The 112415-nt window shown below is 63.1% G+C and carries 111 protein-coding genes and 1 pseudogene (2 of these 112 cut by a window edge); 57 read left to right on the forward strand and 55 right to left on the reverse strand.

Annotated elements, in window-relative coordinates; translation table 11 throughout:
- Together AC56QP_RS08015 and AC56QP_RS08020 are read left to right on the forward strand one after the other, a co-directional pair.
- Positions 1–823, forward strand: partial view of a branched-chain amino acid ABC transporter permease gene (locus AC56QP_RS08015; RefSeq protein WP_489863654.1) — the 3' portion only. 161 nt of this gene lie to the left of the window's left edge; only the last 823 of its 984 coding nucleotides appear in the window; the start codon falls outside the window, past its left edge; the stop codon is at positions 821–823.
- Positions 820–2124, forward strand: a complete 1305-nt coding sequence (locus tag AC56QP_RS08020) for an NAD(P)/FAD-dependent oxidoreductase (RefSeq protein WP_489860195.1) — start codon at positions 820–822, stop codon at positions 2122–2124. Before AC56QP_RS08015 ends, AC56QP_RS08020 begins: the two co-directional genes overlap by 4 nt.
- 21 nt (positions 2125–2145) lie before the next feature.
- Here AC56QP_RS08020 and AC56QP_RS08025 read toward each other — a convergent pair whose 3' ends face one another.
- Genes AC56QP_RS08025 through AC56QP_RS08040 form a run of 4 tightly spaced genes read right to left on the reverse strand, consistent with a single transcriptional unit; the run spans position 2146 to position 6486 of the window.
- Complete coding sequence (locus AC56QP_RS08025; protein WP_489860194.1) at positions 2146–2802, reverse strand: GntR family transcriptional regulator; 657 nt, start codon at positions 2800–2802, stop codon at positions 2146–2148.
- Between the two features lie 16 nt (positions 2803–2818).
- A complete protein-coding gene (locus AC56QP_RS08030; RefSeq protein ID WP_489860193.1) occupies positions 2819–4129 on the reverse strand; it encodes an aspartate aminotransferase family protein in 1311 nt (436 codons plus the stop codon).
- Entirely contained in the window at positions 4130–5188 is a 1059-nt protein-coding gene (locus AC56QP_RS08035; RefSeq protein ID WP_489860192.1) for a phosphotransferase, read from the reverse strand.
- Entirely contained in the window at positions 5185–6486 is a 1302-nt protein-coding gene (locus AC56QP_RS08040) for an ArgE/DapE family deacylase (RefSeq protein ID WP_489860191.1), read from the reverse strand. The genes AC56QP_RS08035 and AC56QP_RS08040 overlap by 4 nt, the downstream gene beginning before the upstream one ends.
- Before the next feature lie 177 nt (positions 6487–6663).
- Here AC56QP_RS08040 and AC56QP_RS08045 point away from each other — a divergent pair, with 177 nt between their 5' ends.
- The 8 genes from AC56QP_RS08045 to AC56QP_RS08080 all read left to right on the forward strand — a co-directional run bounded on the left by AC56QP_RS08045 (position 6664) and on the right by AC56QP_RS08080 (position 15725).
- Complete coding sequence (locus AC56QP_RS08045; RefSeq protein ID WP_489860190.1) at positions 6664–7311, forward strand: GNAT family N-acetyltransferase; 648 nt, start codon at positions 6664–6666, stop codon at positions 7309–7311.
- Positions 7308–10019, forward strand: a complete 2712-nt coding sequence (locus AC56QP_RS08050) for a winged helix-turn-helix domain-containing protein (RefSeq protein ID WP_489860189.1) — start codon at positions 7308–7310, stop codon at positions 10017–10019. The genes AC56QP_RS08045 and AC56QP_RS08050 overlap by 4 nt, the downstream gene beginning before the upstream one ends.
- A gap of 83 nt (positions 10020–10102) precedes the next feature.
- A complete protein-coding gene (locus AC56QP_RS08055; protein ID WP_489860188.1) occupies positions 10103–11224 on the forward strand; it encodes a class II histone deacetylase in 1122 nt (373 codons plus the stop codon).
- A 4-nt stretch (positions 11225–11228) separates the two neighbouring features.
- On the forward strand, positions 11229–12086 hold the full coding sequence (gene urtB, locus AC56QP_RS08060) for an urea ABC transporter permease subunit UrtB (protein ID WP_489860187.1): 858 nt from the start codon (positions 11229–11231) through the stop codon (positions 12084–12086).
- Positions 12083–13069, forward strand: a complete 987-nt coding sequence (locus AC56QP_RS08065; protein WP_489860186.1) for a branched-chain amino acid ABC transporter permease — start codon at positions 12083–12085, stop codon at positions 13067–13069. Before urtB ends, AC56QP_RS08065 begins: the two co-directional genes overlap by 4 nt.
- Entirely contained in the window at positions 13066–13770 is a 705-nt protein-coding gene (locus AC56QP_RS08070; protein WP_489860185.1) for an ATP-binding cassette domain-containing protein, read from the forward strand. Before AC56QP_RS08065 ends, AC56QP_RS08070 begins: the two co-directional genes overlap by 4 nt.
- A gap of 2 nt (positions 13771–13772) precedes the next feature.
- Positions 13773–14474 (forward strand): ABC transporter ATP-binding protein, encoded by a 702-nt coding sequence (locus AC56QP_RS08075; protein ID WP_489860184.1) that lies wholly within the window; start codon positions 13773–13775, stop codon positions 14472–14474.
- Between the two features lie 81 nt (positions 14475–14555).
- Entirely contained in the window at positions 14556–15725 is a 1170-nt protein-coding gene (locus tag AC56QP_RS08080; RefSeq protein ID WP_489860183.1) for a substrate-binding protein, read from the forward strand.
- Positions 15726–15776: 51 nt separating this feature from the next.
- Here AC56QP_RS08080 and AC56QP_RS08085 read toward each other — a convergent pair whose 3' ends face one another.
- Positions 15777–17423, reverse strand: coding sequence for an acetolactate synthase large subunit (locus AC56QP_RS08085; protein WP_489860182.1), 1647 nt, complete (start codon positions 17421–17423; stop codon positions 15777–15779).
- A 356-nt stretch (positions 17424–17779) separates the two neighbouring features.
- On the opposite strand from AC56QP_RS08085, the gene AC56QP_RS08090 reads away from it, so the two are divergent.
- Together AC56QP_RS08090 and AC56QP_RS08095 are read left to right on the forward strand one after the other, a co-directional pair.
- Positions 17780–18073 (forward strand): TFIIB-type zinc ribbon-containing protein, encoded by a 294-nt coding sequence (locus AC56QP_RS08090; protein WP_489860181.1) that lies wholly within the window; start codon positions 17780–17782, stop codon positions 18071–18073.
- A gap of 76 nt (positions 18074–18149) precedes the next feature.
- Positions 18150–19142 carry a Tim44 domain-containing protein gene (locus AC56QP_RS08095; protein ID WP_489860180.1) on the forward strand — a complete coding sequence of 331 codons (993 nt, stop codon included), beginning with the start codon at positions 18150–18152 and terminating at the stop codon, positions 19140–19142.
- Positions 19143–19164: 22 nt separating this feature from the next.
- Here AC56QP_RS08095 and AC56QP_RS08100 read toward each other — a convergent pair whose 3' ends face one another.
- Positions 19165–20262 (reverse strand): lactonase family protein, encoded by a 1098-nt coding sequence (locus tag AC56QP_RS08100; RefSeq protein ID WP_489860179.1) that lies wholly within the window; start codon positions 20260–20262, stop codon positions 19165–19167.
- Positions 20263–20461: 199 nt separating this feature from the next.
- Between AC56QP_RS08100 and AC56QP_RS08105 the strand changes: the two genes are divergently transcribed.
- The 9 genes from AC56QP_RS08105 to AC56QP_RS08145 all read left to right on the forward strand — a co-directional run bounded on the left by AC56QP_RS08105 (position 20462) and on the right by AC56QP_RS08145 (position 28049).
- On the forward strand, positions 20462–21013 hold the full coding sequence (locus AC56QP_RS08105; protein WP_489860178.1) for a MaoC family dehydratase: 552 nt from the start codon (positions 20462–20464) through the stop codon (positions 21011–21013).
- 2 nt (positions 21014–21015) lie between these two features.
- Positions 21016–22176, forward strand: a complete 1161-nt coding sequence (locus tag AC56QP_RS08110) for a CaiB/BaiF CoA transferase family protein (protein ID WP_489860177.1) — start codon at positions 21016–21018, stop codon at positions 22174–22176.
- A gap of 14 nt (positions 22177–22190) precedes the next feature.
- On the forward strand, positions 22191–23336 hold the full coding sequence (locus tag AC56QP_RS08115) for an extracellular solute-binding protein (protein WP_489863653.1): 1146 nt from the start codon (positions 22191–22193) through the stop codon (positions 23334–23336).
- A 38-nt stretch (positions 23337–23374) separates the two neighbouring features.
- Complete coding sequence (locus tag AC56QP_RS08120; protein ID WP_256750019.1) at positions 23375–24562, forward strand: ABC transporter substrate-binding protein; 1188 nt, start codon at positions 23375–23377, stop codon at positions 24560–24562.
- 88 nt (positions 24563–24650) lie between these two features.
- On the forward strand, positions 24651–25388 hold the full coding sequence (locus AC56QP_RS08125) for an ATP-binding cassette domain-containing protein (RefSeq protein WP_489860176.1): 738 nt from the start codon (positions 24651–24653) through the stop codon (positions 25386–25388).
- On the forward strand, positions 25381–26130 hold the full coding sequence (locus AC56QP_RS08130; protein WP_489860175.1) for an ATP-binding cassette domain-containing protein: 750 nt from the start codon (positions 25381–25383) through the stop codon (positions 26128–26130). Before AC56QP_RS08125 ends, AC56QP_RS08130 begins: the two co-directional genes overlap by 8 nt.
- The gene (locus AC56QP_RS08135; RefSeq protein ID WP_497100617.1) at positions 26127–27077 is read left to right on the forward strand and encodes an ABC transporter permease; all 951 of its coding nucleotides are present in this window, start codon (positions 26127–26129) and stop codon (positions 27075–27077) included. Before AC56QP_RS08130 ends, AC56QP_RS08135 begins: the two co-directional genes overlap by 4 nt.
- A 1-nt stretch (position 27078) precedes the next feature.
- On the forward strand, positions 27079–27408 hold the full coding sequence (locus AC56QP_RS08140; RefSeq protein WP_489860174.1) for a hypothetical protein: 330 nt from the start codon (positions 27079–27081) through the stop codon (positions 27406–27408).
- Complete coding sequence (locus tag AC56QP_RS08145; protein WP_489860173.1) at positions 27381–28049, forward strand: ABC transporter permease; 669 nt, start codon at positions 27381–27383, stop codon at positions 28047–28049. Before AC56QP_RS08140 ends, AC56QP_RS08145 begins: the two co-directional genes overlap by 28 nt.
- A 10-nt stretch (positions 28050–28059) precedes the next feature.
- Here the strand turns inward: AC56QP_RS08145 and AC56QP_RS08150 are convergent, their stop codons facing one another.
- Together AC56QP_RS08150 and AC56QP_RS08155 are read right to left on the reverse strand one after the other, a co-directional pair.
- The gene (locus AC56QP_RS08150) at positions 28060–28899 is read right to left on the reverse strand and encodes an amidohydrolase family protein (RefSeq protein WP_489860172.1); all 840 of its coding nucleotides are present in this window, start codon (positions 28897–28899) and stop codon (positions 28060–28062) included.
- 66 nt (positions 28900–28965) lie between these two features.
- Complete coding sequence (locus AC56QP_RS08155) at positions 28966–29751, reverse strand: IclR family transcriptional regulator (RefSeq protein ID WP_489860171.1); 786 nt, start codon at positions 29749–29751, stop codon at positions 28966–28968.
- 168 nt (positions 29752–29919) lie between these two features.
- Here AC56QP_RS08155 and AC56QP_RS08160 point away from each other — a divergent pair, with 168 nt between their 5' ends.
- From AC56QP_RS08160 to AC56QP_RS08195, 8 genes are all read left to right on the forward strand, one after another.
- The gene (locus AC56QP_RS08160) at positions 29920–31239 is read left to right on the forward strand and encodes an ABC transporter substrate-binding protein (RefSeq protein WP_489860170.1); all 1320 of its coding nucleotides are present in this window, start codon (positions 29920–29922) and stop codon (positions 31237–31239) included.
- Positions 31240–31403: 164 nt separating this feature from the next.
- Entirely contained in the window at positions 31404–32300 is an 897-nt protein-coding gene (locus AC56QP_RS08165) for a carbohydrate ABC transporter permease (RefSeq protein WP_256750027.1), read from the forward strand.
- Between the two features lie 2 nt (positions 32301–32302).
- Positions 32303–33169: a carbohydrate ABC transporter permease gene (locus tag AC56QP_RS08170; RefSeq protein ID WP_489860169.1), complete on the forward strand. Its 867-nt coding sequence runs from the start codon at positions 32303–32305 to the stop codon at positions 33167–33169.
- A 4-nt stretch (positions 33170–33173) separates the two neighbouring features.
- The gene (locus AC56QP_RS08175; protein ID WP_489860168.1) at positions 33174–34271 is read left to right on the forward strand and encodes an ABC transporter ATP-binding protein; all 1098 of its coding nucleotides are present in this window, start codon (positions 33174–33176) and stop codon (positions 34269–34271) included.
- A gap of 5 nt (positions 34272–34276) precedes the next feature.
- A complete protein-coding gene (locus AC56QP_RS08180) occupies positions 34277–35389 on the forward strand; it encodes a mandelate racemase/muconate lactonizing enzyme family protein (RefSeq protein WP_489860167.1) in 1113 nt (370 codons plus the stop codon).
- Between the two features lie 10 nt (positions 35390–35399).
- Positions 35400–35729 carry an L-rhamnose mutarotase gene (locus AC56QP_RS08185; protein ID WP_489860166.1) on the forward strand — a complete coding sequence of 110 codons (330 nt, stop codon included), beginning with the start codon at positions 35400–35402 and terminating at the stop codon, positions 35727–35729.
- Positions 35722–36798 (forward strand): Gfo/Idh/MocA family protein, encoded by a 1077-nt coding sequence (locus AC56QP_RS08190; RefSeq protein ID WP_489860165.1) that lies wholly within the window; start codon positions 35722–35724, stop codon positions 36796–36798. The genes AC56QP_RS08185 and AC56QP_RS08190 overlap by 8 nt, the downstream gene beginning before the upstream one ends.
- Positions 36795–37244: a MaoC/PaaZ C-terminal domain-containing protein gene (locus AC56QP_RS08195; protein WP_489863652.1), complete on the forward strand. Its 450-nt coding sequence runs from the start codon at positions 36795–36797 to the stop codon at positions 37242–37244. The genes AC56QP_RS08190 and AC56QP_RS08195 overlap by 4 nt, the downstream gene beginning before the upstream one ends.
- A gap of 59 nt (positions 37245–37303) precedes the next feature.
- Here AC56QP_RS08195 and AC56QP_RS08200 read toward each other — a convergent pair whose 3' ends face one another.
- The 12 genes from AC56QP_RS08200 to AC56QP_RS08255 all read right to left on the reverse strand — a co-directional run bounded on the left by AC56QP_RS08200 (position 37304) and on the right by AC56QP_RS08255 (position 50187).
- The gene (locus AC56QP_RS08200; protein WP_489860164.1) at positions 37304–37960 is read right to left on the reverse strand and encodes a GntR family transcriptional regulator; all 657 of its coding nucleotides are present in this window, start codon (positions 37958–37960) and stop codon (positions 37304–37306) included.
- Between the two features lie 177 nt (positions 37961–38137).
- Complete coding sequence (fghA, locus tag AC56QP_RS08205; protein ID WP_489860163.1) at positions 38138–39001, reverse strand: S-formylglutathione hydrolase; 864 nt, start codon at positions 38999–39001, stop codon at positions 38138–38140.
- Positions 39002–39166: 165 nt separating this feature from the next.
- Positions 39167–40606, reverse strand: coding sequence for an NAD(P)-dependent oxidoreductase (locus AC56QP_RS08210; protein WP_497100616.1), 1440 nt, complete (start codon positions 40604–40606; stop codon positions 39167–39169).
- 58 nt (positions 40607–40664) lie between these two features.
- On the reverse strand, positions 40665–41930 hold the full coding sequence (locus AC56QP_RS08215; RefSeq protein WP_489860162.1) for an NAD(P)/FAD-dependent oxidoreductase: 1266 nt from the start codon (positions 41928–41930) through the stop codon (positions 40665–40667).
- A 24-nt stretch (positions 41931–41954) separates the two neighbouring features.
- Positions 41955–42737 carry an HpcH/HpaI aldolase family protein gene (locus tag AC56QP_RS08220; RefSeq protein WP_489860161.1) on the reverse strand — a complete coding sequence of 261 codons (783 nt, stop codon included), beginning with the start codon at positions 42735–42737 and terminating at the stop codon, positions 41955–41957.
- A gap of 20 nt (positions 42738–42757) precedes the next feature.
- The gene (locus AC56QP_RS08225) at positions 42758–44449 is read right to left on the reverse strand and encodes a GMC family oxidoreductase (protein WP_489860160.1); all 1692 of its coding nucleotides are present in this window, start codon (positions 44447–44449) and stop codon (positions 42758–42760) included.
- Positions 44450–44464: 15 nt separating this feature from the next.
- On the reverse strand, positions 44465–45943 hold the full coding sequence (locus tag AC56QP_RS08230) for an aldehyde dehydrogenase family protein (RefSeq protein ID WP_489860159.1): 1479 nt from the start codon (positions 45941–45943) through the stop codon (positions 44465–44467).
- A 103-nt stretch (positions 45944–46046) separates the two neighbouring features.
- Entirely contained in the window at positions 46047–46910 is an 864-nt protein-coding gene (locus tag AC56QP_RS08235) for an amino acid ABC transporter ATP-binding protein (RefSeq protein WP_489860158.1), read from the reverse strand.
- Positions 46907–47563: an amino acid ABC transporter permease gene (locus AC56QP_RS08240; RefSeq protein WP_489860157.1), complete on the reverse strand. Its 657-nt coding sequence runs from the start codon at positions 47561–47563 to the stop codon at positions 46907–46909. The genes AC56QP_RS08235 and AC56QP_RS08240 overlap by 4 nt, the downstream gene beginning before the upstream one ends.
- 75 nt (positions 47564–47638) lie before the next feature.
- Positions 47639–48481 (reverse strand): transporter substrate-binding domain-containing protein, encoded by an 843-nt coding sequence (locus AC56QP_RS08245; RefSeq protein WP_489860156.1) that lies wholly within the window; start codon positions 48479–48481, stop codon positions 47639–47641.
- A gap of 29 nt (positions 48482–48510) precedes the next feature.
- On the reverse strand, positions 48511–49503 hold the full coding sequence (locus tag AC56QP_RS08250; RefSeq protein ID WP_489860155.1) for a proline racemase family protein: 993 nt from the start codon (positions 49501–49503) through the stop codon (positions 48511–48513).
- Between the two features lie 3 nt (positions 49504–49506).
- Positions 49507–50187 (reverse strand): GntR family transcriptional regulator, encoded by a 681-nt coding sequence (locus AC56QP_RS08255; protein ID WP_489860154.1) that lies wholly within the window; start codon positions 50185–50187, stop codon positions 49507–49509.
- A 111-nt stretch (positions 50188–50298) separates the two neighbouring features.
- On the opposite strand from AC56QP_RS08255, the gene AC56QP_RS08260 reads away from it, so the two are divergent.
- On the forward strand, positions 50299–51729 hold the full coding sequence (locus AC56QP_RS08260; RefSeq protein ID WP_489860153.1) for an NAD-dependent succinate-semialdehyde dehydrogenase: 1431 nt from the start codon (positions 50299–50301) through the stop codon (positions 51727–51729).
- A 97-nt stretch (positions 51730–51826) separates the two neighbouring features.
- Here the strand turns inward: AC56QP_RS08260 and AC56QP_RS08265 are convergent, their stop codons facing one another.
- The 12 genes from AC56QP_RS08265 to AC56QP_RS08320 form a co-directional block, all read right to left on the reverse strand.
- Entirely contained in the window at positions 51827–54196 is a 2370-nt protein-coding gene (locus AC56QP_RS08265; protein WP_489860152.1) for a xanthine dehydrogenase family protein molybdopterin-binding subunit, read from the reverse strand.
- A 3-nt stretch (positions 54197–54199) separates the two neighbouring features.
- Positions 54200–54658 (reverse strand): (2Fe-2S)-binding protein, encoded by a 459-nt coding sequence (locus AC56QP_RS08270; protein ID WP_489860151.1) that lies wholly within the window; start codon positions 54656–54658, stop codon positions 54200–54202.
- Positions 54659–54685: 27 nt separating this feature from the next.
- Positions 54686–55546, reverse strand: coding sequence for an FAD binding domain-containing protein (locus AC56QP_RS08275; protein ID WP_489860150.1), 861 nt, complete (start codon positions 55544–55546; stop codon positions 54686–54688).
- 63 nt (positions 55547–55609) lie between these two features.
- On the reverse strand, positions 55610–56209 hold the full coding sequence (locus tag AC56QP_RS08280) for a biotin transporter BioY (protein ID WP_489860149.1): 600 nt from the start codon (positions 56207–56209) through the stop codon (positions 55610–55612).
- Between the two features lie 31 nt (positions 56210–56240).
- The gene (locus AC56QP_RS08285) at positions 56241–57284 is read right to left on the reverse strand and encodes an ABC transporter permease (RefSeq protein ID WP_489860148.1); all 1044 of its coding nucleotides are present in this window, start codon (positions 57282–57284) and stop codon (positions 56241–56243) included.
- A complete protein-coding gene (locus AC56QP_RS08290) occupies positions 57281–58798 on the reverse strand; it encodes a sugar ABC transporter ATP-binding protein (RefSeq protein WP_489860147.1) in 1518 nt (505 codons plus the stop codon). The genes AC56QP_RS08285 and AC56QP_RS08290 overlap by 4 nt, the downstream gene beginning before the upstream one ends.
- 61 nt (positions 58799–58859) lie before the next feature.
- Positions 58860–59927, reverse strand: a complete 1068-nt coding sequence (gene torT, locus AC56QP_RS08295) for a TMAO reductase system periplasmic protein TorT (RefSeq protein ID WP_489860146.1) — start codon at positions 59925–59927, stop codon at positions 58860–58862.
- Between the two features lie 64 nt (positions 59928–59991).
- Positions 59992–60963: a 5-oxoprolinase subunit C family protein gene (locus AC56QP_RS08300; protein WP_489860145.1), complete on the reverse strand. Its 972-nt coding sequence runs from the start codon at positions 60961–60963 to the stop codon at positions 59992–59994.
- Complete coding sequence (locus AC56QP_RS08305; RefSeq protein WP_256750053.1) at positions 60953–61828, reverse strand: 5-oxoprolinase subunit B family protein; 876 nt, start codon at positions 61826–61828, stop codon at positions 60953–60955. The genes AC56QP_RS08300 and AC56QP_RS08305 overlap by 11 nt, the downstream gene beginning before the upstream one ends.
- The gene (locus tag AC56QP_RS08310) at positions 61828–63213 is read right to left on the reverse strand and encodes an acetyl-CoA carboxylase biotin carboxylase subunit (RefSeq protein ID WP_489860144.1); all 1386 of its coding nucleotides are present in this window, start codon (positions 63211–63213) and stop codon (positions 61828–61830) included. The genes AC56QP_RS08305 and AC56QP_RS08310 overlap by 1 nt, the downstream gene beginning before the upstream one ends.
- On the reverse strand, positions 63210–63452 hold the full coding sequence (locus AC56QP_RS08315; protein ID WP_256750055.1) for an acetyl-CoA carboxylase: 243 nt from the start codon (positions 63450–63452) through the stop codon (positions 63210–63212). The genes AC56QP_RS08310 and AC56QP_RS08315 overlap by 4 nt, the downstream gene beginning before the upstream one ends.
- Positions 63449–64255 (reverse strand): 5-oxoprolinase subunit PxpA, encoded by an 807-nt coding sequence (locus AC56QP_RS08320; protein WP_091576805.1) that lies wholly within the window; start codon positions 64253–64255, stop codon positions 63449–63451. Before AC56QP_RS08320 ends, AC56QP_RS08315 begins: the two co-directional genes overlap by 4 nt.
- A 289-nt stretch (positions 64256–64544) precedes the next feature.
- Between AC56QP_RS08320 and AC56QP_RS08325 the strand changes: the two genes are divergently transcribed.
- Positions 64545–65450, forward strand: a complete 906-nt coding sequence (locus AC56QP_RS08325; protein WP_256750057.1) for a LysR family transcriptional regulator — start codon at positions 64545–64547, stop codon at positions 65448–65450.
- Between the two features lie 163 nt (positions 65451–65613).
- Here AC56QP_RS08325 and AC56QP_RS08330 read toward each other — a convergent pair whose 3' ends face one another.
- The 7 genes from AC56QP_RS08330 to AC56QP_RS08360 all read right to left on the reverse strand — a co-directional run bounded on the left by AC56QP_RS08330 (position 65614) and on the right by AC56QP_RS08360 (position 74120).
- Entirely contained in the window at positions 65614–66492 is an 879-nt protein-coding gene (locus AC56QP_RS08330) for an SMP-30/gluconolactonase/LRE family protein (RefSeq protein ID WP_489860143.1), read from the reverse strand.
- Between the two features lie 46 nt (positions 66493–66538).
- Positions 66539–67501 carry a 3,5-dioxohexanoate:acetyl-CoA acetone transferase gene (kce, locus tag AC56QP_RS08335; protein WP_489860142.1) on the reverse strand — a complete coding sequence of 321 codons (963 nt, stop codon included), beginning with the start codon at positions 67499–67501 and terminating at the stop codon, positions 66539–66541.
- On the reverse strand, positions 67498–68445 hold the full coding sequence (locus AC56QP_RS08340; protein ID WP_489860141.1) for a 3-hydroxyacyl-CoA dehydrogenase: 948 nt from the start codon (positions 68443–68445) through the stop codon (positions 67498–67500). Before AC56QP_RS08340 ends, kce begins: the two co-directional genes overlap by 4 nt.
- A gap of 11 nt (positions 68446–68456) precedes the next feature.
- Complete coding sequence (locus AC56QP_RS08345) at positions 68457–69263, reverse strand: SDR family oxidoreductase (protein ID WP_489860140.1); 807 nt, start codon at positions 69261–69263, stop codon at positions 68457–68459.
- Positions 69264–69276: 13 nt separating this feature from the next.
- On the reverse strand, positions 69277–71358 hold the full coding sequence (locus AC56QP_RS08350; protein WP_489860139.1) for an ABC transporter permease subunit: 2082 nt from the start codon (positions 71356–71358) through the stop codon (positions 69277–69279).
- Entirely contained in the window at positions 71355–72887 is a 1533-nt protein-coding gene (locus AC56QP_RS08355; RefSeq protein ID WP_489860138.1) for a sugar ABC transporter ATP-binding protein, read from the reverse strand. The genes AC56QP_RS08350 and AC56QP_RS08355 overlap by 4 nt, the downstream gene beginning before the upstream one ends.
- Positions 72888–72992: 105 nt before the next feature.
- A complete protein-coding gene (locus AC56QP_RS08360; RefSeq protein ID WP_489860137.1) occupies positions 72993–74120 on the reverse strand; it encodes a sugar ABC transporter substrate-binding protein in 1128 nt (375 codons plus the stop codon).
- Positions 74121–74341: 221 nt separating this feature from the next.
- On the opposite strand from AC56QP_RS08360, the gene AC56QP_RS08365 reads away from it, so the two are divergent.
- The gene (locus tag AC56QP_RS08365) at positions 74342–75022 is read left to right on the forward strand and encodes a GntR family transcriptional regulator (RefSeq protein WP_489860136.1); all 681 of its coding nucleotides are present in this window, start codon (positions 74342–74344) and stop codon (positions 75020–75022) included.
- 135 nt (positions 75023–75157) lie between these two features.
- On the opposite strand, the gene AC56QP_RS08370 is transcribed toward AC56QP_RS08365, so the two are convergent.
- Positions 75158–75325 carry a hypothetical protein gene (locus AC56QP_RS08370; RefSeq protein ID WP_489860135.1) on the reverse strand — a complete coding sequence of 56 codons (168 nt, stop codon included), beginning with the start codon at positions 75323–75325 and terminating at the stop codon, positions 75158–75160.
- Positions 75326–75589: 264 nt separating this feature from the next.
- Here AC56QP_RS08370 and groL point away from each other — a divergent pair.
- The 6 genes and pseudogenes from groL (at position 75590) to AC56QP_RS08400 (ending at position 80421) form a co-directional block, all read left to right on the forward strand.
- A pseudogene (gene groL / locus AC56QP_RS08375) lies at positions 75590–77211 on the forward strand (chaperonin GroEL).
- A 244-nt stretch (positions 77212–77455) separates the two neighbouring features.
- Positions 77456–78277: a universal stress protein gene (locus AC56QP_RS08380; protein ID WP_489860134.1), complete on the forward strand. Its 822-nt coding sequence runs from the start codon at positions 77456–77458 to the stop codon at positions 78275–78277.
- 83 nt (positions 78278–78360) lie between these two features.
- On the forward strand, positions 78361–78891 hold the full coding sequence (locus AC56QP_RS08385; protein ID WP_091576939.1) for a flavin reductase family protein: 531 nt from the start codon (positions 78361–78363) through the stop codon (positions 78889–78891).
- Positions 78892–78981: 90 nt separating this feature from the next.
- The gene (locus AC56QP_RS08390; RefSeq protein WP_489860133.1) at positions 78982–79806 is read left to right on the forward strand and encodes a universal stress protein; all 825 of its coding nucleotides are present in this window, start codon (positions 78982–78984) and stop codon (positions 79804–79806) included.
- Between the two features lie 103 nt (positions 79807–79909).
- Positions 79910–80128 carry a ChaB family protein gene (locus AC56QP_RS08395; RefSeq protein WP_489860132.1) on the forward strand — a complete coding sequence of 73 codons (219 nt, stop codon included), beginning with the start codon at positions 79910–79912 and terminating at the stop codon, positions 80126–80128.
- A 77-nt stretch (positions 80129–80205) separates the two neighbouring features.
- Positions 80206–80421 (forward strand): hypothetical protein, encoded by a 216-nt coding sequence (locus AC56QP_RS08400; protein ID WP_489860131.1) that lies wholly within the window; start codon positions 80206–80208, stop codon positions 80419–80421.
- Positions 80422–80556: 135 nt separating this feature from the next.
- Here AC56QP_RS08400 and AC56QP_RS08405 read toward each other — a convergent pair whose 3' ends face one another.
- The 4 genes from AC56QP_RS08405 to ftsH all read right to left on the reverse strand — a co-directional run bounded on the left by AC56QP_RS08405 (position 80557) and on the right by ftsH (position 84322).
- The gene (locus AC56QP_RS08405) at positions 80557–80961 is read right to left on the reverse strand and encodes a host attachment family protein (protein ID WP_489860130.1); all 405 of its coding nucleotides are present in this window, start codon (positions 80959–80961) and stop codon (positions 80557–80559) included.
- A gap of 192 nt (positions 80962–81153) precedes the next feature.
- Complete coding sequence (locus AC56QP_RS08410) at positions 81154–81801, reverse strand: BON domain-containing protein (protein ID WP_489860129.1); 648 nt, start codon at positions 81799–81801, stop codon at positions 81154–81156.
- Positions 81802–81930: 129 nt separating this feature from the next.
- Positions 81931–82449, reverse strand: a complete 519-nt coding sequence (locus AC56QP_RS08415) for a pyridoxamine 5'-phosphate oxidase family protein (protein WP_489860128.1) — start codon at positions 82447–82449, stop codon at positions 81931–81933.
- Positions 82450–82501: 52 nt separating this feature from the next.
- Positions 82502–84322 (reverse strand): ATP-dependent zinc metalloprotease FtsH, encoded by a 1821-nt coding sequence (gene ftsH, locus AC56QP_RS08420; protein WP_489860127.1) that lies wholly within the window; start codon positions 84320–84322, stop codon positions 82502–82504.
- 214 nt (positions 84323–84536) lie between these two features.
- On the opposite strand from ftsH, the gene AC56QP_RS08425 reads away from it, so the two are divergent.
- A complete protein-coding gene (locus AC56QP_RS08425; RefSeq protein WP_489860126.1) occupies positions 84537–85490 on the forward strand; it encodes a hypothetical protein in 954 nt (317 codons plus the stop codon).
- On the opposite strand, the gene AC56QP_RS08430 is transcribed toward AC56QP_RS08425, so the two are convergent.
- Positions 85435–86415, reverse strand: a complete 981-nt coding sequence (locus AC56QP_RS08430; protein ID WP_489860125.1) for a ribose-phosphate diphosphokinase — start codon at positions 86413–86415, stop codon at positions 85435–85437. The genes AC56QP_RS08425 and AC56QP_RS08430 overlap by 56 nt on opposite strands.
- Positions 86416–86528: 113 nt before the next feature.
- On the opposite strand from AC56QP_RS08430, the gene AC56QP_RS08435 reads away from it, so the two are divergent.
- The 3 genes from AC56QP_RS08435 to AC56QP_RS08445 all read left to right on the forward strand — a co-directional run bounded on the left by AC56QP_RS08435 (position 86529) and on the right by AC56QP_RS08445 (position 88773).
- Entirely contained in the window at positions 86529–87440 is a 912-nt protein-coding gene (locus AC56QP_RS08435) for a DNA-binding protein (RefSeq protein ID WP_489860124.1), read from the forward strand.
- On the forward strand, positions 87437–87880 hold the full coding sequence (locus tag AC56QP_RS08440; RefSeq protein ID WP_489860123.1) for a DUF3775 domain-containing protein: 444 nt from the start codon (positions 87437–87439) through the stop codon (positions 87878–87880). The genes AC56QP_RS08435 and AC56QP_RS08440 overlap by 4 nt, the downstream gene beginning before the upstream one ends.
- 353 nt (positions 87881–88233) lie before the next feature.
- On the forward strand, positions 88234–88773 hold the full coding sequence (locus tag AC56QP_RS08445; RefSeq protein WP_489860122.1) for an Hsp20/alpha crystallin family protein: 540 nt from the start codon (positions 88234–88236) through the stop codon (positions 88771–88773).
- Positions 88774–88926: 153 nt separating this feature from the next.
- Here AC56QP_RS08445 and AC56QP_RS08450 read toward each other — a convergent pair whose 3' ends face one another.
- Positions 88927–89136 carry a hypothetical protein gene (locus AC56QP_RS08450; RefSeq protein ID WP_489860121.1) on the reverse strand — a complete coding sequence of 70 codons (210 nt, stop codon included), beginning with the start codon at positions 89134–89136 and terminating at the stop codon, positions 88927–88929.
- Between the two features lie 714 nt (positions 89137–89850).
- The gene (locus AC56QP_RS08455; RefSeq protein ID WP_489860120.1) at positions 89851–90021 is read right to left on the reverse strand and encodes a hypothetical protein; all 171 of its coding nucleotides are present in this window, start codon (positions 90019–90021) and stop codon (positions 89851–89853) included.
- A 348-nt stretch (positions 90022–90369) separates the two neighbouring features.
- Here AC56QP_RS08455 and AC56QP_RS08460 point away from each other — a divergent pair, with 348 nt between their 5' ends.
- From AC56QP_RS08460 to AC56QP_RS08475, 4 genes are all read left to right on the forward strand, one after another.
- Positions 90370–90927, forward strand: coding sequence for a Spy/CpxP family protein refolding chaperone (locus AC56QP_RS08460; RefSeq protein WP_489860119.1), 558 nt, complete (start codon positions 90370–90372; stop codon positions 90925–90927).
- Positions 90928–90988: 61 nt separating this feature from the next.
- Positions 90989–91777, forward strand: coding sequence for a hypothetical protein (locus AC56QP_RS08465; RefSeq protein WP_489860118.1), 789 nt, complete (start codon positions 90989–90991; stop codon positions 91775–91777).
- 68 nt (positions 91778–91845) lie between these two features.
- On the forward strand, positions 91846–92271 hold the full coding sequence (locus AC56QP_RS08470) for a DUF2267 domain-containing protein (RefSeq protein ID WP_489860117.1): 426 nt from the start codon (positions 91846–91848) through the stop codon (positions 92269–92271).
- A 3-nt stretch (positions 92272–92274) separates the two neighbouring features.
- Positions 92275–92970: a phosphoribosyltransferase gene (locus AC56QP_RS08475; protein ID WP_489860116.1), complete on the forward strand. Its 696-nt coding sequence runs from the start codon at positions 92275–92277 to the stop codon at positions 92968–92970.
- Positions 92971–93101: 131 nt separating this feature from the next.
- On the opposite strand, the gene AC56QP_RS08480 is transcribed toward AC56QP_RS08475, so the two are convergent.
- Positions 93102–93938, reverse strand: a complete 837-nt coding sequence (locus AC56QP_RS08480; RefSeq protein ID WP_489860115.1) for a universal stress protein — start codon at positions 93936–93938, stop codon at positions 93102–93104.
- 228 nt (positions 93939–94166) lie between these two features.
- Here AC56QP_RS08480 and AC56QP_RS08485 point away from each other — a divergent pair, with 228 nt between their 5' ends.
- Together AC56QP_RS08485 and AC56QP_RS08490 are read left to right on the forward strand one after the other, a co-directional pair.
- The gene (locus tag AC56QP_RS08485; RefSeq protein WP_497100614.1) at positions 94167–94502 is read left to right on the forward strand and encodes a c-type cytochrome; all 336 of its coding nucleotides are present in this window, start codon (positions 94167–94169) and stop codon (positions 94500–94502) included.
- Between the two features lie 89 nt (positions 94503–94591).
- A complete protein-coding gene (locus tag AC56QP_RS08490) occupies positions 94592–95533 on the forward strand; it encodes a metallophosphoesterase (RefSeq protein ID WP_489860113.1) in 942 nt (313 codons plus the stop codon).
- Here the strand turns inward: AC56QP_RS08490 and AC56QP_RS08495 are convergent.
- The 6 genes from AC56QP_RS08495 to adhP form a co-directional block, all read right to left on the reverse strand.
- Positions 95527–96024, reverse strand: coding sequence for a CDP-archaeol synthase (locus tag AC56QP_RS08495; RefSeq protein WP_489860112.1), 498 nt, complete (start codon positions 96022–96024; stop codon positions 95527–95529). The genes AC56QP_RS08490 and AC56QP_RS08495 overlap by 7 nt on opposite strands.
- A 200-nt stretch (positions 96025–96224) precedes the next feature.
- A complete protein-coding gene (locus AC56QP_RS08500) occupies positions 96225–97502 on the reverse strand; it encodes an NRAMP family divalent metal transporter (protein WP_497100612.1) in 1278 nt (425 codons plus the stop codon).
- 199 nt (positions 97503–97701) lie between these two features.
- Positions 97702–98211 carry a hydrolase gene (locus AC56QP_RS08505; RefSeq protein ID WP_489860111.1) on the reverse strand — a complete coding sequence of 170 codons (510 nt, stop codon included), beginning with the start codon at positions 98209–98211 and terminating at the stop codon, positions 97702–97704.
- A 179-nt stretch (positions 98212–98390) separates the two neighbouring features.
- Positions 98391–98795, reverse strand: a complete 405-nt coding sequence (locus AC56QP_RS08510) for a host attachment family protein (RefSeq protein ID WP_489863651.1) — start codon at positions 98793–98795, stop codon at positions 98391–98393.
- A 77-nt stretch (positions 98796–98872) separates the two neighbouring features.
- Positions 98873–99556 carry a nitroreductase family protein gene (locus AC56QP_RS08515; RefSeq protein WP_489860110.1) on the reverse strand — a complete coding sequence of 228 codons (684 nt, stop codon included), beginning with the start codon at positions 99554–99556 and terminating at the stop codon, positions 98873–98875.
- 127 nt (positions 99557–99683) lie between these two features.
- Positions 99684–100748: an alcohol dehydrogenase AdhP gene (gene adhP, locus AC56QP_RS08520; RefSeq protein WP_489863650.1), complete on the reverse strand. Its 1065-nt coding sequence runs from the start codon at positions 100746–100748 to the stop codon at positions 99684–99686.
- Between the two features lie 440 nt (positions 100749–101188).
- Here adhP and AC56QP_RS08525 point away from each other — a divergent pair, with 440 nt between their 5' ends.
- Genes AC56QP_RS08525 through AC56QP_RS08535 form a run of 3 tightly spaced genes read left to right on the forward strand, consistent with a single transcriptional unit; the run spans position 101189 to position 104397 of the window.
- On the forward strand, positions 101189–102472 hold the full coding sequence (locus tag AC56QP_RS08525; RefSeq protein ID WP_489860109.1) for an efflux RND transporter periplasmic adaptor subunit: 1284 nt from the start codon (positions 101189–101191) through the stop codon (positions 102470–102472).
- A 3-nt stretch (positions 102473–102475) separates the two neighbouring features.
- Positions 102476–103186, forward strand: a complete 711-nt coding sequence (locus AC56QP_RS08530) for an ABC transporter ATP-binding protein (RefSeq protein ID WP_489860108.1) — start codon at positions 102476–102478, stop codon at positions 103184–103186.
- Positions 103186–104397: an ABC transporter permease gene (locus AC56QP_RS08535; RefSeq protein WP_489860107.1), complete on the forward strand. Its 1212-nt coding sequence runs from the start codon at positions 103186–103188 to the stop codon at positions 104395–104397. Before AC56QP_RS08530 ends, AC56QP_RS08535 begins: the two co-directional genes overlap by 1 nt.
- Positions 104398–104493: 96 nt before the next feature.
- Here the strand turns inward: AC56QP_RS08535 and tssH are convergent, their stop codons facing one another.
- A complete protein-coding gene (gene tssH / locus AC56QP_RS08540; protein WP_489860106.1) occupies positions 104494–107310 on the reverse strand; it encodes a type VI secretion system ATPase TssH in 2817 nt (938 codons plus the stop codon).
- A 339-nt stretch (positions 107311–107649) separates the two neighbouring features.
- Here tssH and tssA point away from each other — a divergent pair, with 339 nt between their 5' ends.
- The 6 genes in view from tssA to tssF are tightly spaced (at most 46 nt apart) and all read left to right on the forward strand, a layout consistent with a single transcriptional unit that may run on beyond the window.
- Positions 107650–108822 (forward strand): type VI secretion system protein TssA, encoded by a 1173-nt coding sequence (gene tssA, locus AC56QP_RS08545; RefSeq protein ID WP_489860105.1) that lies wholly within the window; start codon positions 107650–107652, stop codon positions 108820–108822.
- A 6-nt stretch (positions 108823–108828) separates the two neighbouring features.
- Positions 108829–109362, forward strand: a complete 534-nt coding sequence (gene tssB, locus AC56QP_RS08550; RefSeq protein ID WP_256750102.1) for a type VI secretion system contractile sheath small subunit — start codon at positions 108829–108831, stop codon at positions 109360–109362.
- A 3-nt stretch (positions 109363–109365) separates the two neighbouring features.
- Complete coding sequence (gene tssC / locus AC56QP_RS08555) at positions 109366–110871, forward strand: type VI secretion system contractile sheath large subunit (protein WP_489860104.1); 1506 nt, start codon at positions 109366–109368, stop codon at positions 110869–110871.
- A 46-nt stretch (positions 110872–110917) separates the two neighbouring features.
- A complete protein-coding gene (locus AC56QP_RS08560) occupies positions 110918–111379 on the forward strand; it encodes an Hcp family type VI secretion system effector (protein WP_489860103.1) in 462 nt (153 codons plus the stop codon).
- Entirely contained in the window at positions 111366–112121 is a 756-nt protein-coding gene (gene tssE / locus AC56QP_RS08565; protein ID WP_269904036.1) for a type VI secretion system baseplate subunit TssE, read from the forward strand. Before AC56QP_RS08560 ends, tssE begins: the two co-directional genes overlap by 14 nt.
- Position 112122: 1 nt before the next feature.
- A protein-coding gene (gene tssF, locus AC56QP_RS08570) for a type VI secretion system baseplate subunit TssF (RefSeq protein WP_489860102.1) crosses the window boundary here: on the forward strand, positions 112123–112415 show its beginning. 1582 nt of this gene lie beyond the right edge of the window; only the first 293 of its 1875 coding nucleotides appear in the window; its start codon is at positions 112123–112125; its stop codon lies off the right edge, out of view.

Genomic DNA, 112415 nt, shown 5'->3' on the forward strand with positions numbered 1-112415 from the left:
CACGCCGGACGACGCCGCGCGGCTCGGCGGCTTCGGCCTGCCGATCCTTGTCGGCTGGGCGGGTGCCATGGTCGTCGGCGGCATCGCCGCCGCGCTTACCGGCATGGCCACGCTGCGTCTGCGATCCGACTATCTGGCGATCACCACCTTCGGTGTCGCCGTCGTCGTGCAACTGGTCGCACTCAACGCGCAGAAATTGACCGGTGGTCCGTTCGGCATCGGCTTCATCCCGCGCCCCTTCGGCAGCCTCGCCGAAACACCGCTGCTGTTCAACCTCTCCAACCTCGCCGTCGTCTGCGTGGTCACGCTGATCGCCTATCTCGCCTTGGAGCACCTGTCGCGCAGCCCGTGGGGGCGTGTGCTGAAGGCGCTGCGCGAGGACGAACGGGCCGCGATCTCGCTGGGCAAGAGCGCGCGTTTCTACCGTGTCCAGGCCTTTGCCGTCGGCGGTGCCATCATGGCGCTGGCCGGCGCGCTGCAGGCGCATTTTACCGGCTTCATCGCCCCGGACAATTACCTGCCGATCCTGACCTTCCAGGTCTGGGTGATGCTGATCGTCGGCGGCTCGGGCAGCAATCTCGGCGCCGTCATCGGCAGCATCCTGGTGTGGGGGATATGGGCAGGCTCAGGCACGCTGACCAGCGTGCTGTTCCCACCGGAGCAGCAGGCCCGCGCCGCCTCGCTGCAGATCGTCGCCATCGGCGTCATGCTCTGCGTCATCCTGCTGATCCGGCCGAACGGCCTGTTCGGCGACAGGCCGCTGCGGCCACGCTTCGGCAAGCGGGCGAAGATCGCCGAGGCCAAGAGCAGTTCCGGGTCATGAACGCAGTAGCCCGGCCGGAGGCGCATGACGCTTCGCTCTGGCATGCCGTCAGCCGCAACCACCGCGTCCGGCCGTCACTGCAAGGCGGGCTGGATGTCGACCTCGCCATCATCGGCGGTGGTTTTTCCGGTCTTTCAACCGCGTTGCACGCCGCTGGGAAAGGACTTTCCGTCGCCGTTCTCGAAGCCGAATTCATTGCGTGGGGCGCGACCGGCAGGAATGCCGGTTTCGTCGTGCCTAATTTCGCCAAGATGGACCCGGACAGCATCCTTGCGCATCTTGGGTCCGAACGCGGCGAAAGGCTGATCGATTTCGCCGCCGGCAGCGCCGATCTGGTCTTCGGCCTGATCAAGCGGCACGGCATCGACTGCGACGCACTGCAGAGCGGATGGATCCAGCCGGCGCATTCCCCCGCAGCGTTCGAAAAGGTCAGGTCACGCGCCAACCAATGGGTGCAACGCGGCCGGCCGGTCGTAGCATTGGACCGGCAGGAGGTCGAAGCCCTGACGGGCGCCAAGGGCTATGTCGGTGGCTGGAAGGATCGTTCGGGCGGCGTGCTCAATCCGGTCGAATACGCGCGCGGGCTGGCCGATGCGGCGGAGAAGGCTGGCGCGCACATCTTCGAACAGACACGCGTCACCTCGGTCGATCGGATGGCCGATGGCTGGGTGCTGAAAACGCCGGCGGGCTCGGTGCGCGCCGGCAAGGTGCTGATCGCCACCAACGCCTATGGCGGGCCGCTCCACCCCGCGCTGCAGCGAACCTACTTCCCGCTGAAAGTCTTCCAGATCGCCACCGCGCCGCTGCCGCGCGAAATCCGCACCCGCCTGCTGCCCGGCGGGCAAGGCGTCGGCGACACCAGGCGCAATCTCTTCACCTTCCGCTTCGACGCCGAAAACCGGCTGATCAGCGGCGGCATGCATATCCTTGGCGCCGGCGCCGATACGCGCGTCCCGCAAGCGATCTGGCAGCGGCTTGCCCGGCATCTCGACCTGCCCGACCTGTCGCCGGTCGACTACAGCTGGTCGGGAATGGCGGCGGTCGAACCGGATTTCCTGCCGCATCTCCTCGACCTTGGGCCGGGCCTGATCGCCGGTCGCGCCTGCAACGGACGCGGCATCGCCATGACCACGGCGATGGGCAAGGTGCTGGCCGACTGGGCCGCTGGAACCGACGCCCGCGACCTGCCGCTGCCCTTCGGGCCGCCGGCGCCGATCCCGTTCCATGCGCTGCTGCGGCACGCGCCCAACATATTCTTAGGCTGGAGCATGCTGCGCGACCGAATGGACGAGGCTGGTTAGCGTGCCTGGCCGTGCGGACGATCAGTCGGTCGCGCGAAGATTTTCGGAGAGAATCGCGGCCGCCACGGCGATGTCCTCTTCGAGGAATGCTCGAACCGCCGAACCGCTGTGCTGCTCCAACGCGGCAACGATCCTGCGATGCGCATCGTTCGACTGCGGGATGTAGCGATCGGCCTGCATCAGCAGCTTGAGATACGGCCCGACCCGCCCCCAAAGGTCGCGGATCATGTTCAAAAGGATCGGCGCGCCGGCATGCTGGTAGATGGCGAAGTGGAAGGCCTCGTTCAGCGTGAGATAGGCTCTGGCGTCTGCCACCTCGATGGCGCGCTGCATGCCGTCGAGCGTGACCTGCAGCTCGACCAGCCCGCTTTCGGTCATCCGCGAGGCGGCCATCTCGCCCGCCAGTCCCTCGACGGCGATGCGAATGCGCGTCAGTTCCTCGAAGGCAGGCGCGGACAGCAAGGGCACGATGATCGAGCGGTTGTTCTGCATTTCAAGCAGCCGCTCGGCGACGAGCCTCTGCAGCGCCTCGCGGATCGGCGTCGTCGATATCCCGAACGTCTCGGCGAGCTTGCGGATGACCAACGTCTGGCCCGGGCTGAAGCCACCTGAAATCAACTCCTGCTTGAGCGCGCCATAGGCGCGGTCGTTCAGGGTCTGATGTTCAAGCTTCAACATGCGCGGCCCGCTCCGATCACCATTGCGACAGTGCGCGATCGAGCGTCTCGGCCAGTTGCTCGGCATTGTCCCTGGCAAACGGCAGAGGCGGCCTGATCTTGAGGACATTGCCGCGCGGACCGCAGGATGAGATCAGCACGCCATCCTCGCGCATGGCTTCGACAACCGCTGACGTCTTGGCCGCGGCCACTGAGGCGTCGCCCTCGGCCGTCAACTCGACGCCGAAATAGAGGCCATTGTGCCTGACATCGGCGACCATGCCGTGCCGGCTCTGCAGGGCGCTCAACAGGTCAGCCGTGTAGGCGCCGACCATGCGAGCATTCTCGATCAGCCCCTCGCCTTCGATCACGTCGAGAACGGCGATGCCGACGGCGGCCGCGACAGGATTGCCGCCGAAGGTGTTGAAGTAGCCAGTGTTGGAACCGAAGGAGGCAACCAGTTGCGGCCGCACGAGCACCGCTCCCATCGGATGCCCGGCGCCGATCGGCTTGCCCAGCGTGACGATATCGGGCTCGATGCCATAATTGGCGAAGCCCCACATGCCCTGGCCGAGCCGTCCGAAGCCGGACTGCACCTCGTCGGCGATGACGATGCCGCCGGCGTTTTTGACGTGATCCGCCGCCTCGCGCATCACCTGGGCGTCGGGAAAGAAGATGCCGTCGCTGGAAAAGGCCGAGTCGAGAAGCATTGCTGCCGGACGGATATTCTGCGCACGCATGCTGTCGATCGCGGCGGCGACATTTTTGGCAAAATCGCGCGCGGTTCGGCCATGGTCGCGAAACGTGTCGGGCGCGGCGACAGTGCGGTGGTGCGCGGGCACACCCTTTGCCCCGACCGCCGCCGGCGACAGCTGCGCGGTGGCGATCGTCGCACCGTGATAGGCGAAGTCGGTGATGATCACCCCGGTGCCGCCGCTGGAATACTGGGCGATGCGGATGGCGAGGTCATTGGCCTCGCTGCCGGTACAGGTGAACATGGCATGTCCGAGATGGGGCGGACAGGTGCCGAGGAGCTTTTCCGCATAGTCGAGGATGATCTCGCTCAGATAGCGGGTGTGCGTGTTGAGCGTGGCGGCCTGCCCCGACAGGGCCTCGACGACGCGCGGATGGCAGTGCCCGACCGAGGCGACATTGTTGTAGGCATCGAGGAATTTCCGGCCCTGCGCATCGTAGAGCCAGACGCCGCTGCCGCGCACCAGATGTATGGGGTTGCGGTAGAAGGCGCGATAGGTCGGGCCAAGCAGTCTGGCGCGACGCTCGAGCAGCGCGCGCTGGGATGCCGTCGCGTCGGCATTTGCAGGGTTTGGCGAGGACTGGGACACGAGCATCTACTCCGGATTGGAATGGTCGAGGAAATAATGGCGGGCATCGGTGGACGACAGACCGTCCAGCCGTTCGAGCGAGGCCCAGACTTCCGCGCCGTGGCGCAGGACATAGTCTCGTTTGGCTGGAAATCGCTCCGCCTGCCAGGTGGCGATGTTCACGATGAGTGCAAGGCGGGCGCGGATCAGATTGAAAAGAATGCCGATCTCTTCGACCTCGAGCGGCTGCACCGATTGATAGCCGGCGACGAAGCGCGCGGCCGGTGCCAGTGGATGGCCTTCCGCCGGCCAGCGATAGACGGCGCCTATGGCGAGGTCACAGATCAGCGGCGAATGGATCATATCGCCGAAATCGAGGATGCCGCTCACGACTTCCGGCCGCGAAGCGTCCATCACCACATTGTAGGAGTTCATGTCGTTGTGGACGATCTGGGCGCGCAGTTTCGGGATTACCGGTGCCGCATGCTCCTCGAAGGCGTCGATGGCACGTTCGACCATGGCGCGCCGGCCAGCGTCAGTGATATGCGCCATCATCGGCCGCGTCTTGGCGACTTTGCGGATATCCCAGAGCAGATCGCTGCCGGCGGCCGGATGGAAGAAGCCGCGCAACGCCCGACCGAGGCGGGCGAGGAAGATGCCGAGATTGCGATCCTGCGCCGCTGATGCCGGCGAGCGCGAAAGCAACTGGCCGGGCAGATAGGTGACCAGCCGGATGATACGCGGCGCCGACCCACCGACGCTGACCGCGAATTGGGCTTCGCCCTGAAGGCTTTTGCGTACCGAGGGAACCGGCAGAGTGGGGTCGACCGCCAGGATATGGTCGAGCGCCTTGTTCTGGAAATCGGTGAAGCCGGGCTCTTCCGCCGGATGGGAGATTTTCAGGACGAACTCGCTCTCGCCGTCTGTCTGGATGTGAAAATTGTGGTCGCGTTCACCAGGCAATGGGCGCGCGGTGCCGGTGAGCCCGTAGTGCTGGCGCAAGATGGCGAGTGCGTCGGCTGTCGAAACGTGCGGCGCGCCTTCGGCAAGCGTGTCGCCGAAAGCATCGGGTACGGCCGCGTTCATGATTTTGCCTCGGGAGCGATTGGTTCGAGGCCGCACCAGTCGGCAATGAACAGCGCGATGGTCTGGGTGACCTTGCGCACCGAATCCAGATCGACGGCTTCGTCATAGCCATGCGGCATGCGGCAGATCGGGCCGTAGACGATCGCCGGCGTGTCGGCATAAAGGCCGAAGAAACGCGCATCGGTCGTCGCCGAGGTGACGTGTTCCGTCAGCGGCTCGCCCCAGACCGCGACATGGCTGCGGCGCAGCACGGCTTCCATCTCGTCGGCCCCTTCCAGCACATAGCCCTCGGCCATGAAGCCGTTATAGATGATCCTGGGCGGGCGATTGGCCAGGAACGGATCGGCGCGCGCCGCATCGGCGATGCACGCCTCGAGCTCGGCCCTGGCGTCTTCCAGCTTCTGGCCGGGATAGGTGGCGACGCGCATCTCGAACACACAGCGCGCAGGCACGCTCGATGTCCACTCGCCGCCTTCGATCTTGCCGAGGTTGAAGCGGATCGGATGCGGATGATCGCAAAAATGCGGGTCATCGACCTTGCGCGCGTTCCAGACGGTTTCGAGCTGCTTCAGCGCCTGGATGATGACGAATGCCTTTTCGATGGCATTGGCGCCGGCCGAGAAAGCGCCCGACGCGTGCTGCGGATCGCCATCGACCTCGACCCTGAACCAGATCGGCCCGACCTGCGCCCGCATCAGCCTCGGCTCTAGCGGTTCCGGGATGAAGGCGGCGTCGGCGCGGTAGCCGCGCTGCAGGCAAGCGAGCGCGCCATTGCCGGTGCACTCTTCCTCGACCACCGATTGCAGGAACACGTTAGCGGCCGGCTGATAGCCGAGGCGGCGCAATGCGGTCAGGGCATAGAGACAGGCCGACAGGCCGGCCTTCATGTCGCCGGCGCCGCGGCCATGCATCCAGCCATCCTCGATCGCCGGATCGTAGGGATCACGCACCCAGCGGTCGAGCGGTCCCGTCGGCACCACGTCGACATGGCCGTTGAGGATCAGCGAGCGGCCGGTCGTGTTTCGCGGCGTGTGAGTGGCAACGACGTTGAAGGCATCGTCATAGGAAACCGCCACGGGTGAAAAACCCGGCAGGTCGCGAATTGCGTCGACATCGACACGCCACATATCGACCGCATAGCCATCCGCTTCATAGGCAGCCGCCATGAAGGATTGCGCGGCGTGTTCCTCGCCACGCTGGGAGGGAAAGCGCACGAGGTCCGCCAGGAACACGACTTGCCGCGCGAAGCCGTCATCGACCGCGCGCAAAATGGCTTCGTCGGTAATTCGCTCAGGCATGATATTCCGCTTTCCCGTGAATGGTGTATCATATCTCATATGCCATTTCCTGGAAAGCCAAAGAGACAGGTCAGACCAAAACGATGGCCCAACCAGGGAACCTCTTGGCAGGCGGGCGCAGACTTGGCATCAGCTTAACGCATGCCAGCGAAATTGCGTGGCAGAGATCGAGGACAGATGCTGGTCACCGAAGGCGCATTGCCGGATGAAATCACCGATCTGTCGTCCGGCTACCGGCGCGTGCCGGCCGGCAAGATCGTCAATGCGGTGACCTGGATGGAAGCGCGCGCCCCGGTGCCGGGTCTCGCCCAGCCGCTGGCCATGACCCGGATCACCAAGCCCGACCGCACTTCGTACCGTGCGATCTTCCTCGAGATCGGCGCTCCCTGGCTGTGGGACCGCGCTGCAGAAATGTCGGATGCCGAAGTTGCCGCGCACTTCGCCGACCCCCGCCAGCATGTCTATTACGGCCATGATGATAGCGGCGACCATGTCGGCATGGTCGAATTCTCCGTGGCGGACGACAATGAGATCGAGATCACCTATTTCGGCCTGTTCCCGTCCTTGCCCGGCAGGGGCCTTGGCAAGCGGCTGATGGCCGGCGCGCTTGATCAGGCATGGCGCCTCAGCCCTCGCCGCATCTGGCTGCACACCAGTAGCATCGATCATCACAGCGTCATCGGTTTCTACCGGGCTTGCGGGTTTGAACCCTATGCGGCCGGTTTCGAAATCACCGACGACCCCCGGATCAAGGGAACCCTGCCGCGCGATGCGGCCCCGCAAATCCCGTTGATCGAAACGGAATGGGTGCCCGGCGCCAGATGAAACCGTCTTCGCAACCCGACAGCCAGGCATCGCCCCATCATCGCCGGTGGGTAAGGCGCGAAAACATCCTGTCGAGGCTGGAGCGGCACTTCAACACGCGCATCGTGCTGTTCGCGGCGCCCGCCGGCTTCGGCAAGTCGACGACGATGGCGCAGTGGGCGGCGGAAATCGCGCGCCACGGACGGTTGACCGCATGGCTGTCCTGCGAAGCGACGGACAATGACGAAGGTGCCTTCCTGTCGCATCTGGTGGGGGCGCTGCGCCACCTCGTCCAGAACCCGGCCGAGCTCGACCTTGCCTTCCAGTCGAGCCCGATCCCGCAGCTCGACGTGGTGCTGGCAGCACTGGTCGCGGGTTTTGCGGCGCGCGACGCCGACATCACCCTGTTCTTCGACGACTTCCACGCCATCGAAGCGCCGGTGGTGAAGCGGTTTATGGAGCGGCTGACCCGGCAGGCGCCCGCCAACGTCGCCTTCGTCATCGGTTCGCGCAACCTGCCCGACCTGCAGCTCGGCAAGCTCAGGGTGCTTGGCGATGTTTTCGAAATCGGCCCGGACGATCTGCGCTTCGCCTCGTCAGAAGCCGAAGCCTTCTTCAACGACAAATTGGGCCTGCGCGTCAGCAGCGGCACGGTGGAGACCTTGTGCTCACGGACCGAAGGCTGGGCCGCTGGCCTGCAACTCGCCTCGCTGTCGCTCAGTGCCGCACATGCGCCGGAAACCGTTATCGGCAATTTCACCGGCGCCAACCGCAACGTCGCCGATTTCCTGATGGGCGAAGTCTTCCTCGGGCTGCCGCCGGCGCTGGCGAAATTCCTGCTGCACAGTTCCATCTTCGAGCGCTTCAGCGCCGAGGCCTGCCGGGCGGTGATGCGCGCTGCAGACGCCGAGGCTGATATCACCGAGATCGAGACCCGCAATCTGTTCCTGGTGCCGCTCGACGAGGAGCGGCGCTGGTTCCGCTATCATCATCTGTTCCACGACTTCCTCAGCCGCGAACTGGAACGGCGCGAACCGGAGATGATCGCACCGCTGCATCTGGCCGCCGCCGAGTGGTTCGGCGAACGCAAGATGCTGACCGAGGCGATCGGACATGCGCTCGCCGCCGGCGACCAGGCCCGCGCGGCGGTGTTCGTCGAGAACAATGCGCTCGAACTCATCGCCCAGTGCCAACTGCTTTATGTGCGCCAGTTGCTGGCACTGCTGCCGAAGAAACTGGTCGACCAGCGCATCCGGCTGCAACTCGTCGTGTTGTGGCTGGCGGTGCACTCAAGCCAGCCCGAGATTGCCCTGCAGACGCTCGCCAATGCGCGCAAGCTCGTCGAGACCGGGCCGGCCGACGGCAAGGATCCGGGCACATTGACCGGCACGACGATCGAGGCCGAGATCGTGGTCCTCGAAGCCGCTGTGCACAGCACGCTGGAGCAGTTCGAGGCCGCGCGCGATACCGCGCTGGCCGCCCTGCGCATCATCGCCCCCGATGCCTGGTTCATGGAGGGTGCGACCGCCAATGTCATCGGCTACAATCTCTACGCGCTGGGCGACCTCGAAGGCGCACGCGCGGCAGCGGACGCGGCGCGCAAGGCGCATGAGCGAAGCGGCAGCCTGCTCGGCGTCACCATCGCCAATTGCTACATGGCAGTCATCGAGCGATCGGCCGGCCGCCTGCCCGCCGCCGAGCGGCTGCTGCGCAACACCATCATCGAGGCCAGGACGCGGATCGGGGCAAACTCCTATGCCGAGGCGCTCGCCGGAACGCTGCTCGCCGAACTCGCCTACGAGACCAACGCATCCGGCGAGGCGCTGACGCTGGTCGAGAATCTCGGGCCGCTGATCGAGGGCGCCGCGGTCATCGTCTATCCCCTGGCCAGCGTACCGACCTATGCCCGTGTGCTGCAGCTGACCGGTCGCGGCGACGCGGCATTGGATATGCTGGAACGCGTCTACCAGCGTGTGCGCGGCTCCGTCTACCGTCGCCTCGCTTCGGTGCTGGTGCATGATCGCATCCGGCTGCTCATCGACCAGAACCGCGTCGCCGAGGCGCGCGCCCTGCTGAGCGAGCACCGCCGCGAAAGCGCTGAAGCCGCCCCCACTGTCGCCAACGAATTCGAGTTCTTCGCCGAAGGCCGGCTGTTGACGGCGGAGAAATCCTACGCGGCCGCCGCGGCGCTTTTCGACACGCTGCTGGAGCGAACCAAAAGCAGCGGGCGCATGCGCCGCCACATACTGGCGCTGATCCTACGCGCCAAGAATGCCGGCCCGGACCAGCGCGAGGCCGATCGCCATCTCCTTGAAGCGCTGCGCCTTGCCCAGCCTTCAGGTTTCATCCGCTCCTTCGTCGATGAGGGCAGGCCTGTTGTCGAAGGGCTGATGCGGCTGCGCGCCGCTCAGGCAAAGACCGACCCCGCCCTTTCGGCCTATGCGACGCGCATCATCGATGCCGCGCAGACGATGCCTGTCGCGACACGCAAGCCCGCCGCACCAGCCGAGAAGGAACAGCTGACCCAGCGCGAGTCCGAGCTGCTGCTCTGCCTGTCGGAAGGCCTGTCCAACAGGGATATCGCGATGGCGCTGTCGGTGAGCGAGACGACGGTGAAATGGCATTTGAAGAACATTTTCGGCAAGCTCTCGGTATCGAACCGCGTCCAGGCCGTGCGCGCCGCGCAGGCCGCCGCGAACCTCCGTCCCCCTCCGAAAGGAGGGGCATAGGCATCTGGCACACCCCCTCTTTCGGGTCGGGCCATGAGATCGTTACCCTGCTAGCCTCCTCTGGATTTCAGAGGACGCTGCTTATGGCGACAGGTTACGTTTTTCACGAACAGCTGATGTGGCATGACACCGGCTCCAGCGCCGACATGATGCCTCCCGGCCGTTTCGTGGAACCCGGCCGGCATCTGGAATCGCCCGGCTCGAAGCGCCGGTTGAACAACCTTATCCAGGTCAGCGGCCTGTCGCGCCACCTGGTGCCGATTATCCCCGAGCCGGTCTCGGTCGAAGACCTGCTGCGCGTGCACACGCAACGCCACATCGACGATATCAGGATGCTCAGCGAGCGGGGTTCCGGTTTCGCCGGACCGCAGGCGCCGATCGGCCTCAACAGTTTCGACATCGCCCTGCTGTCGGCCGGCACCACCTATGCCGCCATGCGCGCCGTGCTGACCGGCCGCGTCGACAACGCCTACGCGCTGGCGCGGCCGCCCGGGCACCATGCCGAACCCGACCAGGCGTTGGGCAACTGCCTTTTCTCCAACATCGGCGTCTCCGTGCGCCGGCTGCAGCACGAAGGCCTGCTTGGCCGCGCCGCGATAGTCGACTGGGACGTGCATCACGGCAACGGCACCGAGACGATCTTCTATTCCGACCCGTCGGTGCTGACGATTTCCGTGCACCAGGACAATCTCTACCCGACCGGCCGCGGCGCACTGGCCGACAACGGCAAGGACGCCGGCGCGGGCTACAACATCAACATCCCGCTGCCGGCCGGCAGCGGTACTGGCGCCTATGAATCGACCTTCGACCGCGTCGTCGCCCCTGCACTGCGCGCCTTCAAGCCCGATCTCGTCATCGTCGCCTCCGGCTTCGATGCGTCGGGCTTCGATCCGCTCGGCCGCATGATGCTGAACAGCGAGTGCTTCCGGCGCCTCGCCGCGCGCATGGTGGCGCTGGCCGCCGAGACGTCGCAGGGACGCCTGATGATGACCCATGAAGGCGGCTACTCCGAGGGCTATGTGCCGTTCTGCGGCCATGCCGTCATCGAGACGCTGGCCAATCATCGCACCGAGGTGGTCGACCCGCTGTCGGACCATATCGACGAATGGGCCGGGCAGGATCTGCAGCCGCATCAGGCTGATGTGATCGACGCGGCCGAAGCCTTGCTCGCCGGCCTGCGCCAACGCCTTGCCAGCGCGGCCTGACGCGATGGATTTTGTCGTCACCACGCTCCTCAACGCACTGACGCTGATCAGCATCCTGATGCTGGTCGGGCTCGGGCTGGCGATCAGCTTCGGCCTGATGAACGTGACCAATCTGGCGCATGGCGAGTTCGTCACCGTCGGCGCCTTCGCGGTCTATTTCGTCCAGAGCATGGGCGGCTCGTTCTGGCTGGGCCTCGCCGCGGCGCCCATCGCCGGCGCGGCGGTCGGCTGCATCCTGGAATTCGCCATCATCCGGCATCTCTATTCGCGGCCGGTGTCGACGGTGCTCGCCACCTGGGGCGTCAGCCTGATCCTGCAGCAAGGGCTGGAACTGACCTTCGGTCTCGGCGCCAAGCCGGTGACGCCGCCGATCGAAGGCACGTTCGATCTCTTCTTCACCGTCTATCCTGCCTATCGGCTGATCCTGATTGCTATCGCCATGGTGACCTTGCTCGGCGTCGTCCTGCTGATCAGCCGGACATCGTTCGGCCTCGATATCCGCACCGTCATCCAGAACCGCGAGATGGCCGAGGGCGTCGGCATCAACACGCGGCGCACCTACGCCATCGCCTTCACTTTCGGCGCGGCCATCGCCGGGCTTGCTGGCGGGCTGGTCGCGCCGCTTGCGATCGTGCTGCCGCAGATGGGGGTGAACTATCTCGCCAACGCCTTCTTCGTCGTCATCGTCGGCGGTGTCGGCTCGATCGGCGGCCTGGTCGCCGGCAGCGTCTTCGTCGGTGGGCTGACCAGCGTCCTCAACTACCAGATATCGCCATCGCTGGCGCAAGCGATCGTGCTGCTCGCGGCCATCGTCGCCGTGCGGCTGCGGCCCAACGGACTGTTCAACGGGGCAGCGCGATGATCGCCCGGGACCGCAACTGGCTGCTGATCTTCGCCGTCTGCGCAGCGCTCGCCATCGTCTATCCTTTTCTCGCTGACGGTTATCAGCTGACGGTGATCCGCGACGCGCTGATCTTCGGCCTGTTCGCGGCGAGCCTCGACTTCTTCTGGGGCCGCACCGGCATTCTCTGCTTCGGCCACGCCGCCTTCTTCGGCATCGGCGGCTACATCATGGCCCTGGTCACGCTCAACGACGCCATCCCCTTCGGCAGCCTGCTCGGCATCATGGGCGCGGTGAGTGGTGCTGCCTTCGTCGCCGCCATCATCGGCTACTTCCTGTTCTTCGGCGGTATCCGCGGCAGCTATTTCACCATCGTCACGCTGGCCATGGGCGTCATCTGCCAGCAGGCGGCGGTGTCCTGGAGCTCGGTCACCGGCGGCGATAGCGGCCTGATCGGCATCCCGCCGATCGAATTCGATCTTGGCGGTCTGCACATCGATCTCAGCCAGGACCTGCCCTCCTATCTCTTCGTCGCGACCATCGTCGCCGTGGTCGTGCTGGCTCTGTGGTCGATCAGCCGTGGCCGCTGGGGCACGGTGCTGACCGCGATCCAGGACAATGAGGTCCGGGCGGCCGCGCTTGGCCACAATGCACCCTTGCGGCTGCTCGTCACCTTCGTCCTCTCGGCAGCCATCGCCGGGCTCGCCGGCGCGCTTTATGTCTGCATGGCGGGTCTGGTGGCGCCCGACCTTTCCGGGCTGCTGTTGTCGACGGAGGTCATCGTCTGGGTGGCTGTCGGCGGGCGCGGCACTCTGCTTGGTCCTGTTCTCGGCGCGATTTTCATCCAGCGCGCGCAGCAGACGATCAGCAGCTTCAATCCGAGCCTGTGGCCACTCCTGCTCGGCTGCGTCTTCGTCGTCATCGTCTTTGTCTTGCCAGATGGCATCCTGTCGATCTACGCGCGGCTGAAGGCCCTGTTCAGTGGCCGGAGGCGCGCGTCATGAGTGACGTCCTTCTGCAGGCCGAGAATGTCGGCATCCGCTTTGGCGGGCTGCAGGCGCTTGAGGCGTTGAACCTCACGGTGCGCGACAAGGAACTTTGCTGCATCATCGGGCCGAACGGCGCCGGCAAGAGCACGTTCCTCAACGTGCTGACCGGCACGCTTCGCCCAACCAGCGGTAGCGTGCGGTTTCTCGGCCACGACATTGCCGGCCTGCCGCTGCACCGCATCGCCCGGCTCGGCATCGCCCGCAAGTTCCAGATCCCGTCGGTCTTCCCCAGCCTGTCGGTGGAGGACAATCTGAAGGTCGCGCGGTGGGGTGTCCCCTCACCGGCTCGCCCTGTCGATGAGTTGCTGGAGCTGGTCGCGCTCGGCAATCGCGCCGCCACGCTGGCCGGCGAACTCGCGCATGGCCAGAAGCAATGGCTGGAGATCGGCATGGCGCTGGCGATCGAGCCAAAGCTGCTGCTGCTCGATGAGCCGACCGCCGGCATGACGCCGCAGGAGACGTTGGCGACAGCCGAGATGCTGCTGCGGCTCAAGGGCGAGTTTTCGATCGTCGCCGTCGAACACGACATTCGCTTCGTGCGGGCGCTGAACTGCGAGACGCTGGTGCTGCATCAGGGGCGCCGGCTGCGCAGCGGTCCTTTCCACGACATCGAGACCGACGAGATGGTCCGCGACGTCTATCTGGGGAGGCGCTGACCATGCTGCGGACACTTGCCGTCTCGGCCGGCTACGGCCTGCTCCCGGTGCTCAACGGCATCGACCTCAGCGTCGCGCCGGGCGAAGTCGTCGGCCTGCTCGGCCGCAACGGCGCCGGCAAGACGACGCTGCTGCGCGTCATCGCTGGCGCCTTGCGGGCGAGCGGCGGCGCGGTGGTTCTCGGCGACCAGGATCTTACCAATGCTCCCGCCTTTCGCCGGGCGCGAGCCGGAATCGCGCATGTGCCGCAAGGGCGCGGCATCTTCAACCAGCTGACCGTGCGGCAGAACCTCGAAGTCGGCACCCGCGCAGCGAGGGACCGTGGCGCCGGCGGCATTCCAGACGACATCTTCGGCTATTTTCCGATCTTGCGCGAACGCGAAACGCAGGTCGCCGGGACGCTCTCCGGTGGCCAGCAGCAGATGCTGGCCATCGGCCGCGCACTGTGCGGCCTGCCGTCGGCACTGCTGCTCGACGAGCCCTCGGAAGGCATCCAGCCGAACATCGTGCAGTCGATCGCCGAATTGGTGCCGCGCATCGCCCGCGAGCGCGGCATCGCGATCGTTCTCGTCGAACAGAATCTCGATCTCGTTCTCAAGGCGGCGGATCGCTGCCTGGTGATGGAGAAGGGCAGGATCGTGCATGCAGGCGCGCCGGAGGCGTTCGCCGACGAGACCCTGCTCAAGGATTTGTTGGCTTTGTAAGGCGTGCCTGAAGCGCGCCTGGGACTTGCTGGCTTTGTAAGGCGTGCATGGGGCGCGCCTGGACTGGAAGGGAACACAACAATGATAAGCAGAAGAACGATCCTTAAATCCGGCGGCGCTGCGGCCGCCTTCGCCATGGTCGGCGCGCCGGCAATCCTGCGCGCCGCCGACACCGTCAAGGTCGGCCTGTCGATCCCGATCACCGGGCTGCAGGCGATCCTCGGCGAGACGCTGCTCAATTGCTACAAGCTGGCCGCCGCCGAGCTCAACGCCGCCAACGGCATTGGCGGCCGCCAGGTCGAGTTGTTCATCGAAGACAACCAGACCACGACCAAGGGCTCGATCGACAAGGCGCGCAAGCTGCTCAACGAAGACAAGGTCGACGTGATCATGGGCACGATCATTTCGCCGGAGCGCAGTGCGACGCTATCGGTGACCTCGAAGGCCAAGAAGCTGTTCTTCTACCCGACCAATTTCGAGGGCGGCGAATGCAACCGCTACTTCGTCGCCACCGGCCCGATCCCGATGCAGCAGGTCGACCCGATGATGCCATGGGTGGCCGAAAACCTCGGCAAGACGATCTACGTCATGGCTTCGGACTATGCCTGGCCGCAGAAGATGACCGAGGCGATCACCGCGGCCTATGAGAAGGCTGGCGGCAAGATCATCGGCGCCGACTATTATCCGTTCGGCACCACGGATTTCGGCCCCGCCTTCCAGAAGATCAAGTCGCTGAAGCCCGATGTCGTCTGGTCGATGGTGGTCGGCAACGACGCCGTCACCCAGCTCAAGCAGTATCGCTCCTTTGACATCAAGCAGCCGCTGATCGCGCCGCTCGACGAGGTCTTCAACAAGGACGCGCTGCCGCCCGGCGTGGCGGCCGGCACCTACGCGCCGCAGCCCTACTGGATGGCGCTCGACAATCCGGTCAACAAGAAGTTCATCGCGAGCTTCCGCGAAAAGTTCGGCCAGGAGAAGATGGTGAACGGCATCGGCGAAGCCGGCTACAACGGCCTGCATCTCTACGCGCTGGCCGCCGAGAAGGCCGGATCACTGAAGGACGACGATGTGCTGGCCGCATTGCCGACGATCGAGTTCGACGCGCCGCAAGGCAAGATCCGCGTCGACGCGACCAACAACCACACGCTCTGCCACTCCTATGTCGGCAAGGCGGCGGCGGATGGCATCGGCTACGAGATCGTCAAGGGTTTCGGCACCATCGCGCCGGTAACGCCCTACTGCAAGGTGTAGGAGTTTCGGCTGCGTCTCCAGGCAATCCTGACGGCGGCGTTGCCGCTGCCGTCAGGGCGTCTGCGGCGCCGGCAGCCGCTCGCGCAGTTCGTCGACGAGCACCCTGGTGTTTTCGGAATAGTCGATGGGCACGACGACGAGATGCACGCCGCGGCCGGCGAAGGCCTGCTCCAGCGCCGGCCGCAATGCGGCAATCGCGTCAACCCTGGTCCCCTTGGCGCCATAGGCCTCTGCGTATTTGACGAAATCGGGATTGCCGAAGGTCATGCCGAAATCCGGAAATTCATCGACCGCCTGCTTCCATCGGATCATCCCGTAGGCATGGTCTTCCAACAGCAGGACGACGAGGTTGAGCTTGAGCCTGACGGCGGTCTCCAGTTCCTGGCTGTTCATCATGAAGCCGCCGTCGCCGCAGATGGCCATGACACGGCGCTGGGGATAGAGCAGTGCCGCCATCATGGCCGACGGCAGGCCCGCGCCCATGGTGGCGAGCGCGTTGTCGAGCAGCAGCGTGTTTGCCATGCGCGTGCGGTAGTTGCGCGCAAACCAGATCTTGTACATGCCGTTGTCGAGGGCGAGGATCCCGTCCGCCGGCATCACAGCACGCACGTCGTGCACGATACGCTGCGGCGTGAAACGGTCTTCGGTGGCGCGCGCGGCGATCCGGCTCAAAATGCCTTCCCGCAGCGGCAGCAGGGCCTGCGCATTGGGGATCTTGCCCTCGATACGGTCCGCCAACAGCGCCAGGGATGGGCCGAGGTCGCCGACGATCTCGGCCTGCGGGAAATAGACCTGCTCGACATCGGCGGAGTGATAGCCGACATGGATGACCGTCGGCCCCTTGGCGCCCATGATGAAAGGCGGCTTCTCGACCGTGTCGTGGCCGATGGTGATGATCAGATCGGCCTGCTCGATGGCCTCGTGTACATAGTCGCGTTCCGAAAGTGCCGCCGTTCCCATGTAGAGCTCGGTTCCGCCCGGCACGGTGCCCTTGCCCATCTGCGTGGTGAAATAGGGAATTTGCGTGCGCAGGACGAACTGGGCGACATCGGGGGTGACGCGTGGCCGCGACGCCGCCGCGCCGAACATCAGCAGGGGACGCTTGGCTTCCATGATCATGCGAGCGGCACGATCGAGCGCGGTCGCGCTGGCCAGGGGCAGCTCGACCGGATGCGTCGGCACAAGCGCGACCGGCTCACACTCCGCCGCGGCAATATCCTCCGGCAATTCCAGATGCACGGGGCCGGGACGCTCTTCCTGGGCGACGCGAAAGGCTTCGCGCACCAGTGACGGGATCATCTTCGGCGAGACGATCTGGCGCGACAGCTTGGTCAGCGGCTTCATCGCCGCGACGATGTCGACGATCTGGAAGCGCGCCTGCCGGGACGACAGGATGCCCTTCTGGCCGGTGATCATGATCATCGGCATCGCGCCGAGCAGCGCATAGGCCGAGCCGGTTGTCAGATTGAGCGCGCCGGGGCCAAGCGTGGTGATGCAGACACCCGCCTTGCCGGTGAGCCTGCCATAGGTGGCGGCCATGAAGGCGGCCGCCTGCTCGTGGCGGGTCAGGATCAGTTGGATCGACGAGCGCCGGATCGATTCGACGATGTCGAGATTTTCCTCGCCCGGAATGCCGAAGATCCGATCGACCCCTTCGTTCTCGAGGGCCGCAACGAACAAATCCGAACCTTTGGTCATGAACCAACTCTCCTGCAATGCGTACATTCCGCCAGCCACCTTCATATGGCACTGGAACGCGGTGCCTCAAAGAGGCTACGGATCGTAGCAACAACCATTGCCCGTCCTAGGATCCACCACTGGCTCAGCGATCCGACACCATTATGCCGAACAGGGCGGTCTCAGCCGCAATGCCAACAAATCATTGTTGCGGGCAATATCGCCCTTGAAGGCGCGGCTCTGCATTCCTAACTGTTCGGTGCGGGCCGGGCCCCTCTGACAATCGCTTCTGTGATTGTGATGTCGGACCGCTTTAACGGGCCCGTTTCCATCCTTTTCGGTCAAGCGGGCTCATTCCTTTCGGTTTGGAGCCCCGCATGACATCTTCCGTCCTTGGTCTGGTTTGCCCCTCCTGCCGCGTCGCGCTCACAATGAGCGAACGCCAGGGTATCGAGATCGATTACTGTCCGCAGTGCCGCGGCGTCTGGCTTGATCGAGGCGAACTCGACAAGATCATCGAGCGTTCCAGCAGGGAGGCGCCGCCCGCGCCGCAGCCGCAGCCGGCGGCATTCTCCCAGCCGCAGCACGGTCGCGATGAGGATTATTCCCGCTCGCAGGGCCACCGCTATCCGAAGCGGAAGAAATCCTTTTTCGAAGAATTGTTCGATTGACGCATGACGCCGCCCAGTAACCGAGCGGGCATTTGCTGAAAATTTCCAAGAAACACACCGACAAAGGCCAACCCCGATGATGTCTCGCACAAGCCGATTTGGCACCCTCTTTGCAGGACTGTTCCTGGCGTTCTCCATGATCGCGATCGATCATGCCGAGGCTCGGCGCGGCGGCAGTTTCGGCAGTCGCGGCACGCGCACGTTCCAGTCGGCGCCACCGACCAGGACCGCACCGGCGCCGACCGCTCCGGTCGAGCGTTCGATGACGCCCAACACCGGTGTGAACTCTGCCGCCCGGCAGCCGCAGGCCGGCCCGCAGAGGCCCGGCTTCATGAGCGGCTTCGGTGGAACGATGATGCGCGGTCTGCTGCTCGGCGGCCTGATCGGCCTGCTTGTTGGCCAAGGCTTCGGCGGGCTGGCCGGGATGTTCGGTTTCCTGCTTCAGGCCCTGCTCATCGGTGGCGCGATCATGCTGGCTATCCGCTTCTTCCGGTCGCAATCCGCGCGTGGCCCTGCCCCAGCGCTCGCCGGTGCAGGCAATGGCCAAGCGTCGCTATTTGAGAACCGCGCAACGGCACAGCAGCAGACGGACCCTGCACGCTCCTTCACAATTCCCGGCTTTGGCGGCGGTTCGGGCGGCGTCTCTCCGGCCGCAGGTTCCGAGGACATCACGCTGGTTCAGACCGACCTCGACGCATTCCAGCAGCTGTTGACCGATGTCCAGGAAGCATTCGGGCGCGAAGACCATGCCGCTCTGCGTCGGGCGACGACGCCCGAGATGGTGTCCTATCTGTCCGAAGAACTGGCCGACAATGCCCAGAAAGGTCTCAGGAACGAGGTGTCCGACATCACCTTGCTGCAGGCCGACATCGCGGAAAGCTGGCGCGAGGATGACCGCGACTACGCCACGGCGGCATTGCGCTACGAGTCTCGTGACGTGACGCGCGAACGGGCCAGCGGCAAGATCGTCGAGGGCGACGAGGACCTTCCCACAGAGACGACCGAGTTGTGGACATTCATGCGTGAGAATGGCTCGAACTGGAAGCTCTCGGCAATACAACAGGCATGAGCCCTGGTTCGTTGCAGGCAGCTCAACGCACGATCTTGACACACATTGGCGTGCCGATCTCGATGGCGCGGCCGGTGTCGGTCAGCATGCCGCTGTCGGCGTCGCGGGCAAAGATCGAGATGCGGTCGGCATTCTGGTTGGCCGAGAACAGATGGCCGCCTGATGGCGTCAGCGCCAGGTTGCGCGGCGTCGCGCCGCCGCAAGGGACGTAGCCGACGAGGCTCAGTGAGCCGGTCTGCTGGTCGACCGCCATGATGACGACGCTGTCGTGGCCACGGTTGGAGCCGTAGACGAAACGACCGTCGGGCGAGATCTGGATATCGGCGCAATGATTGCTGTCGCGCGCCTCGGCCGGCACGGCCGGCCTGGCGTCGATGATCGACAGCTTGCCGGTGGCATCGTCGAGCGCCATCGACACGATGGTCGAATCCAGCTCGTTCATGACAAAGACGAAGCGCCCGTTGGGATGCAGTGCGAGATGGCGCGGACCGGCGCCCGGCGGCAAAGCGGATTCGGCTGACTTGCTCAGGCTGCCATCATGCTCGATGCGGTAGGAGACCAGCCGGTCGATGCCGAGGTCGGCGACAATAGCCGTTCCGCCGGCGATGGTTTCGGTGACGCTGTGGGCATGCGATCGTTCCTGCCGCGCCGCATTCGGGCCGGTGCCCTTATGCGAAACGCTGGCCAGCGGTGCCGACAAGGCACCGTTCTTGTCGAAGCCATAGACCGCCACGGCGCGATCCGGACCACCCTCGCCCATGCCATAATTCGCGACCAGCAGTTTCGTCCCGTCGTGGGTGATGGTGTTGTGGGCGGTGATGCTGCCCAGCGAAGGCTGCTTGTTCAGATAGTTGAGCGTCCCCGAGGCACGATCGAAGCCGTAGGCGGAGACGGTTCCCTCGCGCCAGGTGAAGACCTCCGAATTGGCGTAGAGGCGCGATCCATCCGGCGTCACCGACAGGAATGTCGGATTGTCGATGTCGTTGGTCTCGGCAAGTTTCCGTGTTCCCAGCGTTTCCTCGTCGAAGCTGTAGACGCTGAGACCGACCCCGCGCGCGCCCTGAAAATAGGGCGCCTCACGGTTCAGGCTGCCGACAAAGGCCAGACAATCCTTGCGCATGATTTCCTCCCTTGCCCGCCAGCGCTTGGGTGCGCGGGAGCAGCCAAAATTTCGCCTGTTCACGCTTGCAACGCAACCCCATATGTGAAAATACTATTTACAAAAGAAGATTGACGGGAGGAGATGCCGTGCTTTTCGACGCTTTGATGCGCGTTCAAACGGTTGCCCGGAACCTCACGCGAGACCATCGGAGCCAGTCATGACCGATTTCGCGCCTACCGTCGGCGTTGCCTCGACCCATCCCACCAACATGCCCGCGGACCACGCGGCCCTGCCGGTGTGGAACGCCGAGAACTGGTTCTATGAGGACTGGCCCGTTGGCCAGAAGATCCGCTCGTTGCGCCGCACCATGGCCGAAGGTGACAGCCACCTTTTCAACACGCTGGTGCTCGACATCCACCCTTACGTGCAGGACCAGATGTTTGCCGAGACCGAGGGCATTTTCGGCAAGCGGCTGGTGGCCGGCGCCTTTGTCTTCTCGGCGGGCCTGGGGCTGGTCGCCACCAACTGCGTCAACGCCTTTTCCTATGGCTATGACAAGCTCCGCTTCATAAAGCCTGTCTTCATTGGTGACACGATCTATTCGATCCGCTCCAATCTCGACAAGAAGCCCCGCTACAAGGAAATGGGGCTGATCCGCGCCAGCTATGAGGTGTTCAAGGGCGAAGGCGAGCTGGTTCTCTATTGCGAGCATCTGCAGACGGTGAAGTACCGCAACCCGGCCGATTTCGTCGGCAAGACGGAGAAATAGCCATGCCGGCAGCAGCCGAATTGCCGCTTGCCGGTCTCGTCGTCGTCGACATGAGCCAGTTCCTGTCCGGGCCCTATTGCTCGCTCAGGCTGCTCGATCTCGGCGCCCGCGTCATCAAGATCGAGCGTCCGGATGGCGGCGACCTGTCGCGCCGGCTCTATCTCAGCGACACCGAGATCGGTGGCGATTCCACCATCTTCCATGCCATCAACCGGGCCAAGGAAAGCCTCGCCATCGACCTCAAGAACGAGGCCGACCTCAAGGCGCTGCGCGGCCTTCTGGCCAAGGCCGACGTGCTGATCCAGAATTTCCGGCCGGGCGTCATCGAGCGGCTCGGCCTTGACTATGAGGCTGTGCGCAAGATCAACCCGCGACTCGTCTTTGCCTCGATCAGTGGCTATGGCGAGGATGGGCCCTGGGTCAAGCGTCCAGGCCAGGACCTGCTGGCGCAGTCGCGCTCCGGCGTGATGTGGCTGAACGGCGATGAGGACCAGGGGCCGGTGCCGTTCGGGCTTGCCATCGGCGACATGCTGGCCGGTGCCGCCTGCGCGCAAGGCATCCTGGCGGCGCTGGTGCGGCGCGGCATCACCGGCCAGGGCAGCCATATCGAAACCAGCCTGCTGGAAGCACTGGTCGATTTCCAGTTCGAGGTGCTGACCACCCATCTCAATGACGGCCGGCGCTTGCCCAAGCGCTCCAACTTCCGCAGCGCGCATGCCTATCTGTCGGCGCCCTATGGCGTGTATCCGGCCAAGGACGGTTATCTGGCCATCGCCATGACGCCGATCCCCAAGCTGGCCGATCTGCTGTCGCTCGAGGAGTTGGCGCCCTATCGCGACAGACCGGCATCGTGGTTCACCGCGCGCGACGACATCAAGGCGATCATCGCGCAACGCATCGCCACCAAGACCATCGACGAATGGCTGGCCATTCTCGAGCCGGCCGACATCTGGTGCGCCAAGGTGCTGACCTGGCCGGAGATGCTGGCAAGCGAGGGCTTCCAGTCACTCGACATGCTGCAGACGGTGACGCGTGAGGACGACGTCTCGATCCTCACCACCAGTTCGCCGCTCAGGGTCGATGGCATCAGGGCCAAGGTCGATCGGGCAGCGCCCCGCATCGGCGAGCATAGCGCGGCAATCCGCGAGGAGTTCGGCCTGTGAGCACCCTCAAGGGCATGACCTGGAGCCATCCGCGTGGCTACGATCCGATGGTCGCCTGCTCGTCCCTATGGCGGCAACGGACGGGTGTCTCGATCGAGTGGGACAAGCGCTCGCTGCAGGATTTCGAGTCCTTCCCGGTTGAGGAACTGGCGCGGGCCTACGATCTCATCGTCATCGACCATCCGCATGTCGGCCAGATCACGGCGGAGCGCTGCCTTGAGCCGCTTGATGTCGTCGCTCGCGAGGCGGAGCGCGCGACGCTCGCGTCGGGTAGCGTCGGCCAGTCCTATCCGAGCTACAGCTGGCAGGGGCGGCAGTGGGCGTTTCCGATCGATGCTGCCAGCCAGGTCCAGGCCTGGCGGCCGGATGCGCTCGATGCGCCGCCACCGCGCTGGAGCGATGTGCTCGATCTCGCCCGGCAACGCCATGTGCTTTTGCCATTGCGGCCGCCGCATGTGCTGATGACGTTCTACACGCTTGCCGGCAATCTCGGTCATCCCTGCGCCACCGATCCGTCCCGCGACCTCGTCGACATCGAGACGGGCAGCGAAGTCTTCGAGACGATGCGCGAGATCGCGGCGCTCGTCGACCCCGCCTGCTTCGAGATGGATCCGATCGCCGTTTCGGAGCGCATGGCAGAGTCCGGTTCCCGGTTCGTCTGCGCGCCGTTGATCTACGGCTACGTCTCCTATGCGGTGACGGGATTTCGCGCGATCCGGCTGGCCTTCGCCGACATCCCGGTCATCGGCGCGAGCGGCCCCGTCGGTTCGGCGCTCGGTGGCACAGGCATAGCCGTGTCAGCCTTTTCGAAGGCGAAAGAGGCAGCGATCGACTTCGCCTATTGGGTCGCCAGCGGCGATGTCCAGCGCAGCGCCTACGCCGCCGCCGGCGGCCAGCCCGGCCATGCGGCCGCCTGGGAAGACCAGACGGTCAATGCCGCGACCGGCAATTTCTACAGGGATACGCGCGCGACGCTGGAGGGCGCATGGGTGCGGCCGCGCCATGACGGCTACATGGCGTTCCAGCAGGCGGCATCCGACCGCATCCTTTCCGGCATGACCTCCAGGCATCAGTCCCGACAGGTCGTTGCCGATCTCAATCGCCTGTTCCGGGAGAGCTCCCCGGCGCAGGTGTCCGGCGCTGCCGGTGGAGGAGCCTGAACGGGAGCCTGAACGAAACCGAACGGAGGAGAACGAGAATGACAGCAATGATCCGCGGCCTGCTGGCCGCAACGGCGCTTGCCTCGCTTGCAACGACCGCCTTTGCCGAGGACGTGCAAGGCGTCATCGGCGGGCTGCCGACCGAACTCAAGGCGCAATATGACGGCGCACCGCAGAAGGTGCTGCCCTCGGCCTGGGACAATTTCACCCCGCCGCCAAAGCCGTGGAAATGGTGCCACTCGGAATCCTACCAGGGCAACCCGTGGCGGGTGACGGTGACCAAGGAACTGAAGCGGCTGGTCGACGGGCTGATCGCCGACGGCACGGTATCCAGCTTCGAGGTGTCGGATTCCAACAACGACGCCAGCCAGCAGATCAACCAGATCCGCGCCTTCATCGACAAGAAATGCTCAATCATCACCTCGATCCCGGGTTCGGCGACGGCGCTTGACGATGCGATCGATGCCGCCGCCAAGGCCGGCATCCCGTTCATCACCGCGGCCGGTTCGGTGACAAGCCCGAACGCGATCAATGTCGATTCCAACTATGCGCGCTGGGGCTATGACATGATGACGGCGATCGGCAAGGCACAGCCGGACGGCGCCAGCATCCTGCTCGTCGAAGGCATTGCCGGCCACCCGATCGTGGTGCAGGAACGCCAGGGTGCCGACAAGGCGTTGGCCGAGAATCCCAAGCTGAAGATCTCGCGCAACGTCAACGGCAACTGGACTGCCAACGTAACCAAGACGGTGGTGCTGCAGGCCATCGCCACCAACCCGGCACCGATCGACGCGGTGTGGACGACCGGCAGCGAGAGCCGCGTCGTCGCCGAGGCCTTCGCCGAAGCCGGCAGGCCGGCGCCATTGATCACCGGCTCGATCACCGGCGACGCGCTGGGCTATTGGAAAGCCAACCCCGACAAGTACCGCTTCGAAGGCCACGCCGTGCTGCCGCACTGGACCGCCGAGACGCTGTTCCGCGTTGGCGAGCGCATGCTCGACGGCCAGAAGCCGAAGCTGAACACGCTGCTGATCCCGATCCCGCCGGTGCACAGCGCCGATCTCGGCCAATGGTACAAGGACTGCATGACGACGGACGCCGTCTCGATCTTCCCGATCCCGCCCAAGGACCCGATGCCGGAGGAATGGCTCGACGCCTATTTCTCCAACCCGGCGCCGACCAAGGGCTGGGATTATTCGAAGGTGCCAGACGCCTGTGCAAAGTGACGCCTGCGCAAAGTGACGCCTTCACCAAATATAGTCTCGGCAGGCCAGCTCCTTTCGGGGAGCCGGCCAGCCAGCACCGAAACACGACGTGCTTGAAATCAGAAACATATCCAAACGCTACGGCGAAACGATCGCGCTTGCGGACGCCTCGATCGCATTCCGGGCGGGGACCATCCACACCATCCTGGGTGAGAATGGTTCGGGCAAGAGCACGATGGTCAAGCTTCTGTCCGGCATCGTCCAGCCGGACAGTGGCGCGATCCTTTTGCAAGGCAGGCCGTTCTCAGGCGCTGGCCCCTCGGCTTTCCAGGCGCAAGGTTTCGCCACGGTGTTCCAGGAGGTGCTGATCGCACCGGACCGCAGCGTGACAGACAACATCCTGCTTGGCCTCGACGGGATGATCCGACGTACCGTCCCCCGCAACGAGCGTCGCGACCGGGCGGCTGCGGCGTTGAAGCGCTTCGCCGTCACCGACGTTCCGCTCGATTCGCGCGCCGGCCTGTTGCCGCTTGCCGCGCAGCAACTGGTCGTCCTCGCCCGAGCGCTCGTGCGCGATCCAAAAATCCTGATCCTCGACGAGGTCACAGCCGCACTCGATTTCGCCGATCGCGAGTCTGTCTTCTCGTTGATGCGCGCCCTTGCCGGCGAAGGTTGCCTCATCCTGTTCATCACCCATCGCATGGACGAGGTGATGTCACTTTCGGATCGCATTTCGATCCTGCGCGGCGGTAGCGTTGTGCGCACCGAGGAACGCGGCGCCTCGACGCCGGCTGAACTGCTGAAGGCCATGGCGCCACGCACGGCGGCGGAGTTGGCGCATGGCTGATCACACGGCTCCTGGCCTCGCCGCCCGCGATCTCGTCATCGCACCCGGCGCCAGTGCAATAACGCAAACCATCGCTCCCGGTGAGATCGTCGGCCTTGCCGGCCTCGACGGCCATGGCCAGGAGCTGTTCCTCAAAATGCTCGCCGGACTCGCCCCGCCGCTTGGCGGCTCGATCGAGTTTGGTGCGCCGGGCGCTTCCCGCAAGATCACCGGTTTCCGCAAAGCCGTCTCCAGCGGCATCGCCTATCTGCCACGCGACCGGCGCGCGAACGGCATTTTCCCGACCCAGTCGGTGCTCGACAATTTCGCTGTCTCGACATTGTCGCGCGATACGCGCCTTGGCCTGATCAGCCCCGCGGCGCGCAAGGCGCGCTACGATATCTATCGCAAGAAACTGTCGATCGTGGCGCCCCGTCCCGATGCGCCGATCACCACACTGTCGGGCGGCAACCAGCAGAAAGTGCTTTTGGCGCGGGCATTGGCGCTGGAGCCTGCGATCCTGTTACTCAACGACCCGACGCGCGGCGTCGACGTGGCGACGCGGCATGTTCTCTACGATGTCTTTCGGGGGCTGGCGGCCGAGGGCATGGGGCTCGTCATCCTGTCCAGCGAGATCGAAGAGATTCTTCTCCTCTGCCAGCGCGTTCTGGTGTTTCGTGAAAATGAGGTCGCAGCCGAAATCGGCGGTGAGCGGCTCACCGCCGACAGCGTAATCGCTGCCATGTTCGGACGGGCGGCATGACTCCGGTAGCCCGCCTCCTGTCTCTTGGACGAAGCGTCGGTTTCGCCGTCGTGCTGCTGGTCATCCTGCTCGCGGTCAATCTCATTCTCAGTCCGGGGCGGTTCCAGCCGGGCTCCTGGGGCGCGCTGGTCGGACTGGCCGCGCCTCTTATCGGCGCGGCCATCGCGTCGACCCCGGTGATCCTTGCCGGGCGTGGCGGCATCGACATTTCGGTCGGACCGCTGATGGGCTTCGTCAACGCCTTGGCGATCCAGGTGCTGTTCCTTGGCGCCGGCATCTCGTCGCCCCTGCTGCTCGTTCCGGCAGCGCTGCTCGTCGGTGCGCTGGTGGGCGCGGCGAACGGCTTCCTGGCGACGGTCGTGCGCATCCAGCCGATCGTCGCCACGCTTGGCACCTATCTGATCCTCAGCGGCGTCACGCTGACGATCCTGCCGGCACCGATCGGCCCCGCGCCTGCCTGGCTCAAGGCGCTGTCCGGCCCGCTGTCGATGCTGCCGCTGGCGGCGATGTTCATTGCCTGGTGGCTGGTGCGGCGCACTCCCTATTACGACCAGCTGATGGCCGTCGGCAGCGACGACCGCGCCGCCTACACCGCCGGTGTCGATGTCACGCGCGTGCGCTTCATCGCCTATGTCATGACCGGCATCTTTAGCGGATGCGCCGGGCTGATGCTGACGGCACTGATCGGCTCCGCCGATCCCAATATCGGGCCGACCTACACGCTGATCGCCATCGCCGCCGTCGCGCTTGGCGGCGTCAGCCTGGCCGGTGGTCGCGGCGGCGTAGCCGGTGCCGCGATCGGCGCCATCGACATCTTCCTGCTGCAGAGCGTGCTGACGACGTTCAACGTTTCGACCTTCGTGCTGCAGATCGCCTATGGCGCCATACTTGTGCTGGCGGTGATGCTGACCGCGCTGCAGGAACGTCTTGCCATGAGGGGGCGCTGACATGGCCACTGGGCGAAACCTGTTCGTCACAACCAATGCCCGCGTCGTCGGTGCTTTCTTTGTCGCCGCCGTTCTGCATCTCGCCGGCACAGTCCTCATCCCCGGCTACTCCTCGCCATTCGCGGTGCGCGCCATGCTGGTGCTCGCCTCGCTGCTGGCGGTCGCCTCGATCGGGCAGACACTGGTCGTCATCATGGGCGGCATCGACCTGTCCATCCCCTTCGTCATCGGTTTCGCCAATGTCGTGGCGGCGCAGCTCTACGGCGATGGCTGGAACTTTTTCTCGTCTGCGGCCTCGTCGGGGTGCTGGCACTCGTCATCGGCGGGCTGAACGGGCTGATCTCGCGCAGCCTCGACATCCAGCCGCTCATTGTCACGCTGGGTATCGGCATGGTCGTGCAAGGGCTGGTTCTGTTGTGGACAGCCGGCTTCCCGTCAGGCTCCGCGCCGCAAGCGGTTTCCAGCTTCGTGTCGATCGGCGGATCGGCCGGGCCGCTGCCGGTTCCATGGCTGGTGCCGAGCCTGGTCGTGCTGGCGGCGCTCGTCGTCCTGGTGCTGGAGCGGACGCCCTACGGGCGTCGGCTCTATGCGCTGGGCAGCAATCCGGGCGCGGCACCGCTGGCATTGATCGACCCGGTTCGCATGTGGGTCCTCACCTATGCGGCGAGCGCCTTCTTCGCCGCGGTCGCGGGCGTGCTGCTGCTCGGCTTCACCGGTTCTGCCTATGGCGATGTCGGCCAACCCTATCTGTTCCAGACCATCGCGGCGGTCGTCGTCGGTGGCGCGGCGCTGGTCGGTGGCCGTGGCAGCTATCTCGGCACGATCGCCGGCGTGCTGGTGCTGACCGAAATCAACACGCTGCTGATCGGCCTCGGCTTCCAGCCTTCAGCGGTTCAGGCGGCACTCGGCTTCATCATCGTGCTGCTGGTCTCGCGAACGGCACGTCTCGACGACGATCTGACGCAATGCTAAGGGGACCCGCCTATTCGAGCCGCCACAGCTTGCGGGCATTCGCGGACAGGAGCCTGTCACGTTCCGAAACGCTGCAGCCCGAAAGCAGCGCATGGGTCGCCGCCACCCAGGTCGAGAGCCCGCCGCCAAGCGTGCAGACCGGCCAGTCGCTGCCCCAGACAACCCGATCCCAGCCGAACACACCAATGGTGTGCTCGACATAGGGCCGCAACGTCTCGGCCGTCCAGCTGCCGGGGTCGGCATAGGCGACGACGCCGGAAATCTTGGCCATGACATTCGGGCGCCGCGCGATCTCGCTCATATGTTCGCGCCAAGGATGCTCGGCTCCGCCCTTGATGTCGGGGACGCCGCAATGGTCGAGGACGAACCTTACATCGGGCGCGAGGTCGGCAAGCGCTGTCGCCTTGGGAATCTGGTGCGGCAGCACGACGAGATCGAAGGTCAGGCCGGTACCGCCAAGCCGCTTGATGTTGTCTCGAAACTGCGCGCCTTCCGAGAGATCGTCGGGCACGACATGGAGAACGCGGCGGAAACCCTTGACGAAGGGATTTGCTCGTTGACGTTCGAGATAGGCCGCAAAATCCGCCTCTTCCGGCCGGCAGGAGGCGATCACCCCGGCCAGCATGCTGCCGGGTTGCCCGGACAGTCCTTCGACCCGAGCGGTCTCTGCCTCGATGTCGGCTGGATCGACATCGACTTCCATGTGCAGCACGCGCTCGACGCCGACACGTTGCGCCTCGACAGCGTATTCCTCGTAGGAGAAATCGCGGTTGAGCGCCGGCACGCCGGCGAGCCAGGGATAGCGCAGTGCCGAGCGATCGATGAGATGCAGATGGGTGTCGATGATCATGGTGGCTCCTCCTCTTTTGGCTTCTTCAGATCATCTCACGGAGGAATTCTTCATTCAAATAAGAATTTACGTCGATGAGCCGACCGCCGACCCGGCCAGGCGCGACAACTTGTCAGCCGTGGCCAGCAGCAGTTCGATCGTCCTGGTGATGTCGGGCGCGGAAGGCGCATTGACGACAGTGATGTAGGGAATCGACAGCGCAGCGATCGCCTTGCCGTCGGAACTGCGCACCGGCGCCGACAGGTTGAAGACGCCGGCGGTCTGCATCGAGGCCATCATCTCGTAGCCACGGTCGCGGATCTGGTCAAGGCGGGTGAAGAATTCGGCCGATTGCGCCGTCTTGTCGGTGCTGCGGACATGCTCGGAAATCATCATCTGCCGCTCTTCGGGTGAACGGAAGGCGAGCAGGACATGTCCCGAGCCGGTGTCGAACAGGCTGATATGCGAGCCGACCCGGATCGAGATGCCCCAGTAGTTCGGCGCCTCCTGCTGAGCGATCACGACGGCGGAACCGCGATCAAAAACAACGAGTTGATTGGCCTGCTGCGATGTCTCGGCCAGTTCACGCATCAGCGGCGTGGCGTAGGAAACCAGGCGGCGCACCGGGGCATGCAATTGCGCCAGGCCAAACAGCTTGAGCGTCAGCGAATAGCGGTCTCCATCCAGCCGCGTGACGTAGCCGCGCCGCACCAACCGGTCGAGCATGCGATAGAATTCGTTCGGGCTGCGGTCGAGTTTCTTGGCGATTTCCGCCTGTGTCAGGCCGCCGTCGACGCCCGCCAGCAGCTCAAGGATGTCGAGCCCCTTGTCGAGCGCGGGCGCGCGATAGCGCTCGTCTTCGCTGTCATCCATGGCTCGTCCCTCCAGTGAATTCTCTCCTTCATATACGCAGGAATGTGACCAGCGGAAACAAATTTCGCCTTGACGTATCCATGAATGTTTTGTTTGTATATGAATGTAGCACTTCTTGTCATCAGACGAGTTGCGGTCGCCGCTGAGGCGCACCAAGGGAGGATACCAATGAACAGACTGCTTTCCGGCGTATCCGCCGGCGCATTGTTGCTTGCATTCGGCGCAGGCACTGCCCTTGCCGGCGACCTGCCCGGCAAGTTCGAAGGCGTCACCATCGACGCCAAGCTGATCGGCGGCCAGCAATATGAAAAACTCTACGAGCGGATTCCCGAATGGGAGAAGCTGACCGGCGCCAAGGTCAACATCCTGACCAAGAAGAACGGCTTCGATATCGACAAGGAGCTCAAGTCCGACATCGCCTCGGGCAGCACCAACTGGTGCGTCGGCTGGAACCATTCGTCGTTCGCGCCGCAATATACGAGCCTCTACACCGACCTCGGCAAATTGCTGCCCAAGGAAGAGATCGACGCCTTCGTGCCTTCGACGATCAAGGCGGCGACCATCGACGGCAAGCTGGAGATGCTGCCGCGGGCGCAGTTCGACGTTTCGGCGCTCTACTACCAGAAGAACCTGTACGAGAACGCCGACAACAAGACCAAGTTCAAGGCGAAATACGGCTATGACTTGGTGCCGCCGGACACCTGGAAGGAAGTCACCGACCAGGCCGAGTTCTTCGCCAACCCGCCCAATTTCTACGGCACGCAATTCGCCGGCAAGGAAGAGGCGATCAACGGTCGCTTCTACGAGATGGTGGTCGCCGAGGGCGGCGAATATCTCGACAAGGACGGCAAGCCAGTCTTCAATTCCGAAGCCGGCATCAGGGCGCTCGACTGGTTCGTCAATCTTTACAAGGCCAAGGCCGTGCCGGCCGGAACCACCAACTACCTGTGGGACGATCTCGGCCAGGGCTTTGCCTCCGGCACCGTCGCCATCAATCTCGACTGGCCGGGCTGGGCCGGCTTCTTCAACGATCCGAAGTCGTCCAAGGTCGCCGGCAATGTCGGCGTGAAAGTCGCGCCGAAGGGTTCGTCGGGCAAGCGCACCGGCTGGTCCGGCTTCCACGGCTTCTCGGTGACCGAGAACTGCCCGAACAAGGAGGCCGCAGCCTCGCTGGTGTGGTGGTTGACCAATGAGGACAGCCAGAAGCTCGAGGCCGCCGCAGGCCCGTTGCCGACCCGCACGGCGGTCTGGGACTGGGATCTGCAGCAGGCAGCCAATGATCCTTACAAAAAGGAAGTTCTGGCGGCTTTCCAGGAAGAGGCAAAGAGCGCCTTCGCCGTGCCGCAGACCCCGTCGTGGATCGAGATCTCGAACGCCGTCTATCCCGAACTGCAAGCGGCGATCCTCGGCGACAAGACGTCCAAGCAGGCCCTGGATGAAGCCGCGGCCAAGGCGACGCAGATCCTGCAGGACGCCGGCAAGCTCTAGCAACCGCTCCCAAGGCTGCCTCCCCCATCAGGAAGATGGGGGAGGCGATCGCGCCTTGCCAGGCGAGAGCGCGGACCAATCCGCGACAGTCTTCAGTTCCCCCGGACCGGTCCTCGACAAGCAAGAGGCACCGACAGTCGCATGCAACATCACACAGGACCCCGATGAAGGGCTTCAAGCCATCCGCGCCATTCCTGCTGCTGCTTCCGGCAATGATCGTGCTGGCGGCGGTCGTCGTCGTGCCGCTGCTTCTGTCGCTCTATTCCAGTTTCACGCCATTCCGCCTGACCAAGCCCGAGACATTTTACGTCTTCATCGGCATCCGGAACTATCTCTCGATCCTCTCCAACACCGATTTCTGGTGGGCGTTCGGCCGCACGGTTCTGCTGCTGACGATCGCGCTCAATCTCGAAATGCTGCTCGGCCTTGGCCTGGCGATGCTGGTCGAGAAAGCGACACGCGGCCAGCGCATCCTGCGCACGCTGATGATGTTCCCGATGATGTTCTCGCCGATCCTTGTCGGCTTCCAGTTCAAGTTCATGTTCAACGACAATATCGGCCTAGTGAACAACGCCTTGCAGTCGCTCGGCATCACGCAGGACGCCATACCATGGCTGATCGAAGGCCATCTCGCCTTCATCGCCATCTCGATCGCCGAGATCTGGTCGTCGACGGCGATCTTCGCCATCCTGATCCTCGCCGGCCTGCTGGCCATGCCCAAGGAGCCGATCGAAGCGGCGCGGGTCGACGGCTGCACGCCGTGGCAGACATTTCGCTATGTGACGTGGCCCTTCGTCATGCCTTTCGCCTACATCGCCATGACTATCCGCTCGCTCGACGTCGCGCGCGCCTATGACATCGTCAAGATCATGACCGATGGCGGACCGGCCGGGCGCACCGAGCTGCTGTGGACGCTGGTGGCGCGCACCGCCTATAGCGACGGGCGCATGGGCATGGCCAACGCCATGGCCTATTTCTCGATCCTGCTGTCGATCGCCTTCACCGTCTACTTCTTCAACAAGCTCGCCGCGGCGCGCACGCAGATCGGTGCGGAGTGGTGAGAATGGACGAGAATACTTCCGCCCGCCTCAAGCGTCGGTTGCTGGGCATCGTCTATCGTATCGGCCTGTTCCTGGCGATGCTGACGATCTGCCTGCCGGGCCTGTGGATCGTCATCTCGTCGCTGCGGCCGACCGTCGAGATCATGGCCAAGCCGCCGGTGTGGATCCCGCAGGAGATCTCTCTCGACGCCTATGTCGCGATGTTCAGCGGCATCGGCAAGGGCGGCATCCCGGTGATCGAATATTTCCGCAACTCGCTGATCATCTCGGTGACCTCGACGGTGATCGCGGTCGCCATCGGCATGGCCGGCGGCTACGCCTTCGCGCGCTACCGCTTCCGCGGCAAATCCAGCGTCTTTCTCGGCCTGATGCTGACACGCACGGTGCCGGGCATTGCGCTGTCGCTGCCGCTGTTCTTCCTCTATGTGCGGCTCGGCATCATCGACACGCATTTCGGGCTGATCCTTGCCTATGTCGCGCTCAACGTGCCGTTCACGATCTGGCTGATCGACGGCTTCTTCCGCCAGGTGCCAAAAGACCTCGCCGAAGCGGCGCAGATCGACGGCTGCACACGCTGGCAGGCCTTCTGGCAGGTCGAGTTCCCGCTCGCCGGGCCGGGCATCGCGTCCGCCGCCATCTTCGCCTTCCTGACCTGCTGGAACGAGTTCGCGCTGGCCTCGCAACTGACCCGCTCGGTGAGCGCCAAGACGCTGCCGGTCGGCCTGCTCGACTACACGGCCGAGTTCACCATCGACTGGCGCGGCATGTGCGCGCTCGCCGTGGTGATGATCATTCCGGCGCTCACCCTCACCTACGTCGTCCAGAAACACCTTGTCGGCGGCCTGACCTCCGGCGCGGTGAAAGGCTGATCCAATGGCAACGGTTTCCCTCCGAAGACTGACCAAGCGCTACGGCAATATCGGGATCGTGCATGGCATCGATCTCGACATCGCCGACCGCGAATTCATCGCGCTGGTCGGCCCCTCCGGCTGCGGCAAGTCGACGACGCTGCGCATGATCGCCGGGCTCGAGGAGATCAGCCAGGGCTCGATCGAGATCGGCGGACGCGTCGTCAACGATCTGCCGCCGCGCTCGCGCAACATCTCGATGGTGTTCCAGTCCTACGCGCTCTATCCGCACATGACGGTGCGCGAGAATCTCGGCTTCTCCCTGAAGATCGCCGGTGCCGCCAAGGAAGACATGGACCGGCGTGTCGCCGAAGCCTCGGCCATCCTCGGTCTCGATACGCTGCTCGACCGCCGTCCCTCGCAACTGTCCGGCGGCCAGCGCCAACGCGTTGCCATGGGCCGCGCCATCGTGCGCGACCCCGACGTGTTCCTGTTCGACGAGCCGCTTTCCAACCTCGACGCCAAGCTCAGGACGCAAATGCGCACCGAGATCAAGAAGCTGCATGCCAAGGTGCAGTCGACGGTGATCTATGTCACCCATGACCAGGTCGAGGCGATGACGCTTGCCGACCGCATCGTCATCATGCGCGACGGCCATATCGAGCAGGTCGGCACGCCCGACGAGGTTTTCCGGCGGCCGGCGACACGCTTCGTTGCCGGCTTCATCGGCTCGCCACCAATGAACCTGCACGAGGCGACAATCGATGACGGCCAGATGGTTTTCGCCAGCGGCGAAAAGCTGCCTTTGCCCGGCCAGTTCAAGGCCAATGTCGCCACAGGCGACAAGGTCGTGTTCGGGCTGCGGCCGGACGACATCTATCCGACCGGGCATGGCATCAGCTCAGGTGGCGTCGCCGACGTCCACCAGATCGAACTGCCGATCACGGTGACCGAACCGCTCGGCAACGAGACGCTCGTCTTCGTCGAGTTCAACGGCGTAGACTGGGTGTCGCGCATGCTCAATCCGCGACAGCTGCGGTCGGGCGAGCGGATCGCCATGAGCCTCGACATGTCGCAGGCGCATCTGTTTGCCGCCGACACCGGAAAGACATTGCGGAGCTGACCGACATGGCTAGAATCGAGAGAGTCGAACTGCGGATGGTGGACCTTGTGCCCAAGGTCAAGCGCACCGACGCCATCCAGAGTTTCGTCAGCCAGGAAACGCCGATCGTCACGATCACCGATTCCGACGGCGCGGTCGGCACCGGCTACAGCTACACGATCGGCACCGGCGGCTCGTCGGTGATGCGGCTCCTGTCCGACCATCTTGTGCCACGCCTGATCGGCCGCGACCCCGACATGATCGAGGCGATCTGGCACGATCTCGAATTCGCCACGCATGCCACCACGATCGGCGCGATCACGGCGATCGCGATCGCTGCGGTCGACACGGCGCTGTGGGACCTGCGGGCGAAGAAGCAGGGCCTGCCGCTGTGGAAGCTGGCCGGTGGCGCCAAGGACCGCTGCCCGCTCTACACCACCGAAGGCGGCTGGCTGCACATCGAGACGCAAGCGTTGGTCGACGATGCGTTGGCCGCCAAGGCCAAGGGCTTTCGCGGCTCGAAGGTGAAGATCGGCAAGCCGCATGGCGCGGAGGATTTTGCGCGCCTGTCGGCGGTGCGCAAGGCGGTTGGCGACGGCTACGAGATCATGACCGACGCCAATCAGGGCTTCTCGGTCGACGAGGCGATCCGGCGCGCGGCAAGGCTGCGCGAGCTTGACCTCGCCTGGATCGAGGAGCCGCTGCCGGCCGACGACATTGACGGGCACATACGGCTGTCAAATTCGACGCCGACGCCGATTGCGATCGGCGAGTCGCTCTATTCCATCCGCCATTTCCGCGAATACATGCAGAAAGGCGCTTGCTCGATCGTCCAGGTCGATGTCGGCCGAATCGGCGGCATCACGCCCTGGCTCAAGATTGCCCATGCGGCGGAGGCGTTTGACATTCCGGTCTGCCCGCATTTCCTGATGGAACTGCATGTCAGCCTGACCTGCGCTGTTCAGAACGGCAGATATGTCGAGTACATTCCGCAGCTCGACCAGTTGACCGGCAAGCACATGCGCATCGAGGATGGCCAGGCGCTGGCGCCCGACGAACCGGGCATCGGCATCGACTGGGACTGGGACGCGGTCAAGGCCATGAGCATCGCCGAATTCACCACGGCGATCTCGAAATAGGGAGACTGGCATGCAGCGGATGGGGATGGTTCTGGGGCTGAAGCCGGAAAAGGTCGAGGAGTATGTCCGCCTTCATGCTGCCGTCTGGCCCGACGTGCTGACCATGATCTCGGCCTGCAACATCAGGAATTACTCGATCTACCTGAAACGACCGGAGAACCTGCTGTTCAGCACTTTCGAATACCATGGCACCGACTACGAGGCCGACATGGCCAAGATGGCGGCCGATCCCCGGACGCAGGAATGGTGGGCGGTCTGCATGCCTTGCCAGGAGCCGCTGGCGACGCGCAAGGATGGCGAATGGTGGGCAGCGATGGACGAGGTCTTCCATCATGACTGAAGGCGGTTTCGATCCTGCCTCGCTCGTTCAGTCCTGGCCCAAGCCTTCGAAGCCCCGGCCGATCGTCACCTTCGGCGCCGGATCGATCGTCGGCGACGCGCATTTCCCGGCCTACAGGAAGGCCGGCTTTCCGGTCACCGGGCTTTACGATCCCGATCATGCCAGGGCCGCAAGGCTGGCGGATCAATGGGGTGTAACCGCCTTTCGCTCCGCCGAGGAAGCCGCCGCCGTCGAGGGCGCGATCTTCGACCTCGCGACGCCGCCATCCCGCCATGCCGATGTGCTGAAATCCTTGCCCGACGGCGCCGTGGCGCTGATCCAGAAACCGATGGGCGGCAACCTTGCCGAGGCGACCACGATCCTTGAGATCTGCCGCGCCAAGAAGCTGCACGCGGCGGTGAACTTCCAGCTGCGCTTCGCGCCGATGATGCTGGCGCTCAAGGACGCGATCGCCAAGGGCTGGCTCGGCGAGGTCGTCGACTTCGACGCCTGGCTGGCGGTGGCGACACCTTGGGAGCTATGGGAGTTCCTGCTCAAGGCGCCGCGCGTCGAGATCGCCATGCATTCGATCCATTATCTTGACCTGATCCGGCAGTTGCTCGGCGATCCGCAAGGTGTCCACGCCAAGACGCTCGGCCACCCCAACCATAAGGTGGCGCAGACGCGCACCAGCGCGATTCTCGACTACGGCGACACCGTGCGCTGCGCGCTGTCGATCAATCACGACCACAAATTCGGCCGCCGGCACCAGGCCTGCGAGTTCCGCATCTGCGGCACCGAGGGAGCAGCCTATCTCAAGCTCGGCCTCAATCTCGATTATCCGCGCGGCGAGCCGGACGTGCTTGAAATCTATCCGAAAGGCGGGACGGACTGGATCGCGGTGCCCTTGGCCGGCGAGTGGTTTCCCGACGCCTTCGTCGGCCGCATGGCCAATGTCCAGCGCTTCGCGGCGGGAGAAGACGCAACACTGATCAGCCCGGTCGAGGATGCCTGGAGCACGATGGCATTGGTCGAGGCGGCCTATCAGTCGAGCGCGGCGCCGGCGACACCGATCGCGGAAAGACCCTGATGGAACAGATCCAGTATTTCGAGGACTACGAGATCGGCTCCTCGCGCCTCACCAGCGGCCGCACCATCACCGAAACGGACTTCATCGTCCATGCCGGCCACACCGGCGATTTCTTCCCGCATCACATGGACGGCGAGTACATGAAGACGACGCCGTTCGGCCAGCGCATCGCCCATGGCACGCTGGTGTTCTCGGTCGGCATCGGTCTGACGGCAAGCGTCGTCAATCTCGTCGCCTTTTCCTATGGCTACGACCGGCTGCGCTTCATCAAGCCGGTGTTCATCGGCGACACGATCCGCACGCGCACCACCATCGCGGCCAAGGAAGACGATCCCAAGCGGCCAGGTTCGGGACGGGTGATCGAGCGCTGCGAGGTGATCAACCAGCGCGGCGACGTGGTGCTGGCGGCCGACCACATCTACATCGTCGAACGCAAGCCGGCATAGGGCTGAAGCTCTCGTCACCTGCAAGGTGGCCGAACACCAGAGACGCAGTTCAACATTGTCTAGGATCTTCGCGACAGGCCATTTCCCTTTGTCGCGTTGACCAGCGTCTCGCTGCCTTCGCGAAGATGCCGCCTGAGAATACTCACGGCCTCGTCGCCGTCGCGCCGCCGGCAGGCGGCCAGCAGGTCGCGGTGCTCCGTCTGCGAGCGGTTGCGATAGTCCAGGTTCGATAGCAGGATTCGGACATAGCGATCGGCCGCATTGTGGTGCGCCTCGATCAGGCCGAGCAATCGATGGTTGCCGCAGCCATCGTAGAGAGCCAGATGGAAAGCCCGGTTCAGCGCTCCCCAGCGGCCGACATTGCGCTCCGCGTCGATCTGATCGAGCACCTGTTCGGCCTCATCGAGCTTCGCGCCGGCGAGATTGGGAATCGAGAGCCGGAGCGCCTCGCTTTCGAGCAATTCGCGCAACGCGTAGATTTCGCTGATCTCGGCGCTGTCCATCCTGGCGACATGCGCGCCCTTCGTCGGATGAATGGAAACGATGCCCTCGGTTTCCAACTGACGAAGGGCATCCCGGATCGGCATCCGGCTGAAGCCGAACTGCTCGGCCAAATCGTCCTGGCGAAGCGCAGTGCCCGCCTCGAGACTGCCGTTGGCAATGGCCTCGCGCAGGACATTCGCGACCTGCTCGGCGACGGTCCGCGGCCCCTGCATCACGCTTTCCGCAAACCCTCGCAAGCGACACTCCTGTTTCGCGCGATGTCCACTCTAATGGCTATAGGTATTCCCGTATACACCAGCGCAAATACGATGCGCTGTCGGCCGGATCTTCACTCTTGCATTCGCCAGCGCCCGTCGCGGAAGGCAATCCCGCCGGGATAGCAAAAACCCTTATGCGCCGGCTTTTGGATCAGACAATCTTTTGGCGTGCCATTTCAGATGGTCGTCCATGAATGTCGAAATGAAGAAATAGGAATGATCGTAGCCGTCCTGCATCCTCAACGTCAGCGGAATGCCGGCCTTGGCGCAGGCCGCTTCCAGCAGCCAGGGCCGCAGCCCATCGTTGAGAAATCCGTCAGACGTACCCTGGTCGATGAGGAATTCCGCGAAACGATGTCCATCCTCGATGAGCGAGGTGGCGTCGTAGTTCCGCCACGAGGCCTCGTCGTTGCCGAGATATTTTTCGAAGGCCGGCCTCGACCAGCCGGCGATGGCTGGCTGTACGATCGGCGCAAACGCCGAGCAGCTTCTGAAGCGCTCGGGATTTTTCAGCGCGATCGTCAGCGCGCCGTGGCCACCCATCGAGTGGCCGAAGATTCCCTGGCGCGTCATGTCGGCCGGAAATTCCTGTGCGACCAGGGCCGGCAGTTCCCGAGTGACGTAGGAATACATCCGATAGTTCTTCGCATAAGGCTCCTGCGTCGCATCGACGTAGAAGCCGGCGCCACTGCCAAATTGCCAATTGTCCTTCTCGTCAGGAATGTTGGCGCCACGCGGACTGGTGTCGGGACAGACGACGATCAGGCCAAGCTCCGCGGCCATGCGCCTATACTCGCCCTTGTCCATGACATTCGCATGGGTGCAAGTGAGGCCGGAGAGGTACCACACCACCGGGCAAGGCGTTTCACGGGCCTGCGGCGGCACGAAAACGGCAAAGGTCATGTCGCAGGCACAGGCCTCCGAAGCGTGGGAATAGACGCCCTGCACGCCGCCATGCGACTTGGCTGCGGAGATGATCTTCATCTGCTCTGGCATATGCTTCTTCTCCGCCATTTCAAAATGCCAACCACAGTCGTTGTGTCTACGGCATCTGTCGGGATCGCGGCAACCTCGAGATGCGCAAGATCGAGCGCCCAGGCATCGGCGGGAAGAATGCCGTGAGGCTCCCCTGGCATATATCCACCTCCGGGCGGCTTGATCCTATTGATACGGGCCTCTGAAGTTCAGGTTCTCAGCCAACGTGCAAAAGCGATTTGCCAACCGGACGAGCTCCACGCCTTGTTCGGCGATGATCTTGCCGCGCTGCTCTGGCAGCGCGATTGAAAGAGCCTTCCACAACTGGGCTTGCCGTTCACACAGACCAGCCAATTCGGCGCACTCGTCGGCGGTCAATTTCCCGAGGTCGCGTGCCGTCACCGGTCCGATGCCAGGAGGTGTGGTCACCCCCAGGGAAAGATACCCTTCCGGAACGGTGCCTTTGGCATTGGTCACCGTTTTGCGGCAGATGGCGTCGAAGATCTGATCGACGGCCTGCCTGGCGCCGGCGACACGCGAAGGATGGTCCGTATCGGCCGCGGCATGCGGCAGAAGTTCAAGCCTGGCGCCATGCTTTTCGACGAGATCGAGATAAGGCAGCATCGGGCCGGAGAGAGCACCGGTCGAGGCATCCCTGAACAGATCGGCATCGATTGCGGCATGGCGCACCTGCCCCGTATCCAGGGCATCGCCAAGAGCCGCAACGTCGACAAGCTCGCCGCGATCGTAGTTGACCAGCACCGCGCCTTTGTTCATGCGGGACAGGACATCCGCGCCGATGAGCCCGGCATTGGCGTAGCGCCCGCTTTGCGCGTCCTGCTTGCCCAACCCTACATGGACACTCAGCACATCGGCGCCTTCAGCCGCGTCACCAAGGTCTGCCGCATAGGCAAAGCCCTCGGCTTCTATCCAGTCCCGGTGTCGCGGGCGTGCGTGGATCACCACGCGCATGCCGAAGGCGCAGGCAAGCCTGGCCACCTCGCGGCCGATATTGCCATAGCCGATGATCGCGATCGTCTTGCCTTCGAGCTTTTCCGTCGGAAAATCGCGCAAGTCCCTGCCGGTGTCGAACGCGCCGCGCGCCACCCGTTCGTGAAGCCTGTCGACCGGGAGATCGGGCAGCACTTTCAGGATCGCCTTCATCACCATCTGCGCGGTGGCGCGGCTGTTGATGCCGGGCGTGTTCATCAGCACCGCGGTGCCGCCCTCGCCACTGCCGCCGCCCCATGAGCGAGAGCCCATATTGCCGGTGCCGGCACCGATCCGCACGCCGGCGAGCGGAAAGACAGTCTCGGCGGGCAGGAAGGTCGCGGCGGCGATGACGGCGTCATAGCCGCCGTCGCCGGCGGCTTCAATCAGTTCTTCCCGAGTGCTGAGGTCAGGCTGGTAGAAGAAATGCACCCGCCCCTTTTCGTGGCCTGCCTTGTCGCCAAGCGCCGTTGCGTGAAAGCGGCCGCCCCTGGCTTCGATATGGGCGCGCACTTCGCTCGGATCAGGCTTGCCGTCAGGGCCGAAGCGCAGGCCGACCAGATCGCAGATCAGCACCGTGTAGGCGCGCTGCCGATCGATTGGCTCCGCAGCCTGTGTATTGGTGTTTGCGGTCACGTCGTTTCCCCATGCAAGAACGGAAAGGCCTGCCGGTACAGCAGCGCGCTCTGAATAATCAGAACCTATCCGCCCGGAACGGCGTGAGATCGATCGCTGGCGGCAAACCGGTGGCAAGCTGCGACACGATCTTGCCGGTGACGGCGCCGCCGATCAGCCCCTGATGGCCGTGGCCGAAGGCGTAGATGACGTTCTTGGCCCGCGACGCCCGGTCGATGACCGGTATGCTGTCGGGCGTGCCGGGACGATGCCCCATCCAGCGGGTGACTTCGCCAACCTCCAGTTTCCTGAACATCGGCCGCGCCTGTTTGAGAAGAACATCCGCGCGGTGCATGTTCGCGGGTGCCTTCAGGCCGGCGAACTCGACATTGCCGGCGATCCGCAGTCCATCCTCCATCGGCGACGCGACGAACTTGCGGTCGGCCGAGATGGTCTGGATGCGCAGGCCCGTATCGGCCCCCTTGACCATGATGTGGTAGCCGCGCTCGCTCTCCAGCGGAATGCGGTCGCCGAGCTTGCCGGCAAGGTCGCCCGACCAGGCGCCGGCGCAAAGCACCACGGTCTCGACCGGCATGCGGCCGCCGCCTTCAAGCCGCAGCGCCGACGGACCGTTGGCGGTCATGTCGAAGCCGAGCACTTTTGCCCTGATGAAGCGGGCGCCCTGACGCGCCGCATGTTCGGCGAGCTTTGCAACGAGACGGCCGGGATTGGGGCATTGCCCTTGTTCGGGCAGATAGACAGCGCTCTTGAAGATCGGCGCCAAAGCCGGTTCGAGCTGCCGGATTTCGTCGGCATCGAGGATGTCCACCTTGACGCCATGCTCGCGCCGAAGCCCCAGGCCATAGGCACCCTTGGACGGCCCGTCCGCCGTCTCGTGGACGAAAAGCTGTCCGCGTTTCTGCAAAAGATCCTCGCAGCCGGCAGCCTTGATCAATGGCTCGTAGCACTCGAATGTATAGCGATGCAGCGAGCGCATCGCGGCCGATATCTCCCCGACGCGGGATTTGCGGCTGGCGGCCAGGAAGCGCAGCAGCCAGGGCAATGCGTGCGGCAGATAGGCCAGCCGCACGATCAATGGTCCTTCCGGATCCATCAGCCATTTCGGCACGTTGCCGAGCACGCCCGGCATCGAGTTCGGGATGCAGGATCCCGGACAGATGCCGCCGGCGTTGCCGAAGGAGCACTGTTCCTCCGAGCCCGGCAGAGCAGGATCGACCACCTCGACGGCAAAACCCTGCTCAAGCAGGTAGTTCGCGGTGCAGATGCCGATGATGCCGGCGCCGATGACCGTCACCTTGCCGCGCGCCGTGCTTGTCGATGTCATGACAATCGATCCGGATTATGTCGATCAGGGTGCGATCGCGCTCGGCGTGCCGGCGCGGAAGGCCGGCAACGAACGTGACACCATCTGCTGCAGCATGCGGAAGTCGGAGAGGTAGGCCATGAAGCGATAGCCCATCCTGCGCATGTCGACGCCATAGGCGACCGAGCCGCAATGGATGCCCGGAATGACACCGGCTTCCTTGCATTTGGCAGCGATGTATTCGATTGCCTCGTAGACCGCCGGATAGCGCGGATCGAAACCAGGCGCCTCGCCCATGGTCACCGCGAGGTCCGACGGGCCGACGAAGATGGCGTCGAGATTGGGCGTCTTCAGGATGTCCTCGAGATTCTTGACCGCCTGCTCGCTCTCGATCATCGCCATGGTGATGATGGTGTCGTTGGCGTGCTGGAAATAGTCCGCGCCGGCATAGAGCGAGGCGCGCAGCGGACCGACGCTGCGGCCGCCCTTGGGGAAATAGCGGCATGCCTTGACGAAGGCGTCCGCTTCCTCGGCGGTGTTGACCATCGGGCAGATCACGCCATAGGCGCCGGCATCGAGCACCTTGCCGATGATCGCCGGATCGTTCCACGGCACGCGCACCAGCGGCGTCGTGTCCGTGGTCGAGATCGCCTGCAGCATCGGCACCGCGTCGACATAGTCTGTCGCACCATGCTGGAGATCGATGGTCAGCGCGTCCCAGCCCTGCTGGGCCATCAGTTCCGCCGAGATCGACGAGGGAATGCCGAGCCAGCCCGTCACCACTTCGCCGCCGGCGGCCCAGATGTCCTTCACCTTGTTCTTGCGCATAGCCTTGATGTCCTTTTCTATTATCGGGAATGCAAAATCAGGTCCGCCGCTTTTTCAGCGATGGCGATCGTGGTGATGTTGGTGTTGGCGGCGATGATCGTCGGCATGATTGACGCGTCTACGACCCGCAGCCCTTGCACACCGCGCACGCGGCACTCGGCGTCGAGCACCGCCAGCGGATCGTTGTCACTGCCCATCTTGCAGGTGCCGGAGACATGCCAGCCGGACCAGACGGATTGCTTGGCCCAATCGGCGATCAGATCTTCGTTGCCGAGCATCTTGCGGATGCGGTCGGTGGTGCCGAACTTGCGCCTGAGCAAGGTTTCGCGAAACAACGGCGCGTAGTCGAAGAGATAGGCGGCGGATGCCGTCTTGACCCAGTTCCACGGCTTGCGGACGCTGAGCGCGCGGGCCTCGTCGCTGTAGCCGGCCAGGAACCAGGTGTTCACATGCTGCTGGACGTCAGGCGTGTCCATGATCCGGCAAATGCGCTTGAAGCCGTCGACCAGGCGCATGAGGTCGCGGCCGTCGGAGGCCAGATTCAGGTCAACGATCGGCTCGTCGGTCTGGGCCGCTGTCTTCAGGGTGACGGTGCCGCGCGAATAGGATTTGTTGACGCAGACATTGAGGGCGCCCATCGCCTTTCCGAGCGGATGCCAGCCGGCGCGGTTGACGGGCATCAACAGCATGTCGCCTGGATGGCAGTCGGCATAATTCGAGGAGTATCTGACGCCGAGAAAGATGTGGCGCCGCTGGCCGGGCTTCAGGCGCGCCGATTTCTTGAAATGGGCGCCGACCGCCAGATGTGGATGATCGGTCAGGTTCTCGCCGACGCCGGGGCGATCGGCAATGACCTCGATGCCCAGCCGCTTCAACTGCGCCGCCGGACCGATGCCGGCGCGCAGCAGGATGGCCGGTGAATGCAACGCGCCGGCTGATACGATTGTCTCGCCGGCGCTGTAGGTCTTCGTCTGGCCATCGATGGTGACCTCGACGCCGGTGATGCGCGTCCCCTTGGTCACCAGCTTCTCGACGAAGGCGTTGGCGAAGATGTGCAGGTTCTTGCGGGCGCGCGCCTCGCTGTCGAGATAGCCGATGGCCGTCGACACCCGGCGGTCGTTCTCGTTCGACAAGGGAAGCGGGAACGAGCCGTCCTCGAAACTGCCATTGTAGTCCGGCCGATAGGGGTACTCGCCTTCCGTTGCCTTGAGGACCGACTTGGTGAAGCCGGCCCAGTCCTGCGGAAAGACCCGGCGGATGGGAATCCGGCCGGTCTTGTTGTGGAGGTCGCCGTCGAAGTCGAGGTCGCGCTCAAGCTTCTTGAGATAGGGCAGCATGCCGTCCCATCCCCATCCGGTGAGGCCGAGCGCCTGCCACTCGTCATAGTCATGCGGCAGGCCACGCACCGCGAACTGGCCGTTGATGCTGGAGCCGCCGCCCATCACCTTGGCTTGCTCGAGCTTGGCGGTCTTGACCACTTGCGCGTTCTGCTTCGGCGAACGGTTGAAGACACGCAGCTCCGTCCAGTGGTATTTCGGGTCGAAATAGGAAAGGCCGGGATAGCTGTCCGCGATCACCTCCGGGACATCGTCCGGAGGCGTGTCGGGCCCGGCTTCGAAAAGCGCGACCTGCCTGGTGCCGTTTTCCGAAAGACGGTTGGCAAGCACGGCTCCGGCCGAGCCGCCGCCAACGATGATGTAGTCGAATTGCATAGGCGTGCGCTCGCTTCAGGCGTAGTTGGCCCAGATGGCCTTTTGGCGCAGGAACGCCTCGATACCGGCACGGCCCATGTCCTTGCCAAAGCCGGACCCCTTGTAGCCGCCAGCCGGATAGGTGAACTCCGGGCCGCGCCCGTGCTGGTTGATCCAGACCATGCCGGCCTCGATCGAATCCGCGGCCTTGAGCGCCTTCTTCAGGTCCGTGGTGTGGACACTGGCGGCAAGCCCGTAGACTGGGTGCGCCGCCTGGGCGAGGCCTTGCTCGAGGTCGGCAAAGGTGCGCACGGTCAGCACCGGACCAAAGAACTCTTCCTTGAAACCGATATTGTCGTCGGAGACGTTTTCCAGGATCGTCGGCGCATAGAAGCTGCCGTCGTTGCGGCCTTCGAGCACTGTCGCGCCGGTGACCACCGAGGCGCCCTCATTGATGCTGCCACGGACCATCGTATCGATGCGCTCAAGCTGCTTGCGGCTGATGATCGGTGCGAAGGTCGTCGTCTCGTCCCAGGTCGGTCCCGCCTTGATCGCCTTGGTCCGGGCGATGACGCGCTCGACGAGTTGGTCCGCGATCTTGTCCTCGACGATCAGCCGCGAGCCCGCCGTGCAGACCTGACCGGCATTGTCCATGAAGGCAGCAGCGACGCGGCCGGCCACGACATCGATATCGCCAGCATCGGCCAGCACCAGCTGCGGGCTTTTGCCGCCGAGTTCGAGGGTGACGGGCTTGATGCCGGACTGGGCGGCCAGCGTCATGATCGCCGCCCCTGTCTGCGTCGAGCCGGTAAACGAGATTTTCAGGATATCGGGATGGCGCACGATCGCCGCCCCGGTCGTGTGGCCATAGCCGTTGACGACATTGAACAGGCCGGCGGGAATGCCGGCCTTGGTGGCAAGCTCAGCCAAGGCGAGAAGGCTGTGCGGGGTCAGTTCCGAGGTCTTCATGACCACGGCGTTGCCGGCGGCCAGCGCCGGGGCGAATTTCCAGGCGGCGGTGATCATCGGGAAATTCCAGGGAACGATCGCGCCGACGATACCGTAAGGCTCATGCTTGACGATGCTGAGCGCGTTCGACTCGGTCGAGGTGACCGTGCCTTCGATCTTGTCGCAGAACTCGGCGTAGTAGCGCACGACACCGGCGGTGCGCACCGCGTCGCGGGCAATCGTCATCGAAATCAGCCGGCTCGACCCCATCGCCTCCAGCTGTCCGAGATAGGTGGCGTTCTGTTCGATCAATGCCGCGAAGCGCAACAGCACGGCGGCGCGATCGCGCGGCGCAATCTTCGCCCAGCGGCTCTGCGCCAGCGCCTTCCTGGCGGCATCGACCGACTGATGCACCGCGGCTTCGCCGCCATCGGCGATCATGCCCATGTGCTGGAGATCGGAAGGCCGAAGAACCTCGATCTCCGTGCCCGGCAGCTCGACATACTGCCCCCCAATGTGATGGCCCTTGGGAATGGAGACTGTGGCGGGATCGAAACTCAGCGTCATTGATATCTTTCCTTCTGCGGCCAGATCGAAGGGGCGGCATGGATTGGTGCGGTCCCGTTGCCGACGATGGCCACTTGACTGTTGTGCGTGAAGCGGCGTGCCTTCAGCACGCCTTCTCGGCCTCACGCGCCTCGAGGAACGGGCGAAGCAGATCCGCCGATTCATGGAAGCGTCCGACAAAACTCTTCAGACGCGGATGTTCGGGATGCAGCAGCACCTTGGACGGTGGCCCTTCCTCCGCGACCAGCCCCTGATCGAGAAATACGACCCGATCGGCGACTTCGAAGGCAAAGCCCAGTTCGTGGGTCACGATCACCATGGTCATGCCGCTCTTGGCCAGCTCAACCATCGCCTTCATCACCTCGCCGACAAGTTCGGGATCGAGCGCTGAGGTCGGCTCGTCGAACAGCATCACCTTGGGCTGCATGGCCATGGCCCTGGCGATCGCGACGCGTTGCTGCTGGCCGCCGGAAAGCTGGCGTGGATATTTCTCCACATGCTGCGCCAGCCCCATGACATCGAGAAGCTTCAGCGCCGTTTGACGCGCCTGCTCCTTCGGTTCCTTCTTGACGATCACCGGGCCTTCCATGACGTTCTCGAGCGCCGTCATGTGCGGGAAGAGGTTGAACTGCTGGAACACCATGCCGGTCTTCGAGCGTATCCGGTTGACTTCCTGGTTGGGTATCTGGGAACGGCCCTTGCCGTCAGTCTCCTTCTGGAACAGAACCTCGTCGCCGATGACGATGCTGCCGCTGGTCGGCGTGTTCAGCAGGTTGATGCAGCGCAGCAGCGATGTCTTGCCCGATCCGCTGGCGCCGATCAGCACGACCACCTCGCCTTCGACGACCGAGAGGTCGATGCCGTTCAGCACGCGCTTGTCGCCGAACTTCAGGCAGATGCGATCCAGCCGCAGCACCGGCTTGTTGCTCTTCTCCGGCGCGGGGGCATTCGATTGGGTAATGCTCATTTTACGCTGGCCCCGCTCTTTTCGAGTTTCCGGGACAGCAGCGTCAGCGGAACCAGGATAATCAGGAAGATGACGCCAACGGCGGTGTAAACTTCCATCGGCCGATAGGTGAAACTGCTGATGTAGCTGGCCTGATAAAGAAGGTCGGGGACCGTTATCATCGACAGCAGCGTCGTGTTCTTCATCTGGATGATCGACTGACCGGCGAGCGGCGGGATCATCTTTCGAAAGGCCTGCGGCAGGATGATGCGGCGCATGCGCTGGCCATAGGACATGCCGATGGCGGTCGCCGCATCCGTCTGGCCGGGATCGACCGACTGGACGCCGGCGCGAAGGATTTCGGCGTAGAAGGAGCCGACGTAGCAGCTGAGCCCGATGAAGCCGGCCCAGAATTTGGTGACATTGATGCCGGCGAAGATCGGGAAAGCGTAGTAGACCCACAACAGCGTGACGAGCAGCGGAATGTTGCGGAAGAACTCAACATAGATCTGGCCGAGGATGACCAGCGGCTTAAACGTGCTCAGCTGGATAAGCCCGATGAACAGGCCGATCAGCATGCCCGCACCGATCGTGATCACGGTGAAGTAGATCGTCATCAGGAGGCCCTGCCAGAGCAGCCCGATATTGTTGGTTATGACTGTATAGTCGAACATAGCGTCCTCACTGGTTCGATGCACGTCCAGTGGTGGCCTGACCGCCGCGCTGCGCGGCGATCAGGCTGTTTACGATCAGAAGCTGAAGCCTGCCGGAAGGATCGACAGATCGATGCCACGGGCTTCCCACGAGCGGGCAAGCTTGCCCTGGGCGAGGCCGAGCGAACGCTCCTGCAGGATCCAGTTGGTCAGGAAGTTGATGAAGCCGGCATTGCCGGGCTTGCGCGCCACGGCAAGCGTTGCCGGATTGCGCAGGATCGGCTCGGGAAGCGACACATTGCCGATCTTCTGGTTGGTGATCTGCAAAGCGTCGAAGATGGAGAAGACGACGCCATCGGCGCGGCCAGCCTGGAGTTCCATCAGCGCCAGGCCGCGATCTTCCACCGGCGTGATTTTCGCCTTGGGCAGCAAGGCTTCGGCGACGACCTGCATGGTGCTGCCCTTCTGGACGACGACGGTCTTGTCGGGCGAGTTGAGTTCGGCCCAGGTCTTGACCGGCTTGCCGGGAGGCGTCAGCACGGCCCACGCATCGGTGAACAGCGGCTCCCACAGATAGTCGACGACGAGACCGCGCTTCGGGTTCGGATTGACGCCGATGGCGATGTCGATCTTGTTGGACTGGAAGTCGGCGGCCAGGTTGCCCCAGGTCGTCTCGACAGGCTCGAGCTTGACGCCGAGCTGGGTCGCGATCTCGCCGAGGAATTCAAAGTAGAAGCCGCTCCACTGGCCGGTGGCCGGGTCCTTGATGTAGCCGGGCTCCTCGCCGGTCATGACCGGCACTTTCAGCACGCCGCTGGCGCGGATCTGTTCGATGACAGCGGATGGATTGTCGTCGGCCGAAGCCGCGATGGGTGCCGAGAGCAGGCCGAGGCCGATGGTCAAAGCGGCCATGAACGTACGAATGACTGTGAGATTCATTTCATTCCCCTTTCTGAATTATTGGTTGGTTAGCGGCATAAAAATCCCTGCGAGAGAGGATCGCCTTTCTCGAAGAAGATGGTCTGGGTCGAGGTGATGAAGGCAGCGCCCTCGATCTCGACAATCATCGCCTCCCGGCCCCCGGCCCGGACGCGCTCTTGCAGGCGCGCCTCGAACGGAATGCCGAGTATGTTCCTGGCGTGGTAGGTCTGGTCGGGGCCAATGAGCCCCTTCTCCAGCAGAAAAGTCAGCCGCGCCGAGGTCCCGGTGCCACAAGGCGAGCGGTCGAACTTGTTCGATTCCAGAACAAGGAAATGCGTCGCCGAGTTCTCGCTGTCGGCATCGTAGAACAGCACGCTCGGCGCGGCCGCGCCGGCAAACAGCGGCATGTCCTGCGTTGCCGCCTTGATTGCGTCCTTGATCCTGGCGCCCGCCCGCATCAGCGTCGATGCGCCGTCCGGAACAAGCTTGAGGCCGAGCGGTGCCGCGTCGACCAGCGCATACCACATGCCGGCGTAGACGATTGCGGCATCGAGCGCGCCAAGCTCTTCGACGACAACGCTCAGATGCTCGAGCCCGACATAACTTGGGACATTGGCAATCCGCACGCGGTCAAGCGAGCCGTCTTCATTCCAGATCAGATGAACCGTCACGATGCCGGCCGGCGTTTCCAGCGTGAAACTGTTGCCCATTTCAGCGCTGATCTGCCCGGTGAAGGCCAGCGTCCTGGCAAAGCCGATCGTGCCGTGGCCGCACATGTCGAGATAGACATAGGACGAGATGAAGAACGCGCCATAGTCGGCGGCATCCGACTCAACCGGCACCAGGCCGACCATGGCCGCATGGCCGCGCGGCTCATGCAGCAGTGCCGGGCGGAGATGATCAAAGTGCTGACGAAAATGGTCCCGCTTGTCCCGCACGCTCGAACCGGCAAGCTTCGGGACGCCGCTCAGGATGACTCGCGTAGGATGACCGGCCGTATGGGAATCAATGACGCTGAACGCTGACAAAATGGTGGTCACGAACTAGCCCTCTCCGAAGGCGTCGCGAATGCCAGCCCGCATGCTTTGCCAGATTTCCCGAATGAGGTTTTCGGTCATCGCCTTGGCACTTTCGCCATCGCCTTCGGTGATCGCGTCGTAGATGCGGGCCGTGTCATCCAGGGAGAGCTGGATGATCTTCGGATCCTTCTCGTAGGCGTGATAGCGATACCTCAAGGCCTGCTTTTCGAGCCCGCCCAGCAGGCGCGTCAGCGTCTTGTTGCCGGCAAGATCGTAGGTCAGAAAGGATCCGCGCACGTCGACGATGAAGAACTGCCGGGCGTCGTTCCTGGACTGCGCTTCCTTCAGTTCGGACAGCAGGATCTTGAACTCGGCTTTCTTCTCGATGTCGGCGGATTCGGCGGCCTGCTTGGCGACCAGTCCTTCCAGCTCGATGCGGCACATATAGACCTCATCGAAGTCGCGCTGCGACATCGGCGAAACCCAGATGCCGCGCCGGGCCTCGCGCATCACCAGGCCATCGCGCTCGAGCAGCCGCAACGCCTCACGCACCGGCGACCGGCTGACGCCGTATCGTTCGGCGACCATTTCCTCGGTCAGTCGCTCCCGGGATTTGATGCGACCGAAGATGATCTCTTCCTCCAGCATCTCGGCGAGATTCTCGGGGATGGCGACCGACAATTTCTGAATGCGCGCTAAAATCATGTCGACACCATACTGTATACAATGTACAAGTCAAGCCATCGCGGTGATTTCTTTTGACGCGCAATCTGCCGGCGGCCTTCCGCGGACCGCCGGGCTGGAAAGGGCCAGGACATGTATCCAGAGACGATCGAGCTGCTGATTGACGGCGCGTGGTGCCAGGGATCGGACGGCAAGTCCGAACCGTTGATCAATCCCGCCACCGAAGAGGTGCTGGCAACCGTGCCGCATGCCACGGAGACCGATCTCGACCGCGCTCTTCTGGCCTCGGCCAAGGGCTTCAAGCTGTGGAAGGCGATGACCGCGATGCAGCGCTGGGCGATCATGGACAAAGCCGCCGACCTGATCGAACAGCGCAAGGACACCATCGCCCGCATATTGACGATGGAGAATGGCAAGGCGCTGGCCGAGGCCACCGGCGAGGTGCAGTTCGCCGCCGATGCGACCCGCTGGTACGCGGAAGAAGGCAAGCGCGCTTACGGGCGCATCGTCCCTGCCCGGCTGCCCGGCGTGCGGCAGATGGTCTTCAAGGAGCCGGTCGGACCGGTCGTCGCCTTCGCCGCCTGGAACTTTCCGGCCAGCAATGTCATCCGCAAGATTTCGGGCGCGCTTGGCGCCGGATGCTCGATCATCCTGAAGCCGGCGGAGGAAACGCCCGGAACCGCCGTGGCCATCGCCCGCTGTTTCCAGGACGCCGGACTTCCGGCGGGCGTGCTCAACATCGTGTTCGGCGAACCCGCCCGGGTCTCGTCCTATCTGATCGCCTCGCCGATCCCGAAGAAAGTCTCGCTGACCGGCTCGACCGCGGTTGGCAAGCTGCTGCAGAAGCAGGCCGCGGACACGCTGAAACGCTGCACAATGGAGCTCGGCGGCCACGCTCCCGTCATCGTCTATGAGGACGCCGATCTCGAAAAGACACTCGATACGGTCGTCGCATTCAAGTTCCGCAATGCCGGCCAGGTGTGCACCTCGCCAACCCGCTTCTACGTACATGAGGCTGTCTATGACCGTTTCATCGACGGCTTTGCGGCCCGCGCTGAAAAGCTCAGGATTGGCGACGGTCTCGATAATGGCGTGCAAATGGGGCCAATGATCGCGCCGCGGCGGCTCGATGCCATGGACGGCTTCGTCAGCGATGCAACGGCGAAAGGCGCGACCGTCGTCACCGGCGGCAAGCGCATCGGCAACAAGGGCTATTTCTATGCCCCGACATTGCTGAAGGACGTGCCAGACACCGCGCGCATCATGTCCGAGGAGCCGTTCGGGCCAATCGCCCCGACGACCACCTTCTCAACCTTCGACGGCATGATCGAGCGGGCAAACTCGCTGCCTTACGGGCTGGCCTCGTTTGTCTTCACCCGCAATCTCAGCCTTGCCCAAAAGACCGAGGCGGCACTGGAAGCCGGCATGGTCGGCGTCAACCATATGATGGTGTCGACGCCCGAAACGCCCTTCGGCGGCGTCAACGAATCCGGCTATGGCTCGGAGAGCGGCATCGAAGGCCTCGACGCCTACCTGCGGACGAAGTTCGTGACGGAAATGTAATTGCCGCCAGTGCTTCCGCGACAACCGCTCGCTCGACGCACCCCCCGGCAGACGGCCATTTGCGCGCAGGAAGGGCGCGGAGAGGATTCCTCATCGATCAGCGGGGCCTGGGCCTCATCAGCACATTGTCCCACCAGTTATCGGCGATGTGAGGCAGTTCGACGGCAGGTTCCCTGCCCAGCAGCAGCCCCAGCACACGCGGCGGCGTGAGCGGCATTTGCTGGACACGGCACCCGGTGGCGTTGGCGACGGCGCAGGCGACGGCTGCCGGGGGATTGAGAATGGGCACCTCGCCCGCGCCCTTGGCGCCGAGCGGGCCAATGGAAGGCGCGCCTTCGTAGAGGTCGATCTCGACAGGCACGGTATCCAACGCGAGTGGGACGCGATAGGTCTCGAGGCTGTCCTGCCGGATGCACCCGTCCTCGCCGATGGTATGCTCTTCATGCAGCGCATAGCCCAGCCCCTGCGTGACCCCGCCCTGGATCTGCCCGTGGATGGCGCGCGGGTTGAGCGCCCGGCCGACATCCTGCACCACCCTGTAGCTCAGGATTTCGACATGGCCGGTGTCCGGGTCCACGGCGACCTCGCAATCATGGACGTTGAAGACGGGAATATCGATTGCGTCGATGAAATGGCCCGCCGCGCAACCGGGCATCGCCGGCACGCCGGGATTGGTGAACGAGCCGCTGCCAACCACTGGACCGGTCAACCGGTGCGCGTGCTGGACGGCCTTGGCAATGGTCATCCCCGATCCCTCGATACCGGCGATCTCAACCCGACCATTGCGCAGGACCAGCCGTTCCGGCTGGGTCTGCAGCAACTCGCTCGCCGTATCCAGGATCTTGTTGCGTACGTCCGCGGCAGCGGCGAGGCTCGCCGCGCCGACGGAGACGGTCGTGCGGCCTCCGCCGACACCGAGATCGAAACCGGCTGTATCGGTATCGGCATTGCGAACGATCACGTCACTCGGATGAATCCCGAGCTCATGGGCGACGAGCTGCGGCAACGCCTGCACCATCGTGCCCTGGCCAAGCTCGACCCCGGCGGTGATGAGCGTCGCACTGCCGTCGGCATTCAGGTTGATGGTGGCCGTCGAGGGTCCGACGAAGATGAACCAGGTGCCCACCACGGTGGCCCGGCCGTACAGGCGCCCGCCCGCCAAGGGCTCCTTGCTGGGAGACGCTTCCCGCAGCTTTGCCATCTGATCAAGCATCGGGCCGAGCACATCGCCTTCGAAGACCTGGCCCGTTGCGCCAAGGTCTCCGTCGCCCAGCACGTTCCGCCGCCTGAATTCGAGCGGATCCATCCCGATGGCCTGGCAGATCTCGTCCGTATGCCGCTCCAGCGCGAATGTGTTGTAGACACCGTTGCAGGCGCGAAAGGCCCCGTTGGGGGGAGTGTTGGTGTAGACGGCACGGCTCGCCAGCTTGACCGAGCCAAGCTTGTAGTTGCCGCCCAGCGTGTGCGCCGTCATCGTCGTGAGGAAAATCTGCTCGCCGCCATAGGCGCCGCAGTCCATCAGCACGACGGCTTCGCGTCCAGCGATGTCGCCGCTTTGGGTCACCGCGGATCGGATCTTGATTTCGGCGTTTTCGCGGCAGAGGCAGGTCAGCATCTCCTCCTGCCTCGAATAGACGAGGCGCACTGGCTGCCCGGATTTGCGCGCCAGGATCGCGGCATAAGGCTCCAGCGTACAGTCGAATTTCTGACCGAACCCCCCGCCCACGGGCGGCACCGTGACATGCACCCGAGAGGCAGGAACACCAAGCAGCTTCGCCGTCATGTTGCGAACCGTCCACGGAACCTGTGTCGACGTCTCGATATGGTAGCGACCGTCCTCGTAGGAAGCGACGACGGCCCGGGGTTCGAGCGAGACATGGTTCTGCCGGCCGACCCGAAAGCAGCTCTCCACGACCACGACGTCATCGCGGGCGAATGCCGCTTCGGTGTCGCCCCGGACCACCGTCGCTTCCCAGGCAACGTTGCCGCCACGAGCGCCGCCTTCGAACAGAACTTCGTAGTTCTTCCAGTCGGGGTGAACCAAGCGAGCACTAGGCGCCAGCGCATCGGCCATGGTGAGCACGATGGGAAGGGGTTCAAGTTCGACTTCGATCGCGCGTGCCGCCGCCTGGGCTTGCTCGTAAGTGTCGGCGGCCACCGCGGCGATCTGCTCGCCATGAAAGCGGATGACGCCCGAGGCGAAGAGCGGATGATCGGCGATGCCGATACCGTGCATTCCCGGGGCGTCTTCGGCAAGCGCTATGGCGCGCACGCCAGGCATTTGACGGGCGCGCGTGATGTCGATCTTCAGGATGCGGGCCGACGCGACCTCCGATCGCAGGATCGCCGCGTGAAGCATGCGCGGCAGCATGCGGTCGACAGTGTAGCGGGTACGGCCGAGCAGCTTGTCGCGTGCGTCGCGCCGCGGCAGGTTCATCGTGACGTTTGACGGGTCCGCGATTGCCATTGCTCAGCTCCGCTTCGCCAACGCCACGGCCGCATCGACCAGGCGCTCGTAGCCAGTACACCGGCAGATATTACCGACGAGCGCAGCCTTGATTTCATCCCTCTGGGCCCACGGGTGCTCCTGGAAGAAGCTCGTGAGGACCATCAGGATACCGGGGAAGCACATGCCGCACTGGACGACGTCGTGCTCTTCCATGATCCGCTGCAGAGGCGATAGCTCGCCCGCCGTCGCAAGCGATTCGACCGTGTGGACCTCTCGTCCCTCGACCATGCCGAGCGGCACCAGGCAGGACACGACCGGCTGTCCGTCGAGATGAATGGTGCAGGCGCCGCAGAAGCCCTCGCGGCATGCGACTTTCGCTCCGGTCAGATGGAACTCGTCCCTCAGCACGTCGACAAGCGGCGTGAGCGGATCGGCGCGCGAAACTCGGTCTTCACCATTGACAACGAGACGCAAGGACATTGGCTTGATCTCTTCCGGATACGAGCTTCAGGACTGCTCTTGAAGGGCGAGCACGGCACGGCGCACGAGGCTGGGAAGCACCTTCACCCGATACCAGCCAGGCGCCTCGACGCCTTCGCGGCCCAAGAAATCTCCGCAAAACCGCTCGGCTTGTTCGGTCGCGCGGCGCGGATCGAGGCTATGGCCGACAAGGCTTGTTTCGAGCTGCTCCCAGCGGCGCGCAACGGGTTCGACCGAGCCGACCGCCACCCTGGCGTTTTCGACGACGCCGGTCGGGTTCAAGGTCGCCGCCAGGCTCACGATTGCCACGGGGTAGTCTCCCGCCTTGCGCAGCGGGAGCCTTATATGCGCCGAGCGCCGCGTCGTGCGGGGAACGATCACGCGGCGGACGAGACGGTCGGGCCCGATGCCGGCCCTCTCCTCCAGGAAACGCTTCACCGTCATCCGTTCGGACCCTTTCGCACCTTCGATTTCCAGTTCGGCATCGAGGCATATCAGGGCGGGCACCAGATCAGCCGCGGCAAAGGCCGAAGCGCAGAGATTTCCGCCAATGGTGGCAACGTTGCGGACTGCGGGATTTGCGGAGTTGGCGGCGGCCTGTGCCAGCGCGCGGCATTCGGGCAAAGACCCAAGCGAGCTTGCCAGTTCGGCATGGGTAACACAGGCACCTATGCTGATCTCGCGATCGAGAATATCCAGCCGCCGCAACTCATCGATCTTGGAAATCGCCACATAGGACAGGTCCCGCCGCTCGTGCCTGAGCGGAGCCCGCATGATCCAGGTCGCGCCGGCAAGAGCTGCTCCAGCCGACCCGCGATCGGCAAGAGCGGCTATCGCATCGGCCAGCGACGTCGCTGCATGGAAGCGCTCTCCATTCTCTTCGGGCACGCTATTGGGTCCCTCCTGCTGGATGGATCTGAGGATCGCTGCACAACCTTGGCAATTCCGGTTTCAGCGATCGCCGCCGCGCGTCCGGCCAACAAATTTCCAGGCCAGTGGCAGGACTGCGGTGGCAAGCGCCAGCTTGAGCAGATCGCCGAGGACGAAGGGCGTGAGACCCCAGGCCAGGACCGGCTTGTCCCACCCAACGACGGTGCCCAGCCAGGAAAGTCCGAAGGCATAGATGACGACCGTTCCCAAAAGCATGGAAAGCGCCGTCGTGACGATCCTGCGATCCCAGCCGTGGCTGGCGAGGAAGCCGCAAAGTGCCGCGGCGGGCAGATAACCGAGGAGGTAGCCGCCGGTCGGACCGACCATGTAGGCGAGACCGATGCCTTTTTCAGGCGTTCCGGCGAAAACCGGAAGCCCGAGCGCGCCTTCGATGAGATAGAGAGCGACTGTGGCAGCGCCCAGCCGCCATCCGAAACTTGTTCCGATCACCAGGACGACAAAGGTCTGCATGGTCATCGGCACCGGGTAGAACGGAACCTGCAGTTTGGCTGACAGCCACAGCGCCAGCAATCCGGCGATGGCCAGTACACCATTCCTGAGCGCCGTAGTGCGGTCGGAGAATGCCTGTTCTGCAAGCGTGGGATAGGTTGAGGAAATCATGGTCTTTCCTTTCGGTGTTGAGTGATTGCCGTCAGCGGTCGCCGACCAGCATGCGGTAGCGGAATTGGTCGAGGATGACGGCGAGCACCAGCAGCGAGCCGAGCAGCACCATCTGCATGTACGAGCCGATCTGGGCGATGTTCATGCCGTTCTGCAGCAGCACGATGAAGAAGGCGCCGAGAACGACATTCTCCACACGGCCCAGCCCTCCCCGCAGGGACACCCCGCCAATGACACAGGCGGCGATCGATTCCAGCGCGATCGTGCCGCCAAGATTGGTTTCGCCGGACTCGACCCGAGCCGTGAGCAGAAGACCGGCGAGAGAGGCCAGCAGCGCGCACAGGACATAGGCCAGGAACAGCACCTGTTTGGTGTTGACGCCCGAGAGGTTGGCCGCCCTGACATTGCCGCCGACCGCGTAGATGTGAGAACCCAGTTTCGTTCGGTTCATCAAGAGCCAGATGCCAACGATCGCCAGCAAGGCGATCATCACCGGCACGGGAACGCCGAGCACCCGCCCGAAGCCGAAGAAATTGCCGAAATCGTAGGGCAGTCCGGATATCGGAACGCCGCCGGTCAGGAACAGCGCGATGCCCGCACCGACCGACTGCACGCCAAGGGTCATGATGAACGGCGAGACGTCGAACTGGGCGATACCGAGCCCGTTCAGGCATCCGATCAGCAGCGCGGCACCCAATCCCGCACCGGCGCCAAGCAGGATCGCCAGCCAGATCATGTCCGGCATGACCGGCGCGAGCGCGACCATCGCCATCGCCGACACAACCGAAGTCATCGCGATCGCCGTGCCAACCGAGAGATCAAAACCTCCGGTGATGAGGACCAGCATCTGACCCAGCGAAACCAGAACCAGATAGACAGACTGCCTGGCGACGTTGGTCAGGTTCTGGATCGACAGGAACTGGTTCGAGATCAGCGAGAAGACGATCAGCGAAAAGACCAGGAAAAACGGCAGCACCCCGACGCGCAGGAACACGAATCTTATGGCCGCCAGCAGAATGGTGGCGCGGGTTCGCGGCACCCCTGCATCCTCGGTTCGGCTGCTCTGAATGGTCATGGCTGAATTCCCGTCTCCGCAAAGAAATATTTCAGGACATTTTCCTCCGCGATCTCGGTGCCGGTGAGTTCGGCCGACACCCTGCCCTTCGAGAACACCAGCAGGCGGTGCGCAAGGTTCATCACCTCCGGCAGGTCGGAGGAGATCACCACCACCGCCTTGCCGGCCTCGGCGATCTCCTTGATCAGCCGGTACAGCGCGGCGCGGGTGCCCATGTCGACGCCGACCGTCGGCTCATCGAAGATGTAGATGTCCCGCTCCTCGCCAAATCCCTTGCCGAACAGCACCTTCTGCTGGTTGCCGCCCGAGAGCTTCGACACAATGCGGCCCATATGGGCCGAAGCAATGCCGACGCGCTCGCCGATCTTGTCGGCCAATGCCCTTGCGCGACGCGGCGCAACAATTCCGAGGCGGCCTACGATCTCGGCCCGGCCAAGCAGGCTGAGCTTGATGTTTTCGCGTGCCGTCGCCGCCAGTTGCAGGCCCTCGCCCTTGCGGTCAGGCGGCAAATAGTAGACCCCGCCGCGCAGCATATGCCTCGTCGCCGCATGGGTCACGTCGCGTCCCTTCAGCGTGACGGTGCCTGACCGGATCGGCTGCAACCCAAGAACGCTGCGCCAGATCCGCGACTTGCCGCTGCCGACCAGGCCGGCAACCCCCAGAACCTCGCCGGCACGCACGTCGATATCAACGCCATGAAAGCCGGCGCCGTGCATCCGGCGCAGCGTCATCAGCGTCCTGCCATCCGGCTGGCGGCCGATCTCGGGATAGATCTGATCGATCGCCCGACCGGTCATCAACTCGACGAGCGTCTTCTCGGAGGTGTCGCGCGCCGAGACCGTCCCGATCAGACGGCCGTCACGAAGCACGCTGATGTTGTCGGCGATTTCGCGGAATTCCTGGATGCGATGTGAAATGTAGATGATGCCGACGCCGTCGGCCTTCGTCTTGGCGATGAAGGCGAAAAGCTTGCGCGTTTCCTTCTCGGTGAGCGAGGCGGTCGGTTCGTCGAGGATCAGGACCCTCGCCTTGCCCAGAAACACCTTTGCGATCTCCACCATCTGCTGCTCGGCACGCGACAGAGTGGAAACGCGCCGGCGGATGTCGATCTCGAAGCCCAGGTCATGGAACAAAGCGCGTGCGCCCTCGGCCATGGCGCGCCGGTCGGTCAAGGGACCGCGCTTGAGCTCGCGGCCGAGATAGACGTTCTCGAAAACACGCAATGTCGGGATCAGCGAGAATTCCTGGAACACCGTGCCGATGCCATGTCTGGCGGCGTCATGCACCGAGCGCAGCTCGACTTCCTGGCCGTCGATGCGCAGCGAACCCGATGTCGGCCTGTAGAGGCCGGAGAGAATCGAGATGAGCGTCGACTTTCCGGCACCGTTCTCGCCGAACAGCACATGAACCTCTCCGCGCTCGAGCCTGAAATCGACGCCATCGAGAGCCTTGACGCCGGGAAACTCCTTCGAGATCCGGGTCATTTCCACGAGTGGAGTGTTTGCGTTGTTCATTTGCCAACCCGGTCGATCCGGTCCCGCCTTGCCTGGCGGAACCGGACAGCGCTTGTCGCGATCAGTTCACGTTGAAGACCGGCTTGTAGCCATCCGGCGGCAAGATGTTCGTCGGCGAAACGTCCTTGATATTGGACGGATCGACAACAAAGATCTTCGGACCGACGTGCTTGATGTAATCCTTGCCTTCCAGGATGCGGACGGCCTGGTCCACGGCAATGCGGCCCTGGATGACCATCGAGTCGGCAGGGGACGCGAGGATGAAGCCGCGCTTGATGCCCTCATAGACGCCAGGCGTCATGTAGAAGGACAGAAGGTCGACCTTGCCTTGCAGGCCGCGCTCGCGAATGACGCCCTGCGCGGCTTCCGCCGTCACCGCGGTGCCCGCGATGTATCGGATGTTCGGATTGGCCTGCAGCGCGTCCTCGACGAGCTTCAGCTGCACTTCCTTGCCAGTGTCGCCGAACTTGGGTTCCAGCACCTTGACCGCGGAGCCCTTGACGGCATCGAGGAAGCCCTGGTTCGCCGCGCCCACCCAGCCGGCACCCGCCGGTCCGGGGAACCAGCCCACCTCCACCTCTTCGCTGCCCGCCGGATGTTTCTTGGCCAGATAGGCGCCGGCTTCCGAGCCCATCGTGTAGAAGGACACCAGCGACTTCGCCGAGATGTCCGGCGATGAGATGCCGTTGATGACGTCGATCACCGGGATGTTCTTCTTGTGGATTTCCGAAACGAGATTGTTGAGGCCGTCGGCGGAGATCGCGCCGATGACGACCGCTTGCGCGCCGGCGGCGACGCAATCCTCGATCTGCGAAATCTGCTTGTCGAGCTCGGTGTAGCCGCCGGCTTCGAACAGGTTCATCTTGACGCCGAGCCGCTTGGCCTCCTCCGCCACGCCGTAGTCGACACCCAGCCAGTAGGCGTCCTTCATATGCGGAAAGGAAACGCAGATGTTCCAGGGTTTCGACGCCTTGTCGAGCGGCACGTAGGTGACATCGACCGACTTGCCGTCGGCCGCAAAAGGCGGCTCGATCTTGGCCGCGTCGTATGGATACCAGTCGGCGGCATAGGCGGCGCCGGTAATCAAAGTCGCCGCCGTCACAAGCATCATTTTTCCGAGATTTTTCATGTCATTCCCCTTTCTTGTTATCGACCGCCGCCTCGAGGACGGTTCGGCCGCACTTACCCAAATGTCAGTTGAAAACGCTCCTGATCCTGTCGAGCAATGCCGCCCGGTCGGCGCGGGCTTTCAGCGCGCCGTCCATGTCGACCTTGACGAAACGCGTCGGTGTGTTCGGCTGCAGCTGGCCGATCAGGTCCATGTCGGCCGAGACCACGGTGCCGACCATGAAGTAGCCGCCGCCCGAGACCGCGTCGCGGTGCAGGATGATCGGCTCGGTGCCACCCGGCACCTGGATCGAACCGTAGGGATAGCAGCTGTCGACGATGTTGGAGGGATCCGACCCGGCTCCGAACGGCTGGTCGCGTTCGACGAATTGCAACGGCCGGCCGCCGCGGAAGCGATAACCCATGCGGTCTGCCTCGGGCGCCACCTTCCATTGGTCGTCGAAGAAGTTCTGATGCGACTGCTCGGTGACGCGATGCCAATAGAGGCCCGGCAAGACCCGCAGTTCGGCCGGCATTCCCGGTCGCCGACGCAAGGCTTCCGGGACGCTTCGGCCTTCCTTGCCGGAAGTGGCGTTGCCGACAGGCAATTCGTCACCCTTGGCGATGGCGCGGCCCTTGAAGCCGCCCAGCGCGCCGATCGGGTAGGTCGAGCGGCTGCCGAGCGCGATCGGCACGTCGATGCCGCCAGCGATTGCGATGTAGATGCGCGCGCCTGTCTTCAGGAAGCCAAAGCTCAGCACCTGGCCAGCCTTGACGTTCAGCCCGGTCCAGGACGGCTTTTCCTCGCCGTCGAGCTTGATCGGCATGTCGGCACCGGTCACCGCGATCAGCGCGTCGCGGGTGAATTCGAGCTGCGGCCCGATGAACACCGCCTCCAGACCGGCCGCACCCTCGTCATTGCCGACGATCAGATTGGCGGCGCGCAACGCCAGCCGGTCCATGGCGCCGCCGATCGGGATGCCGAGATGGAAGTAGCCGGGACGGCCAAGATCCTGAACCGTGGTCGAAAGCCCCGGATTGAGTACCTTAACGGCCATTGATCATGCCCTCCAGCCTGGCGTTGTAGCCGTCGATGTCCTTCTGGAATTCACGCAGGTCGAAGGTGACGTCACTGATTGCCGGGGCAAACCGGCCGGCGGCGACTTCCTCGACGGTATGGTCGTATTCCTCGCGGCCGATCGGCTTGAACTTGACGATGTCGCCCGGGCGGAAGAACACCATGAAGTCACGGAGGTAGCTGGTCTTCTGCTCGGGATCGAAGATTGGCATCGGCGTGATGCCGAACATCTGGTAGCCGCCGGCGCCCCGCACGGAATAGATGCAGGAAAAGCAGCCGCCATAGCCGATGGTGAGCTTCGGTGTATCGGTGCGCGGCCTGAGATATTTCGGCACCTGGATCTGCCGCGGCCGGTCGACCATCTGGTACATGAACGGCAATCCTGCGACGAAGCCGACCATCGACACGAACCAAGGCGAGCCGGCATGGGCGGCGATGAAGTCGTCGACCGTGGCGTAGTTGTTGATCCGGGCGGCGTATTCGAGATCGGTGGCTTGCGGATCCTGGTGCCGCTCGCGGAACCGCATCAGGGTCTCGTGCGTCCAGGGATCCTGGTAGAACACCGGAATTTCGATGATCCTGGTGGCGATCACCGGATCGGTCTTGCTGGCCGCACTTTCGATGGCCTGCACCTCGCGCAACATGTCGTCGGGCCGGATGATGTCGGGATTGAACTTGATCTGGAACGAGGCGTTCGCCGGGCAGATCTCGGTCACGCCTCTGATCTGGCTGTCGCGCACGGCATTGGTCATCGAGAGGCTCTTGAAGAACGCCTCCAGCGACATGCTCTCGTCGCATTCGACGAAGAGATGCTCATCGCCACCGAATGAATAGCGGTTCTTCATCAGGCCACCTCCCTCGCGCCGCCTGCCGAAGCGGCGAATTTCGTTTCCAGCCAGTCCTCGAGAAAACGCGTATGGAAGCGCCCGGCCGCCACGTCGGCATCGGCGGCGAGCGCCTGATGCAGCGGCACGGTCGTTGGAATGCCGGTGATCCTGAGACCGGCAAGTGCCGTACGCAGCTTCGCCAGGCAGGCGGCGCGATCGGCGCCATGCACGATGAGCTTTCCCAAAAGCGAATCGTAGAAGGGCGGCACCGTGTAGCCGGCAAACAGCATGGTGTCGAAGCGGATGCCCTCGCCCTGCGGCACGACGAGCGTCTCGACGGTGCCAGGACCGGGCATGAAACCCTTGTGCGGGTCCTCAGCGTTGATCCGGCATTCGATGGCGTGGCCAGCAATGGAAATGTCTTCCTGCCTGACCGACAGAGGCTGGCCACCGGCGATGCGCAGCATCTCCTGCACGAGATCGAGACCAGTGATCATCTCCGTCACCGGATGCTCGACCTGGATGCGGGTGTTGACCTCGATGAAATAGAAGTCGCGGCTGGCGTCGTCGTAGAGATATTCGACCGTTCCGGCGCCGCTGTAGCCGACGGAGCGCGCCAGGGCGACGGCGCTGTCGCACAGGCTCTTGCGCACATCGGCCGGCAGTCCGGCGGCCGGGGCTTCCTCCCAGACCTTCTGCCGGCGCCGCTGCAGCGAGCATTCGCGCTCGTAGCAATGAACGAAATTCCGGCCGTCGCCGAAGATCTGCACCTCGACATGACGCGCCTTCTCGATCACCTTCTCGATGTAGAGGCCGCCATCGCCAAAGGCCGCCGCGGCCTCGGCCGAAGCTTGCGGGAAATGACGCTCGAAGTCCTCAAGGGTGTGTGCGATGCGGATGCCCCTGCCGCCGCCGCCGGCGGCCGCCTTGATCATCACCGGCAAGCCGATGCGCTCGACGATCGCCGCCGCCTCGGTGATGTCGGAGACGCGCCCGTCGCTGCCGGGCACGGTGGGCACGCCGGCCCTGGCCGCGACCTGGCGCGCCGCCACCTTGTCGCCAAGCAGCCGGATGGCCGAGGCGTCCGGCCCGACGAATTTCATTCCCGCCGCAACCACGGCTTCGGCGAAGTCGGCATTCTCCGACAGGAAGCCGTAGCCCGGATGGATGGCATCGACCTTCGCCGCCTTGGCCGCCGCGAGCACCGCCTCGATGTTCAGGTAGGATTTCTTCGCCGCCGGCGGCCCGATGTCGATCGCCTCGTCGGCCAGTTGCACCGCCAGCGAGCCGGCATCGGCGTGGCTGTACACCTGCACTGTCCTCAGCCCCAGGGCCTTCGCCGCGCGGATGATCCGCACCGCGATCTCGCCTCGATTGGCAATCAGGACGGAATTGATGGTCATGCCTCGACCTCGGCAAGCGCCTGGCCGGCCATGACCGCATCGGCGTCGTCGACGAGAAAACGGATCGCCTTGCCGTCGATGCCGGCCGTCACTTCATGGAAAGACTTCATCACCTCGACAACGCCGATCACATCGGTGGCGGAAACTGCATCGCCGTCGTTCTTGAACGGCGCGCTGTCCGGCGATGGCCTGCGGTAGAACATGCCTGGCAGCGGCGACTTGATTTCGGCTTTGCTCATTTTGATCCCCTTGCGGCCTGGGTCTGTTGGGCGGACACTTCCGACACCGGTGCGATCCGGATCCCGTTCGCGACCAAGGCGGAACGCATGGTGGCGGCGATCTCCAGGCAACCCGGCGTGTCGGAATGAAAGCAGATCGACTCGAAATCGATGTCGATGTCGGCGCCATCGACGGTGCGGACCTTGCCCTCAAGACAGGCGCGCACGACCTTGTCGGCAATGCCGGCCGGATCGAGCTTGCCGACATGCCGCGTGAACACGATCGAGCCGGAGCGATCGTAGTCCCGATCGGCATAGAATTCCCTGATTACCGGTTGGCCGGCTTCGAGCGCGGTGCGATAGGTCTGCGACATGCCCATGCAGAAGACGAAGGCATTGGGCGCCACGGTGCGCATCAGCTTGATGAAGGATCGCGACAGCGCCTCGTCGGCGGCGAGTTCCATGTAGAGGGCGCCGTGCGGCTTGACGTGCTGCAGGACGGCGCCATGACGCCGAGCAAATTCCCTGAGCGCGCCGATCTGATAGACGATGTCGTTGACGATCTCGTCGCCGCTGCCATTGATCTTACGGCGGCCAAAACCCTGCAGATCCCGATAGCCCGGATGCACGCCGATGCCGACGCCGTGCTGGGTCGCAAGCCGCACGGTGGCGTCCATCAGATTGGGATCCCCAGCGTGAAAACCGGCGGCGATGTTGGCGGAGCTGATCAGTTCCATCAACCTGGCATCGTCGGTGTCGCTCAGCCGCCATTGGCCGAACGCTTCACCCATATCGCAATTGATGTCGACAACCGTGACTGGCACGTTGCTCCCTTTGCATTCATGCGCCGATCGACAGCGCGGTTCCCGTGTTCTTGTTTTTTTGAACGTTAACGCGAGAGCACGACATTGGAAAATTCTATTCTCAGAATTTGACTTTCTGATTTTCAGATACCTAAGGGCGATGCGGCTGGAAGAGAAAGCGCGCGATACCGCCAGGAACGCTGGCATTTACTGCGACTCAAAAAGGCAATGGCTGCTCAAAGAAATTGCGTGTATCGTATTTTCCGAAAATGCATGCCACCGATATCAGATAAACGGAAAGCCGCGTCCTTTGCCAATCAGCCTGCGCCAGATCCGCTATTTCGTCTCGACCGCCGAGCAGGGCCAGATTTCGCAAGCAGCGGTCGACCTCGCCATTTCGCAGTCGGCGATCACCACGGCGATAAAGGAATTGGAGAGCGAAGTCGGCGCCGACCTGTTCGTCCGCTCTCCCCAGGGCATGGAACTGACCGCCGCCGGGCGACAGTTCCTGTTCCACGCCTATGACATCCTCAACAAAGTCCAGGAAGCGACCAGCCTGAATGTGCCGGCGAACACTCTGGAGGGCAGCCTCACCGTCGCGGCGACCTATACGGTCATCGGCTACTTCCTGCCCAACCACCTGGAGAAGCTGAAGCGAAATTTCCCGAAGCTCGACATCCAGCTTTTCGAGCTCAACCGCGAGGCAATCGAGGAGGGTCTTCTGTCCAACCGGTATGACATCGCCGTGCTGCTCACCTCGAACGTGCTCAATCCGGATCTGACGACCGAAACATTGATGGGTTCGCGGCGACGGCTCTGGGTCGCCTCGAAGCATCATCTGCTGCAGCGGGAATCCGTCGGCTTGAAGGAAATCTCGCAAGAGCCCTACATCATGCTGACCGTCGACGAGGCGGCGCACACCTCACTGAAATACTGGAGCAAGACACCCTATCAGCCGTCGGTCACGCTGCGCACATCCTCCGTCGAGGCAGTGCGCTCGATGGTCGCCAACGGACAAGGGGTCGCAATTCTCTCGGACATGGTTTTGCGGCCATGGTCGCTGGAAGGCAAGCGCATCGAAACCCTGGTGCCCAGTGACCCGATCCCGGCGATGGATGTCGGCCTGGCCTGGCGCCGCAATGCCCAGTTCACCCCCGCCATGGAGGCGTTTCGGTCCTATTTCAGGCAGACGTTCTACATTCCGAACAGTCGTTAGCGCTCACACGCGGACACAGATTTGAACGCCCTGGCCCTCCACGAGGCTGAACGGGATTTGCTTCAGAAGCAACGACGTCTGCGATCATCCAATCAGTCAGGAGAGAGCGCAAGAGGGCGGAAGGTGTCCGAGGCGAACATGACGCCGGAGATGCCGTCCATTCTTACCCGGCAAACCTGGGCTCGGCTATTCCGGTCACGCCGAGACCGGTGATGGCGAACAGGCTGCCGCGCAGGACGCCGTCGCCGGGAAATCGCGGCAGCGGCGGCTTGGCCATCGAGGTGACGTACAGGGTGTCGAGCTTCGGTCCGCCGAACATCACACTGGTGATCTTCTTTACCGGCATGTCGATGACGCGGTCGATGCTGCCGTCCGGCGCATAGCGCACCAGCCGACCGTCATAGACCAGCGCATTCCACAGATAGCCTTCGGCATCGACGGTCGAGCCGTCGGCCGCACCGCCCCGGCTGGTGTCGACGCGGGTGAAGGTGCGGCGGTTGGTGGCCGCGCCGGTGGCGATGTCGTAATCGTAGGCCCAGATCTCGCCGGTCCAGGTGTCGGCGAAATAGAAGGTGCGGTCATCGGGGCTCCAGCACGGCCCGTTCGAGCAGATGATGCCGGAATCGATCCTGGTGACGGAGAAGTCCGGGTCGAGCCTGTAAAGGCCGCCGGACGGCCCCTCCTCCATCGTATCCATCGAGCCAGCGAAGAAGCGGCCGCGCCGGTCGACCTTGCCGTCGTTGAGACGGTTCATCGGCCGGTCCGGCTCGGGATCGTGGATCAGCGTCACGTCGCCAGAGGCGAAATCGAGCAGATGGAAGCCGCGCTGCAGCGACACCACCGCGCCGCTGCCATCCTTGCGCAGCGCCATCGAGCCGATCTTCATCGGCACGTCCCAGCAGCGGATTTCGCGTCCGTCGGCGGTCGCCCGGAACACCCGCCCGTCAAAACTGTCGATCCAGTAGAGTCGCTCCTGCTCGACATCCCACAGCGGTCCTTCGCCCAGTGTGGTCTTCACGTCCACCACGACTTCGATCTTCATACCGTCCTCCTCTGTTTGATGCCGCGCGGCGATTGGCCAGGCCGCGTCAGAAAGCGACCTTGTCGCCGCCTTTCAATGACAGGATCTCGCGCGCCTCGTCGGGCGTCGCCACCTCCATGCCAAGCCCCTCGATGATCTTGCGCGCGAGCAACACCTGTTCGGCATTCGACTTCGCCAGCCTGCCCTTGCCCGCCCAAAGGCTGTCCTCCAGCCCGACGCGGATATTGCCCCCGAGCGCCGCCGATTGCGCGGCGATGCGCAGCTGGCTGGCGCCGGCGCCCAGCACCGACCAGCGGAACTGGTCACCGAACAACCGGTCGGCGGTGCGCTTCATATGGGCGACGTCTTCGGGATGGGTGCCGATGCCGCCGAGCAGTCCGAATACCGACTGCACGAAGAAAGGCGGCTTCACCAGCCCTCGATCGGCGAAGTGGGAAAGGTTGTAGAGATGGGCGATGTCGTAGCACTCGAACTCGAAGCGCGTGCCGTTGTCGTAGCAGGTGGCCAGAATGTACTCGATGTCCTTGAACGAATTGCGGAAGACCAGGTCGCGCGTCGCTTCCAGATGCGGCTTTTCCCAGTCGAACTTGAAGGTCTCGTATTTGTCGGCGAGGTGATAGAGCCCGAAATTGATCGAGCCCATGTTGAGCGAGGCAACTTCCGGTTTGAACTGGGCGGCAGGGCGCACGCGCTCCTCGACCTTCATGTAGGGGCTGCCGCCAGTGGTGATGTTGATGGCGGCATTGGTGCCCTGCTTGACGCGCGGCAGGAAGCGGGCAAAGGCCTCCGGCGTCTGGTCGGGCTTGCCGGTTTCCGGGTCGCGGGCATGCAGATGCAGGATCGCGGCTCCAGCCTCCGCCGCCGCGATCGCCTCGGAGGCGATCTGGTCCGGCGTGATCGGCAGATAGGGCGACATGGTCGGCGTATGGATCGCCCCTGTCACCGCGCAGGTGATGATGACCTTGCCCTTGGTCTGCGCGGCACCCGATTTGCGGCTTGTCTGGGTCATTCTCCGAACTCCTGATCCGATTTTCTTTTGTGCGCCGCCAGCGCCATCAGCCGGCGATCACGCCACACCTGTCGGGCGCCGAGACCGTCGCGCGGCAGGCGCTTGCGACGGTCGGCCTCGACGGTCGCCATGACCTCGCCCGCCCAGTCGACGCGGCGCAGCATCTGCGGGAAGATGTTCGAATAGATCGACTGATAGCGCTCGACATAGTCGCGCACGCCGCCAGGCGCATTGAGGTCTATGGTCTCGAACGGGCCCATGAACGACCAGCGCAGAGCCAGCCCGTCGCGGATGCCGATATCGACATCCTCGACGCTGGCGTAGCCGTCGGCGACGAGCCTGAACGCTTCCTCCAGCAAAGCGCCCTGCAAGCGGTTCATGATGAAGCCGTCGAGCTCGTGCTTCATCACCAGCGGTGCATGGCCGGCATCGATGAGGAAGGCGCGGGTCCTTTCGACCGTCTCAGCGGACGTCCACGGTGCCGGCACGACTTCGGCCGCCGGGATGAGATAGGGCGGATTGATCGGATGCACGACCAGGCAGCGGTGCCGTCCCCGCAGATGATCGGTGAACTTCGACGGCAACAGCGCCGAGGTGGAACTGGCGATGACCGTTTGCGGGCCGGCAAGGCCATCGATCAGGGAGAACACCTCCCGCTTGACCTCGAGGTTTTCGGGCGTGTTCTCCTGGACATGGACTGCATCGGCCAGCGCTTCCGCCAGCTCGGCGACAATAGCGATGCGGCCGAGCACTGTGTCGACGGATTGCCCGCGCAGCAGGTCGTTCGAGGCGAGGTCGCCGAGCACGCCGGCAATGTAGTCGCGGGCACCGCCTGTCGCGGCCGGCGACTGGTCCCACATCCGCACATCATGGCCGGCACGGGCGAAGCTGATCGCCCAGGCCCGCCCGATGAACCCGCTTCCGACAATCGCGACATTGGCCATGGATCGGTTCCTCAAAGTGTCTCGACATTGCCGTCGACGCCGAGCGACTGGCCGGAAATGTTGATCCCGGCATCGGACAGCAGGAAGGCGACCATCGAGGCCACATCATAGGGGCTGGTCATGCGGCGCAGCGAGATGTTCTGCAGATAGCGCCCGGTCATCTCCTCGTGACTGATGCCGAGCTGCTTGGCGCGCGCCGAGATGACGCCCTCGATGCGCGGTCCCTCGATGATGCCGGGCAGGATGGCATTGACCCTTATGCCGTGCGGCCCAAGCTCCTTGGCGAGGCTCTGCGTGAAACCGATGACGCCGAACTTGGCCGCCGAATAGGGCGTGCGGAACGCATAGCCGTGGCGGCCGGCCGCCGACGACATCGACACGATCGAGCCGCCGCCCGCCGCCTTGATCAGCGGCACGGCGCGCCGGGCGCACAGGAACTGACCGGTCAGGCAGATGTCGATGCAGCGCCGCCAGTCGGCCGGATCGATCTCGTCGACACCGCCTGTCGGCCCGGCAATGCCGGCATTGTTGATCAGCGCGTCGAGCCCGCCGAGCTTTTCCTTCACGGCCTCGAACAGCCGGTCGACGTCCGCGTCACGCGAGACATCCGCCTTGATTGCCGCGACCAGGTCGATCTTGTCCGGAGCGGCGGCCAGCGCCTCGTCGGAAACGTCGCAGACGACGATGCGCGCGCCGAGCCGCGACAGCGTGTCGGCTATGGCAAAACCGATGCCGCCGGCGCCCGCTGTCACCAGCACGCGCTGGCCTTTCAGCCCGCCCAGAAATTCGTCCGCCGATGCCGGTGCGCTTGCACTCATGGTCCTGTCCTTCTCATTGCAGCCGCCGTTCGCGCAGCGCCATGACGGCACCCAGAACGACCAGCCCGTAAAGAATTGCCCTTGTGGCGTAGGGAAGCGTGGTGCCGGCCAGCAGCATCTGCAGCGCCGTCAGCAACAATACCCCGCCAAGCATGCCGAGATAGTGGCCGCGCCCGCCGGTGATCAGCGCACCGCCAACCACCACCACGGCGATCGACGGCAAGAGATAGTCGTCGCCCATGCCGAGGCTTGCCTGCCCTGAAAAGCCGGTCAGCATGATGCCGACGATCGCCGCGCAGACGGCCGACAGCATGTAGACCAGGATCAGCGTGCGCTCGACGCCGATGCCGGACAATCGCGCCGCGCGCAGCCCGTTGCCGATGCCGTAGACCCGGCGTCCGAACGGCGTGCGTCCAAGCAGCAGCACTGCCACGACCACGAAGACGACCATCAGCAGGACGACCGGCGTCACGAGGCCGAGCTTGGCCGTCATGAACCAGCGCAGCAGCGGCGAGGAAAAACCGGCGGGCGTTCCCTGCGAATAGAGCAGCGCACAGCCCTGCAGAATGCCGTTGGTGGCGAGCGTCATGACGATCGGCGAGATGCCGAGATAGACGATGCCGAAGCCATTGGCGAAGCCGATGGCGCAGGCCATCAGCAATACGACCGGCAAGGCGTAGACGAGCGCCGCATCGGAGCCGTTGACCATGCCGGCCAGGATGATGCCGGAAATGCCGATCGTCCACGGCACGGAGAGATCAAGGCCGCCGGTCAGGATGACCGTTCCCTGCCCGAGCGCCAGGACGGCCAGGAAGGACGACAGCACGAGCAGTGAATTCCAGTAACCCGGATTGAGGATGGCGCGGCCGAGCCAGATCTGCGTGACGATGACGATGATGAGCAGGCAGACATAGGCAGGCAATGCATAGCGCAGCGTCTCCGCATTGCGCAGATGGAAGGCAGGGCGCGGCAATGCGGCCGTGCGTTGACCCTGCGATGGCCCGGCGATCCTGAGACGCCGATCCACGCGCTCGAGTTGCGAGGGCAATATGCCGGCGCGCCAGGCGGCAAGCCGGGCACGCGCGGCGCGCAATTGGACGGCAAGGACCGATGCGTGCGAGATCGAGCCGGCGAGAGCCGCCAGCACGAGAATGGTGCCTTCGGCTATGGTCGAGTAGTAGGCCGATACATTGAGCACCAGCAGGATGTTCACCACTATCATCAGGATATAGGCGCCGAAGACTGTGCCGACCGGACCGCCCTGCCCGCCGCCGAGACGCGTGCCGCCGACGACGACCGCCGCGAACATCGACAACAGCAGCGGATTGCCGACCAGCGGATCGCCGCTGCCGGTCTGGGCGCTGATGAACACGCCGGCAAGGCCGTAGCAGCCTCCGGCGATGACATAGACGGCAAAGCGCACCAGCACGACATTGATGCCGACGGAAGCGGCCGAATCGGCATCGCTGCCAACCGCGTAAAGCGCCGTGCCGAAACGGGTTCCTTTCAGCCAGAACCAAGCGAGCAGGACGACGCCCAGCACCACCAGCGGCATCGGCAGCCAGTTGGTGATCGCGTCGCCAAGGTAGAACGTGCCGAGATCGGGCGACACGAAGCCGCCGGGCTTGTCCATCACCAGCAGCGTCACACCTTGCAGGATGAACATGGTGGACAGTGTCACCACGATGGGCTGCATGCGCAGCACGGCGATGAAAAAGCCGTTGAAGGCACCGACAGCCATGCCGACGCCGATGCCGACTGCCGTCCACAGCAGGATGCTGGCGCCTGGTGCCATCGGGTCCATGCTCGATGCCAGCACGACATTGACCAGCGATATCACCGCGCCGGCGGACAGGTCGAAGCCACCCGACAGGATCACGATCGTCTGGCCGATTGCCGCCAGCGCCGAGGTCGCGCCGCCGCTCGACAGGAACGACACATCGAAATAGGTCAGCGGCCCGGCACTGATCCAGTCGACGATGAAGAGCAGGATCGCAAGGACGGCGGCGGCGATCAGCGCGCCGCGATTGCGCATCAGCGCGCGGCGCAGCCCGAAGCCACCGGAAACAGGAGATGAAGCTGCCGAGCTGCTCATGCCGCGGCTTCCCCGGCATGGCCGAGCGCCGGACGCATGATGGCCGGTTCGGTGATGGCGTCGCCTTCGAGCTCGGCCGCGATGCGCCCGTCGTAGAGAACCAGGACCCGGTCGCATTGGTGGACGAGTTCGGGGATCTCCGTCGAGTGCAGCAGGATCGAACCGCCAGCGGCCACATAGTTGCGCATCATCACATAGAGCTCGTGCTTGGTGCCGACGTCGATGCCACGGGTGGGATCGAACAAAAGCAGGATGCGGCTCTGCGCCACCAGCCATTTGGCGATGGCGATCTTCTGCTGATTGCCGCCGGAAAACGCTCCGGCCCGAGTCCACAGCGCGCGGCGGTCGACCTCGACAGTGGCGAATGCCTCCTCGACGGAGCGGGTCTCGGCTTCCATGTCGACAAGGCCGAAGCGTGTGAAGCGCGACACCACGGGCAGCGTGGCGTTCTGGCTGCCCGACAGTTTCAGGAACAGGCCCTCGGATTTGCGGTCTTCCGGCACCAGGCCGATCGCCATGTTGGGCAGCAAGGCATCGGCGGGCGAGCCGAGCCAGACCTTGCGGCCGTCGACAAGGATGTCGCCGCGGGTGATTTCGGCCATGCCGAAGCAGGCCAGGAACAGATCCTGCTGGCCCATGCCCTGCAGTCCGGCAACGCCGAGGATCTCGCCCCGGCGCAGGTCGAAGCGGGCGCCGTCGAGCTTGCTCCCGACCTTGAGGTCGCGCACGCCCAGAACCGGTGGACCGAATGCCTGGGCACTGTCGGGCTTGGGCGGAAAGGTCTGCTCGATGCTGCGGCCGATGATCTTTTCGATCACGTCAGCGTCCGAGACCTCGGCAACCGGCGCGGTGACGATGTGGCGGCCGTTTCTCAGGATCGTCAGCGTGTCGCAAAAGGCGCGGACCTCGCGCATGCGATGGGTGATGAAGACGATGGTCGTGCCCGCGGCCTTCAGCCTGGCGATGATGTCACCCAGCCAGTCGACGTCGCGGCCGGCGAGCGTCGAGGTCGGTTCATCGAGCAGCAGGATGCGCGGCTTGCGGTAGACGGCACGCGCGATCTCGATCTTCTGGCGCACCGAAAGCTCGAGCTCGCTCACTTCGGCATCGAGATCGACCGAGAAGCCGAGATCGTCGATGTGACGGCGAACTGCCTTGCGGGCGGCAGTGCGCCGGATCAGACCGGAGATGCCCACGGGGGCGTAGGGCAGCAGCATGTTGTCAAGGACGGAGAGATCGCGCACCAGGGTCATCTCCTGGAATGCCGTCTGCACGCCCAGCGCGTGCGCGGCGCGCGGTGCGCCGTAGCCTATCTCCTTGCCGAAGACATGGACATGGCCCGCACTCGGCCGGACCAGTCCGGACAGCAGTTTCACCAGGGTCGACTTGCCGGCTCCATTTTCACCCAGCAGCGCATGGACGCTGCCGGACGCGATCCGGAACGACACGCCGTCCAGCGCGACGGTCGGGCCGAACGCCTTGCTGATGCCGTCGATCTCGATGGCGGGAAGCTCGGAGTGGTCTGTCATTGTCCTCGATCGCCGGGCTGCGCACTTCTGGGCGACATGCATTAGCGCGGATCGACGATGCGCGGACAAGATGTCCGCGCATCGTCGCGATTTGCCTTGGGAGGCTTAGTCTTCCGGCTGGCCGACGAGGGCAGCGCTGAGGCCGATCTCGGGCGTCTGGTCCGAAAAGATCGATGCGAACCAGCCAGGGTTGGAGACCAGCGACGGCTTGAAGGCGTTGCAGCCGGCCTTCATCTCCGCCCAGGTGCCCTCATCGCACAGCTTGATCGTCTCGTTGGTGACGACCGGCAGCGGCAGGATGGTGGTCTTGGGCACGTCCTTGCCTTCGATCGCCTCGACGGCGAGCTTGAGTGCAAGCGCCCCGGAGTACGGCGGCGAGGCGTAGGAAATGCGGGGCGCGCCGAGCGGCGCATAAGGCGACGCCGCGCCCTCGACTTCCGTCCCCTCCGGCAGCATCTGGATGCGGCCACCATTGGAGCCTTCACCAGCGCAAGGCAGCAGTTCGCTGGTCTTCTTGCCGGCCTCGAGCTGCATGGAGTTGGCGGTGAAGCAGCCGACCTGCATCCACAGCCCGTTGATATCGCTCCAGCTGCGCGTCGCCAGGATCTTCGAAAGTTCGGTGCGAGCGACAGCCTGGCTCCACATGCCGACAGCCTCGCCGACGATCTTAATATCGGGATACTTGGCGAAGACTTCCTTGGCGGCCTTGGTGCGCAGATCGTCGACCGATGTGCCGGGGACTCCGGTCACCGCGATGATGTTGCCCTTGCCGTTGAGCTTCTTGACCAGCCATTCGGCCGTCACCCGGCCCGCTTCCTCCTGGTCGATATGCACGTTGTAGGCACAGGGCTCGGTGATCTCCGCGTCATAGGCAAAAACCTTGACGCCCTTGTCGCAGGCATTCTTGACCACCTGGTTGAGCGCGGTCGGCGAGATCGGGAAGATCACGATGGCTTCGGCGCCCGCCTGCACCATCGCATTGACCTGCTGGATCTGACGCTGCGCGTTTGGCCCTGCCACCTGGACCTGCAGGTCGACCTTGTCGGCCAGGCTCTTGTGCGACGCCATCGCCTTGACCATGTTGGCGGCCTCGGCCTGCCAGTCATTGCCGATAAAGCTCATGCTGAGAAAGATCTTGTGCTTTTCGGCCGCTTCCGCGGCGGACAGGCCGAAGGTGCAAGCAGCCATGCCGGCCAGCAGCGCGAGCCGCCGGACTTTCAATCCGATACCCATATGAAACTCCTCCCAATCCGAACGACCGAATGCCTCCCAAGGGCACGAAACGTAACCCTTGTCATTCGACGCCAGCGACCGTAACATCATTTGATCAAAGATCAATGATGAAATCGCTTAATATCAAAACCGGCGGTCGTGGGCGCTTGACGCGGCATCCCGAACCTTGCATTCCGGGCACAGGCGATAGGGTCGCCGTTGGGCGGGAAGGTTGACGGGAGATGGCTGGATCGGCGTTTAGGAAGCCGGGGGTCGAGATCACGCCCCTGTCCCGGGAAACCTTGCAGGACAGGGTCTACCGCCACGTCACCGAACTGATCCTCGACGGCAGCATCGTACCGGGCGAGATGGTGACTGTTCAAAGCCTTGCCGACGCTTTTGGCGTCAGCCCGATGCCGGTCAGGGAAGCGCTGCGGCGCCTGACGGCCGCCAACGCGCTGATGGTGGTTTCGGGCCGATCGATCGGTATTCCGGCACTAAGCCGAGCGCGCCTCATCGACCTCAGGAATGTCCGGTTCGAGATCGAAGCGATCGCGGCCGCATGGGCGGCGGAGCGCATGGACGACAAGGGCGTGGCGCTGCTGCGCCAGCATCTGGATGCGCTCGAACAGGCCAATGCCGCCGGAGACGTCAAATCCTATCTCAGGGCCAACTACGCCTTTCATTTCTCGATCTATCGGGCGGCCGGCTCCGAGAACATGCTCAACATCATCGAGAACCTTTGGCTGCAGATCAGCCCTTACTTCAACATGCTGCACGATTCGGGAAACTACTCGACCGCCAACGAGCACCATCAGGAGATGTTCGCAGCACTGCGCGACCGGGATGCAGAGGCGGTTCGGGCCGCAGTCCGCGCCGACATCGACGCGGCTTTCGACGTGCTGGTCGGCCTGCTGAAGTAGCAAGTATTGCCAGATGCGTCTTCAAGCTGAGGTTGGGCGTCGGTAGCTTTCAGCCCGCGGAGCCCGGGGCGGCTCTGGAGTTCGGCGTGACGGGGATGCATGCATCCACCGCCAGGACGGAGCAGCAGCTTCCTTCTAGACGAAGGCCATCACGACCACGCCACCCACGACAACCAGGGTTAGTCCAGCGACAAGCATGGGCAGCAACGTATTGCCTGCCTTTGCGCCGCTTGCCGCTTCAGTGCTGAATACAAGGCTTGGGCGCTCTTCGAGCACTTCCTGCTTCTCGATCTGGAATTTCATTTTCGTCTCACTTCGCTTTGTTAGCGTTGCAGGGAGAACCATTCGCCGCGCCGGAGCGGCGCGTCGACATGTCAATGTTCTATCCGTCAACCGATGTCGAAGAAGAGAAGCTACCGGACTTGAGGCGTCGGTTCTTTGCGCTCGCGCAAACTGGATGGCACGACGCGTTCGTCGCCGCTGCCATCCGAAACCCCGATTGATGCGCATCAAAGCCGACCGAACGTATGCCGGTTAGTTGAAGCAGACAGCAGTTCGGAGGTGATCATGGCTCACAAGCAAGTGTTGTTTCGTTCAGCGGCGCGCGAAAAGATTCTTCGTGGCGCGACCCAACTCGCCGACGCCGTGCGCGTCACGCTCGGGCCGCGCTCGAAGTCGGTCCTGATCGAAAAGAAATGGGGCGCCCCCATCGTCTGCAACGACGGGGTGACCATCGCCAAGGAATTCGACCTGAAGGATCCCGAGGAGAACCTTGGCGCGCGGATGCTCAGGCAGGCGGCCGAGAAAACCGGGGACATGGTCGGGGACGGCACCAGCACGTCGACCATTCTGGCCCATGCGATATTCGCCGACGGCGTGCGCAACGTTGTCGCCGGCGCCAGCGCGATCGATATCAAACGGGGTCTCGATCGTGCAACAAAACGGGCCATAGAGACGCTCAAGCAGATATCCCGACCAGTCTCGACCCGCCGCGAGAAGGAGCAGGTGGCGACGATCTCCGCGCATAACGATCCGCTCATCGGTGAACTGGTCGGCGAGGCGATGGAGAAGGTCGGCGGCGAAGGCGTCATCACGGTCGAGGAAGCGAAGACCACGGAGACGGTTTTGGAGGTTGTCGAGGGCATGCAGTTCGATCGGGGTTTCCTGTCACCTTATTTCGTGACCGATCCCGAGAAGATGGAAGCAGTCCTGGAAGACGCGGTTGTGCTCATCGTCGAAAAAAGATCGCTTCGCTGAACGATCTCATCAAGCTGCTGGAAGCCGTGGCAAAGTCGGGCTCGCCCTTGCTGGTTGTCGCCGAGGAAGTCGAAGGCGAGGCGCTTGCGACGCTCATCGTCAATCAGATCCGGGGTACGTTCAAGAACTGCGCCGTCAAGGCGCCCGGTTTCGGCGACCGTCGCAAGGCCATGCTGCAGGATATCGCCATCCTGACCGGCGGTCAGGTTATTTCCGAAGACCTCGGGCTCAAACTGGAAAATGTCACGATGGAGCAGTTGGGGCGCGCAAAGCGCGTGGTCGTCGACAAGGACAACACGACGGTCATCGGCGGCAACGGTGACGCCAAGGCGATCAAGGGGCGGGTGGAACAGATCCGGCGCGAGATCGACGACACGACCAGCGACTATGATCGCGAAAAGCTGCAGGAACGGCTGGCCAAGCTCGCAGGCGGCGTCGCGGTCATAAAGGTCGGTGCGCCAACCGAGGCCGAAATGAAGTCGAAAAAGGAAGCGCTCGACGATGCCATCAGCGCCACCAAGGCCGCGGTCGCCGAGGGCATAGTGCCAGGCGGCGGGCTTGCCCTGTTGCGCTGCATCGCCACCGTGACTGACGAGGAACAGCATTGCGAAGGCGACGAGCGGACGGGCGTGCAGATCCTCAAGCGCGCACTTGAAGCACCGGTCCGGCAGATCGCCGAGAATTCCGCGGTCGACGGTGGCGTTGTCATTGCAAAGATGATTGAAGGCACTGGCAATTTCGGCTTCGACGCTGGGCAAAAAGTGTATGTCGACCTCGTCGAAGCCGGCATCATCGACCCGACCAAGGTGGTGCGCATCGCGCTTGAGAACGCCGTCTCGGTCGCAAGCGTTCTGCTCTTGACCGAAGCAACCATGACCGAAATCCCGGAACCGGCGAAAGAACGCGCGCTCGAACCGGAAATGACGATGTAACGCGCGAAGCGTCGTTGATGAGGCGGGAAATTGACGATGATGATTTCGGCGCGGCAGTGCCGCGCTGCCCGCATTCTCATCCAGGTCGGCCGTTCTCTCCTGGCGACGGCGGCCGGTGGTCTCGCCACCAGCGATGACGATGTGCCCTGACGGACCTGCAAGAGATGCAGGCTTTGATGCGCATCAAGGCGCAGGATCGCACCTCCGGTGATCCTGTGACAAATCTCATCGGAGGGCAGAAAAAATGATCTTCAACACCATCATGGTTCAACTCGATGTCGATTCTCCGGCGGCACCGCGAACGACCTATGCGCTGGAGTTGGCGCGGCACTTCGAAGCCACGCTGATCGGTTTTGCCGCGGCCGATTCCTACGTGTTTGTTCCCGGCGACGATGGCGGCATGGCGGCGGCGGAAATCATGCGCCAACGCCAAACCGAGATCGAGGATCGCCTGAAGATCCTGAAGGAGGAATTCCTGGCCGTTGTCGGAGACGAGGCCTCCTGGCGCGAGGAGATCGGCGATCCGACACACCTGCTCGCGATGCATGCCCGCGCAGCTGACCTGATCGTGACCGGAGCGCCGGCCTCGGGAGTTTCCGGTGACCGCCACCGGGTGGTCGATACAGGAACGCTGGTGCTGTCGGCTGGACGGCCGGTGCTGATTGCGGCCGACGGACTTGCCCCGCTCGACCCCAAGAAGGTTGTGGTGGCGTGGAAGGATAGTCGCGAGGCTCGGCGCGCAGTCATCGATGCGCTTCCCTTCCTCACCGGCGCACAGGATGTACTGGTGGCGACGGTCGAGGAGCAGAACCAGAGAAACGCGCGCGAAAGTATCGGCGACGTCGTCCGGTTCCTGATGAGGCATGGCGTCAAGGCGAGATCGGAGGTGCTGGGCGTCGGTCATGCGGACGCTTGCGAAACCGTCATCGAACTCGCCAGCGGCATGGGTGCCGAGCTTGTGGTCGCTGGCGGCTACGGTCACAGCCGGGTCCGCGAATGGGCCTTTGGAGGCATGACTCGCTCCCTGCTCAAGCAAGGCTCGGTCAACCGCTTGTTTTCGAACTGACGATATCGCCGAATACAGGTCGTTTGCCCGAGTGGCGACCGCCTTGCGCTTGCTGATTTGGGGATGCGAGGAAAGCTATGAAGATGAAGGAACTGCCGCTTGCCGAGGTCTACCGGCTGATCGAGCCTGGTCCCGTTGTTCTGCTGACAACCCGGGCCAGGGGCCGCGCCAACGTCATGACAATGTCATGGCACACCATGGTGGAGTTCACACCCCCGACAATTGCCTGTGTCGTATCGAGCGGCGACTTCTCTTTTGCCGCGCTGCGCGACACGAAGGAGTGTGTGATCGCGATCCCGGCCGTGGGGCTGGCGGAAAAAGTGGTGGAGGTCGGCAACTGCTCAGGCCGCGACAGGGACAAGTTCGCGACGATCTGGCTGACGCCACTACCCGCCGAGCATGTCGCTGCGCCCTTGGTGGCTGAATGTTTCGCCAATCTCGAATGCCGCGTCGTCGATACCCGGCTGGTCAACAAATACAATCTTTTCGTCCTGGAGGTTGTGAAGGCGTGGGTTGATCCGGGACAGCCAAGGCCAAAAACCATCCACCATGTTGGAAATGGAGCCTTCGTGGTGGACGGAGAGATCATCCATTTCGAGTCAAGCATGCCTTGAAGCCGGCCACTTGATCGGCATCAAAGAACGCAACGCCTTGCCCGGTCTAGCTTCGGTCCATCCAATCGATACAGGAAAAGAGCGCCGCCGATGAGCTACAAATCCATTCTGCTGAATGTGGTCATAGACGGTCCAATCGCGCCGATCACCAAGATCGCCATCGATCTTGCCAGGCGTTCCGAGGCTCGGCTGATCGGCTTCTGCGCAGCAGACGCACCCTTGCCGGTCACGATGGCGCCCGAGGGTGCCGCGATAGCCGCCGAGGTCTGGCAGCAGTTGAGGGATGACATCCAGAAACGGTTCAAGGACCTGCATGCCGAGTTTGACAGCCTGGTTGCTGGTTCGGTGGCGACGGAATGGCGCGAAGCGCTCGACAACCCCAACCGCGCCTTGGTCGCGACATCGAGGATCGCGGATCTCATCATCACCGGTGCGGCTCAGGGGGCGTCCTCCGGCGACTCCTATCGGACCGTCGATCCCGGCACCCTCGCGCTACGCGCCGGCAGGCCGCTTCTGATCGCGTCAAGCGGCGCGGAGCACGCGCCGACAGGCAGGATCGTGGTCGCCTGGAAGGACACGCGCGAAGCGAGGCGCGCGGTGGCCGACGCCGTGCCGCTGATGGCGATGGCAGACGACGTGATCGTGGTCACGGTCGATTCCGAGCCCGGCGACCGGACGACTGCGGGCATAAAGGATGTCGCGACCTTCCTGGGAACGCATGGCATCACGGCTCGCACCGAAGTGCTGAAGGCCGACGATGAGAGCGACAAGCTGATCGACTTCTTGAGCTCCGCCAACGCCGACCTGATCGTGTCAGGTGCTTATGGACACAGTCGCATCAGGGAATGGGTATTCGGCGGCGTTACCCGATCGCTGCTCGACGAAACGCGGCTCTGTCGCTTCATGTCTAGCTGATCGTCCGCGCCCCCCCCGACGTGCCGGGGCGTATTCGTCAGCCACATTCCAGCCATGGGCGTCGGTTTGGGGCGTCGGTTTTGGCTTGGCGATGAGGATAGCAATGCCCTATGCGACCGAGGAAGATCTCCCACCGCCCGTCAGGACGCATCTGCCCCTGCATGCCCAGGAGATCTTTCGCGCTGCCTTCAACAGCGCCTGGGACGAATATGCCGACCGAGGCCAAGAGCGTGAAGAAATAGCGCACCGCGTCGCTTGGGCGGCCGTAAAGCGCCTTTATCGCAAGGAAGGCAGGGATTGGGTGCCTCTCCGAACAATTTGATTCAGATCAAACCATCAACGCCGCATTCATTCCATATGATTTGAAATCAATCACTTGATAAGTAAAATGCAGGTTCAATGACCGACATCGTTGCGAGGCTTCTCAATGCGTGTAACGCCATGAGGAACAAGGGGGCGGATTTCCCGACGATCTGGAAGGACATCCTGAAGGGGCACCCTTACGTCGCGGGATCGCCAATCCAGGATAGCGGCGAGGATGGTCCCATGCTGAGAATTCCCCTCATCACCGGCCAGGTTCTCGTCTTTCTCGGTTCAAACTTCTCTCTCCTATAGCCGCAGCGGCGACCTAGCCGACGCCCTGGGATGTCCCTTGATCGATGCCGATCAAGAAACGTGGCAAGCGGTCTCTGGCTGTCGCAACCTGTCCGTCAAGGTCGGCGGGGCCTTGTCCATGACCTGGGGCGGGACTCAATCCGCCGCCAATGTGTTCTCGATGGCCTCGATGGGATGTTTCGCGAGATCCTTGGCCAGCTCGCCAACCAGCTTTGCCTTCAGCGAAGCCTGGAAGTGCTTGCGCAGCTCGCCCAGCGTGCGCGGATCGGCGATCACCACCACATGCTTGAACGCTTCCGCCAGCGCTTCGCGATTGAGATAGGCAGCCACGGCGGCGGCGAAGTCGTCTTCCCGCAAGCGGGAGTCGTCGGGATTGGCCATTGAACTGCGATGCCGCCCGCCCGAGCCCGTGCTAGCCGAGTGCAGCACCGGTTCGGGCAATTCCACCAGGTCGATCCGGGGTTCGGGGCTCTTGTTGCGGAAGAGACGCAGCTTCTCGCCGTCGGTGACCACGACGATAGTACCATTAGCCAGAATCATTTTGTTTCTCCTTTGACATGGTTTGATCGAGGTCCAACGGCCTCGCCATCATTGGCAACGATCTTCGTCGCCTCGTGGACTGGGGGAGAGCGCCCTCTTCCTCAGAGCGTACTTTGCTCGACCGACTACGCACGGCGCCCTGCATCGACGCGGCGGCAACTCATGGAAGCCGCCGCAGCCTTGTCGGCCTCATCAGACTATGGAAATCCGGTCGTCCACCGCGCGGACGCCCGGGGAGGACCAAGCGGCACGCTCGGCCGCCTGGCGCTCGGACCACGCCCGGACCTTGCCTTCAAGGGTAACCTTGCCATCCAGAACGTTGACGCGGATCGTCTGTGCTTCGGTTTCCGCATCGCGCTTCAGGGCATTCTCGATGCGCTTCTTGATGTCGGATACCGAGGCTCGTGGAGTGATTTCGATCTGGTTGGCAACGCCGACGACGCCTGCCAGGCCGCGCACGGCCTCGGCCGCGGCATTCTTCTGGTACTGCCATTCGAGTTTCCCCGTCAGCGTGATCCATCCATCCTGTACCTTGACCTGAACCTTGTCCCTCGGGATGGAGACATTCCAGGTTATCGCGTCGACCGCGCGCCTGGCGATCTCGTCGTCGGCGGTTCCTTTCAAGCCAACCAGCCGGACTTCGATTTCCTCGGCGAGGCCCTTCACACCCTTGACCCTCTTGACCACATTTTCGGCGGTTGTCTTTTCCCAATAGGAAGAAACATGCCCGGTCAGCGTAACGATACCGTCCTCCACGGCAACGCCGATATGGGCAGCGTCAATGCTCGGCTCGAATTCCAACTCATCGAGAATGTTCTGACGCAATGTTATATCCGTCATGGTCCGTCTCCTGTTTGTTGAGCGGGCTTTTCTCCCGCAGCGACAAAAAAGCATCCTTTGCGTCACTGCTCATTGATCCGGCTCAATGCCCGGTCAAATAGTCAGCGGGCTGGACGACTGGCGCGACCGTCACGAGGTCGCGGAAGTGCCTACAAGCCAATGGTGCCGCATGCTGTCCAGCGTCTCGGCGATGTCATCGGCCTCGATCTTGACGAGATCCGTGTGACCAAACCCCAGGGAATAGTCGAGTATAGAGATGATCGTGGGCCGAACCCTGAACAGTTTCACGGATGCGGCCTCACTGGGCTGGATAGCCGAAATCTGCGGGAAGCGCTGCACCATCATGCGGCCGATTTCCGTGAGTTCGGAAGGCAAGACGACCTCCGTCGCTGTCGCCGCCATCGACAGCCCCTTGATCTCCAGCCAGTCCTCATAGGGTGCGGTCATGGCGACCGAAACGCGCGGGTCGCGAGAGATATTCATAGCCTTCTGCGAGCCGGCTCCGCAGCCGAAATAGAGCAACAGACCGTCATGGACGAACGAAACCACCGTCGCCTGTGGCGCGCCGTCGGAGCGGGTCGTGGCAATCGTCATGTCCATGCAACGCGCCAGGATGGCGATCACCTTCTGCTGAAGCTTGTGTTTCATGACACTCTCCTCATTTGTTCTGGTGTGGCCGGCGTCTTGACCGGCGTCGCCTTCACGCCGCCGGGACCAGCACCGCGGTTCGCCGCAACGGCGCGAAGTCGTCAGGCGTCAGCGTTTCTTTCTCGAGCAGCAGCTTCGCACCGGCGCGCAGATCGGTGATCCGTTCGCGGAGCACATCCCTGGCACTGGCAGAGGCCTCGTCGATCATGCCGCGGACTGCCAGGTCGACCTCGCGCGCCGTGGCCTCCGAATAGTCCTTCTTGTTTGGCAGGCCAGGACCGTCACCTAGCCATTGCAGGCGCTGCTCTTCGAGGACTGCCTGTCCCACCGTCGGGTCCATGCCGAAGCGGGTGACACATTGCCGGGCAATATCCGTGACCTTGGCAAGGTCGTCGGCCGCCCCGGTCGAGACTTCGCCGAATATGACTTCCTCGGCCGCGCGGCCGCCCATGAGGACAACCATGCGGTCCTTCAGCTCACTGACCGTGATCAGAAACCGGTCCTCCGTCGGACGCTGCATGGTGAAACCGAGGGCACCGATCGAGCGCGGGATGATGGACACCTTATGCACCGGATCGGCGCTTCGCGTCGTGACCGCCACCAGGGCGTGCCCCATTTCGTGGAAGGCGACACGCTCACGCTCCTGCGGCTTCAGCAATCGGCTTTTGCGTTCCGACCCTGCGACGATCCGCTCGACCGCATTGGTGAAGTCGTCCATCGTCACCTTGTCGGCGCCACGCCGCGTGGCGATGATGGCCGCCTCGTTGACCAGATTGGCGAGATCGGCACCGGTGAAACCGGGCGTTATCGCGGCAATCTCGTCCGTGCCGACGCCGGGCGCGGTTGAGACGTTCTTGATGTGGACCTTGACGATCGCCTCCCTGCCCTTGCGGTCGGGCCGGTCCAGCACGACCTGCCGGTCGAAGCGCCCGGCGCGCAGCAGGGCTGGATCCAGGATTTCGGGCCGATTGGTGGCGGCAAGCAGCACGATACCAACACGCGGATCGAAACCGTCGAGTTCCGAGAGCAGCTGGTTCAATGTCTGCTCTTTCTCGTCACCGCCGCCATAACCCGCGAACGGACTGCGGGCACGGCCCAGCGCGTCGAGCTCATCGATGAAGATGATACAAGGCGCGGCCTGCCGGGCCTGCTCGAACAGGTCACGTACCCTGGCCGCACCCACGCCAACGAACATCTCGACGAATTCCGAGCCAGAGATGGAGAAGAAGGGCACCCCCGCCTCGCCGGCGACGGCGCGCGCCATCAATGTCTTGCCGGTTCCAGGCGGCCCGACCAGCAGGATGCCCTTGGGAATCCGCGCGCCGAGGCGACCGTATTTGTCCTTGTCCTTGAGAAAGGAGACGATTTCCTGCAGCTCGGCCTTGGCTTCGTCGACGCCCGCCACGTCTTCGAAAGTCACTCCTGTCTTGCGTTCCAGATAGACCTTCGCCTTCGACTTGCCGATATTGATCAGGCCGCCCATGCCTTGCCTGTCGGCGAACCCGCGGAAGAAGAACATCCAGATGCCGACGAAGATCAGCGCGGGCAATATCCAGGAGAGAACTGTCGTCAGCCAGTTGCTGTCGGAAGCGCCGGTGATCTTGACGCCGGCCTTCTCGAAAACCGCAACCGCCGCAGGGTCGACGCGATTGGCAAGGAACGTCTTCTTGCCATCCCGCGGCTCCTTGAACGCGCCCTCGATCATGGTCTCGGTCAGCGTGACGGACGCAACCTTGCCCTCCTCGGTGAGGCGGATCACGTCGCTGTAGGAAAGCTGGGCAGTGTCGCGATAGGCGAACCAGACCTGAAACAGCTCAATGATCAGGATGGCAGCGATGACGTAGCCTATATTGAAGGTGTGTTTGCGATCCATGACATCCAGCCGGAAATTGCATTCATCGGCAAAATGTCACGACCAGCGGGCGCGTCCTTGACGCGCATCAAAGTGCGGATCGCTGCTGGCCCGCATGGTACCGGCGATGATGGGGCACCGGCAAATTGCGGATCTGGCGGCGAAGGTGCGCTTTCTCAGCGATCCGGCGGCATACGGGAGCGGAACGACACATGTGGATGTCCGCGAGACGCATATGTCCTGGGTCTTCCTCACGGACGACCTGGTCTACAAGCTCAAGAAGCCGGTCAGGCATGCTTTCCTCGACTTCAGCACGATCAGGAAGCGGCACTTCTATTGTGGCGAGGAATTGCGGCTGAACGCCCGCCTTGCCGCCGAAACCTATCGGCGGGTCCTTCCACTTCGCTGTGATGCATCGGGCCGCTTCTCCCTCGACGGCAGCGGGCGTGTGGTCGACTGGCTGGTCGAAATGAAGCGCCTGCCACAAGGCGACATGCTGGACGAGCGCATCGCCTGCGGTCGCTTGGACGCGGCGGAGATCGATGACGTCGCCAAGACGCTGGCGGAGTTTTATGCGCAACGCCGGGCGGAGATTGACGGCGGCGGCGCCTATCTGTGCCACCTCACAGGAGAACAGCGCATCAATCGCGCAATCCTGCTGCGGCCCGAATTCGCGTTGGCGGATATCGTGTCCGGCGCCTTGGACATGGTGGACGGCCTGCTGCAGCGATTGAGGCCGCGGATAGAAGCGCGCATCCTTCGCGGCGCGATCGTCGAAGGGCATGGCGACCTGCGCCCCGAACACGTCTGCCTTTGCCAGCCGCTCCAGATCATCGACTGCCTCGAGTTCAACCGGTCGATGCGCATCATCGATCCCTATGACGAAATCAACTATCTAGGCATGGAATGCGAGATGCTGGGCGCGCCCTGGATCCGGCCACTGCTGGTCAAGGCTCTGCAAAGCCGGCTGCCGGATAGCCCCGACGCCGAGCTGCTGGCGCTCTATGGCGGTTTCCGGGCATTGCTGAAGGCCCGTCTCGGGGTCGCGCATCTCCTCGAGACGCCAATCCGCCATCCGGAAAAATGGCGCCCGCAGGCGATCCGCTACATCAGGCAGGCGGAGCGCGAGATTCTCAGTCATCAATCCCGATCAGATCGGAAATCGAGCCCTGTGCGTGGAGACGCCTGATCGCCTTGCCGACCAGACTGCCGATCGGCAGAATGTCCAAGGGCGCTTGCGGGTAACGGGCTTTGGCGACTGCCGCCGAGTCCACGCTGTCCGTGACGACGATGCGGTCTATCGCCTGGCTGCCGAACAGCACATCGGCACCCTTGCCAAACAACCCGTGCGTGGCGATCGCATGAACGGCCCGCGCGCCGCGTTCACGACAGGCCAGGGCGGCGCGCAGAATCGTGCCACCCGTGCTGATCAGATCATCGATAATGAAAACGGCTTTGTCCGCGACGTCGCCCGCAAACAGTTCGCCCGAAACCACGTTCCGGCTGCGGCGCTTTTCCATGAAGCCGAACCCGATTTCTTTCCCGGTTTCCGCCTCCAGGGCCTCCTTGAGCAGTTGCGCGCGCTTTACGCCGCCGCTGTCGGGCGAAAAAATGATGATCGGCAGATCGCCAGCCAATTTGCCCATCAGCGGGGCAAAGAGCATCCGCGTGTCGAGATGGATGCTCTCGCACCGAAAGGCGTTCTGGAAAGCCGCGAAATTATGGACGTCGAGCGTCACAATCCGGTCGGTACCCATTGCCTCGAAGAGTTGCGCGACATAGCGCGTCGTGACCGGATCACGCGCCTTGGTCTGCCGGTCCTTGCGCGCATAGGCAAGATAGGGAACGACCGCCGTTACGCGCGCGGCGCCGTTCTCCTTGCATGTCGCCAGGAAAAACAGGAGCTTGCATACTCTGTCGTTGGTGGACACGCCGCCACCCCCGCCAAGGCTGTGCAGCACATAGACATCCCTGCCGCGCACGCTGACCAGCGGGCGCGCCTTATGCTCCCCGTCCTCGAAATCTCGCTCTTCATGCGGATCGAGCTCGATCGAAAGCGCCCGCGCCGCGGCCGCGCCGAGTTGTTCCGAGCCTTTGAGTGCGAAGAAGCGCATGTTCTCTTCTATCCAGTTTCGAACACTGATGGATTGATGCGCGTCAAGGATGCGAGCCGTAGAATGGCCTAAGAGGGGCAATCGACAATTTTCAACCCCTACGGGGGAGAACCATGCCCGAGCCGCTTCAGACCGCCAGGCCCAACCCAGGCGTCAAGCCAATGACGCCATTGGCGACAAAGCCGCTCCCCGAGAACATCGGGGTGGCAGCGAAATTCCGCGATTTTGCCGATCTCCTCGACAGCCAGGGCGCCGACGGTTTCCGTGCACGGGCCTACAGAAGGGCGGCGGATGTCGTCTCCAGGTTGGAACGGCCGGTGGGCGAGATCCTGGCAAGCGAGGGACGCGACGGTCTCATCGCCCTGCCGGCCATCGGAACGGGCCTGGCTGGCGCGATTGCCGAGATGGCTGCAACCGGGCGCTGGTCCCAACTGGAACGGCTGCGCGGCGAGATGGAGCCGGAGGCGCTGTTTCGGTCGATTCCGGGAATCGGACCACGATACGCGCACAGCCTCGCCGAGGACGGGCAACTCGAGACCCTCGAGGACCTCGAGAACGCGCTCCATAGCGGCGCGCTTCATATCAAGGGCATCGGTCACAGGCGCAAGGAGATGCTGGGGGCAGCCCTCGCCGAACGGCTCGGCAGGGCTCGACTGAGAACGACCCCTCAACCTCAACCCTTGCCGCCAGTGTCGATGCTGCTCGATGTCGATCGCATGTACCGCGAAAGGGCGGCAGCCGGACTGCTTCGCAAGATTGCGCCGAAGCGCTTCAATCCGAAAGGCGAGGCCTGGCTGCCGGTCCTGCATGCGCGACATGACAACTGGCATTTCACCGCGTTCTTCTCGAACACCAGGCTGGCGCACGAACTGGCAAAGACAAGCGACTGGGTCGTGATCTACTTCCAGGCCGAAGGCCAACCGGAGGGACGATGCACCGTCGTCACCGAAACAAGGGGGCCGATGGCAGGCAGGCGCGTCGTCCGGGGACGGGAAGACGAACAGCAACCGAAGGAACCGGTATGATGGAAAAAGCGGACAAGACTGGCGACGGCGAAACGGAACTTGAAGTTCCGCTCGAAACCGTATGCTTCATCATCATGAAGGCGCGCGAGCTCGATGCCAAGGATCCGGTCACCGAACCCAGCCCCGCCTCCAATCCGTCCGACGATCATTCCGCGGCGATACTCGAGGATCATGACGACGACCCGGTTCTCGAAGAATTGCAGTCGCTGATTTCCGATCTTTCCGTCGACGCACAAACCGACCTCGTCGCCCTGATGTGGCTGGGACGCGACGACCAGTCCGCCGACGAGTGGCAAAGCGTCCGCCAGCAGGCAGCTGACGAACACAACAAGCATACCGCCGACTATCTCTGTGGGACGCCTCTGCTCGCGGAGCATCTCGCCGATGGTCTTTCGACACTCGGCTACTCCTGCGTTGAATTTGAGCGCGAGCACTTTTAGTCATCGGGGCGCCCCGCACTGCGGCGTTTCGGTGTCGCCGCCGCGATCCCCGGTAGTCGCGCATCTCTATGGGGATCCAGTAGAGGACATTTTCTGTCGCCATTGATCCCGATCAAGGAGCCTTCCCTTTGCAGCGGCTTTGATGCTGTCCTTGCCAGGCTGAGCCTGATTTGGCGACGCGGGCGCGATGAACCGCGGCAAAACCGCGGATTCGCGAAGCAATGGACCATTTCGGCGACGACATCTGGCAAGCGGGTCCGCTGACCTCCGGCTCTAGCGCCTCCTGGGAGACCTAAGGTGGAAGGGCGGAGGCGGCGGCACCTGCCGGTCAAACTCGTCAAAGGAGAAGAACCATGGTCGAAACTGCCACCAGACTACCTGTCAAGACAGAGAAAAGCCCTGCGCCGGCGCCAGCCGGCAACTGGGCCACACCGTTCGAAAGCCTGCGTCGCGAAGTCGACCGCCTGTTCGAAGACTTCCATCCTTTCGATTTTCGCCTGCCTTCGACACGCTCCCTGTTCGGTCGTGAACTGCCGTCCCTGCGCAATCCGGGCTTGCCGGTCGCGCCGGCCATGGATCTGGTCGAGAAGGACAAGGAGTACGAAATCACGGCCGAACTGCCGGGCATCGACGAAAAGAATGTCGAGATCAAACTCGCCAACCACATGCTGACCATCAAGGGCGAGAAGCGGGAGGAAAAAGAAGAAAAGGACAAGGACTACTATCTGTCCGAGCGCCGCTACGGCTCCTTCCAGCGCTCATTCCAGTTGCCTGAAGGCGTCGACGCCGACAAGATCGATGCGACCTTCGCCAAGGGCGTGCTGACGGTGAAGCTGCCCAAGACCGCTGAAGCCCAGAAGGCCGAGAAGAAGATCGCGGTCAAGCCTGCGTAACAGTCGTGACCGCTGATCACCCTCAGCGCGTCTGGTCGGCGCGCTGAGCCTCTTCAAGAGAAGACAGTTTGTCGAGCTGCGTCTATTGGGGGGCCAAGCCGGGCCGCGAAACGGGCAACGTTTCCACCTTGGGATGTGTCGCCGCGCGCCATATCAGCGCGATGGTTTGGCGATACTTGCTGGGCTGCCAGGTCGGCGGGACTGATCGCGTGCCTGGCTTTCGGCGATCTCCAGCTTCTTCTGCTCCAACGCCAGCAAGCCTTCAATGATACGCCGCTGTTCCGGATCGGTCTCGCGTGAGAGCAGATCCTGAAAATGGGCGATGTTGGCGCGAGCAATGAATCGGTCCATGACATCCCTCAAGATGGCATCCTACACCCAAGTCCCCGGCCGCCCCAAAACTATTTTTTGGTTCACGTCAATGCCCACTGGCGCCTGGGCTTTCCCACCCTCCCCCGCGCAGCCCGTCGAGGCTATATCTGCCGCAGCTGTCTAGGGGGAATCCCATAAGGACCAAACCGGATTTCGCAATTTCAGATATTGCGCCATTGATCTCACAAGCAGAGGCAGATTGCCGTGTCGATCGTGGTGACATCAGCGTCATCATCGAGACCGTCTTTCCGTGCCCCCCCAACCCCGAGCAGAAGGCACAATCAACATGCCGGGCCTGCGCAGCAGCGAGATCACGAAATGGCAAACCCTGCGGAACGTGGCGACCCAACAGCGGTAAACTCGAATGCTGATCGCCGTATTGTCGATCGCCGCCCGCAAGGCTTTCCCGTGCACGGCACGCGAGATGACCGGTCGTCGGATTTGACCTGCGTCAAGGATGACTTAGCCTTTCCGCCCCAAGGTAAACCTATGTGGCACCCGGTATCGAACGCCCCCTTCGATCGAGATTTGGAATTGGCCGTCATAGACAAGGACGGTCCCCACGCACTCGTTTTTCCCTGCAGGCGTGTACTCACGGGCTGGATCAAATCGGCCACGAAGGAACGGCTTGATGTCTCACCCACTCATTGGCGAATATGGGAACCTGCCACCAAGGATGTCTAGCGGCGATATTGGCGCGTTCGTCTACTTATCGTTGTGCCCGCTTTTTCCCTTTTCAGTCGCCTCGATTTTTCTGAGCTTTTCCTCTTCCTTCGCGAGCAGATCAAGCAGTGTCTTCCGCTTGACCTCATCCTGCTCCTCGGCCAAGCGCTGCCGAAAATGCTCGATATTCAGGTGAGCGATCCGCTTATCCACTCATCACATAAGCAGCCGCAGCGGCTTCCCTGTTTGTCTGTGAACCAACATAGCACGGCCAAATTGCAGGTATCGCGACAAAATTCAGAGGTTGCCGCGGTTCGATATCTTCCAACCTGCCAGCGTGGGATCCCGCCAGCATGTGTCAGTTCCACCAAAGGCATGCTCCAGATGGCGCGGGACCCCTGGCAGCTTTGGAAACCACTCTCTCTACGAATGCTCCGAGCATCCGCACCCACAACGATGCCGTGCATATGGAGGCTGGCGCCCGTTGATGCAGGTCAATGCCGCCAACGTCACTGCGTGATTTACTTAGTATTTGACAGTGCGCCCTGAAGGAGGTGCTCGATGTTCAATTTGCGCAATATTTTCGCCGCGGGCTTGATGCTGACCGTTGCAGCGATGCCTGTCGTGGCCGGGGCCGAAGACAAGGATTCCGGTTGGTGGCCCCGCTGGGGGATGGGCCGAATGATGATGGGTCAATGGGGCATGGCCGGCCCGATGGGGGGCTATGATTCAGACCAGCTTCTCGATCGAATCGACGGACGCCTCGCATTCCTCAAAACCGAGTTGAAGATCACCGACGAGCAGGCGCCCTTCTGGGATGAGCTTGCCGGTGTTATCCGCAGCACGGCCGAGTCGCACAACGCGCTGATGCAGGACATGATCAAGCAATTCCAGGACGGTGAGTTCCTGAAGAAGCCCCTGCCCGAGCGACTGGCCTACCAACAGACCCATCTCGAAGCCCGTCTGGAGCAGGTAAAGACTGTCAGGGCAGCCGTCGAAAAACTATACGCAAAGCTGAGCGATGAGCAGAAGCAGGCCGCTGACGAAATTGTCCTGCCGATGATGGGCATGGGCATGGGGCGCTCGGGCGGCTTCGGTCCTGGAATGATGTTCAGATAGCCTCCATTGCAACCTGGTCGTGTAGTGCGCTGACCGAGCCGGATTCGGAGGAACTGAACGCATGTTCGTCGCGCATCGCCTTCTGACAGCTCTGCTTGGCATCGCCCAAGCCGGCTCGACGATCTTCCCGATGGGGATGGCCTACAGCAATTGGAGCGACGAGAGCGAAGAGGCCAAGGTTTGCGAGATCATCCTCGACCTCAGCAATCCGCCGTCGCGGGAAGTCGTCAAGTTCATCGCGCTTGCTGGTTACAACAAATTCGACGGGACGGTTCTGGCTGGCTTCCTCATGGCCGCAGCCGACCTCACGGCTAACAGCAAATATCAAATGGTGCGGATTTCAGACGCAGCATTCAGCGCCCGGACGTTCAGTTCGCTGGGCCATCTGGACTACGAAGTCTATGACGACGGTACGGTCATGGCGACGACACAAGATTCTCGCCTCGCCATGGCTTTCATCAACGCGGTTTTTTCTGGAACTTATGAGTTGCGTTTTGCCCGCCCGGACTCAGACACCGAATTGCGAACCTACAAAATTGCGTCCGCTCCGGGGGAACCCGTAGTCGGCGCCTTCACGCACTGCCTGGATCACCTTGCCATCGAGTCCAACCGGCTTCGATCATGCGCATCGACAAAAGGAAGCCCGCTGCCCGAGGGAGGGGGCAGCGCGCTCAGCCTCACGATGGGTCAGGGAGGACAGCCCCATCGCTCACCCATGTCAGGGGAGGACATGGGCAGACCACACGTAGGAATATCTTCTTACAAATCAAGGCAGGACTCGATTTTTGGGGATCGCCAGCCGTTCATTCCGACTGCTCGCCGCGCCCGCTCGCCTGGCACGCCAGGATGATTTGATCCTGCTCAATGTGAAGATTGCTCCGTACGCCAGAATAGCCAACAGATTGAAGGAGCGATCGCATGACTCACACTTCAATTACGGGATTTACTCACGCTGCCGAGCAGGCGCAGCAATGGGTGAACGAGTTGGCCCGAGACTTGGGCTGGAGCGAACAGAGCGCCTACCGCTTCCTGAAATCCGTCTTGCACACGTTGCGAGACTGGCTGTCGCCCGAGGAGATGGCCGACCTTTCCGCTCAACTGCCGACGCTCATCCGGGGTATATATTTCGAAGGCTGGAAGCCGGACACACCCGCGTGGGAACGGAAGAAGAGCGACTTCGTGATTTGTGTCAGGAACAGCTTCGGATATGAACCCGACGTCGATATCGACCAGGCGATCAAAGCGGTTTTCAAGATCCTCGACCGCAACATATCGCATGGCGAAATCGTCCAGGTTCGGAACTCGATGAAGAAATCGCTGCGTCAGCTCTGGCCGGTGGATTGACCGATGTTCCGCGATCGACAGGAAGCTGGGAAAAGACTTGGCGTCGAGGTCGGGAAACTGGATTTACATCAGCCGGTCGTCCTCGCCTTGCCGCGAGGGGGTGTCCCCGTCGCCGCGGAAGTGGCCAAAGCCCTGAACGCTCCACTCGATCTGATTATCGTGCGCAAGGTGGGTGCGCCGGGTAATCCCGAACTGGCCGTCGCGGCGATCGTCGACGGCAACCCACCGGACATCGTTCTGAACCGCGAGATCGTCGAGGCCTATGCGCTCGACGATGATGAACTTCGCGTCTTGATCGCGAAGGAGCGCCCGGAACTGGAGCGGCGCCGGCTCGTCTATCGTGGCGATCGCGCCCCTCTGTCGATCACCGGAAAGACGGCAATCATCGTGGACGACGGGGTCGCGACGGGGACAACGATGAAGGTTGCAATCCGTGCCCTTAAAAGGCGCTCGCCCCGGGAGGTCGTTGTGGCAATCCCTGTGGCGCCGCCAGACACAATGGCGGAGCTCGCCCAGGAGGCGGACTTGATCGTGTGCCTCAGCCAACCAGCGCGTTTCCGCGCTCTTGGTTACCACTACCGCAGCTTCCCTCAGCTTACCGATGACGAAGTCACGGACGCACTCGTCGAAGCCTGGCAAGAACACCGCGCTGGTCAGCGAACAATTCGGTCGCGGACGACCAAGCCCGGCGCGGCTTGAGCTCCTAGTCACTCTCGAGCAAGCATGTCGATTAGCCTAAGATACCTTCGCTTGTGGACCACTCGACACATGCTTTCTTCCGGATTCCGATCGACGTTTCAGGTCGAAAAGCGAAAGGGAGCGGCCGTGCTTCATCGCGCCATCAAGATCGGCAGCGATTGATCCTCAAGCATCGACTTGGTGACACCACCGAAAATCCGCTCGCGCAACCGCGAATGACCATAGGCGCCCATCACCATCAACTCGGCGCCGCTGTCGACCGCATGCTGGCGAAGAACGTCAGCGACGGAATGGGTTGAACTCGGCAGTCGATCGACCGTGACCTTCACGCCATGCCGCGCGAGATAGGCGGCTGCATCGGCCCCCGGTTCCTGACCGTGGTGGTGTTCGTCCTCCACCGGATCGACCATGACGAGGCGCACTTCGTTGGCGCCCGTCAACATGTCGAGTGATTCACGAAGGGCGCGCGATGACTCGAGGCGAGCATCCCACGCAACCAGCACCCGCTTCGGCTTCAATGTCGGCCGCGTCCCTGGGGGAACGATCAGCAGCGGCTTTCCGGATGAAAACAAGGCGCCCTCGATCACCTTGCTCTTCAGCGTCTCGCCGGCGAGCAACTCCGGTCCGATCACCGTAATGTCGGCGTAGCGCGCACGGCGACCAATTCGTTCGTCAGCCCAGCCGACCTCCGGATATTCGCTGGAGACATCGGCCGAAAGCGCGCTCTTGGCGAGAAAAGCCGACACGGCGGCGGCTCGCTTCTCCAAGAGCTTCTCATCGGCCTGCCGCTCCTTCAGCCAGTCTTCCGAGACGACCGCCGCATATTCTCCGACTGGCGGCGGCGCGGCGATGGCAACGACAAGAACAGCAAGATGGGCGCCGATTTCGTCGCAAAGGTCAGCAGCGAGTTTGAGATCGCCGTCACCCATATGCGGTCCCGTAACCGCAAGTATCGTCCTGAAAGCCATGGCGGATGCTCCCGATCTTGTGTGAAATTCCATGGCAACGATAACCGGACGGTTCGGCATGCTCATTGCGCTGAATCAAAGATCTCGCCGTGGCCCAATTGATCCGGATCAACATGTGTGCGGGTTGACACGGTACGCTCAACCCATCAACCGGTGGATGCGCAGATGAGACTACCGATCGCACTAGCTCTCGCGACTATGGCCTGCCAAGCGTCCTTGGCGCAGGAAATGAGTTACGGCCAGGCAGAATATCTGAACTCCTGCGCCGTCTGTCACGGCGTCGATGGCAAGGGCGACGGACCCTTGCGCGACCTGCTGATCAAGCGTCCGGCCGACCTGACGCACCTTTCCGAACGCAATGGCGGGACGTTTCCCTATTCGAGGGTCTTCGCGACTATCGACGGCCGGTACGCCATACCAAGCCATGGCGGCCGCGAGATGCCGGTCTGGGGGCGCCACTTCCTTGAGGATGACGCAAAAACCTACGGTCCAAGTGGTGGTGAGGTGGTAACCACAGAACGCATCCACAACCTGACAGGGTATATCGAGACGCTGCAGCATTAGATTCAGGCCGCGACGATCGCCAAAATGACTTGCTTGTGCGATGGATTGGTACACCTCTGAGGTGCCAATCAACTTGGTTCGGGATGGCGATGACTGACATCAGCCTCAGGTTGAACGCACGCCTTGGCCGGATCCATGCAAGGCAGCGTCTGGGCATAGAAGACGCCCACGAAGCACAAATCTTCGGCCAGGGCCTGAACTTCTTTCATCCGGAGAATTGGTATTCGATCCATGCGGTGATCCGCAACGGGCTGCGCTTAGCCGGGCTCTATGGACGCGGGTACCGCAATGCCGAAAACGTCCAAGTCCGGGTCAACACGATCGTATCGGCAACCTTGCCACGCGGTTTCGAAGGATTCCGGATCCTGCACCTCAGCGATCTGCATACGGACATGAGCGGCCCGGCCATGGATCGCGTCACCGAACTCGTCGCGGATCTCGATTATGACATTTGCGTGCTGACCGGCGATTTCCGTGCAAAGACCTTCGGTCCCTTCGAAGCCGCCTTGGACGGCGTCGCCCGCGTACGCGCCTCTCTCAAGGGGCCGCTATACGGGGTGCTCGGCAACCACGATACAGTTCGAATGGTTCCAGCCCTGGAGGACATGGGCATTCGCATGCTGATGAACGAACTGGAGGTGATCGAGCGGGACGGAGAGCGCATCTATCTCGCTGGAATTGACGATGCGCATTTCTTCCGGGTCGACAATATTGAAAAGGCGGTTGCCGATGTGCCGTCCGATGCCTTTTCGATCCTGCTTTCACATACTCCCGAGATTTATCGCCAGGCAGCTCACGCTGGATTCGACGCGCTGCTCGCAGGTCACACCCATGGCGGCCAGATCTGTCTGCCGGGAGGAATTCCGATCACCCTGGATTCGAAACTCCCGCGGACGATGGGCGCCGGCGCGTGGATGTACCATGGCATGATGGGTTACACATCGGTTGGCGCCGGCTCGAGTGTCGTCGCGGTACGGCTGAACTGTCTTCCCGAGATCACACTCCACCATCTGGTCCGCGAGGATCAGTAGGGTCTGTCCCTGATGCGCAGCATGTAGAGAAGCCGGGAGACCACGAGTTCACCAATCCAGAACGCGCCGACACCGATCAGAATGTCCCAAACCGAAAATCCCACGAGGTTCTTGACCGCCAGGAAAGCCAATAGAGATTCCGGCACCTGATCGAGGCCTGGCGCCTCAGCACTCGGAGCTAGGCGCAAGCGACGTTTGATGAAGCTCGACAGCATGTCGCCGACCATGGCGGTAAAGCCGATGAGCGCTCCGATTGCAGCGTCGAGCCCCACAAGGGGGCCGCCTATCCCAGCTGCCATGATGGCGAGCACGAGACCGCGAAGGGTCTTTGACCGACCCAGGAGGGGCCGTCCGTCCCAGAACAGCCGACCACCATCGATCGGCCACGAGAGCCACTCGCCAAGCATTTTCTTGGCGATGACAGGCACGCCGTTCGCGAGGGTCAGCAAGATAAGACACTGAACGATCGGCCAGAAATGAAGCTCAGTCATTGTGCTCTCGAAACGCAGGGGCCGGCGTCATTGCGGAGATCGCGCGCCTGGCTGTGTGCACCTAGGCCGATCGGATAGCCTTCCTCCGGCAACCCCCTTCTCTACCAGCTTTTCAAGCGGAGCACCGCTATGGCCGAATACAAAAGAAGCCAAACCGAACAGAAAGTCTCCCATCATCTGGGCTCGGGCCGGAGTGTCGGTCACAGCACGAAAAAGCCAATTGAAGCCAGAGCCATCACCGTCGTGGCAAGCACGCCCCCGAAAACCATCCAGCGCGGCAATGTCAGGTGACCCATGATCCGCGGGTTCATGGCGATCATCATCATGATTGCCATCAGCGGCGCCGCTAGAATTCCATTGACGACAGCGCTCCAGTAGAGGGCCCTGATTGGATCCAGGCCCACGAAAGTCAGGGTCACCCCACCCAGCGTCGCCACCGCGATTACGCCGTAGAAGGCCTTGGCGTCTTGCAGGCGCCGGTCCAGGCCTTCGGGCCACCGAAACATCTCCGCAACAGCATAGGCGGCGGAGCCCGCAAGCACGGGGACGGCAAGCATGCCGGTACCGACAATACCGATAGCGAAAATGGCAAACGCAAAGTCCCCGGCAACAGGCCGGAGCGCTTCGGCCGCCTGCGACGAGGTCTGGATGTGCGTAATCCCGTTGGCATGAAGCGTTGCCGCCGTGGCAGTGATGATGACGATTGCCACCAGATTGGAAAACCCCATTCCGAACAGCGTGTCGCCACGAATGCGCGCCAGCTCCGGTCCGGCAGCGTGAGAGTTGGCGCCAAGCCGTCGACGGTGTTGCCGGTGCTGCTCCTCAACCTCCTCCCCGGCCTGCCAGAAAAAGAGGTAGGGACTGATTGTTGTGCCAAGGACGGCAACAAGCGCCATGGCGTGATCGCCGTCGAAGACGATTTGCGGAACCAGCGCACCATAGAGCGCCGCCCCCCAGGGCACATGGACTGACAGCACCACCGCCACGTAGGCAAGCAGGGACAGGGTCAGCCATTTAAGCACCATCACATAGCGCCGATAGCTCACGAAGATTTCCAGAAAGATGCAAATCAGGGCGAAGAGGATCGCATACAAGTGACGCGGGCCACCTATGAGCAATTCAAGCGCCGCCCCCATGGCGCTGAGGTCGGCGCCGATGTTGATGATGTTGGCGACGAGCAGGAGGAGAACGGCGAAACGCAGCAGCCAAGGCGAGTAGTGCCGACGCAGATTGCGTGCGATACCTTGGCCAGTCACAGCGCCGATCCCGGCACTGATCCCTTGAGTTACAGCCATAAGCGGATAGCTGAACAGCATGGTCCAGGAGAGGGAGTAGCCGAATTGCGCCCCCACCTGACTGTAGGTGGCGATACCGCTTGGATCATCATCGGCCGCGCCGGTGATCAGTCCTGGGCCCAAGCTTCCGAAGAAACTCGAGCGTTGGCGAAGCGTTGTAGCCGATGCCTCCGACGGTTCCATCGAATGACTCCCCTCCCACGCACCTCTGGTTTCCGCAAACTGGACTGGTTTAGCACGGACAAGCTGCAGGTCGTGAAGAGCTGGGCGCCCTTCGGAAGCCACAAGCGCCTGACATTGCGCCCTCTTCGGTCTCGGTCTCTGATCGCGCGCGGGGACCGGGACGCACCAGCGGACCGCGTATGAGCACAGCAATCGTGGCTCAGCTTGTTGCCGCGACACCGACGACATAGTTCTTTCCGTAGGCCTTGGCGCATTTCGGGCATGTCGTGTAGAAGAAATAGACGTCGCCCGGCTCCGATTTTCGATCGCGTGCGATCTGCCGCATTTCCTCATGCCACTGCCTTGCCCGGCTATACGGGCCTTCGAACACTTTCGTTATGAAGTCACCGCTCAGCGTGGTCATCTCCTCGCCTGGGACGGTTTTCGAGACTGAAAACAGATGCTCACTGCTCCATGGCGAGATATCGCGGCTGAGCACGATGAATCGGTCCGTGTCCGAAGCACCGGCGTCATCGATATGCCTGTTAACACGCGCGAACACGCTGCCCATGTTCATCGGGACATGCATCACGCTGTGGGTTGTCGCCCTGAGAAACCGCTTGTCCTTGAAGTGCAATTCCTGGCCGTCCCAGCCCTCAGGGTTGAACCTCGGGCAACAACCAGTCGTGTTCACGCTGGCGTCATATCGCGGCGTTTCATTCGTCTGCATCACCGTTCCCCAGTTTGGATCGAAAGCCATCCAACAGGGAACGGACCCAGCCCTCATTGATCTTCGTCAACATGGCGCTGGAACAGGATTGAAACGCGTCGAAGCCGGCTGGCCTCGGTCGCGCGACAAAGCAGGCAAACAAACTCTCAAACAGATATCGCGGCCGGTCTCGCGCGGACTCAAGCCGCCGCCAATGTGTTCTCGATGGCTTCGACGGAGTGTTTCGCGAGATCCTTGCTAAGTTCGCCCACCAGCTTTGCTTTCAGCGAAGCCTGGACGTGCTTGCGCAGTTCGCCCAGCGTGCGCGGATCGGCGATCACCACGACATGCTCGAATGCCTCCGTCAGCGCTTCGCGATTGAGATACTCCGCCACGGCCGCGGCAAAGTCGTCTTCCCGCAGGCGAGAGTCGTCGGGATTGGCGGTGGAACTGCGATGTCGGCCGCCAGAGCCCGTGTTGGCCGCTTGGAGGGCCGGTTCGCGCAATTCAACCAGGTCGATCCGGGGTTCGTGACCCTTGTTGCGGAAAAGGCGCAACTTCTCGCCGTCGGTTACCGCGACGAGCGTACCATTAGACACAATCATTTTGTTCTCCTTTGAAATAGATTGATCAAGGTCCAGAGCGGTGCCTCGCTGTCGCAGGGCGCTCCAACCCTGCGCGATCAGTGGCCCCATATAATCCGAGGTTCATTTCTTGATGTCGGGGTTGGCAACGCCCGTGCCCGGCCCACAATGATGGGTGCAACCGGTTTCAGTGCGAGCGGAATCCCAAGCTCCTTCTTCACCGTTGTCTCGTTGAGCCAAGGCCGAGACAACCCGATCCAGCATGTTCCAAGACCCCTGGCATGAGCTGCCAGCATGAGATTCTGCCCGGCCAGGCAGCAATCCTCGTCGGACTGCCTTTCGTCATTCGTCGCGCAGATGATGATCAGCGCCGGCGCGCCGTGGAAGATCTCGAACTCCTTATCGGCAAGATGGCCAGCAAGCGGCGAGCCCTTGGGCAGGTTGCTGGCCGCAAAGTGCTTGGCCTCGTCCGATAACGCACGCAGACGCGCGGAGCCGCTCACCACCACAAAGGACCATGGCTGCAGGTTCATGGCACTCGGCGCCAAGATGGCAGCATCGATCAACTCGTGGATCAGATCGTTGTCGATCTGCTCGTCGGTATAGGCACGGACCGCTCGCCGCGTCCGCAATGCTTCCATCAGTTCCATGGCGCACCTTCTGGATTGGTCGTTGAAAAAGGCGGTGCTTAAAGTCTCGTTGTTCTCTGGCATGTGTTCTCGTGGATCGCCTTGCCCTGAATCAATTTGCCGGCCTTCGGCATCGTCCAGGCTGGCGCTCAATTCCGGGCGCCCCGCGCGGTGAACACCGTTTCACTCTCGACCGGATTGAAGCACTTCCACCCGTCAGATACGGCACCGGACGAAAGCCAAGCTCATAAGGGCGGCGTCCTCTGACGCCGCCCTGTCGTCAGGCGGGAACGGCCGCGCGCTCAGATACCGGCTTGCGAACGGGCTCGGAGAAATCAAGCACCATCCGTCCCTGAATCCTGCCGGCCTTGAGGTTTGCAAATATCGTGTTGATGTCCTCGAGGCGTCCCTTGGTGATTTCGGCCTTTACCTTGCCGTCAGCGGCAAAGGCGATGGCCTCGTCGAGATCGCGCCTGGTTCCGACGATCGAGCCGCGCACCGTGATGCGCTTCAGCACGACGTCGAAGATCGGTGTCGGAAATTCCCCCGGCGGCAGGCCAACCAGACTGATCGTCCCCTTGCGGCGAACCATATGCAGCGCCTGGCTGAAAGCCGGTGTCGAAACCGCGGTCACGAGAATGCCATGAGCACCACCGCCGGTCCCCTTGATAACCTCGGCCACCACATCGGGTGAGCGCGCGTCGAATGCGAGATCGGCTCCGGCGGCTTTGGCCAGAGCGAGCTTTTCGGGTGCAACGTCCAGGGCCACAACCTTCAGTCCCATCGCCTTGGCATACTGGATCGCCACGTGGCCGAGACCACCGACGCCGGATATAGCCACCCACTCGCCGGGCCGGGCCTCGGTTTCCTTCAGACCCTTGTATGTGGTCACGCCGGCGCAAAGGATCGGCGCCATCTGCGCGAAATCGACGCCGGCAGGCAGGCGCGCGGCAAAAGGTGCCGATGCAATGACATATTCAGCGAAGCCGCCGTCGCAGCTGTAACCGGTGTCATGCTGGTGCTCGCAAAGCGTCTCCCAGCCGGTCTCGCAGTATTCGCAGCGCATGCAGGCATCGTGCAGCCAAGCGACGCCGACCGGATCGCCCTCCTTGAAGTCGGTCACGCCGGGGCCGAGCGCCGCGACCACGCCGGCAACCTCATGCCCGGGAATGAACGGCGGCACGGGCTTCACCGGCCAGTCTCCATCGGCGGCATGCAAATCGGTATGGCAAACGCCGCACGCAATCACCTTGACTAGGATTTCCCCCGGGCCTGGAATGGGAACCGGCACCTGTTCGATCGATAGTGGCCTGCCGAATTCATGGACCACGGCGGCCTTCATCATCTTCACCACAGCGCATTCTCCTTGTTTCTCGACTGCGTTTCTTGCTGCCCTGGCGAACAATGGGCCGTGCCACGTCCTCTTTCCTTGACCTAGCGCAATGAGGAAATCTTTCGCCGTTGACCGGGATCAATGTCCGGTCAGCCGAAAGGCGAAAGAGTTGCCCAAGCAGTCGAGGAAAAGAACGTTTCACGTCTCAGCATGGGATCGGTCAACCATGAACAGGCAATGGCACGCAGCGAACGCAATGCCCGCGAACGCGACCATGGACGATCGGATCGCGTGGCACCTGGAACACGCCGTCCATTGCGGATGCCGGGATATCCCCAAGGGCATCCAAAATGAGCTGGAACGGCGCGGAATAGTCGTGAAGGCGCAATCTCCTCACAGCTTTGTCCAGAACGGCCGGCGTCAAGCCGAGCCGGCGGAAAGGACTGGAATCCATGCTCGCACCAAATCCTGAAGCAACAAATCCCGAGATGGAAGATATCCTGAAAATCGGCGCCGGTTCGGGCTGGTGGCCGCGCAAGCGTGCATCCTTGTTGTGGCTGGCACTGGTTGTCCTTGTCCTGGCAACCGGAGGCTGGTGGTGGTCCGCGCACCAGGCTGTGTCTTCGCTCCAGTACCAGACCGTGGCGGCCAAGCGCGGTGGCCTTACCGTATCGGTTTCGGCGACCGGTACGGTTGATCCGATCACGCAGGTCCAGGTCGGAAGCGAATTGTCCGGCAGGGTGAAATCGGTCCTGGTCGACTACAACGCCAAGGTGACCGCCGGACAGGTCCTCGCCGAGATCGACACCGACAAGCTGATTGCCGAAACCAATCATACGCGCGCGCAACTCGACGCAATGAAGGCCGACGTCGTGCAGAAACAGGCCGCCTTTGCGCAGACCGAAAGCGACCTCGCGCGCCTGCGTCCTCTCGTGCTTCACGACTTTGCGTCCAGGCAGGATCTGGAAGCGGCAGAGTCGGCACGCGACCAGGCCGAAGCTGTCCTCAACAGCGCCAAGGCGCAGGTAAAGGTCTCCGAAGCCGACCTTGCCGCCAATCAGACTGATCTCGACAAGGCAGTGATCCGCTCACCGATCGACGGCATCGTTCTCGATAGAAATGTCGATCCGGGCCAAACGGTCGCCGCCTCGCTTCAGGCTCCGGTTCTGTTCACAATCGCGGGCGATCTTAGCCAGATGCAACTGCTTGTCGACGTCGACGAAGCCGACGCCGGGAGCGTCAAGGAAGGACAGGACGCAACCTTCACCGTGGAAGCCTTTCCCGATCGCCACTTCGCCGCGAAGGTCGTCCAGCTTCGCTACGCGCCCGTGACCGTCAGCGGCGTCGTCACCTACAAATCGGTGCTGTCGGTCGACAACGCATCGCTGGCCTTGCGGCCGGGCATGACTGTCGCCGCCGAGATCGTCACCCAGAAGGTCGACGATGCCCTGCTGATACCGAATGCGGCATTGCGCTACGCGCCGCCCAAGGCCGCCGACGCCAGCGACAACCGCAACTGGCTTGTCAAGCTGATGCCCAGGCCGCCCACGCAGGCACAGACGGAACTGAGCGACAACCTTCCGCCAGGCCAGAAGCGCATCTGGGTTCTCAAGGACAACGCCGCCTCACCTCTCCTGATAACGCCCGGCGCCACCGACGGGAATTGGACGCAGCTGCTCGAGGGTGACCTGCAAGACGGCAACCTGCTGATCGTCGATTCAACCGGATCGGATTGAGACATGCCGTCCACCGGTCCCGTCCTTATAAGGCTGCAGGATCTCGCCCGGTCCTACGGGCAAGGCAGCGCGACGGTGAATGCGCTGCGCGGGGTCTCTCTCGATATCGCCGAGGGCGAATTTGTTGCCATCATGGGCCCTAGCGGCTCGGGCAAATCGACCTGCATGAACATCATGGGCTGCCTCGACACTCCGACGGGCGGCCATTTCTATTTCCGTGGCCTCGATGTCGGCGCGCTTTCAAACGACCAGCGTGCCTTGCTGAGGCGGCACTATATCGGCTTCGTCTTCCAGGGCTTCAACCTGCTGCCGCGCACCTCCGCGATCGAGAATGTCGAACTGCCGCTTATCTACCGCCAGATGGGCGCCCGCGAGCGGCGTACACTTGCGCTCAACGCCATGCGGCAGGTCGGCCTTGCCGGGTGGGAGAACCATGCGCCGAACGAACTCTCGGGCGGGCAGCAGCAACGTGTCGCCATCGCCCGCGCCATCGTGACCGCTCCCGCCCTTCTGCTCGCCGACGAGCCCACGGGCAATCTCGATACGGCGCGCAGCCTCGAGATCATGAACCTGCTGATCCACCTCAACCGGAGCCAGGGCATAACCATAGTCATGGTGACCCATGAGCCGGACATGGCCGCCTTCGCGCAGCGGATCGTTCGCTTCAAGGATGGAGAGATCGAAACCGACCAATTGAACAGCAAGGCCGCCTGATGTTCCTTGAAACCATCCTGCTGGCCTTTCGCGCCATCCGCCGCAATGCCCTGAGGTCCACGCTGACCGCGCTCGGCATCATCATCGGCGTGGCGGCCGTGACGGCGTTGGTGACCATCGGCAACGGAACCACGCAAAGCGTCGTCTCCGGCGTTTCGCGCCTGGGCAGCAACCTTCTTTCGGTCAGGCCGGGCGAACCGGGCGGCGCTCCCGGCAGCGCGCGCTCGACGGCCAGGCCGTTCGACGCCGCCGATGCCGCGGCGATCGCGGATCAGATCGGCGGGGTGAAGGCCGTTGCACCGATCGCTTCGGCGAAAGTCACGTCCGTGGTCGGAAACGAGAACTGGGAAACTTCGGTCGCAGGAACGCTGAATACCTATTTCGAAGCAGGGCAATGGACAATTGCTTCGGGCCGCCTGTTCACGGACGGCGAATTGCGCGCCGGCAATCCTGTCTGTGTCATCGGCGAGACTGTCCGCCAGCATCTGTTCGGCAAGTCCGACCCGATCGGACAGGCTCTTCGCCTGCAAAGAATCCCCTGCACGGTCATTGGCCTTCTTGCTTCCAAGGGTGCTGGCGCGTTCGGCATGGACCAGGACGACATCGTCATCATTCCTCTGCGCGCCTTCCAGCGGCGGATTGCCGGCAACATCGACGTCGATTTCATCAACGTCGCGGCGCGTGCCGACACGGCGACGGCCAAGGTGAAGCGCGACATCGAGAACCTGCTGCGGGAACGGCGCAGGATCGGGACCGGCCAGCGGGATGATTTTTCCGTCTTCGACATGACCGAGATCAGCAGCACGCTGTCCAACATCACCACCGTGCTGACCGGGCTGTTGAGCGCCGTCGCCGCCGTAAGCCTGTTGGTCGGGGGCATCGGGATCATGAACATCATGCTGGTATCGGTGACCGAACGCACGCGGGAGATCGGCATCCGGCTCGCCATCGGAGCGCTGCGCCGCCAGGTTCTGGCGCAGTTCCTGGTCGAGGCGGTGGTGCTATCGCTTTTCGGCGGTTTGATCGGCGTCGCCATCGGCCTGAGCGTTGCGGCCGCCATGGCCGGCTGGCTGAACGTCCCTTTCGTCTTCGAACCGACGGTCGTGGTGGGATCGTTCCTTTTCTCCGGCCTGGTCGGCGTGCTGTTCGGCTACTTCCCGGCGCGCCGCGCCGCCAATCTAAATCCGATCGATGCGCTACGCCATGAATAGCCCCCAGACCCGCGACGCAAAGGGCAAGGTGACGTGGCAGCGGCTCGGCAACGGTCGGTTTGGATCGTCTGACGCTTCATCAACATTCGCCAGAAGCTACTCGAAGGAATAGGTGAAGCCCTCCTTGGAGGCGCCGACGGTCACCTTCGTCATCTTTTCGCCCCCGAGCGACCGGTTCAGCACGCCGCGACTCAATTCCGGCAGAAGCGTGTTGGTCAGGATGGCATCGATCATCCGCCCGCCGGATTCGATCTCGGTGCAGCGGGCCTTGACCAGATCCATGACACCGTCGCCGATTACCAATTCCGCGTCGTTGGTTGCACGCAGGCGGCGAGCGATCTTGGCAAACTGGTGACGGGTGATGGCTTCGATCATCGAATCCGAGAGCGGGTAATAAGGGATGGTCACCACCCGGCCGAGGAAGGCCGCCGGGAAGACCTTCAGCAGCGGGCTGCGCAACGACGTATCCAGATCGTCGAGCCCTGCCCGTAGCGTGCCATTCCTGGTCCGGTCCATGATGACTTCGGAGCCGACATTCGACGTGAGCAGGATCAGCGTGTTCTTGAAGTCGATCCGTCGGCCCTCGCTGTCATCCATCATCCCCTTGTCGAAGACCTGGAAGAAGATTTCGTGCACGTCCGGATGCGCCTTCTCGACCTCATCGAGCAGGATCACCGAATAGGGCTTGCGGCGAACCGCCTCGGTCAGGATGCCGCCCTTGCCATAGCCGACATATCCGGGCGGCGCCCCCTTCAAGGTGGAGACCGTATGGGCCTCCTGGAACTCGGACATGTTGATCGAGATGAGGTTCTGTTCGCCGCCATAGAGCGTTTCGGCCAGCGCCAAGGCCGTCTCGGTCTTGCCGACACCGGAGGGGCCGCAGAGCAGGAACACGCCCACCGGCTTTTCCGGCGCGCCGAGCCCGGCGCGGCTGGTCTGCACACGCTTGGCGATCATCTCCATGGCATGATCCTGGCCGACCACGCGTTCGGACAGGGTCGCGGCGAGCCGCAGCGCCTTTTCGGTCTGGCTCGACAGCATCCGTCCCGTCGGTATTCCCGTCCAGTCCTGAACGACCGCCGCCACGGCGTTGCGGTCGACCGACGGCAGGATCAGCGGCGTTTCGCCTTGCGCCTGGGCCAGTTCGGCCATCAGTTCGCGCAGCCGGGCAAGATCGGCCGCCGGATCGGATGGAGGGGCGGCGGCAGCGGCCGGTGCCTCCCCGTCGGTCCCGGCGGTTTTGGTTGTGGCCTTCTTGGTCTTGGGCGTTTCGGTCTTAGTCTTAAGTGTTTCAGTCTTGGGCAGTTGGGTCTCAACCGCGTCCGCGCCTGCTGTCTCGGTGTTGGCCTCCGGCGTCTCCACCGCATCGAGCGGCACACCTTCGCCGCGCAGCCTGGCACGCAATTCGAGTATCTCGGCAACCAGCGCCTTTTCCCGATCCCAACGTTGCTGCGCGGCGGCCAGCGTGAGCTCGCTTTCGGCAAGCCCGGTCTCGACCCGTGCCTGCCGCTCAGCCACCTCGATGCCGATCGCGGCCTCGCGGCCGATGATGCCGCGCTCGACCTCCAGCGCCTGGCGGCGGCGCATGATATCCTCGACCTCGGCAGGCGTTGCGTGCTGCGATATGGCAACACGGGCGCAAGCGGTGTCGAGAAGGCTCACCGCCTTGTCCGGCAGTTGCCGCGCCGGGATGTAGCGGTGCGACAGGCCGACCGCCGCCTCGATCGCCTCATCGAGTATCTGCACCTTGTGGTGCTGCTCGAGAACGCCGGCCACGCCGCGCAACATGAGAACGGCCACCGCCTCCGACGGCTCGTCGATCTTTACCACCTGGAAACGGCGGGTCAGCGCCGGGTCTTTCTCGATGTGCTGCTTGTATTCGGCCCAGGTCGTTGCGGCGATGGTGCGAAGTTCACCGCGCGCCAGTGCCGGCTTCAGGAGATTGGCCGCGTCGCCGGTTCCAGCAGCGCCGCCCGCGCCGATCAAGGTGTGGGCCTCATCAATGAACAGGATGACGGGCGTTTCGGAAGACTGCACCTCGTCGATGACAGCCTTCAGCCGTTTCTCGAACTCACCCTTCACGCTTGCCCCCGCCTGCATCAATCCGACGTCGAGCATGCGCACGCTGACGCCTTGCAGCGTAGGCGGCACATCGCCCTGGGCGATACGCAAGGCAAAGCCCTCGACGACCGCGGTCTTGCCGACCCCGGCCTCGCCGGTCAGGATCGGGTTGTTTTGCCGCCGCCGCATCAGGATATCGACGATCTGCCTGATCTCCGGATCGCGGCCGACGACCGGATCGATCTTGCCGTCGCGGGCACGCTGGGTCAGGTCGGTCGCGTATTTCGCCAGTGCAGAATCCCCACCCGGAGACCGCCGCGGCGTCTCCGCGGCGGGCTCGGCAGTCGAGGCGCCGGCTTCGAGCGAACCTTCCATGACATCGGCGAACCGCGCGATAACCGCGTCGGCGTCGATCTTGTCAAACTCGCCGCTGATCTTCGACAGCAGGCCTTCCAGCACCGGCGTCTTCAGGCAAGCGAGAAGAATATGCGCGCTGCGAACTTCCTCCACGCCGAATTCCAGCGTTGCCAGGTTCCAGGCTTCCTGGATGGCGTGAAAGATGTGGTCGGAGAATTCCTCGATCGACGTGGCGCCGTAAGGCAGCTTGTCGACGGCGCGGGTCATATCGGCCGTGAGCCGGCTCGCATCCACCCCCGCGTCGGCGATTATCATCTGCACATCCGAGCGGTCGGAAAGCACCAGTTGCTCGATGAAGTGGACGAGTTCGACGTAAGGGTTGCCGCGCAGCTTGGCGGTGTCGGCCGCGGCCTTGAAGGCGCGCACCCCGACAGGATTGAGCTTGCCGACCAGTTCCTTGCGTTTGAAGGTCTGCGATGACCGGCGCTGTTCCATCGAACGTGCTCCTGCGATCTGCCAGTCGATAACCTGCCACATAAGCCGTCACTTGACAAAGCGGGCGATGGACCTGGTCTCGATGCCCGGCTCGGCCGGCTCTTTCCATTTGTGGAAAGTCCCGCACCGCCGGCTGCAAATAACCACGGAATAGCACGCCTCCATGCGATGCATTTCACATACAGGGTTCGGCAATCTCGCCAAGGGTTTCGGCACCGAGGCCGCGGTCTGGTCAGCTTTCGTTAATTTTTTGAGCAGCGGTTGAATTGTGGTAAAGTGCAACGCTGTGATAACGTTGGGTCACATACGGTTTCAGGGCCGGTTGCTTGGGGGGTCGGTGTGATCGATGTCGCACTATGGCTTAGTCCGCTCGACGGTGAAAATCCGTCGGGAGAGGATTTGCGCAACGATCCGGCTTTTCACGAGTTGGAGCGCCTGACGGAACCTCAGGTCAAGGTCGTCCATGACGGCCGCAACAAGCCCACCTCGCAAAGCACCATTCCGGTCGACTGGCCCGCGGTTCTCGCAAAGGCGGAGGAATTGCGCGCGCATGGCCGGGACCTGCGCCTGCTCGTCGTCGTGACGCGCGCGCTGGCCAACGAAGAACGACTGGCCGGGCTCGCGCAAGGTCTGACCCTCATTGCGCAGACCTTCGATCAGCATTGGGAAACCATGCATCCGGCACTGCGGCCCAGCGTTTCGCCACGCGATGCCGCCTTGCGCCGTATCAACGCGCTGCTCGACCTCCAGAACGGTCAGGACGGGCTGTTGGCGAACCTGCGGCAAATGACGTTCTTTGCGCCACGCTCGATCGGGCCAATCACGGGACGCGATCTGGAACAAGGCGCGCTCGACGACCGTGTCATGCTCCAGGAAGCAGCCTCGGGGTTGAATGCGGCGGAAAAGGCCGCACTGGTCAGCGCGCACGGACAATTGTTGAACCGGGTGCGTGCCGGATGCGCGGCACAGATAGATCAAGCCGACGCCGAGATGGTCTCGCTCGTGGCCGACGCCCGGGCAGCGATCGCGGCCCTTGATGCGGTTGAGGCCGCCCTCAACGCCCGTCTCGAGGGCGGCGGTGCTCCCGTTCCGGAATTAAAGCGGTTTCTGCAGCGTTTGCTGACGACCCTCGAACGGAATTCGACCGTCGACGCCGTGCCGAATGGCGCGGTCAAGCCGCCCTCGCCGGCAGAACAGACAATGCCTGCTCGAAACGGTCATGGAGCCGATACTATGGCAAGTATGGCAAGCTACGCGGACTCGAGCACGGGGCTTCCTGACCGGATTTCCTCGCGCGACGACGTGGTGAAATGCCTCGACCTCGTCGTCGCCTTCTATGACCGCACCGAACCGTCGAGCCCGATTCCGCATCTGGCGCGGCGCGTGCGCCGGATGGTGCATATGGATTTCGTTGAACTGATGGAAGATCTCGCCCCGTCGGGGCTGAAGGAATTCCGGCTGCTTGCCGGCGTTCCCGATGCCAAGAAGACGGCTCAGAAGGATGAAAGGTAACAGCACATGCCAGCCGAAAGCAAAGCGAAGGTCATCGAACGAAATCGCGCGCCGCGGGTGCAGATCGCCTACGACGTGGAAACCTACGGCAGCCCGACGACCATCGAACTGCCGTTCGTCATGGGCGTGATGGCCGACCTTTCCGGTGCTTCGCAAACCAAGGAAGCATCAAAGTCGGTGCTGGACCGCTCCTTCGTCGAGACCGACGCGAACCGCTTCCCCAAGTTCATGGAGGCGCTCGGGCCCCGCGTCAAAGCCCGGGTGAAGAACACACTGCCGCAGGCCGAAGGCCAGGAGCGCGACGAGGAACTGGCGCTCGATCTCACCTTCACCAAAATGGGTGATTTCGCCCCGGACAAGATCGCCGAGCAAGTTCCGCAACTGGCCGAGATCCTCAAGATGCGTCGCCAGCTCGAGGAATTGCTCGGCTTCATGGACGGCCGTGTCGACGCCGAAAAACGCATCGCGCAACTTCTGAACAACGAGCCGCTTCTTAGCAAGATCGCCAGCCAGGCAATGTCCGACGACGACAAGGAGTAAACCATGGCCGAACAGCAAAAGACCGCCGCCGTCGCCGCCGAGGCCGAAGCCATAGACCTCGGCGAATTCAGCGGACTCCTCGAGAAGGATTTCAAGGTCAAGAAGGACGACAGCGAGAAGCTGCAGCAACTCGTGCGCAATCTCGCGCTCGCGGCACAATCCCGTTCCGATACCACGACCATCTCGTCCAATGCGATCAAGTCGATCAAGTCGCTTATCGCCGGCATCGACAAGATGCTGACGACACAGGTCAACGAGATCCTGCACGCGCCGGAAGTGCGCGAAATGGAAGGCACATGGCGCGGCCTCTGGTATCTCGTCAACAACACCGAGACGGATCAGAAGCTTAAGATCCGGGTGATGAACATTTCCAAGGAGCAGCTGGCCGACACGCTCGAAGACTATGAAGGCCAGATGTGGGATCAGAGCCCGATCTTCAAGAAGGTTTATACGGACGAGTATTCGATGCTTGGCGGCGAGCCGATCGGCTGCGTGATTGGCGCCTACGAATTCTCCAACCACCCGCGCGACGTCGGTCTGCTGCGCAATATCTCCGGCATCTGTGCTTCGGCGCACACGCCGTTCATCGCAGCCGCCTCGCCGCGCCTGTTCCGCATGGACAGCTGGCAGGAATTGCCGAACCCGCAGGACCTGCAGCAGATCGTCTCCAACCCGGCCTATGCCTCGTGGCAGTCGCTGCGCGAGAGCGAGGACGCTCGCTACATCGGCCTGACCATGCCCCGCGTTCTGGCGCGACTGCCATATGGCACCGATACCGTTCCGGTGAAGGGCTTCACCTTCGAGGAAGAGGTGCAGGGCGATCACAACAAATATGTCTGGATGAACGCCGCCTTCCCGATGGGCGTGAACATAAACCGCAGCCACAAGCTGTATGGCTGGGGCACGCAGATCCGCGGCGTCGAGAATGGCGGCACGGTCCTCAACCTGCCGGTGCACAGCTTCCCGACCGATGACGGGTCGATAGCGATGAAATGTCCGACGGAAGTCGCCATCGACGATCGGCGCGAGGCGGAACTGGCCAAGCTCGGCCTGATGCCCATCCTGCATCGGAAGAATACCGATCTCGCGGCCTTCATCGGCGCACACTCACTGCAGGACGACGAGACACGGGCGGGACGGCTGGTCGACCCCGACGCGCAGTCCAATGAACGGCTGAGCGCCAACCTGCCCTATCTCTTCCCGGTCTCGCGCTTTGCGCACTACCTCAAGGCGATTGCACGCGACAAGGTCGGCTCGTTCAAGGAGCGCTCCGACATGCAGATCTGGTTGACCGAATGGATCAACCGCTACGTGCTGGCCAACCCGGCCTTTGCCGACGACAAGGCGCGCGCCAAGCGCCCGCTTGCCGCCGCCGAGGTCCAGGTGGACAGCGTGGAGGGGCGGCCCGGCTACTACAATGCCCGCTTCTATCTGCGCCCGCACTACCAGCTGGAGGGCATCAATGCCTCGCTCCGACTGGTGTCGGAACTGCCGTCCGTGAAGAGTTGATCGACAGCAACAACATCTTGGTTTTTGAAAGCGGTGGAGAAAGACAATGCCCACAACCATGAAGATTGATGGCTTTCTAAAAGTTCCGGATATCAAAGGCCCAAGCGTTCGAGACGGCCACGAGGATGAAATCGAAATCCATGGGGTCGACTACAAGATGGTCGCTCCATACGATCCAAATTCGCTCTCGCGCCGTGGCCGCGTTGCCCTGGGCATGATCAAGTTCACCAAGCACTATGACAAGTCCTCGCCCTATCTGAAAAAAGCCCTGTTCGAAAACAAGGCACTGGACGAAGTGGTGTTCTCGGCACGCCGGACCATCGATGGCGAGACCAAGGACTACCTGGTCGTCACCCTCACCGACGCCTCGATCATGGAATATGACATGTCGCAGGCCGAGGATGAGGAAGACCTGATCGAGGAAGAGGTCAGCTTCGCCTACAAGAAGATCAAGTTCGTCTACGACGACAATGACGAAATCGAAATGGATGTCTATGTCGGCAAGTGAGGGCCGGCGGCCCGGCGCGGACAAGCTGCAGGTTACCGGCGGTTCGCGAGCAAAACGCGAGGCGGTCCAACCCTCTCTCTGGGACCGCCTCGTAAATGACCTGCCGGGCATGGTCTCCGAGATAGACGGGCTGCGCCAGGCCTTGCAGGACGAACTCGGCGTGGACCGACTGGAGACCCTGGTCGCCGGCAGCGCTCGGCTCATCGATGCCGATGCGGAGCTGACGGCCGATCAGAAGCGGCGCCTGCACCGCCTGGCCTTTCAGACCCAACACCGCGCGGAGATGGAAAGCCGTGGCGTGGTCGTGTCGGCCCGTGTGCTCAGGGAGGCCGTGCGGCGCGACATCGAGGCTCTGTTCAACACCGAGCGTTTCGAGGCTGTTCCGCTTCTGTCCGATCTTGAAAGCGAGCAGGCGGCGGACAACCCGCCGTCGCTCGCCGATTTTCCGGAGGTGCGCCGAAGCGTGGTCAACTACGGCGTGCCTTCCTTCTCGGGACGTTCGTCCCGCGACTTTGATCGCGAAGCCCTGGCGCGCGAGATCAGGTCGGTGCTTGCCACGTTCGAGCCACGTCTCAAGGAAAGCGCAACGAAGGTCGCGGTGACGCTTGGCGACAAGAGCGTGGGGTTGAAGATCGAGATAGACGCGGTGCTGATCATGACACCGACGCCGGAACGCATGCGGCTGCGCACCACGATCAATCTCGATAACGGCCTGGCGCGGACCGAATTTAGGGAAGCCTGAGATGGATCGGGTCTTCGTAGAATATTACGAGGAGGAACTGACCCATATCCGTGCACTCGCGGCGGAATTTGCCGACATGCATCCGGCGGTGGCTCGCAACCTGTCACTCGACACGGTCCCTTGTCCGGACCCGTATGTCGAGCGGTTGCTTGACGGCGTCGCTTTCCTCGCCGCACGCACCCGGCTGAAGGTCGACGCGGAACGCTCGCGGTTTTCACGCAGCGTGCTGGACGTCCTCTATCCCGACCTGGTCACGCCGGCGCCGGCAACGGCGATGGTGGTGCTGAAACCGGG

This window comes from Mesorhizobium sp. RCAM 05104 (assembly GCF_059683645.1).

Coding starts and splice junctions, on each gene's coding strand:
- AC56QP_RS08395 (WP_489860132.1), top strand. CDS start 79,910: ATGCCCTATGCGACCGAGGAAGATCTCCCACCGCCCGTCAGGACGCAT.
- AC56QP_RS08380 (WP_489860134.1), top strand. CDS start 77,456: ATGATCTTCAACACCATCATGGTTCAACTCGATGTCGATTCTCCGGCG.
- kce (WP_489860142.1), bottom strand. CDS start 67,501: ATGACCCAGACAAGCCGCAAATCGGGTGCCGCGCAGACCAAGGGCAAG.
- AC56QP_RS08075 (WP_489860184.1), top strand. CDS start 13,773: ATGCTGCGGACACTTGCCGTCTCGGCCGGCTACGGCCTGCTCCCGGTG.
- AC56QP_RS08235 (WP_489860158.1), bottom strand. CDS start 46,910: ATGAGCATTACCCAATCGAATGCCCCCGCGCCGGAGAAGAGCAACAAG.
- AC56QP_RS08110 (WP_489860177.1), top strand. CDS start 21,016: ATGCCGGCAGCAGCCGAATTGCCGCTTGCCGGTCTCGTCGTCGTCGAC.
- AC56QP_RS08090 (WP_489860181.1), top strand. CDS start 17,780: ATGACATCTTCCGTCCTTGGTCTGGTTTGCCCCTCCTGCCGCGTCGCG.
- AC56QP_RS08310 (WP_489860144.1), bottom strand. CDS start 63,213: ATGACCATCAATTCCGTCCTGATTGCCAATCGAGGCGAGATCGCGGTG.
- AC56QP_RS08350 (WP_489860139.1), bottom strand. CDS start 71,358: ATGAGCAGCTCGGCAGCTTCATCTCCTGTTTCCGGTGGCTTCGGGCTG.
- AC56QP_RS08245 (WP_489860156.1), bottom strand. CDS start 48,481: ATGAATCTCACAGTCATTCGTACGTTCATGGCCGCTTTGACCATCGGC.
- AC56QP_RS08405 (WP_489860130.1), bottom strand. CDS start 80,961: ATGATTCTGGCTAATGGTACTATCGTCGTGGTCACCGACGGCGAGAAG.
- AC56QP_RS08035 (WP_489860192.1), bottom strand. CDS start 5,188: ATGAACGCGGCCGTACCCGATGCTTTCGGCGACACGCTTGCCGAAGGC.
- AC56QP_RS08500 (WP_497100612.1), bottom strand. CDS start 97,502: ATGGAACCGTCGGAGGCATCGGCTACAACGCTTCGCCAACGCTCGAGT.
- AC56QP_RS08315 (WP_256750055.1), bottom strand. CDS start 63,452: ATGAGCAAAGCCGAAATCAAGTCGCCGCTGCCAGGCATGTTCTACCGC.
- AC56QP_RS08085 (WP_489860182.1), bottom strand. CDS start 17,423: ATGACCAAAGGTTCGGATTTGTTCGTTGCGGCCCTCGAGAACGAAGGG.
- AC56QP_RS08390 (WP_489860133.1), top strand. CDS start 78,982: ATGAGCTACAAATCCATTCTGCTGAATGTGGTCATAGACGGTCCAATC.
- AC56QP_RS08240 (WP_489860157.1), bottom strand. CDS start 47,563: ATGTTCGACTATACAGTCATAACCAACAATATCGGGCTGCTCTGGCAG.
- AC56QP_RS08170 (WP_489860169.1), top strand. CDS start 32,303: ATGGACGAGAATACTTCCGCCCGCCTCAAGCGTCGGTTGCTGGGCATC.
- AC56QP_RS08200 (WP_489860164.1), bottom strand. CDS start 37,960: ATGCAGGGGCCGCGGACCGTCGCCGAGCAGGTCGCGAATGTCCTGCGC.
- AC56QP_RS08370 (WP_489860135.1), bottom strand. CDS start 75,325: ATGAAATTCCAGATCGAGAAGCAGGAAGTGCTCGAAGAGCGCCCAAGC.
- AC56QP_RS08030 (WP_489860193.1), bottom strand. CDS start 4,129: ATGCTCGTGTCCCAGTCCTCGCCAAACCCTGCAAATGCCGACGCGACG.
- AC56QP_RS08130 (WP_489860175.1), top strand. CDS start 25,381: ATGGCTGATCACACGGCTCCTGGCCTCGCCGCCCGCGATCTCGTCATC.
- AC56QP_RS08300 (WP_489860145.1), bottom strand. CDS start 60,963: ATGGCCGTTAAGGTACTCAATCCGGGGCTTTCGACCACGGTTCAGGAT.
- AC56QP_RS08495 (WP_489860112.1), bottom strand. CDS start 96,024: ATGACTGAGCTTCATTTCTGGCCGATCGTTCAGTGTCTTATCTTGCTG.
- AC56QP_RS08080 (WP_489860183.1), top strand. CDS start 14,556: ATGATAAGCAGAAGAACGATCCTTAAATCCGGCGGCGCTGCGGCCGCC.
- AC56QP_RS08040 (WP_489860191.1), bottom strand. CDS start 6,486: ATGCCTGAGCGAATTACCGACGAAGCCATTTTGCGCGCGGTCGATGAC.
- AC56QP_RS08365 (WP_489860136.1), top strand. CDS start 74,342: ATGGCTGGATCGGCGTTTAGGAAGCCGGGGGTCGAGATCACGCCCCTG.
- AC56QP_RS08260 (WP_489860153.1), top strand. CDS start 50,299: ATGTATCCAGAGACGATCGAGCTGCTGATTGACGGCGCGTGGTGCCAG.
- AC56QP_RS08105 (WP_489860178.1), top strand. CDS start 20,462: ATGACCGATTTCGCGCCTACCGTCGGCGTTGCCTCGACCCATCCCACC.
- AC56QP_RS08445 (WP_489860122.1), top strand. CDS start 88,234: ATGGTCGAAACTGCCACCAGACTACCTGTCAAGACAGAGAAAAGCCCT.
- AC56QP_RS08485 (WP_497100614.1), top strand. CDS start 94,167: ATGAGTTACGGCCAGGCAGAATATCTGAACTCCTGCGCCGTCTGTCAC.
- AC56QP_RS08155 (WP_489860171.1), bottom strand. CDS start 29,751: ATGGATGACAGCGAAGACGAGCGCTATCGCGCGCCCGCGCTCGACAAG.
- urtB (WP_489860187.1), top strand. CDS start 11,229: ATGGATTTTGTCGTCACCACGCTCCTCAACGCACTGACGCTGATCAGC.
- fghA (WP_489860163.1), bottom strand. CDS start 39,001: ATGCCAGAGCAGATGAAGATCATCTCCGCAGCCAAGTCGCATGGCGGC.
- AC56QP_RS08230 (WP_489860159.1), bottom strand. CDS start 45,943: ATGACGCTGAGTTTCGATCCCGCCACAGTCTCCATTCCCAAGGGCCAT.
- AC56QP_RS08510 (WP_489863651.1), bottom strand. CDS start 98,795: ATGATTGTGTCTAATGGTACGCTCGTCGCGGTAACCGACGGCGAGAAG.
- tssH (WP_489860106.1), bottom strand. CDS start 107,310: ATGGAACAGCGCCGGTCATCGCAGACCTTCAAACGCAAGGAACTGGTC.
- AC56QP_RS08385 (WP_091576939.1), top strand. CDS start 78,361: ATGAAGGAACTGCCGCTTGCCGAGGTCTACCGGCTGATCGAGCCTGGT.
- AC56QP_RS08225 (WP_489860160.1), bottom strand. CDS start 44,449: ATGCAATTCGACTACATCATCGTTGGCGGCGGCTCGGCCGGAGCCGTG.
- AC56QP_RS08430 (WP_489860125.1), bottom strand. CDS start 86,415: ATGCGCTTCTTCGCACTCAAAGGCTCGGAACAACTCGGCGCGGCCGCG.
- AC56QP_RS08220 (WP_489860161.1), bottom strand. CDS start 42,737: ATGCGCAAGAACAAGGTGAAGGACATCTGGGCCGCCGGCGGCGAAGTG.
- AC56QP_RS08290 (WP_489860147.1), bottom strand. CDS start 58,798: ATGAACAACGCAAACACTCCACTCGTGGAAATGACCCGGATCTCGAAG.
- adhP (WP_489863650.1), bottom strand. CDS start 100,748: ATGATGAAGGCCGCCGTGGTCCATGAATTCGGCAGGCCACTATCGATC.
- AC56QP_RS08470 (WP_489860117.1), top strand. CDS start 91,846: ATGACTCACACTTCAATTACGGGATTTACTCACGCTGCCGAGCAGGCG.
- AC56QP_RS08055 (WP_489860188.1), top strand. CDS start 10,103: ATGGCGACAGGTTACGTTTTTCACGAACAGCTGATGTGGCATGACACC.
- AC56QP_RS08355 (WP_489860138.1), bottom strand. CDS start 72,887: ATGACAGACCACTCCGAGCTTCCCGCCATCGAGATCGACGGCATCAGC.
- AC56QP_RS08535 (WP_489860107.1), top strand. CDS start 103,186: ATGTTCCTTGAAACCATCCTGCTGGCCTTTCGCGCCATCCGCCGCAAT.
- tssB (WP_256750102.1), top strand. CDS start 108,829: ATGCCAGCCGAAAGCAAAGCGAAGGTCATCGAACGAAATCGCGCGCCG.
- AC56QP_RS08410 (WP_489860129.1), bottom strand. CDS start 81,801: ATGACGGATATAACATTGCGTCAGAACATTCTCGATGAGTTGGAATTC.
- AC56QP_RS08525 (WP_489860109.1), top strand. CDS start 101,189: ATGCTCGCACCAAATCCTGAAGCAACAAATCCCGAGATGGAAGATATC.
- AC56QP_RS08280 (WP_489860149.1), bottom strand. CDS start 56,209: ATGATTTCCTCAACCTATCCCACGCTTGCAGAACAGGCATTCTCCGAC.
- AC56QP_RS08115 (WP_489863653.1), top strand. CDS start 22,191: ATGACCTGGAGCCATCCGCGTGGCTACGATCCGATGGTCGCCTGCTCG.
- AC56QP_RS08150 (WP_489860172.1), bottom strand. CDS start 28,899: ATGATCATCGACACCCATCTGCATCTCATCGATCGCTCGGCACTGCGC.
- AC56QP_RS08435 (WP_489860124.1), top strand. CDS start 86,529: ATGCCCGAGCCGCTTCAGACCGCCAGGCCCAACCCAGGCGTCAAGCCA.
- AC56QP_RS08305 (WP_256750053.1), bottom strand. CDS start 61,828: ATGAAGAACCGCTATTCATTCGGTGGCGATGAGCATCTCTTCGTCGAA.
- AC56QP_RS08140 (WP_489860174.1), top strand. CDS start 27,079: ATGGCCACTGGGCGAAACCTGTTCGTCACAACCAATGCCCGCGTCGTC.
- AC56QP_RS08530 (WP_489860108.1), top strand. CDS start 102,476: ATGCCGTCCACCGGTCCCGTCCTTATAAGGCTGCAGGATCTCGCCCGG.
- AC56QP_RS08265 (WP_489860152.1), bottom strand. CDS start 54,196: ATGGCAATCGCGGACCCGTCAAACGTCACGATGAACCTGCCGCGGCGC.
- AC56QP_RS08100 (WP_489860179.1), bottom strand. CDS start 20,262: ATGCGCAAGGATTGTCTGGCCTTTGTCGGCAGCCTGAACCGTGAGGCG.
- tssC (WP_489860104.1), top strand. CDS start 109,366: ATGGCCGAACAGCAAAAGACCGCCGCCGTCGCCGCCGAGGCCGAAGCC.
- AC56QP_RS08415 (WP_489860128.1), bottom strand. CDS start 82,449: ATGAAACACAAGCTTCAGCAGAAGGTGATCGCCATCCTGGCGCGTTGC.
- torT (WP_489860146.1), bottom strand. CDS start 59,927: ATGAAAAATCTCGGAAAAATGATGCTTGTGACGGCGGCGACTTTGATT.
- AC56QP_RS08465 (WP_489860118.1), top strand. CDS start 90,989: ATGTTCGTCGCGCATCGCCTTCTGACAGCTCTGCTTGGCATCGCCCAA.
- AC56QP_RS08095 (WP_489860180.1), top strand. CDS start 18,150: ATGATGTCTCGCACAAGCCGATTTGGCACCCTCTTTGCAGGACTGTTC.
- AC56QP_RS08425 (WP_489860126.1), top strand. CDS start 84,537: ATGTCCTGGGTCTTCCTCACGGACGACCTGGTCTACAAGCTCAAGAAG.
- AC56QP_RS08020 (WP_489860195.1), top strand. CDS start 820: ATGAACGCAGTAGCCCGGCCGGAGGCGCATGACGCTTCGCTCTGGCAT.
- AC56QP_RS08400 (WP_489860131.1), top strand. CDS start 80,206: ATGACCGACATCGTTGCGAGGCTTCTCAATGCGTGTAACGCCATGAGG.
- AC56QP_RS08255 (WP_489860154.1), bottom strand. CDS start 50,187: ATGATTTTAGCGCGCATTCAGAAATTGTCGGTCGCCATCCCCGAGAAT.
- ftsH (WP_489860127.1), bottom strand. CDS start 84,322: ATGGATCGCAAACACACCTTCAATATAGGCTACGTCATCGCTGCCATC.
- AC56QP_RS08360 (WP_489860137.1), bottom strand. CDS start 74,120: ATGGGTATCGGATTGAAAGTCCGGCGGCTCGCGCTGCTGGCCGGCATG.
- AC56QP_RS08505 (WP_489860111.1), bottom strand. CDS start 98,211: ATGCAGACGAATGAAACGCCGCGATATGACGCCAGCGTGAACACGACT.
- AC56QP_RS08185 (WP_489860166.1), top strand. CDS start 35,400: ATGCAGCGGATGGGGATGGTTCTGGGGCTGAAGCCGGAAAAGGTCGAG.
- AC56QP_RS08560 (WP_489860103.1), top strand. CDS start 110,918: ATGCCCACAACCATGAAGATTGATGGCTTTCTAAAAGTTCCGGATATC.
- AC56QP_RS08330 (WP_489860143.1), bottom strand. CDS start 66,492: ATGAAGATCGAAGTCGTGGTGGACGTGAAGACCACACTGGGCGAAGGA.
- AC56QP_RS08050 (WP_489860189.1), top strand. CDS start 7,308: ATGAAACCGTCTTCGCAACCCGACAGCCAGGCATCGCCCCATCATCGC.
- tssE (WP_269904036.1), top strand. CDS start 111,366: ATGTCGGCAAGTGAGGGCCGGCGGCCCGGCGCGGACAAGCTGCAGGTT.
- AC56QP_RS08440 (WP_489860123.1), top strand. CDS start 87,437: ATGATGGAAAAAGCGGACAAGACTGGCGACGGCGAAACGGAACTTGAA.
- AC56QP_RS08065 (WP_489860186.1), top strand. CDS start 12,083: ATGATCGCCCGGGACCGCAACTGGCTGCTGATCTTCGCCGTCTGCGCA.
- AC56QP_RS08165 (WP_256750027.1), top strand. CDS start 31,404: ATGAAGGGCTTCAAGCCATCCGCGCCATTCCTGCTGCTGCTTCCGGCA.
- AC56QP_RS08045 (WP_489860190.1), top strand. CDS start 6,664: ATGCTGGTCACCGAAGGCGCATTGCCGGATGAAATCACCGATCTGTCG.
- AC56QP_RS08180 (WP_489860167.1), top strand. CDS start 34,277: ATGGCTAGAATCGAGAGAGTCGAACTGCGGATGGTGGACCTTGTGCCC.
- AC56QP_RS08480 (WP_489860115.1), bottom strand. CDS start 93,938: ATGGCTTTCAGGACGATACTTGCGGTTACGGGACCGCATATGGGTGAC.
- AC56QP_RS08475 (WP_489860116.1), top strand. CDS start 92,275: ATGTTCCGCGATCGACAGGAAGCTGGGAAAAGACTTGGCGTCGAGGTC.
- AC56QP_RS08460 (WP_489860119.1), top strand. CDS start 90,370: ATGTTCAATTTGCGCAATATTTTCGCCGCGGGCTTGATGCTGACCGTT.
- AC56QP_RS08160 (WP_489860170.1), top strand. CDS start 29,920: ATGAACAGACTGCTTTCCGGCGTATCCGCCGGCGCATTGTTGCTTGCA.
- AC56QP_RS08070 (WP_489860185.1), top strand. CDS start 13,066: ATGAGTGACGTCCTTCTGCAGGCCGAGAATGTCGGCATCCGCTTTGGC.
- AC56QP_RS08345 (WP_489860140.1), bottom strand. CDS start 69,263: ATGAGTGCAAGCGCACCGGCATCGGCGGACGAATTTCTGGGCGGGCTG.
- AC56QP_RS08215 (WP_489860162.1), bottom strand. CDS start 41,930: ATGACATCGACAAGCACGGCGCGCGGCAAGGTGACGGTCATCGGCGCC.
- AC56QP_RS08135 (WP_497100617.1), top strand. CDS start 26,127: ATGACTCCGGTAGCCCGCCTCCTGTCTCTTGGACGAAGCGTCGGTTTC.
- AC56QP_RS08270 (WP_489860151.1), bottom strand. CDS start 54,658: ATGTCCTTGCGTCTCGTTGTCAATGGTGAAGACCGAGTTTCGCGCGCC.
- AC56QP_RS08190 (WP_489860165.1), top strand. CDS start 35,722: ATGACTGAAGGCGGTTTCGATCCTGCCTCGCTCGTTCAGTCCTGGCCC.
- AC56QP_RS08285 (WP_489860148.1), bottom strand. CDS start 57,284: ATGACCATTCAGAGCAGCCGAACCGAGGATGCAGGGGTGCCGCGAACC.
- AC56QP_RS08490 (WP_489860113.1), top strand. CDS start 94,592: ATGACTGACATCAGCCTCAGGTTGAACGCACGCCTTGGCCGGATCCAT.
- AC56QP_RS08340 (WP_489860141.1), bottom strand. CDS start 68,445: ATGGCCAATGTCGCGATTGTCGGAAGCGGGTTCATCGGGCGGGCCTGG.
- AC56QP_RS08120 (WP_256750019.1), top strand. CDS start 23,375: ATGACAGCAATGATCCGCGGCCTGCTGGCCGCAACGGCGCTTGCCTCG.
- AC56QP_RS08025 (WP_489860194.1), bottom strand. CDS start 2,802: ATGTTGAAGCTTGAACATCAGACCCTGAACGACCGCGCCTATGGCGCG.
- AC56QP_RS08175 (WP_489860168.1), top strand. CDS start 33,174: ATGGCAACGGTTTCCCTCCGAAGACTGACCAAGCGCTACGGCAATATC.